The organism is Lactonifactor longoviformis DSM 17459 (assembly GCF_900129135.1).
Taxonomy (GTDB): Bacteria; Bacillota; Clostridia; order Lachnospirales; family Lachnospiraceae; genus Lactonifactor; species Lactonifactor longoviformis.
This window is the reverse complement of record NZ_FQVI01000008.1, coordinates 1-115343: the sequence shown is the minus strand read 5'-3', so window position 1 is coordinate 115343 and position 115343 is coordinate 1. Positions and strand designations below refer to the sequence as shown.

At 48.8% G+C, this 115343-nt stretch carries 115 protein-coding genes, 2 tRNA genes and 8 pseudogenes (1 of these 125 running past the window's edge); 57 read left to right on the top strand and 68 right to left on the bottom strand.

The genetic code is table 11. From position 1 onward, the window contains the following. The 24 genes and pseudogenes from BUA56_RS09720 to BUA56_RS09600 all read right to left on the bottom strand — a co-directional run. Positions 1 to 581, bottom strand: partial view of a VirB4-like conjugal transfer ATPase, CD1110 family gene (locus BUA56_RS09720; protein ID WP_067539662.1) — the 5' portion only. Its footprint begins 1858 nt before the window's first position; the window shows 581 of its 2439 coding nt (coding positions 1-581); its start codon is at positions 579 to 581; its stop codon lies off the left edge, out of view. Further along, entirely contained in the window at positions 532 to 933 is a 402-nt protein-coding gene (locus BUA56_RS09715; RefSeq protein WP_067539664.1) for a PrgI family protein, read from the bottom strand. Before BUA56_RS09715 ends, BUA56_RS09720 begins: the two co-directional genes overlap by 50 nt. A 177-nt stretch (positions 934 to 1110) precedes the next feature. Then, positions 1111 to 1980, bottom strand: coding sequence for a VirB6/TrbL-like conjugal transfer protein, CD1112 family (locus BUA56_RS09710; protein ID WP_016289915.1), 870 nt, complete (start codon positions 1978 to 1980; stop codon positions 1111 to 1113). Between the two features lie 19 nt (positions 1981 to 1999). Beyond that, positions 2000 to 2092: pseudogene (locus BUA56_RS23980) on the bottom strand (Maff2 family mobile element protein); the annotation flags it as partial. A 90-nt stretch (positions 2093 to 2182) separates the two neighbouring features. Beyond that, positions 2183 to 3793 (bottom strand): recombinase family protein, encoded by a 1611-nt coding sequence (locus BUA56_RS09700; protein ID WP_002569232.1) that lies wholly within the window; start codon positions 3791 to 3793, stop codon positions 2183 to 2185. Between the two features lie 111 nt (positions 3794 to 3904). Continuing rightward, a complete protein-coding gene (locus BUA56_RS09695; RefSeq protein WP_002569233.1) occupies positions 3905 to 4093 on the bottom strand; it encodes a transposon-encoded TnpW family protein in 189 nt (62 codons plus the stop codon). Beyond that, positions 4090 to 4947, bottom strand: coding sequence for an ATP-binding protein (locus tag BUA56_RS09690; protein WP_072851225.1), 858 nt, complete (start codon positions 4945 to 4947; stop codon positions 4090 to 4092). Before BUA56_RS09690 ends, BUA56_RS09695 begins: the two co-directional genes overlap by 4 nt. Next, positions 4944 to 5693, bottom strand: a complete 750-nt coding sequence (locus tag BUA56_RS09685) for a phage replisome organizer N-terminal domain-containing protein (RefSeq protein WP_021610547.1) — start codon at positions 5691 to 5693, stop codon at positions 4944 to 4946. Before BUA56_RS09685 ends, BUA56_RS09690 begins: the two co-directional genes overlap by 4 nt. Continuing rightward, the gene (locus tag BUA56_RS09680; RefSeq protein ID WP_072851223.1) at positions 5683 to 5895 is read right to left on the bottom strand and encodes a hypothetical protein; all 213 of its coding nucleotides are present in this window, start codon (positions 5893 to 5895) and stop codon (positions 5683 to 5685) included. Before BUA56_RS09680 ends, BUA56_RS09685 begins: the two co-directional genes overlap by 11 nt. Positions 5896 to 6079: 184 nt before the next feature. Next, a complete protein-coding gene (locus BUA56_RS09670; protein ID WP_072851221.1) occupies positions 6080 to 7702 on the bottom strand; it encodes a relaxase/mobilization nuclease domain-containing protein in 1623 nt (540 codons plus the stop codon). Then, positions 7674 to 8072, bottom strand: coding sequence for a plasmid mobilization protein (locus BUA56_RS09665; protein ID WP_034479871.1), 399 nt, complete (start codon positions 8070 to 8072; stop codon positions 7674 to 7676). The genes BUA56_RS09670 and BUA56_RS09665 overlap by 29 nt, the downstream gene beginning before the upstream one ends. Before the next feature lie 582 nt (positions 8073 to 8654). Further along, positions 8655 to 8855, bottom strand: coding sequence for a helix-turn-helix domain-containing protein (locus tag BUA56_RS09655; RefSeq protein ID WP_015536790.1), 201 nt, complete (start codon positions 8853 to 8855; stop codon positions 8655 to 8657). After that, positions 8848 to 9291 carry a sigma-70 family RNA polymerase sigma factor gene (locus BUA56_RS09650; protein WP_072851217.1) on the bottom strand — a complete coding sequence of 148 codons (444 nt, stop codon included), beginning with the start codon at positions 9289 to 9291 and terminating at the stop codon, positions 8848 to 8850. The genes BUA56_RS09655 and BUA56_RS09650 overlap by 8 nt, the downstream gene beginning before the upstream one ends. A gap of 160 nt (positions 9292 to 9451) precedes the next feature. Next, a pseudogene (locus tag BUA56_RS09645) lies at positions 9452 to 9856 on the bottom strand (helix-turn-helix domain-containing protein); the annotation flags it as partial. 142 nt (positions 9857 to 9998) lie between these two features. Next, the gene (locus BUA56_RS09640) at positions 9999 to 10199 is read right to left on the bottom strand and encodes a helix-turn-helix transcriptional regulator (RefSeq protein ID WP_032747079.1); all 201 of its coding nucleotides are present in this window, start codon (positions 10197 to 10199) and stop codon (positions 9999 to 10001) included. A gap of 2 nt (positions 10200 to 10201) precedes the next feature. Next, entirely contained in the window at positions 10202 to 10867 is a 666-nt protein-coding gene (locus BUA56_RS09635; RefSeq protein WP_050540877.1) for a DUF2178 domain-containing protein, read from the bottom strand. 226 nt (positions 10868 to 11093) lie between these two features. Next, positions 11094 to 11222, bottom strand: a pseudogene (locus tag BUA56_RS09630) (Maff2 family mobile element protein); the annotation flags it as partial. A 411-nt stretch (positions 11223 to 11633) separates the two neighbouring features. Next, on the bottom strand, positions 11634 to 11804 hold the full coding sequence (locus tag BUA56_RS23190; RefSeq protein ID WP_002569167.1) for a hypothetical protein: 171 nt from the start codon (positions 11802 to 11804) through the stop codon (positions 11634 to 11636). Then, positions 11791 to 12645 (bottom strand): annotated as a pseudogene (locus tag BUA56_RS09625) (VirD4-like conjugal transfer protein, CD1115 family); the annotation flags it as partial. The pseudogene BUA56_RS09625 and the gene BUA56_RS23190, both read right to left, overlap by 14 nt. Positions 12646 to 12731: 86 nt before the next feature. Further along, positions 12732 to 13097, bottom strand: coding sequence for a hypothetical protein (locus tag BUA56_RS09620; RefSeq protein WP_007860222.1), 366 nt, complete (start codon positions 13095 to 13097; stop codon positions 12732 to 12734). A 77-nt stretch (positions 13098 to 13174) separates the two neighbouring features. Continuing rightward, entirely contained in the window at positions 13175 to 13348 is a 174-nt protein-coding gene (locus tag BUA56_RS09615; protein WP_008978040.1) for a transposon-encoded TnpW family protein, read from the bottom strand. 64 nt (positions 13349 to 13412) lie between these two features. Next, a complete protein-coding gene (locus tag BUA56_RS09610) occupies positions 13413 to 14276 on the bottom strand; it encodes an ATP-binding protein (RefSeq protein WP_007860224.1) in 864 nt (287 codons plus the stop codon). Beyond that, positions 14273 to 15022, bottom strand: coding sequence for a phage replisome organizer N-terminal domain-containing protein (locus BUA56_RS09605; protein WP_021413286.1), 750 nt, complete (start codon positions 15020 to 15022; stop codon positions 14273 to 14275). The genes BUA56_RS09610 and BUA56_RS09605 overlap by 4 nt, the downstream gene beginning before the upstream one ends. Before the next feature lie 113 nt (positions 15023 to 15135). Beyond that, a complete protein-coding gene (locus tag BUA56_RS09600) occupies positions 15136 to 15534 on the bottom strand; it encodes a cysteine-rich VLP domain-containing protein (protein WP_007860226.1) in 399 nt (132 codons plus the stop codon). Positions 15535 to 15660: 126 nt separating this feature from the next. Between BUA56_RS09600 and BUA56_RS09595 the strand changes: the two genes are divergently transcribed. Further along, positions 15661 to 15939, top strand: a complete 279-nt coding sequence (locus BUA56_RS09595) for a type II toxin-antitoxin system RelB/DinJ family antitoxin (protein WP_005924829.1) — start codon at positions 15661 to 15663, stop codon at positions 15937 to 15939. Further along, positions 15936 to 16226, top strand: a complete 291-nt coding sequence (locus BUA56_RS09590) for a type II toxin-antitoxin system YafQ family toxin (protein ID WP_002596328.1) — start codon at positions 15936 to 15938, stop codon at positions 16224 to 16226. Before BUA56_RS09595 ends, BUA56_RS09590 begins: the two co-directional genes overlap by 4 nt. 107 nt (positions 16227 to 16333) lie before the next feature. Here BUA56_RS09590 and mobQ read toward each other — a convergent pair whose 3' ends face one another. The 12 genes from mobQ to BUA56_RS09530 form a co-directional block, all read right to left on the bottom strand. Continuing rightward, a complete protein-coding gene (gene mobQ, locus BUA56_RS09585; protein ID WP_072851213.1) occupies positions 16334 to 17779 on the bottom strand; it encodes a MobQ family relaxase in 1446 nt (481 codons plus the stop codon). Between the two features lie 186 nt (positions 17780 to 17965). After that, entirely contained in the window at positions 17966 to 18256 is a 291-nt protein-coding gene (locus BUA56_RS09580) for a DUF3847 domain-containing protein (protein ID WP_005933556.1), read from the bottom strand. A 28-nt stretch (positions 18257 to 18284) separates the two neighbouring features. Further along, on the bottom strand, positions 18285 to 18746 hold the full coding sequence (locus BUA56_RS09575) for an RNA polymerase sigma factor (protein ID WP_035394327.1): 462 nt from the start codon (positions 18744 to 18746) through the stop codon (positions 18285 to 18287). Positions 18747 to 18756: 10 nt separating this feature from the next. Then, complete coding sequence (locus tag BUA56_RS09570; RefSeq protein ID WP_005933558.1) at positions 18757 to 19209, bottom strand: hypothetical protein; 453 nt, start codon at positions 19207 to 19209, stop codon at positions 18757 to 18759. Between the two features lie 103 nt (positions 19210 to 19312). Next, positions 19313 to 19726 (bottom strand): RNA polymerase sigma factor, encoded by a 414-nt coding sequence (locus BUA56_RS09565; protein WP_035394329.1) that lies wholly within the window; start codon positions 19724 to 19726, stop codon positions 19313 to 19315. 453 nt (positions 19727 to 20179) lie between these two features. Then, positions 20180 to 20641 carry a hypothetical protein gene (locus tag BUA56_RS09560; protein WP_038259777.1) on the bottom strand — a complete coding sequence of 154 codons (462 nt, stop codon included), beginning with the start codon at positions 20639 to 20641 and terminating at the stop codon, positions 20180 to 20182. 5 nt (positions 20642 to 20646) lie between these two features. Continuing rightward, entirely contained in the window at positions 20647 to 21462 is an 816-nt protein-coding gene (locus BUA56_RS09555; protein WP_002596321.1) for an ABC transporter permease, read from the bottom strand. 12 nt (positions 21463 to 21474) lie between these two features. Then, positions 21475 to 22269, bottom strand: coding sequence for an ABC transporter permease (locus BUA56_RS09550; protein WP_002596320.1), 795 nt, complete (start codon positions 22267 to 22269; stop codon positions 21475 to 21477). Then, complete coding sequence (locus tag BUA56_RS09545) at positions 22262 to 23188, bottom strand: ABC transporter ATP-binding protein (protein ID WP_072851211.1); 927 nt, start codon at positions 23186 to 23188, stop codon at positions 22262 to 22264. Before BUA56_RS09545 ends, BUA56_RS09550 begins: the two co-directional genes overlap by 8 nt. 135 nt (positions 23189 to 23323) lie before the next feature. Further along, complete coding sequence (locus tag BUA56_RS09540) at positions 23324 to 24241, bottom strand: sensor histidine kinase (protein ID WP_002596319.1); 918 nt, start codon at positions 24239 to 24241, stop codon at positions 23324 to 23326. Between the two features lie 5 nt (positions 24242 to 24246). Further along, on the bottom strand, positions 24247 to 24939 hold the full coding sequence (locus tag BUA56_RS09535) for a response regulator transcription factor (RefSeq protein ID WP_007037412.1): 693 nt from the start codon (positions 24937 to 24939) through the stop codon (positions 24247 to 24249). Beyond that, the gene (locus BUA56_RS09530) at positions 24932 to 25120 is read right to left on the bottom strand and encodes a helix-turn-helix domain-containing protein (RefSeq protein ID WP_005933662.1); all 189 of its coding nucleotides are present in this window, start codon (positions 25118 to 25120) and stop codon (positions 24932 to 24934) included. The genes BUA56_RS09535 and BUA56_RS09530 overlap by 8 nt, the downstream gene beginning before the upstream one ends. Positions 25121 to 25264: 144 nt before the next feature. On the opposite strand from BUA56_RS09530, the gene BUA56_RS09525 reads away from it, so the two are divergent. Next, a complete protein-coding gene (locus BUA56_RS09525) occupies positions 25265 to 25633 on the top strand; it encodes a helix-turn-helix transcriptional regulator (RefSeq protein ID WP_005933665.1) in 369 nt (122 codons plus the stop codon). A gap of 27 nt (positions 25634 to 25660) precedes the next feature. Here the strand turns inward: BUA56_RS09525 and BUA56_RS09520 are convergent, their stop codons facing one another. From BUA56_RS09520 to BUA56_RS09490, 7 genes and pseudogenes are all read right to left on the bottom strand, one after another. Beyond that, on the bottom strand, positions 25661 to 25960 hold the full coding sequence (locus BUA56_RS09520; protein WP_005933668.1) for a hypothetical protein: 300 nt from the start codon (positions 25958 to 25960) through the stop codon (positions 25661 to 25663). A 16-nt stretch (positions 25961 to 25976) separates the two neighbouring features. Beyond that, the gene (locus BUA56_RS09515; protein ID WP_035394338.1) at positions 25977 to 26330 is read right to left on the bottom strand and encodes a TnpV protein; all 354 of its coding nucleotides are present in this window, start codon (positions 26328 to 26330) and stop codon (positions 25977 to 25979) included. A 26-nt stretch (positions 26331 to 26356) separates the two neighbouring features. Continuing rightward, positions 26357 to 28237: a recombinase family protein gene (locus BUA56_RS09510; RefSeq protein ID WP_005933672.1), complete on the bottom strand. Its 1881-nt coding sequence runs from the start codon at positions 28235 to 28237 to the stop codon at positions 26357 to 26359. 90 nt (positions 28238 to 28327) lie between these two features. Next, positions 28328 to 29296, bottom strand: a pseudogene (locus BUA56_RS09505) (type IV secretory system conjugative DNA transfer family protein); the annotation flags it as partial. Next, positions 29293 to 29769 carry a PcfB family protein gene (locus tag BUA56_RS09500; RefSeq protein ID WP_002569165.1) on the bottom strand — a complete coding sequence of 159 codons (477 nt, stop codon included), beginning with the start codon at positions 29767 to 29769 and terminating at the stop codon, positions 29293 to 29295. The gene BUA56_RS09500 and the pseudogene BUA56_RS09505, both read right to left, overlap by 4 nt. Before the next feature lie 41 nt (positions 29770 to 29810). Beyond that, positions 29811 to 30032: a DUF5348 domain-containing protein gene (locus BUA56_RS09495; protein ID WP_002569164.1), complete on the bottom strand. Its 222-nt coding sequence runs from the start codon at positions 30030 to 30032 to the stop codon at positions 29811 to 29813. 31 nt (positions 30033 to 30063) lie between these two features. Then, positions 30064 to 31047: a DUF6017 domain-containing protein gene (locus tag BUA56_RS09490; protein ID WP_008978068.1), complete on the bottom strand. Its 984-nt coding sequence runs from the start codon at positions 31045 to 31047 to the stop codon at positions 30064 to 30066. A 297-nt stretch (positions 31048 to 31344) separates the two neighbouring features. On the opposite strand from BUA56_RS09490, the pseudogene BUA56_RS09485 reads away from it, so the two are divergent. The 24 genes and pseudogenes from BUA56_RS09485 to BUA56_RS09360 all read left to right on the top strand — a co-directional run. Next, positions 31345 to 32784: pseudogene (locus BUA56_RS09485) on the top strand (recombinase family protein); the annotation flags it as partial. An 86-nt stretch (positions 32785 to 32870) separates the two neighbouring features. Next, a pseudogene (locus BUA56_RS23975) lies at positions 32871 to 32969 on the top strand (Maff2 family mobile element protein); the annotation flags it as partial. 66 nt (positions 32970 to 33035) lie between these two features. Further along, positions 33036 to 33902 carry a VirB6/TrbL-like conjugal transfer protein, CD1112 family gene (locus BUA56_RS09475; protein ID WP_003510919.1) on the top strand — a complete coding sequence of 289 codons (867 nt, stop codon included), beginning with the start codon at positions 33036 to 33038 and terminating at the stop codon, positions 33900 to 33902. Between the two features lie 12 nt (positions 33903 to 33914). Then, positions 33915 to 34472 carry an MT-A70 family methyltransferase gene (locus tag BUA56_RS09470; protein WP_003510917.1) on the top strand — a complete coding sequence of 186 codons (558 nt, stop codon included), beginning with the start codon at positions 33915 to 33917 and terminating at the stop codon, positions 34470 to 34472. Positions 34473 to 34477: 5 nt separating this feature from the next. Then, on the top strand, positions 34478 to 34879 hold the full coding sequence (locus tag BUA56_RS09465; RefSeq protein ID WP_003510916.1) for a PrgI family protein: 402 nt from the start codon (positions 34478 to 34480) through the stop codon (positions 34877 to 34879). Continuing rightward, positions 34830 to 37253 (top strand): VirB4-like conjugal transfer ATPase, CD1110 family, encoded by a 2424-nt coding sequence (locus BUA56_RS09460; RefSeq protein ID WP_003510914.1) that lies wholly within the window; start codon positions 34830 to 34832, stop codon positions 37251 to 37253. Before BUA56_RS09465 ends, BUA56_RS09460 begins: the two co-directional genes overlap by 50 nt. A 2-nt stretch (positions 37254 to 37255) precedes the next feature. Beyond that, positions 37256 to 37891, top strand: coding sequence for a hypothetical protein (locus BUA56_RS09455; RefSeq protein WP_003510907.1), 636 nt, complete (start codon positions 37256 to 37258; stop codon positions 37889 to 37891). Further along, positions 37879 to 38895, top strand: a complete 1017-nt coding sequence (locus BUA56_RS09450; protein WP_003510905.1) for a DNA cytosine methyltransferase — start codon at positions 37879 to 37881, stop codon at positions 38893 to 38895. Before BUA56_RS09455 ends, BUA56_RS09450 begins: the two co-directional genes overlap by 13 nt. After that, positions 38896 to 40794, top strand: a complete 1899-nt coding sequence (locus tag BUA56_RS09445) for a C40 family peptidase (protein WP_003510904.1) — start codon at positions 38896 to 38898, stop codon at positions 40792 to 40794. Positions 40795 to 40807: 13 nt separating this feature from the next. Then, positions 40808 to 41257, top strand: coding sequence for an XF1762 family protein (locus BUA56_RS09440; protein ID WP_003510902.1), 450 nt, complete (start codon positions 40808 to 40810; stop codon positions 41255 to 41257). Beyond that, on the top strand, positions 41232 to 42005 hold the full coding sequence (locus BUA56_RS09435) for an adenine nucleotide alpha hydrolase family protein (protein ID WP_003510900.1): 774 nt from the start codon (positions 41232 to 41234) through the stop codon (positions 42003 to 42005). The genes BUA56_RS09440 and BUA56_RS09435 overlap by 26 nt, the downstream gene beginning before the upstream one ends. Next, the gene (locus BUA56_RS09430) at positions 41992 to 42273 is read left to right on the top strand and encodes a DUF4315 family protein (RefSeq protein WP_003510898.1); all 282 of its coding nucleotides are present in this window, start codon (positions 41992 to 41994) and stop codon (positions 42271 to 42273) included. Before BUA56_RS09435 ends, BUA56_RS09430 begins: the two co-directional genes overlap by 14 nt. Beyond that, on the top strand, positions 42263 to 43441 hold the full coding sequence (locus BUA56_RS24120) for a CD1107 family mobile element protein (RefSeq protein WP_072851203.1): 1179 nt from the start codon (positions 42263 to 42265) through the stop codon (positions 43439 to 43441). The genes BUA56_RS09430 and BUA56_RS24120 overlap by 11 nt, the downstream gene beginning before the upstream one ends. Further along, positions 43438 to 45534 carry a type IA DNA topoisomerase gene (locus BUA56_RS09420; RefSeq protein ID WP_072851201.1) on the top strand — a complete coding sequence of 699 codons (2097 nt, stop codon included), beginning with the start codon at positions 43438 to 43440 and terminating at the stop codon, positions 45532 to 45534. Before BUA56_RS24120 ends, BUA56_RS09420 begins: the two co-directional genes overlap by 4 nt. Then, positions 45524 to 46051: a hypothetical protein gene (locus BUA56_RS09415; RefSeq protein ID WP_003510887.1), complete on the top strand. Its 528-nt coding sequence runs from the start codon at positions 45524 to 45526 to the stop codon at positions 46049 to 46051. Before BUA56_RS09420 ends, BUA56_RS09415 begins: the two co-directional genes overlap by 11 nt. A 12-nt stretch (positions 46052 to 46063) precedes the next feature. After that, positions 46064 to 47923, top strand: a complete 1860-nt coding sequence (locus tag BUA56_RS09410; protein WP_003510886.1) for an antirestriction protein ArdA — start codon at positions 46064 to 46066, stop codon at positions 47921 to 47923. A 669-nt stretch (positions 47924 to 48592) separates the two neighbouring features. Then, on the top strand, positions 48593 to 49261 hold the full coding sequence (locus BUA56_RS09395; protein ID WP_003510885.1) for a class I SAM-dependent methyltransferase: 669 nt from the start codon (positions 48593 to 48595) through the stop codon (positions 49259 to 49261). 129 nt (positions 49262 to 49390) lie between these two features. Further along, a complete protein-coding gene (locus BUA56_RS09390) occupies positions 49391 to 49639 on the top strand; it encodes a heavy-metal-associated domain-containing protein (RefSeq protein WP_044911083.1) in 249 nt (82 codons plus the stop codon). Between the two features lie 431 nt (positions 49640 to 50070). After that, positions 50071 to 50562 (top strand): helix-turn-helix domain-containing protein, encoded by a 492-nt coding sequence (locus BUA56_RS23615; protein ID WP_242946753.1) that lies wholly within the window; start codon positions 50071 to 50073, stop codon positions 50560 to 50562. Positions 50563 to 50757: 195 nt separating this feature from the next. Further along, complete coding sequence (locus BUA56_RS09380) at positions 50758 to 51018, top strand: DUF6110 family protein (RefSeq protein WP_072851259.1); 261 nt, start codon at positions 50758 to 50760, stop codon at positions 51016 to 51018. A 56-nt stretch (positions 51019 to 51074) separates the two neighbouring features. Beyond that, the gene (locus BUA56_RS09375; RefSeq protein WP_003510878.1) at positions 51075 to 53162 is read left to right on the top strand and encodes a heavy metal translocating P-type ATPase; all 2088 of its coding nucleotides are present in this window, start codon (positions 51075 to 51077) and stop codon (positions 53160 to 53162) included. A gap of 118 nt (positions 53163 to 53280) precedes the next feature. Further along, positions 53281 to 53898: a TetR/AcrR family transcriptional regulator gene (locus BUA56_RS09370; RefSeq protein ID WP_003510876.1), complete on the top strand. Its 618-nt coding sequence runs from the start codon at positions 53281 to 53283 to the stop codon at positions 53896 to 53898. Between the two features lie 61 nt (positions 53899 to 53959). Next, complete coding sequence (locus BUA56_RS09365; RefSeq protein WP_003510875.1) at positions 53960 to 55744, top strand: ABC transporter ATP-binding protein; 1785 nt, start codon at positions 53960 to 53962, stop codon at positions 55742 to 55744. Beyond that, entirely contained in the window at positions 55741 to 57486 is a 1746-nt protein-coding gene (locus BUA56_RS09360; RefSeq protein ID WP_072851197.1) for an ABC transporter ATP-binding protein, read from the top strand. Before BUA56_RS09365 ends, BUA56_RS09360 begins: the two co-directional genes overlap by 4 nt. Positions 57487 to 57492: 6 nt before the next feature. Here BUA56_RS09360 and BUA56_RS09355 read toward each other — a convergent pair whose 3' ends face one another. Beyond that, entirely contained in the window at positions 57493 to 58842 is a 1350-nt protein-coding gene (locus BUA56_RS09355) for a relaxase/mobilization nuclease domain-containing protein (RefSeq protein WP_072851195.1), read from the bottom strand. Beyond that, the gene (locus BUA56_RS09350; RefSeq protein WP_003510872.1) at positions 58803 to 59132 is read right to left on the bottom strand and encodes a plasmid mobilization protein; all 330 of its coding nucleotides are present in this window, start codon (positions 59130 to 59132) and stop codon (positions 58803 to 58805) included. Before BUA56_RS09350 ends, BUA56_RS09355 begins: the two co-directional genes overlap by 40 nt. 302 nt (positions 59133 to 59434) lie before the next feature. On the opposite strand from BUA56_RS09350, the gene BUA56_RS09340 reads away from it, so the two are divergent. The 7 genes from BUA56_RS09340 to BUA56_RS09310 all read left to right on the top strand — a co-directional run bounded on the left by BUA56_RS09340 (position 59435) and on the right by BUA56_RS09310 (position 67439). Then, on the top strand, positions 59435 to 60490 hold the full coding sequence (locus BUA56_RS09340) for a helix-turn-helix domain-containing protein (protein ID WP_242946752.1): 1056 nt from the start codon (positions 59435 to 59437) through the stop codon (positions 60488 to 60490). Between the two features lie 117 nt (positions 60491 to 60607). Continuing rightward, complete coding sequence (locus BUA56_RS09335) at positions 60608 to 61213, top strand: MptD family putative ECF transporter S component (protein WP_072851193.1); 606 nt, start codon at positions 60608 to 60610, stop codon at positions 61211 to 61213. 3 nt (positions 61214 to 61216) lie between these two features. Next, positions 61217 to 61894, top strand: a complete 678-nt coding sequence (locus BUA56_RS09330; protein WP_071430314.1) for an energy-coupling factor transporter transmembrane component T family protein — start codon at positions 61217 to 61219, stop codon at positions 61892 to 61894. Beyond that, on the top strand, positions 61894 to 63375 hold the full coding sequence (locus tag BUA56_RS09325; RefSeq protein ID WP_072851191.1) for an ABC transporter ATP-binding protein: 1482 nt from the start codon (positions 61894 to 61896) through the stop codon (positions 63373 to 63375). The genes BUA56_RS09330 and BUA56_RS09325 overlap by 1 nt, the downstream gene beginning before the upstream one ends. Positions 63376 to 63497: 122 nt before the next feature. Continuing rightward, complete coding sequence (locus BUA56_RS09320) at positions 63498 to 65306, top strand: ABC transporter ATP-binding protein (RefSeq protein WP_072851189.1); 1809 nt, start codon at positions 63498 to 63500, stop codon at positions 65304 to 65306. Further along, a complete protein-coding gene (locus tag BUA56_RS09315; protein WP_072851187.1) occupies positions 65299 to 67047 on the top strand; it encodes an ABC transporter ATP-binding protein in 1749 nt (582 codons plus the stop codon). Before BUA56_RS09320 ends, BUA56_RS09315 begins: the two co-directional genes overlap by 8 nt. A 20-nt stretch (positions 67048 to 67067) precedes the next feature. After that, a complete protein-coding gene (locus tag BUA56_RS09310) occupies positions 67068 to 67439 on the top strand; it encodes a metal-dependent transcriptional regulator (RefSeq protein WP_072851185.1) in 372 nt (123 codons plus the stop codon). Between the two features lie 61 nt (positions 67440 to 67500). Here the strand turns inward: BUA56_RS09310 and BUA56_RS09305 are convergent, their stop codons facing one another. Beyond that, a complete protein-coding gene (locus BUA56_RS09305; protein WP_242946751.1) occupies positions 67501 to 67737 on the bottom strand; it encodes an XRE family transcriptional regulator in 237 nt (78 codons plus the stop codon). Positions 67738 to 67747: 10 nt separating this feature from the next. Beyond that, positions 67748 to 67885: a hypothetical protein gene (locus BUA56_RS23610; protein ID WP_242946750.1), complete on the bottom strand. Its 138-nt coding sequence runs from the start codon at positions 67883 to 67885 to the stop codon at positions 67748 to 67750. A gap of 311 nt (positions 67886 to 68196) precedes the next feature. Here BUA56_RS23610 and BUA56_RS09300 point away from each other — a divergent pair, with 311 nt between their 5' ends. The 4 genes from BUA56_RS09300 (at position 68197) to BUA56_RS09285 (ending at position 71124) form a co-directional block, all read left to right on the top strand. After that, a complete protein-coding gene (locus BUA56_RS09300; protein ID WP_072851183.1) occupies positions 68197 to 68745 on the top strand; it encodes a sigma-70 family RNA polymerase sigma factor in 549 nt (182 codons plus the stop codon). Beyond that, positions 68738 to 68980 (top strand): helix-turn-helix domain-containing protein, encoded by a 243-nt coding sequence (locus BUA56_RS09295; protein ID WP_072851181.1) that lies wholly within the window; start codon positions 68738 to 68740, stop codon positions 68978 to 68980. The genes BUA56_RS09300 and BUA56_RS09295 overlap by 8 nt, the downstream gene beginning before the upstream one ends. Before the next feature lie 522 nt (positions 68981 to 69502). Next, on the top strand, positions 69503 to 69709 hold the full coding sequence (locus BUA56_RS09290) for a helix-turn-helix domain-containing protein (protein ID WP_003510854.1): 207 nt from the start codon (positions 69503 to 69505) through the stop codon (positions 69707 to 69709). Positions 69710 to 69729: 20 nt separating this feature from the next. Further along, positions 69730 to 71124 (top strand): site-specific integrase, encoded by a 1395-nt coding sequence (locus BUA56_RS09285; protein ID WP_187143897.1) that lies wholly within the window; start codon positions 69730 to 69732, stop codon positions 71122 to 71124. A 186-nt stretch (positions 71125 to 71310) separates the two neighbouring features. On the opposite strand, the gene BUA56_RS09280 is transcribed toward BUA56_RS09285, so the two are convergent. The 3 genes from BUA56_RS09280 to BUA56_RS09270 form a co-directional block, all read right to left on the bottom strand. Further along, positions 71311 to 71387 (bottom strand) — tRNA-Arg (locus BUA56_RS09280). Between the two features lie 217 nt (positions 71388 to 71604). Then, positions 71605 to 73947, bottom strand: a complete 2343-nt coding sequence (locus BUA56_RS09275; protein WP_072851179.1) for a hypothetical protein — start codon at positions 73945 to 73947, stop codon at positions 71605 to 71607. Positions 73948 to 73962: 15 nt separating this feature from the next. Beyond that, positions 73963 to 76068, bottom strand: a complete 2106-nt coding sequence (locus BUA56_RS09270; protein ID WP_072851177.1) for an efflux RND transporter permease subunit — start codon at positions 76066 to 76068, stop codon at positions 73963 to 73965. 201 nt (positions 76069 to 76269) lie between these two features. Between BUA56_RS09270 and BUA56_RS09265 the strand changes: the two genes are divergently transcribed. After that, entirely contained in the window at positions 76270 to 76869 is a 600-nt protein-coding gene (locus BUA56_RS09265) for a TetR/AcrR family transcriptional regulator (protein ID WP_072851175.1), read from the top strand. A 67-nt stretch (positions 76870 to 76936) separates the two neighbouring features. Here BUA56_RS09265 and BUA56_RS09260 read toward each other — a convergent pair whose 3' ends face one another. From BUA56_RS09260 to BUA56_RS09240, 5 genes are all read right to left on the bottom strand, one after another. After that, positions 76937 to 77818: a DUF3881 family protein gene (locus tag BUA56_RS09260; RefSeq protein WP_072851173.1), complete on the bottom strand. Its 882-nt coding sequence runs from the start codon at positions 77816 to 77818 to the stop codon at positions 76937 to 76939. 104 nt (positions 77819 to 77922) lie between these two features. Then, positions 77923 to 79200, bottom strand: coding sequence for a serine--tRNA ligase (gene serS, locus BUA56_RS09255; RefSeq protein ID WP_072851171.1), 1278 nt, complete (start codon positions 79198 to 79200; stop codon positions 77923 to 77925). A 62-nt stretch (positions 79201 to 79262) separates the two neighbouring features. Further along, positions 79263 to 79784: a DUF4446 family protein gene (locus BUA56_RS09250; protein ID WP_072851170.1), complete on the bottom strand. Its 522-nt coding sequence runs from the start codon at positions 79782 to 79784 to the stop codon at positions 79263 to 79265. Positions 79785 to 79804: 20 nt separating this feature from the next. Then, positions 79805 to 80731, bottom strand: a complete 927-nt coding sequence (locus BUA56_RS09245) for a ParB/RepB/Spo0J family partition protein (RefSeq protein WP_072851168.1) — start codon at positions 80729 to 80731, stop codon at positions 79805 to 79807. Then, a complete protein-coding gene (locus BUA56_RS09240; RefSeq protein WP_072851166.1) occupies positions 80722 to 81498 on the bottom strand; it encodes a ParA family protein in 777 nt (258 codons plus the stop codon). Before BUA56_RS09240 ends, BUA56_RS09245 begins: the two co-directional genes overlap by 10 nt. Positions 81499 to 82003: 505 nt before the next feature. Between BUA56_RS09240 and BUA56_RS09235 the strand changes: the two genes are divergently transcribed. Then, positions 82004 to 82960: an alpha/beta fold hydrolase gene (locus BUA56_RS09235; protein WP_072851164.1), complete on the top strand. Its 957-nt coding sequence runs from the start codon at positions 82004 to 82006 to the stop codon at positions 82958 to 82960. 79 nt (positions 82961 to 83039) lie between these two features. Here BUA56_RS09235 and BUA56_RS09230 read toward each other — a convergent pair whose 3' ends face one another. From BUA56_RS09230 to rpmH, 12 genes are all read right to left on the bottom strand, one after another. After that, positions 83040 to 84530: a DUF4340 domain-containing protein gene (locus BUA56_RS09230; protein WP_072851162.1), complete on the bottom strand. Its 1491-nt coding sequence runs from the start codon at positions 84528 to 84530 to the stop codon at positions 83040 to 83042. Beyond that, on the bottom strand, positions 84530 to 85981 hold the full coding sequence (locus BUA56_RS09225; RefSeq protein WP_072851160.1) for a GldG family protein: 1452 nt from the start codon (positions 85979 to 85981) through the stop codon (positions 84530 to 84532). Before BUA56_RS09225 ends, BUA56_RS09230 begins: the two co-directional genes overlap by 1 nt. Before the next feature lie 11 nt (positions 85982 to 85992). Further along, positions 85993 to 86856, bottom strand: coding sequence for an ABC-2 transporter permease (locus BUA56_RS09220; RefSeq protein ID WP_072851253.1), 864 nt, complete (start codon positions 86854 to 86856; stop codon positions 85993 to 85995). Continuing rightward, positions 86840 to 87799, bottom strand: a complete 960-nt coding sequence (locus tag BUA56_RS09215) for an ABC transporter ATP-binding protein (protein ID WP_072851158.1) — start codon at positions 87797 to 87799, stop codon at positions 86840 to 86842. The genes BUA56_RS09220 and BUA56_RS09215 overlap by 17 nt, the downstream gene beginning before the upstream one ends. A 443-nt stretch (positions 87800 to 88242) precedes the next feature. Continuing rightward, the gene (gene rsmG, locus BUA56_RS09210) at positions 88243 to 88965 is read right to left on the bottom strand and encodes a 16S rRNA (guanine(527)-N(7))-methyltransferase RsmG (protein WP_072851156.1); all 723 of its coding nucleotides are present in this window, start codon (positions 88963 to 88965) and stop codon (positions 88243 to 88245) included. A 124-nt stretch (positions 88966 to 89089) separates the two neighbouring features. Beyond that, positions 89090 to 90976, bottom strand: a complete 1887-nt coding sequence (mnmG, locus tag BUA56_RS09205; RefSeq protein WP_072851154.1) for a tRNA uridine-5-carboxymethylaminomethyl(34) synthesis enzyme MnmG — start codon at positions 90974 to 90976, stop codon at positions 89090 to 89092. Between the two features lie 18 nt (positions 90977 to 90994). Then, entirely contained in the window at positions 90995 to 92368 is a 1374-nt protein-coding gene (gene mnmE / locus BUA56_RS09200) for a tRNA uridine-5-carboxymethylaminomethyl(34) synthesis GTPase MnmE (protein ID WP_072851152.1), read from the bottom strand. A gap of 105 nt (positions 92369 to 92473) precedes the next feature. Further along, the gene (gene jag, locus BUA56_RS09195) at positions 92474 to 93304 is read right to left on the bottom strand and encodes an RNA-binding cell elongation regulator Jag/EloR (protein WP_072851149.1); all 831 of its coding nucleotides are present in this window, start codon (positions 93302 to 93304) and stop codon (positions 92474 to 92476) included. A 20-nt stretch (positions 93305 to 93324) separates the two neighbouring features. Beyond that, a complete protein-coding gene (locus tag BUA56_RS09190) occupies positions 93325 to 94629 on the bottom strand; it encodes a YidC/Oxa1 family membrane protein insertase (RefSeq protein ID WP_242946749.1) in 1305 nt (434 codons plus the stop codon). A 63-nt stretch (positions 94630 to 94692) separates the two neighbouring features. Further along, positions 94693 to 94902, bottom strand: a complete 210-nt coding sequence (gene yidD, locus BUA56_RS09185; RefSeq protein ID WP_206671807.1) for a membrane protein insertion efficiency factor YidD — start codon at positions 94900 to 94902, stop codon at positions 94693 to 94695. Further along, positions 94874 to 95245, bottom strand: a complete 372-nt coding sequence (rnpA, locus tag BUA56_RS09180; RefSeq protein WP_072851145.1) for a ribonuclease P protein component — start codon at positions 95243 to 95245, stop codon at positions 94874 to 94876. The genes yidD and rnpA overlap by 29 nt, the downstream gene beginning before the upstream one ends. Positions 95246 to 95310: 65 nt before the next feature. Next, entirely contained in the window at positions 95311 to 95445 is a 135-nt protein-coding gene (gene rpmH, locus BUA56_RS09175; protein ID WP_072851143.1) for a 50S ribosomal protein L34, read from the bottom strand. 591 nt (positions 95446 to 96036) lie between these two features. On the opposite strand from rpmH, the gene dnaA reads away from it, so the two are divergent. The 16 genes from dnaA (at position 96037) to BUA56_RS09100 (ending at position 114410) form a co-directional block, all read left to right on the top strand. Beyond that, on the top strand, positions 96037 to 97392 hold the full coding sequence (gene dnaA, locus BUA56_RS09170) for a chromosomal replication initiator protein DnaA (RefSeq protein ID WP_072851141.1): 1356 nt from the start codon (positions 96037 to 96039) through the stop codon (positions 97390 to 97392). 284 nt (positions 97393 to 97676) lie between these two features. Continuing rightward, positions 97677 to 98789, top strand: a complete 1113-nt coding sequence (gene dnaN / locus BUA56_RS09165; protein WP_072851139.1) for a DNA polymerase III subunit beta — start codon at positions 97677 to 97679, stop codon at positions 98787 to 98789. 8 nt (positions 98790 to 98797) lie between these two features. After that, the gene (locus BUA56_RS09160; protein ID WP_072851136.1) at positions 98798 to 99007 is read left to right on the top strand and encodes an RNA-binding S4 domain-containing protein; all 210 of its coding nucleotides are present in this window, start codon (positions 98798 to 98800) and stop codon (positions 99005 to 99007) included. A gap of 12 nt (positions 99008 to 99019) precedes the next feature. Next, positions 99020 to 100105: a DNA replication/repair protein RecF gene (gene recF, locus BUA56_RS09155; RefSeq protein WP_072851135.1), complete on the top strand. Its 1086-nt coding sequence runs from the start codon at positions 99020 to 99022 to the stop codon at positions 100103 to 100105. Positions 100106 to 100133: 28 nt separating this feature from the next. Beyond that, positions 100134 to 102050 (top strand): DNA topoisomerase (ATP-hydrolyzing) subunit B, encoded by a 1917-nt coding sequence (gene gyrB, locus BUA56_RS09150; RefSeq protein WP_072851133.1) that lies wholly within the window; start codon positions 100134 to 100136, stop codon positions 102048 to 102050. A 73-nt stretch (positions 102051 to 102123) separates the two neighbouring features. Continuing rightward, entirely contained in the window at positions 102124 to 104637 is a 2514-nt protein-coding gene (gyrA, locus tag BUA56_RS09145; protein WP_072851131.1) for a DNA gyrase subunit A, read from the top strand. Between the two features lie 36 nt (positions 104638 to 104673). Continuing rightward, on the top strand, positions 104674 to 105312 hold the full coding sequence (locus BUA56_RS09140) for a hypothetical protein (RefSeq protein ID WP_072851129.1): 639 nt from the start codon (positions 104674 to 104676) through the stop codon (positions 105310 to 105312). A gap of 93 nt (positions 105313 to 105405) precedes the next feature. Continuing rightward, complete coding sequence (locus BUA56_RS09135) at positions 105406 to 106248, top strand: fumarate hydratase (RefSeq protein WP_072851127.1); 843 nt, start codon at positions 105406 to 105408, stop codon at positions 106246 to 106248. 42 nt (positions 106249 to 106290) lie between these two features. Further along, a complete protein-coding gene (locus tag BUA56_RS09130) occupies positions 106291 to 106845 on the top strand; it encodes a Fe-S-containing hydro-lyase (RefSeq protein WP_072851125.1) in 555 nt (184 codons plus the stop codon). Between the two features lie 18 nt (positions 106846 to 106863). Further along, positions 106864 to 107574, top strand: coding sequence for a lysophospholipid acyltransferase family protein (locus BUA56_RS09125; protein WP_072851123.1), 711 nt, complete (start codon positions 106864 to 106866; stop codon positions 107572 to 107574). A gap of 636 nt (positions 107575 to 108210) precedes the next feature. After that, positions 108211 to 108357 carry a hypothetical protein gene (locus BUA56_RS22960; RefSeq protein WP_158640995.1) on the top strand — a complete coding sequence of 49 codons (147 nt, stop codon included), beginning with the start codon at positions 108211 to 108213 and terminating at the stop codon, positions 108355 to 108357. A 212-nt stretch (positions 108358 to 108569) separates the two neighbouring features. Further along, positions 108570 to 109556, top strand: a complete 987-nt coding sequence (locus BUA56_RS09120) for a thiamine pyrophosphate-dependent dehydrogenase E1 component subunit alpha (protein ID WP_072851121.1) — start codon at positions 108570 to 108572, stop codon at positions 109554 to 109556. Then, complete coding sequence (locus BUA56_RS09115; protein ID WP_072851119.1) at positions 109550 to 110521, top strand: alpha-ketoacid dehydrogenase subunit beta; 972 nt, start codon at positions 109550 to 109552, stop codon at positions 110519 to 110521. Before BUA56_RS09120 ends, BUA56_RS09115 begins: the two co-directional genes overlap by 7 nt. A 34-nt stretch (positions 110522 to 110555) precedes the next feature. After that, on the top strand, positions 110556 to 110819 hold the full coding sequence (locus BUA56_RS09110) for a biotin/lipoyl-containing protein (protein WP_072851117.1): 264 nt from the start codon (positions 110556 to 110558) through the stop codon (positions 110817 to 110819). A 50-nt stretch (positions 110820 to 110869) separates the two neighbouring features. Next, entirely contained in the window at positions 110870 to 112642 is a 1773-nt protein-coding gene (locus BUA56_RS09105; protein ID WP_084067812.1) for a cobalamin B12-binding domain-containing protein, read from the top strand. 85 nt (positions 112643 to 112727) lie between these two features. Continuing rightward, on the top strand, positions 112728 to 114410 hold the full coding sequence (locus tag BUA56_RS09100; RefSeq protein WP_072851113.1) for a hydantoinase/oxoprolinase family protein: 1683 nt from the start codon (positions 112728 to 112730) through the stop codon (positions 114408 to 114410). Positions 114411 to 114531: 121 nt separating this feature from the next. Here BUA56_RS09100 and BUA56_RS22755 read toward each other — a convergent pair. Continuing rightward, positions 114532 to 114678: pseudogene (locus BUA56_RS22755) on the bottom strand (ISNCY family transposase); the annotation flags it as partial. Between the two features lie 322 nt (positions 114679 to 115000). Here BUA56_RS22755 and BUA56_RS09095 point away from each other — a divergent pair. Next, positions 115001 to 115088, top strand: a tRNA-Ser gene (locus BUA56_RS09095). Positions 115089 to 115343 lie beyond the last annotated feature (255 nt).

Here is a 115343-nt window from a genome sequence, read left to right as displayed (position 1 = left end):
ACGCCCAAGAGCTTAAAGTTGTTGAGTACGTCCGTTTCGATACGGGCAAGGCGGGATTTCGCCGCGCCCAGACTGTCGGCTTCAATGGCAAAGGTGATATATTTTGCTTTGACAAGCCCGTTGTTTCCCTTTGCAAGCTGGTTTTTCAGCATATTCCGGTATTCTGTGCGGATAGAGTTGAAAGCGTCCTCCTGTGCCGGGATATTGACCGCCTTTTCCGCTTCGCCCCGCTGCGTCCCCTGATTGATGAAAGAGAGCTGCACCGAAACGGAAGCGTCAAAGTAGTTGAGGAAGTCGCACCAGTTCTCAAAAATGGCGGTCTTGTCGTCTGCCTGTGCAAGCTGATAGTTAATATCTTCAAAGGCGACGGTCTTTGAGTATTTCCGTCCCGTAACCTTGCAGATACCGTCCGGGTACATCTGGATATAGGGGATTGTCTGCTGTGCGGTGTGGGCTTTCCCGTCGCCCTTTGCCTGTCTGATGATTTCCGCAATCTGCTTTTTCTCGGCGCGGGTGAGCTTGCGGGGCGGGTTAGGCTTTGCGCTTCCCGCCGCGCTGTTTCTTCGTGTTTCCTTTTGCAATCGCTGATACCTCCTTTTCAAGTTTTCTCTGCCGTTCTAAGACGGAATAAAAGTTGTCTGTCCTGTATGGTCGTTCTTTGGGGGCTATGAATTTCGTCCGTATGATGTTCTTCACCACCACTTCAAGGGGCTGTCCATGCTTTTCATACATGGCGAACAGGAAACAGGGCAGCATGACGGCAATCATAGCCATAGACGCAAGGCTTGTGCCTGTGCTGTCTTTGAGCAGAAAGAAAAGCGGAAGCCCTAACAGGAGAGCTACCGCAAAACATACAATCTGCCGTTTGGTAAGGTTGAAAGCTACTTTTGTCTTGACTTTGGATAAGTCTTTGGGTACGGGTACATACGCCAAGTGGAAACCTCCTTTCTCTGGGTTTTTTGCTGCTGTAAGTTCCCATAGGGGTAATCAAGGCAAAGGTCAATTTCTGCCCTTTGCCCGTCCCTATTCTATGGGGTTTTCCCGCGTCAAGGTCGGGTAGTATTTTCGCCGCTTTGCTCTGAAAATCTCCACCCTACCCTTGACACGCCGCTAATGCGCGGAGAAAATCGACTTCGCCAGTGCGCCGGATTTGAACAGGGAGAAACAGAGGATAACGGTATAGGCTGCAAGGGAAAAAATCGCGCTGTGCAGGTTGTCCGCTATTATCATGTTGTTCACCAAAACCGCGTAAATGCCGACGCATATCATTATGAGGAAGCCTTGAAAGCCAAGCGCGAACAGGGATTTTAGGTAGTTGTTCCCTATCTGTCCCCATTCCCGATTAGTCATTGTTGCGAACGGGATAGGCGATACCGAACAGTAAAGGTAAATTTCTATCATTCTGCCGTAGAGGATAACGGTTATCAGTACGGACATGATTTTCATGCACAAGCTCACAAGGCTTGTTTCCATGACAAGTAAGAGCAGTTCGGGGATTTCCATAGCGTCAAGCCCGCTTTGCATGGAAGCAAGGGCGGCGGCAACATCAATCTCTGTGCTGCCGCCGATTACCCCCGCCGCGCCGGAAACAACGTGCTGCGCCATATCGAACACCGCCATAGTGATGTCAAAGGTGTGCGTCACAAGGTAGACTGCCACAAACGCCTTGAACACCCACTTGAAGAACATGGAAGTGTCAACGTCGTGCATATTGTTCTTTTCCGTTACCATGCTGATAAGCTCATAGCATAGGACGTAGGTAATGACAAGCCCCGCAATGGGTACGATTACATTCTCACTAAGCGTCTGTATCATGGAGAATATATTTGCGTTCCACCCTTGCGGGGTCTGCCCTACCTCTGCGGCGATAGTGCCGACTTTCTCGTTTACGTCCCCGAACATAGTTGACAGATTACCGTTTATGGCTCCTATGAGGATTTCCTTTATCCATTCGTTAATCGCGTCAAGTATGCTCTGCATAAGCCTTTACCCGCGCTTCTTAACCGAACAAGCCGGAAAGCAGCGGTACAAGGGTCATGCCGATAAGGGCAACGCCGCCGCCCGCCATAAGCTGCTTCATGCCCTGGCTTTTTACTGATGTGTGATAAAGAAGTAATAGAAGTGTAAAAAATTTTGCCGTTCCTATCCGGCACTTAGCTCTTGTGTCGGACAGGTCGGGCGGTTATTCGGGCAAGTCCACCTTGCCAACAAAAGAATAATAAATCTCAATGTCCTGCCTACGGGTCTTGTTCTCGTCATAGCTGCACTCATGCACAACGATTTTCTCTACAAACTCCCGCAACAGAGTAGGGGTAAGTTCTTCAAAGCTGGTATGCCGCCGGACAACATTCATAAACTTTTCTGCGTTCACGGTGGCTTCCTGTGCTTTGGAAAGCTCCGCTTGAATAGCAGCGGCTCTTTCTTTCAGCTCCCGTTGCTCTGCTTCATAGTCTGCCGACAGCTCTGTGAAACGCTCGTCTGATATGCGCCCGGTCACGCTGTCCTCATACAGCCGCTTGAAGATAGCGGATAACTCGGCTATGCGTTTCTCGGAGGCTTCCAGTTCCTTTTTCTTGGCGGCGTTCCTGCGTTTGCCCCCGTCCTCGTTCTGCTCAATCAAGAGTTTCATAAACCGGGCTTCATGCTTTGCCGCATAGCTGGTCACTTTCCGCAGATTGGAGAGTACACCAGCGGTCAAGAGGTCGGTGCGGATAAAGTGCGCCGTACAGTCATGGGTGCGTTTCTTGTAGTTGCCGCAGATATAACAGTCCTGCTTGCGCTTGTCCGTCTGGTATCGCTGCTGATACATCACGCTGCCGCAGTCCGCACAGAACAGTATGCCGGAGAACAAACCCACTTCATCATAGCGGTTTGGGCGTTTGCGCTGTTTGCGAAGCTCCTGCACCCGTTCCCATGTTTGGGTGTCTATGATAGGCTCGTGGTGGTTCTCGAAAATCACTTGCTTTTCCGGGGGATTTTCTACACTGTGCTTGACTTTGTAAGAAAGTTTTTCTGTCTTGAAATTTACCAGACAGCCTGTGTATTCCCGGTTTTCAAGGATATGCACTACGGTATTGGTCGCCCACTTGCACTCATAGCCGGGGTGGTAGCGGCGGGTGCTGCCCGTCCTGCGGTATTCAAGCGTTCCCGGCGTGGGGATTTGCTGCTCTGTGAGCATACGGGCTATCTTGGTCGGACCATTCCCGGCAAGACAGAGGTTGTATATCTGCTTGACTACGGGTGCAGCTTCCTCGTCAATAATGAAATTTTCATCCTCGTCCATGAGGTAGCCATACACAGGCTTGCTTGTGATGGGCTTGCCATTCATGCCTTTTGAGCGTTTTACTGCTTTGATTTTCTTGCTCGTATCTCTCACCAGCCATTCGTTAAAGATATTCCGCAGCGGGGCAAAGTCATTGTCGCCCTGTGCGCTGTCCACTCCATCATTGATAGCGATGAAGCGGACACCTTTCTGTGGGAAAATCATTTCCGTGTACATTCCCACTTGCAGGTAGTTTCGCCCTAACCTCGACATATCCTTTACGATAACTGTCCCGACTTTTCCGGCTTCAATGTCCGCAAGCATGGCTTGAAAACCGGGTCTTTGAAAGTTCGCACCAGAATAACCGTCGTCCGTGTACCAGCGCAGATTGGAAAAGCCGTTCTGCTTTGCATAGGTTTCAAGGATACGCTTCTGATTGGAAATGGAATTGCTCTCGCCTTGCAGCTCGTCCTCATGGGAAAGTCTTGGGTAAAGGGCGGTAATTGGTTGTTGGTTGGTCTGTCTTAACATAAAATCCTCCGTTTCCGACAGCCAGCCCCACTATTCCGTACCTTGATTGTACCACATGGGGCGGCTGTCTGTATAGCGGCAAAAGCGTCAAATCTGCTTCTTTATGGTCGGTCAAATCGCCGTTTTTTGTGTAGCAGCTTCCGCTTCCAGCACTTTCATCATCTTGTCGGCTGCGGTGTCGGTTGCGCCCTGCTTGAAGAAGCCGGAAACGGTAAGGACGGAGTTGCCCATGCGGATTTCCGTTACACAGTCCGGGCGGCGGTCTGTTTTGGTGGTGCTTGTCTGTTTGGTTTCTGTCATAGGCTCTCCTTTCGCTGCTTCATCAGTTGCTTTAATCGTTCCAGCTTTTCCTGTGCGGTTTCCTTTCGGAAGTTGCTACCCGTGAAGCGGACGGGGGCGCACATGGAAGTCAGCCTGTCATAGATACGGGCGTGGGGCGTGTCCTGCGGGTGCTGCAATTCCTCCAGCGTGAGGTTGGTCGTGGCGATCAGCGGCTTGCCGCTTCGGTAACGGCTGTCAATCACGCTATAAACCTGTTCCAGCCCGTATTCTGTCCCTCGCTCCATACCGAAATCATCAAGTATCAGCAGGGGGTAGCTGCAAAGGCGGGAAATATACTCGTTCCTGCCCTCAAAGCTGGCGGCAAGGTCATTGAGTATTGTTGCAAAGTTTGTCATGCAGACGGCAACCTCTTTTTCCATAAGGGCGTTGGCGATACAGGCGGCAAGGTAGCTTTTTCCTGTCCCCACGCCGCCCCAGAACAGGTAGCCGATATTTTCAGCCTGCATGGTTTCCCAGCTCTCCACATAAAAACGGGCGGTTGCGGTCTGCGGGTTTCTGCCGTTGTCATGCTCAAATGTCCAGTTCCGCATAGCAGGGTCGGTAAAGCCCCGGCGTTTCAAGTCCTCCACTGTTTCAAGGTGCTTCTGTCGGCTTTCAGCGGCTTCCCGTTTTTCACGGGCTGCCCGCTGGCAGTCGCACTCTGTCGGGTGTCGGTCATGCCCTAACCATTGGGCGGTTTCTTTTGAAAAATAGGCTTCTTTGGGCGTATGGCACTTGCCGCAGTATAAAAGCCCGTCCTCGCCTGTGTAGTCGTCCGCTTCGGCGGTAGTGGCTGTAATGTCCGTAATCATAGCTTCAATCCCGTTTCTCATAAGCTCTCGCCCTCCTTGCATGAATAATCGGGTATGCCCTGTTTCGGGGCAGCCTTGCCTTTGGCAGCGTCCTCCTGCGCCCACTTGTAAATGGTGGCTGCATGGCTGTGGTACTGCTTCCCGGTGGAAGCGATATGGCAGGAAAGCCGGTCAATATAATACTCCCACTTGTCGGGCAGCTCTGTTTTCAGCCCGGAAAGCTCTGTATCGGTCAGTATCACATTGTTGTATCTGCCATAAGCGGCGGGGGCGGGGTGTCCCGTTTCTCCCTCTCTCTCTTTTTCTATCTTTATCTCTTTCTCTAACTCTATCTCTATCTCTGGTGGACGAATGTCGGACAAATGTCCGCCTTTTGTCCGGGACGGTAAAAGTGCCTTGTTTTCCAGCCTTGCAGCCCGTTTCCTTTCGGCTTCGGTAGAGGACTGTCCTATCATCAGTTCAATGTCGGTCATATAGAAAGCCCCGCTGTCAAGCTGCTCCACAAGCCCCAACTGCCGGAAAATCTCTAAAGCCCTCTCAACCGTCCCTATCTGGTGGCGGGTCAGTGTCGCTATCATCTGTGCTGTGTAGGGGATATGCTCGTCAAGCTGCAACTTCCCGCCGTTTTTCAGCGATTTTAAGTACAGCTTCAAGAGGATATTGGAATATAAAATTCCGTCTTTCATATCTTCCAGCAGCACAATGGAGTCGCTGTCAAAAAAGTTCTCTTTCAGCTTGAGGTAGTAATACTTGCGGTTATCTGCCATTGTCCCTGTCCTCCTTTTTCCGGCGTTTGGAGTAGTAGCGGGGGCAGAGTATGATAACCGCCCGAAAGCTCTGCTTGTAGCTATGGGTACAGCCCCGGCAGAGGTCGTTGTATGTGATACGGTCGCAGGTGGTATTTCCGACTTTTACTTGCCGCAGGAAAAAAGACCATTCCAGCCGCCGTTTCTTGCTCATTCTTGGCATGGGTGCGCTCCTTTCTGCCGTTTCCGCTGGTGTGGCGGTATCGGCGGTAATTCTGTATCATCTCGGTATCATTTTCGGGGTTTTTCTGCCCTGTAAGCCCGTTAAAAAATCCTTTGGTATTGCGGATAGGGTGCGGGGCAGCCCCCTTGTTCTGTATGGGTTCGGGTACATTTTGGGGCGGTTTTTATCGCTCCTGTTCCTGCCTTTTCACAGGCTTGCGTTCCCGGCGTAAAATCTGGTCGATATTGCCCTTGACAGTCTGTAAGCGGCGGTATTCCTCCCGTTTTGCCCGGTAATCGTTGTAGCCGCTGTTTTTCTCTTTGATAAGGCTTTCAATCTCTGCTTGCAGGGCTTTATAGCTCGGCAGCTTGGAAATGCCGTTCTCCCTGAAATAACGGGCGGCTGCGTCTGCTATGATAAAGTCGCTTTCGTGCTTCTGACGGTAGGCTGCTTTTGCTTTGGCGTTTTTCTGCTGTTTCAGTCCGTCCCGGACAGGGCGGGTCTTGGAATAGGCAAGCACCTGCCGTTGCAGCTCCTTTTTCCCGTTCAGCGTCTTTTCCACCTGCTTCAGCTCTGTAAGGCTTTCCTGCATGGCGGCATAAGCGGCAGAACAGGCTTCGTCCAGTTCCTCCGGGGAAGAAAAGCCATACTGCTGATAGGCGGTAACGGTAGCTGCCATTTGCTTTAGGTTGTGCTTTGCCGCCCAGCGGTCATAGCCCATGCCCTTGCCCTCGGCTCGCTTGGCTTCCCGGTCAACCATGCGCTGCAAGGTGTTGTCTGCCGGGGTGGTTTTTGCGGCTTTTTCCTCCCGCAAGCGTTCCTTTTGGGTGTGTGGGTATTCGGGTATGTCTGTGGTCTGTTCGGCGGCTCTGTGAGCGTTATGCGTGAGCAGGGCAAGGACAGCAGCCTTGTCAAAATCGTCCCCCAGCTTCCGGGCTGTGATAGGCTTTGTCCTGTCCGGCGTGAGGTAGGAAAGCCGCCCCCGGCTCTCCTTGACGGTTACACCCTCCCGCAGCAAAAGGGAAGAAAACTCGTCAAAGCTGGTAGCTTGGGAAAGTGCCTGCCGTATCGTCCGGCGCAGCTTCGCCTTGTCCGTTTCAAACTTGGTGGGCTTGGTCGGCTGTCCTGCGGCTTCTCTGGCGGCGTTCTCTTTATCAAGGGCAAGCTGCCCTTTCTTTGCCGCCCAGTATTCCCGTTCGGTTATCCGTTCCTTGCTGCCGTTCAAGAGGTCGATTTGGTAAAGTCCCTCCCGGTGGCACATCTCCATGACTTCACTCTTGAAATATTCCATAGCGGCGTTGGTGCAGCGGTGCTTGCAGCCCTCCCGTGTGTCGGCTGGTCTGTCCATGTAGGGCAGAAGCGGGACTTCATAAATCCGCAGGGAGTTGATGACGATATGCACATGGATATTGCCGCTGTGGTTATGCCCGTCCGGGTGGGTGCAGACTAAGGCTTGGTGTCCGGGGAAATGCTCTTTACAGAACTGCTCGCCCAGCTCCTGCGCCCGGTCTACGGTCAAGCCGTTGTCTGTCCCGTCCCGTGGGTCAAAGCTGATGATATAGTGGTGGCTTTTCACATCTTCCCGTTTTTGGTTTTTCTCATAGCGGAGATTAGCCCGCATACAGGCAACAGCGAAATCCTCGCCCCCGCAGTTAAGGGAAGAAATGCGGTAATCCTCCCTCGGTATCAGCCGCCCGTTTTCATCAAGGGTGGGCTTCATGGTAAACTCGTCATGCTCAAATGTGAGGTAGGCTTCCGCTGCGCCATAGTCCGCATTTTTAGAGCTGATATGTTTGAATGTTGCCAACAGCGTCACCTACTTTCTGCAAGACTTCAAACTTTAGGGCAGCAAGGTCGGAAACCGCCGCCCGTACCTCCCCGGCAAGCTGCGGGTAGGGGCTGTGCCACTCGTTCAGCGTCCGGGCTATCTGGTTTAAGTTGCCGCCGATCCTGCCGTATTCGGCGGTCAGCTTCCCGACAGCGGCAAGCAGCTCGTCGTTGACGGGGGAAACGGTTATGATGGGGCGTATGGCTGCCCCGGTTATGGCTTGCCGGATAAACTCGGCTTGGCTCATGTTGCAGGCAGAAAGCCTTTCCGCAAACTCGGCGTATTCTTCCTCGGTCATGCGTGTCTTGACTACCCGGCTGCGGTGCGGCGTGTTGTATCGTTTTCGCATGGTAAAACCTCCTTTCTGTGCGTGGTGTCCTCTCACTAATAGGAGAAAAACGGGGTGTGAAGCGGAACTGTTTTTGAAAAATCCGAAAAAATATTTTGAGGGATTTTTAAGCGGCGCAAGCCGCATAAGCAGGGTTTGGGGAAGGCACTCCCCAACAAGATTCCCGCAGGGGCAAAATGAGCGAAAAGCGAATTTTGGTACTGCGGTAGAATCTTGCTCTAAGAAACTGCCGGACTGCCGTTCACTTCCTACTGCCACTTTTTCAGAAAATCTATAACCAGCTTTTTCATAAAAGGCTGCGGGCTGGCGTTCTTCCTCTTACTCCCTACAACACCGCAAAAAGCAAAAATGACGGACTTTCCGGCAAGAACTTTTCCGGCGGCTCGGTCTTTCCCGACAATAAGGCGTTTCGGAAGCTGCGTTTTGCCCGCTGGCTAAAAAAATGGCAGCCTTTTTAGCTTCAATGTCTAATACGGAACTTTTGGAAATTTGCCAAAAATGGGCGCAAAAAAAGCAGCAAATCTTTTTCGGATTTACTGCTTCATGTGCTGCTGCGGGGCGGCGGGATATTCAGTTTTTATGTTATCGGTCAAGCCGGAACTTGAACAGGCTTTCAATCAGCTTTGTTCTGATGTAGTCCTCCATATCAGAATTATAATAGCCGTTCATTTTGGAGAAATAGCGGATATACCCGGCATATCGGTCAAGGACAGCTTGTATCGCTATGGGGTCGCCCTCATGTGCTTTTATTATCGTGTCATAGGGGAGAAGTAGGCTACTCATGGGACAGCACCTCCATTTCTTCTTTCAGCCGCTTCAAGGCAAGCTGGATATGCCGCCCGATTGTGCTGCGTGTCCAGCCGCTTTGTTCTCCGATTTCTTTCTGCTTCAAATGCTGGAAGTAATACAAAAAGATTTCCTCCTGCGACTGTTCCGGCAGTTCGGCAAGAGCCGCCGCAAGGGAACAGCTATCTAAAAATATCGTCTGCCCCCGGACGGAGAATGGATAAGTTTCGCCATAGTCTGGCACTTGAAAATACTCGTCTATGGTGCTTAGTGGAACAAACTTTTCTTCGGTCAAGTATTCAAGGGAGATTTCCCGTTTCCACCTCGCTGCCAGCATACGGGCAGCGTCAAAGGACGCATGGCGAATAACAATCCGGCAATAGGTATCATGGGTATAGCGGATATGTTCTTGATAGGCTTCGTATTCAGTCATGGAAAATCCCCCTTTCTTCGATTATGGGAAAGGGCGGCAGCACTTTTTGCTGTCGCCCCTTGATTACCCACCAGCAAGGACAGACGGGGCTGTCAACGGTGGGCGCAGCCCATTCACTTGCCGTTGACTGGCTCGGCTGGTTTTGCTATTTTTAGCGACTTCATTCATCTATGCTTATCGTTTCATCACTTATTGCTAGCGGGTTATTCTGGGTATTGCTGTTGAGGTCTGGAACGCTGAAAAAGACAGCAATAAAAATATTCACAAGAACGATTACTGCTAATATAATGGCAACAATTTTCCAGATACGACGTGAGCGGCGGTTCTTGATTGCCAGTTGCTCGTTTATTCTGGATAGTTGTTCGGCAACATCACTGGCGACATTTTCATTTTCAATTTTCGTACCCAGCAATTCACTGACATATACCTCTAATATTTCAGCCAGACGAATAAGAGTATCAGCGTCGGGAACGGACAAATTTTTCTCCCATTTGGAGATAGTCTGTCTGACTACATGAAGTCTGGTTGCTAATTCTTCCTGTGAAAAGCCTTTCTGTTTTCTGAGAGTTTTTAGATTTCATAGAAACATGATGCGTTCCACTCCTTTGTCTTGGTAAATCAAAAATAGCATGATAGTTGCTATGCGGCAAGCAATGCAGATTAACATTAGCGCAACTGCCTATAAAATAAGCATAATTCCGCACAAATCACTTGAAAACGAATATTTCTTCAATCGGTGCTTCAACAACTCTTGAAATATCAATCGCCAGTTTAAGTGAGGGATTGTATTGTGCCTTTTCCAGCCGCATAATTGTTTCTCGCCGCACGCCTACCTGTGCCGCTAACTGCTCTTGTGTCAAATCCTTTAATAGCCTGTACTTTTTTAATCTACATTCAAAATCCGGCACGCTTATTCCTCGCTTTCATCAAACTGTTCATCGTTATCATAATGATATAGCAGATATTCGCTAAGGAATATTTCAAGTGCTATGGAGAGAGCTATAACAATAACAAGAGCAATTAAGGTATATTCAAGGTTATCCATGAGCTTTCCCTGTCCCAAAATGAGTATTGCAAGAAAAATAATGGACAGAGAAGTTTTGTTCGCTACACTTTGCGCTTTCATTTTGTTTTCTTTGTATCGTTCATCTATAAGAGTATTTGACATTTTTCCCTCATAGAAAAATCCGAAAAAGCCGAAAAACAGGAAAAACACAAAAGGAAAAATTGTCTTGTCAACGCTGTAAGTCCAAAATCCCAAAAATCCGGCAAATCCTAATAAACCTAAAAAACCCAGTTTTGGATTTATTGTTCTGGTGGATTGCAAGGTTAATTCCCTACGCCTGTTTGTTTTAATAGATTCCAAAAACAACACAACAATATTCACAATATACAAGGTAAGAAGTACGCCGGAAATAATCATAGGCAGGTCTTGCACTCTGAAAACATATTCAGATAAATCCATAGGCACAATAAACCTTGAATTGTTAAATGCTATCGTGTACCATGAAGATATTGCTACCAGCAGAGCGCATATCACGCCCAGGCAAATTGTGAGTTTCGTTCTTTTTTTCATAATGGTGTCCTCCGATGAGATGTATTTGTCGCTTGTCGAGATAAATATATCACTTCAAAGGCTGGCTGTCAATAGGAAAGATACAAATACATCACTTTCCCAAAAATGCTTAGAAAGACAAAAGCTGATATAGGAAAATCCCCACATCAGCTTTTCGTATTGGTCTGTGTTTCGGAAATAGTGGCTGCTGTCTATCAAATTATCATTTGTTACTTTACCGCACATGAGCATTCGCGCCCGGATTGTCGTTGCCGTAGCCTTCCATGAGGTTAATCACGCCCCAGATACCAAGCCCGGCTCCAAGTGCTACAACAAGGGTCTGCAAAACGTCTACTGCGCTATTGAAAAATGCCATAAATATATCCTTTCTGCCGCGTCTGCGGCTGTCCGGCAAGCGGACAAAAGGCGGTCAGCGTATGGTCGCCGCCGCATAAAAAAACCGCCCTCTGGTAAAGGCGGCTGTCCCCGCGCTGCGTAAGTCCTGCGGCGCGGCGGTATTCAGTTGTAAGGGGTGCGGCTCCTGCCGCTGTGTACTGCGCCGGAAAGTGGGGGCGCGTATCATGTAGCCGGTATGGATAGATGTGATTGCTTCAATCGCTCCTTTCTGTGTCCCGCTGTGCTGCCGGACGTTTTTTTCAGACTTGCGGGAAGTGAATAGCTTGCGTAGCAAGGTGTTCGCTTCCCGCAAGTTCACAAAGGGGTAGCTGCCGCAAGGCAGCGTAGGGGAAGTGTAGCTTCCCCTGTCCCCCGGCGGTCTGCCATGCTGTCACTGTTGCGGGATAAGCCCCCGGCGCGTGACATACTCCGTTGCAAAACGGCGGTGTTCCGCTTCCTTTTCCCGCCAATACTCCCATAATGCAGCGTCGGCGGCTTCCGCAACATTCATTAAAAACCGTTCAAGCTGCTTTTGTTTTTCCTCTGCGCTACGTTTCCTCATGGTCTGCGTCCTCCTGTAAGTCTGCTGCGTCAATCTCGTAATAGTCAAAAACCTCGTCGGGCTTGACAATGGCGGGGCGGCGTTTAAGGTGCTTTTCCATGTCAAAGGCGTTCTTCGGGTCTGCGTCGGATAGGTACTTGTATTTCGGGTGTTTCGTTATGTCGAATTTGTCCGAAAAGAACGGGCGCACCCCGCGTAGCTGCAAGATACATTTCCCTCCGTCCATGACTGCGATTTCATCTTCCGTCATAAGCTGCTTTCCCAATTTCTGATAGTTCAGCCCATGCGAAAGCTCCCGCCCTCTGGTTTCGGAAGTGTTGAAGCTGTCTATCGTTTCCTTGCCTAAAATCTCCGATATTTCTTTGAGGGTGGTTTTCTCCTTGCCGCCCAAGAAAAGCGTGGTGTCGCAGTTGCCGACTATGGTATCGGCGTTGTCCTTGTAGATTGCCTTTAGCTGTGACTGGCTCTGCAAGATGATTGACGCGGAGATTTCCCGGCTCCGTATCGTTGCAATGAGCTTTTCAAACTTTGGTATCTGCCCGATATTCGCAAATTCATCAAGTAAGCACCTAACATGGACGGGAAGCCGCCCGCCATATTCATCATCTGCTTTGTCGCATAAAAGGTTGAATAACTGTGTGTAGAGAATACTCACGACAAAGTTAAAGGTGTCGTCGGTGTCGCTGATAATCACGAAAAGGGCTGTCTTTCTGTCGCCTATGGTGTCAAGCTCCATTTCGTCGGTTTCCATAAGCTCCCGCAGCTCCTTAATGTCGAATGGGGCTAACCTCGCGCCGCATGAGATAAGTATGCTTTTTGCGGTCTTGCCAGAGACAAATTGTCAAGGACTTTTTAATCAAATTCACAAAAAATCTACAAAAAAGGTGCCAGAAGCATTGTATGGCTCCTGACACCTCGTTTGATAGATTACATTTTTCCGTTCAGCAGGTCTTTGCAGAGATACGCGTAGTCTGGCAGCTGGTTGATATATGACTCCCAGCGCCGCTTGATTTCGGCCAATTCCAGCGGGTCGGCTGCTTCCAGTGCATGATCGTTGCCCGTCATATACAAAACATCCGTAGCAACATCGTCCAAACACCTGCCGCAGAGATCGGCGGCTGATTCTATCCTGATACCGGTATCCACATAAAGCGGATTTACGCCAATCGTCAGCCAGACATAGCCCACCTTGTCCGACCAGAGCAGTTCAAAATCGGGGCTTTGCCGCAGATGTTCCGCAAAGACTTCCTTTACTCGCTCAATTTCATGTTTCTCTTTTTCTGTGTAAAGCATTTTTGTGTCCTCCTTGACAAAAATTTTGGTGCATACCATCATCAGTTTAGCACAAGGCGGCTTCGTTTATCAGTCTGTCACATCTGCTGAATTTCATTTTTGAGCATACGCTTGATTTTATCGCTCATGGTTTCTGTGCTGGTATTGCTGAAATGGACATGAACCTTGTAGGTCGTCTTACCGATTTTCTTTACCATCGCCGGCGTGTTTTCCGGCGCTCTGGACGCAGTAACGGCGTCTGCCACCTGCATAGTACGGGGTTCTTTGTTCATGGCGCTCCTTTCTCCGAACGGGTCTGTGCCGCCCGGTAAAAAATCAGTCGTGCTTACTGTTTACAATGTCTTTTGCTGTCTGTCGGGTAGCACCGGCATTTTCTTCCCGAAAATTCTTCCCGTCAAAGAGGATCGGCGCACACCGTTCCAAAATACGGTCATAGATACGGGCGTGGGCCAGATCAGGCGGGTTTTTCAGCTCGGACAGTTTCAAGTTTGTTGTGATAATCATGGGTCTGCGGCTGCGATAGCGGCTGTCAATGACGAAAAACATCTGCTCCATAGCATATTCGGTACTGCGCTCTACACCCAAATCGTCAATGATAAGCAAGTCATACTCATCAAAGCTGGCAATAAACTCCGACCTGTCCTCAGCGAACATCCCGGTCAGGCGGTTCAGAATGGTGGGAAAGTTCGTCATCAGCACCGGCACATCCTGGTCAAGTAGAGCGTTGGCAATACATCCGGCGAAAAAAGACTTGCCGGTTCCCACATCTCCAAACAGCAAAAGCCCGATATTGCTCTTATATGCCTCTTTCCAGTTCTCCACATAGGCATGAGCCTTGTCCATCAATGGGTTTTGCCCGTTATCATTGGAAAATGTGTAGTCGTACAGATAACGGTCTTGCAAGCCCTGTGCCTTTCGGCGTTTGATACGCTCCATACGGCGCTGCCGTTCTTCAGCAGCCTTGCGCTGCTCCTCAGCTTCCCGCTGGCACTGGCAGATGCAACGCGGCATAAAGTAGCCGGATTTCCCAAAGCATGGCACAACGGTCTGCCTCTGGCCGCCGCATTTCTTACAGTGAATGAGCCCGTCTGACAAGTCTATATACTCGTCCTCAGCCAATTCCACACCGGCAGCTGCCTTGTCGATGAACGCCCGGATTTCTGCGGTAATCTCAATCATACAGTTTCATCCTCCTTTACGCTGTAATCCCGGTTGCGTGAGGGTGTGACAGTTTTTTTAGCGTCCTCACCGGCCCAGCGCCGGATGGTCGCTGCATGGCTCTGATAACGCTTGCCGGTAGAAGCCATGTACTCGGACAGTTTTTCGATGTACTGTTCCCATACAGCAGGAAAACTGGCCTGCAAGTCAGCCAGTTCTTCATCCGTCAGGAAAATATTCTGGTAACGGCCATAGGTGTGGGAAGGGTGCCCCATTTCAGGGCGTACCTTCTCTATCTCTCTCTTTATCTTTATCTCTTTCTCTAACTCTATCTCTATCTCTGGTGGACGAATGTCGGACAAATGTCCGCCACTTGTCCGGAGCGCAGAAAGAGCCTTATTTTGAAGCCTTGCAGCCCGCTTTCGCTCAGCCTCGGTAGAGGACTGGCCGATTAAAAGTTCGATGTTGCTCATGTAGAATGTGCCGCTGTCCAGCACTTCCACAAGACCCAGCTTCAAAAAGATTTGCAAGGCTCTCTCCACAGTGCCGATCTGCTGGCGGGTGATGGTGGCGATTATCTGCGCCGTGTAAGGCATGTCCTCGTCAAGCTGGAGCCGCCCGCCATGTTTCAGCGATTTCAGATACAGCTTGAGCAGAATGTTAGAATACAGCACACCGTCCTGCATACTTTCCAGCAGCACGATAGAATCATCGTCAAAATAGTTTTCTTTGAGTTTCAGGTAATAATATTTTCGATTGTCTGACATAGGGTTCCTCCTTGGGGATTCTCTTGGGATTCTGTACGCATTTTAAGGCTATTTTAGGAGTCAGAGGATAAATCTATCAGCCTGCCTTTGACACCCTCGAAAAAAGCCTTGATTTACAAGGGTTTTTCAGCCCCTAAAGCGTGACATTTCTCCCGTTGTTTCCGCTTGCGCTTTGCGGCGTTGATCCGCTTCATGCGCGCGGCACATTCCGGGCAATATTTGGCCCTGTTAGAACCGGGGGTAAACAGCGCCCCACATACAGCGCATTTCTTAGCATTCAGTCGGTGGAACAGCGCCGTTTCCAGTTCCTTATCCTGCGGCAATACCGCCGCCCGAAACCACCTGCACAACAGGGAGTAGGAAATGGACTGGACACAGATGCATTCCTCCCCATCGTCCAGGGCGATACAGTTTCCGTCAATGTAGTTACAGCACTCATGCACCAGCCTCCGCGCTCTGCGGTACTGGCGGTAATCCATGACAGGGATAGGTTCAGTCTTGTTGTTCTTCATAAATGATTTCTTTCATAAAGCGTGTAACCTCCTCGAATGAATTTATTGTTAAATATTCGTGCAAAGTATTGTTTTCTTCGTGCAAATGGCATATACTATAATTGCCAGCAGAAAGGGGTTGATCGTATGGCTGGAAATACCACAAACATCAGTATCCGCATGGACGCAGATTTGAAAGCGCAGGCGGACGCACTGTTTACTGAACTTGGCATGAACCTGACTACGGCGTTTAACATCTTTGTGCGCCAGTCGCTTCGTGAAGGCGGCATTCCCTTTGAGGTAAGGCTGGAACAGCCGAACAAAGAAACGGTTGCTGCCATGCTGGAAGCGGAAAGGATTGCAAAAGACCCGTCTGTAAAGGGCTACAATGACCTTGACGAGTTGTTTGCTGACCTGAAAAGATGAAAGAAACCAAATATACCGTCAAGTACACGACCAGTTTCAAAAAAGACTACAAACGAGCCATAAAGCGTGGCTTGAAGATTGAGCTGCTGGAGCAGGTCGTAGCATTGCTGGCAATGGGCGAACCGCTGCCGGATAAGAACCGCGACCATGACCTGTCCGGCGATTGGGCAGGCCATCGGGAATGTCATATTCTCCCGGACTGGCTGCTTGTCTACCGCATAGAGGATGATGTTCTGGTGCTGACGCTGGCCCGCACCGGCACACACAGCGACTTGTTCGGCAAATAAACAGTCTGCCGCCGTATGGGGAAACCTGTACGGCGGTTTTTCTGTATGCAAAGGTATGTCGTGAAACGCGACACACTTGACAGGGGTACGCCAAAACGCGGTAGCCTTTACCGCTCCGGCCCACGGTCGTGAGACTTGTCCCTTTCCTGTCGGGACAGCTGCTCGGCGGTTTTGCGGAGCCGTTCCACTGCTTTCAAATCCTCCCTCATGGATTTCATGGCAAGCGTGTCCGTCTGCTTTCCGGCGGCCAGCTGGTCGATTTCCCGCTGCCATGCCTTCGGGGTGATCCCCTCGCCGCTGTCTTTCAGTTCTTTCAGATACCGGGCTGCTGCATCATACAGGATCAGTTCCCGGCTGTGGCGCTGCTCAAACTGTTCCCGTTTTTCCGGTTTTACTTTGGCAAGCTGCTTGTGGATGGACTTGTACTGGTTGTACTGTTCCCACATCTCCCCGCGTTCGGTAAGAATGGCGATCCGGCGCTCAGCCTTGACGATCTTTCCCCGCAGGTCATAGTAACAGCTGTTCATATCAGCGATTTTTTCATGAAGCTGCTGCATAGACTGGATGCCGTTTACCTGCAAAAAGCTGAATAGTGCAGCGCTTTCCTGCAAAGCCCGGATTTTGCCGGTGCGGGTGCGGGGAGCGTTCAACTGCTGTTGGGCTTCCCACAAGGCGGTCAAGCTGCTTTGCTGCGTTTGTGGTTTTTCCGCTTCCGCTTTCGACCAGCGATAAAGACGGGTAATGCGAGCTTTGATTTCTTTCAGCAGCTTGTTGTCGGCGACGATCTGTCGGTTTACTTCCCCCTTGTCGGTGCGGATACCGCGCTTTTCCATTTGGCTGGCAGCTGGCCCCAGATGGACAGAGGGAATTTTATCAATGCCCTGCCGCTTGTAGCTGCGGTGGTCAATACGCTCCGGTCTACCGGCAGATTCCAGTGCCCGGTTGGTGTAGGCTGCCCACGCTGCCCGCCAAATCTCCACATTTCCTTTATCGTTCCAGTCGGTCGTATCCTCCCGATGATTTTTCCAGCCGCCTTTCCCATCCGGGATACGCTGTCCATTCTCGTCCAGATCGTATGCCTTGCGGCACTTTGCGCCCCACTGTCCATTTTCTTTCAACGGCCGGAGCGTCAGCATGATATGGACATGAGGGTTGCCGGTTCCCTTGTCATGGATAGCAAAGTCGGCGCACATTCCTTTGTCTACAAAGTTGTCCTTCACATAGGCACGCACAAGGGCAAGCTGTTGTTCGCCGGACAGTTCACGGGGTAAAGCTGCCTCAATCTCGCGGGCAAGCTGGCTGTCTCTTGCTTTCTCGATTTGCTCCACGCTGTTCCAGAGGATAGAACGGTCTGCAAATTCCGGCGGGGCGTGGGCAGGCAGCATGATCTCCGCATGGACAATGCCGCCTTTCCGGGTGTAGTCGTGGATCATTCCGTCCCATTCATTTGTCAGCTTGGTTCCACTGCGGTAAGCAGCTGCGGCAACGGCTGAACGGCCTGCGCTGCGCTTGATGATACTGACGGGGATATGACAGAAATCTATGGGGAACACCTCCTTTCAGTGAGGGGATAACAGGCTCTGTGGAGCCGGACAAACGCAAAGCGGGTGTTTGGCTGCGCAGAGCACACAAGGGGTTTGGGGAGCGTAGCTTCCCATCGCGGACGAAGTACGCAACGCCCCCGGCAGGGCGCACAGCACCGGCAACGGTGTATAAGTGCGCCCTTGTAAACAAGGGACTTATGGCATATCCCCGGATTTTGGCAGGTTTGCAGTCAATTCCGCAGCCCCCGGAAGATAGGACAGGGCAATCAGAAATGCTTTGACCTCTGCGCCGGAAAGGCTGGAAGCCAGCGGGAAAATCCCCTCCAAAATGGCTCCGCGCTCAATCAGGCGGCGGGTGCGAACCCTGCGTTCTTCGTTTCGTTGCTTGTTCTCCAAAATCTTCTTGCGGTTTTCAAGCTGCCGGATCTCCTTCAGGACTTCCTGCCGTTCTTCTTTTGGGGGTTGGGCTGTAATTTTTTCGTTCATGTCATGCACCTCTTTTCTTTGGAAACGCTTATAGATTGACCGTCCATTTCTGACGCGCAAAGTACCGGCGCAGCCTCCGCAGTGCAGCGTGGATGGATTTTCCCGCCTGTGATGGTGTGATACCCTCCATTGCGGCAATATCTTTCACTTTCATACCCAGCATATAGCGGGCGTGGACACGGCGAGCCTGCATAGGCGGCAGGGAAGAAATGGCTTCATACAATCGCCGTATCAGTTCTTCGTATTCGGCTAATTCTTCTTTTTCTATCAGATGATCCTCCGGCGATGGCTGCGCCCAGCCGATTGCAGCATTTTCGATTCCATCGTTACAATCGAGGGAGTAAAACGCCTTATACCGGAACATCTTGCGTTCTCTGGCGGCCTCGGCTCTCTTATCCAGAAGAAACGCTTCGACGATCTCATCGGACACCTCCACAAAAATGTCCTCTTTGCAAAATGGATAATATTGTTTGAGATTGATGGTCTGCATAGGCACGCCCTCACTCTGTTTGAAAAAGGTCATCATAGCAGCGGCGCATATTCCGCAGACCCCGACGGATGGAAACGCTGACCTTGCTGCTGTGGACGCCCTCTCTCCGGGAGATTTCCGGCTGCTTGATACCGGCAATGTAGTAGGCGTGAACACGGCGGGCCTGTGTCGGAGTGGCATGAGCCAGAGCCACCGGCAGAGCTGCTATCAGGTGCAGGCGGGTGGTCATTTCTTCTCGTTCCAGCAAAATATCTTCCGGCGATCTGCTGTGTTCCAGTGCGTAATTTTCCAGCCAGCTGTATGCCTCCAGAGAGTAGTAGGCGCGGTGGTAGACTTTCCGACGCTCATAGTTCTCCATCTCCCGCTGGGCCTGATACATCGCTGCCCATACCTCGTCCGTAACATCCACAAACTCGTCATGCCGGTAGTGGGGATACATCCACCGCAGATTGATTGTTTTCATAGGCTTACCTCCTGAAAATCGGAGAGGCGGGCAGCTCGTCCGCTGTCCGCCCCTCGCTGAGATAAGGGAAATGATCCCTTTCACTTGGTAGCCAGAAAACAGGTCATTCGTTAAGCCTGCTCTCAAAGAAATTTATAAATTTTTTTCTGACCGCCTCCACACTTTGATACACAGCCACTTTGGAGCAGCCGCACAGCACACCGATCTCTGCAAGGCTCAGCCCGTCAAGCGCATAGAGCAGGAACCGGCGGCGCTGGGCCTCGGTACAGGTGTCCAGAACTGCCATCAGCTCATGTAGCGTTTCCATGCGGCAAAGGTATTCTTCCGGCGTTTCGCCGTAGGCTCCTACACCCTCGGTGGTAATGATGTACTCGTCAAACTCCCGGCCATCCCAATGCCGCCGCTGTTCATGGAACAGGTTCTCCGTTTTGTGATCTGCCCGATCAAGAAATTCATAGACTTCCAGCGTGACCTCCACGGCCACAGCTTGTCCGTTATAATTGATGGTAACTTCCATCTGTCCTTCCTCCATTCAGACTTTTTTGGGAAAATCTGAATGGGGTGGTGGGGCGCGGCACCGGGGATAAAGTTCGGGCCATGCTGACCCGATGTTCCGGCTCCATAGGGACAAAAAAGCGCCCGGACGGCATAAAGCCATACGAGCGTCATGGAATATATTTTGCTGTTTAATTACATGGTATAGTGCATACTTCTGACCGCATTGCTCCGCTGCTGGGAACAGGCTTTTTTTAGCTGGTGCAGGTCATGGGTACTGTGAAAAAAGGCAAACATAGACACGGCGGCATCCTCCTATGTGCCGCCGTGGATTTACACGGTGTTAGGTCGTCGTTGGTTTAGGATAAACGAAAAGAAACGGCGGCTCTGAAATCAAAGCCACCGCTTCATAGGCGCGTGGAAATGTGTCTGCTTTACGACGGCTTTTTTTCTTTTGCCGTCGTCCGGCAGAATGTTACTCCATATTCAATTCAATGCTTCCAGTGAAATTTTCACATTCAATGCCGATATAGTTTCCACCTTCAGGGAGTGTAATTGTATCACTATATGTTCCGGTTGTTTCAAGCAAAGTGACTTCTTCATCAGCTCCAGAAATCCAAAATACTTTTGCAGTTCCATCCGTAACCTCCAGCGCGCAGTCAATAGACAGATCCTTACCCGCTTCACGCTTTATGGAAGTTCCGCCGAACAAATACTCTGTATCTGAAAAATCCTCATAGTTGGCTGTATAGCTTCCTGTATAATCATCAATTCCTTTTTCTTTCGTACCTTGTAAGGATGAATTTCCGGTAAGTGCTATGGAACCAGCAGACTGAACAATATTGTTATACTGATCGAGAACTTCATCTTTTGTACAACCGGAAAGCACAGAAGCGCCCAACAGTATCAAGCATAATGATAGAACTATTTTCTTCACAGGTATCACCTTCCTTTCCTGCGTACAGCACGCTTTCCTTTTCCCTTGGAATTTGCCTGTTTACGGGATTTTATTTCTTTTTTGTTACTGGACATCAGTAACAACAGCACCGCCCAGAGAACCATGATGCCAACCCCAATGACTGCCAGCAAAGGATTCGGGGCTGTGGTTGTTCCGGCATATCCACTCATGTCAAAGCCCACTAAAATCAGCGCAGCAGAAAACGGATAGATGCTGGCAAGGATACCGCCTTTGAAGAACAGCATGCTATATCCAAGGAAAAACGCCAGAATGGAACCTCCCAGATATGCCCCTCGGATCTGCCCAAAAATCAAGATCAGCGGCATACAGACCAAATAGGTCGTCAGAGCTGCCAACACGATCTGTGTACCTCCATGAAAAAACACTTCCACTGTCAGTCCCGATAATCCAACCGTCAATCCAGTAATCAAGGTAACGCCAACGCTGTATATTCCCAGCAGGACTGCAAAAATCCCGACCCAAAAGAGCTTAGCTCCCAGCATTTTCGGCATGGAAACAGGAATTGTCATGATGTTTTTCAGCGTATCATGGGTGGATTCTCTGTCAATCAGCCAGCTGCCAATCATCACCAGTGAAATCGGAAAAAACATCTGCGTATTGCCCCAGACAACATTCTCAAACAGAGTGGAAAAATCATAGTTTGGATTTCGGTACTCCGCCTCCACAATCAGCTGGCTCCCATATTGCACCAACGGACAGAGTGCAAGCGCCACCAGCCCCACCCAAAGTATTTGGCACCGGCGTAGCTTGAGCAATTCTGCTTTTAATAAATTCCACATAATTACACCCCCTTAGATTTCCTGGCGCCGGTAAACCAACGCAATCAGCGCAAGAAATACAACGGCTTCCCCAACAATCACACCGAACACCTGAACACCATTCAGAAAATACGGACTGATCCGTTCCAACAAGTCTGCCAATTCCGCACTGGTCTGGCTTTGGTCATAAAATTGGAAGGTCCAGCGGAAAGCCAGCGGTCCCGGAAACAGGGTTCCGATATTCAAACCAAAAGGCTGTGTGAGGAACGCATCGCTCATCGAAAGGATATAATTTGCAGTCGTATAGAAAAAGGTAATCACGACCGACACGATATAGTTTTTATTAAGAAGAACAACGAGCAGGATACATGGAAGTGCGCCTACCCACATAATCAGCCCTTCTTCTATCCCAACGCCAAACAAGGTCCAAAACCCAACCGGCTCCCAGCCCTGAAACAGCAAAACCGCAAGATTTACCAATCCTCCAACTGCCATAAAGCCAACGGCAAACAATAGCAAAACCAGCATCTTGGACAGCACCAACTTGGTTCTGTTTATCGGTATGGTAACAAGGTTTTTTAGTGTGTCATTGTCCAGCTCCTCAAACAGCAGATTGGAAGCCAGTATCACAAGGAGCGGCATCAAAAGCAAATAAGCACTGAGCTGGAACAGGCTGGACATCACTCCATTTACAGCATCCACATCAGTGTTTACATCTGCCAGAAAGAAAGCATAAGCCAATGGCATGAAAACAGAAAGCAGCAGAGAAATAAATACCAAGGGCTTCCGTTTTAATTTCAAAAATTCGCATTTGATTAGTTTAAGCAATTCCTTCGCCCCCTGTCACACGCTTGAAGTAATCTTCAAGACTTTCTTCACAGGTATGCGCCTCCGATACCTCCAATCCGTTTTCTACAAAGGCAGTTACAATTTTCCCCACAGGCAGATCAAGGTTGTGCAGGCGCAGATTGTGGTCGTCCTGTATGGAAAAATGGTTTTCATGGAAATTGCGTTCCAAAATTCTTGCCGCCTGTGCAGTATCAGAGAGTGTAAACCGGATATGCTTACTGCTTTTTTGCTCCAGTTCAGCAAGGCTTTCTTCTTCCAGCAATGCGCCGTGGTCGATAATTCCAATATCGTCAGCCAGCAAGGAAATCTCCGAAAGAATGTGACTGGAAATCAAAATGGTTTTTCCTCTTGCGTCGCAAAGCTCCCGAATAAAGGAGCGTACTTCTGCAATACCGATAGGATCGAGACCGTTGATCGGCTCATCCAAAATTAAAAGTTCTGGATCGTGCATAACGGCAAGGGCGATGGCAAGCCGCTGCTTCATACCAAGAGAATACTGTGAAAAGAGCTTTTTATCTTTGTAAGGCAGTCCTACCAGATCCAGAACATCTTTGATGGCATGATTGTTTGGTACGCCCCGCAGGGTAGCAAAGATACGCAGGTTCTCTGTGCCGGTCAGATTGGGATAAAAGCCGGGAGACTCAATCAAGCTACCAATACGGGGCAGCAATTTCTTTTCATTCCCCTGCAAGGGTTTCCCCCAGATTTTGACCTCCCCGGAAGTCGGCTTCGTTAAGCCCAACAGCATTTTCATGGTAGTGGTTTTTCCGGCTCCGTTTCTGCCCAGCAGACCATAAATTCTCCCACGCTTCACATGGATATTTAAGTCAGCCACACTCTTTTGTGAGCCATATTGCTTCGTCAGATTTTTTGTTTCAATGATGTAATTTGTATCCATATTCAAAACCTCCTGTTCTGTAAGGTATTCTATCACGCCAACCTTGCATTAACCTTGCCGCAACCTTGCATTAACCTTGCAATTTGAAATCCGGCAAAAATGACAAAGGTTCCCGCCATAAAGACGGGAACCCGCTTAAATCTCCAAAGGAAAAAGCAACATAAATTCAGTTCCTTCTCCCGGAAAGCTTTCAACTGTTATGCTTCCACCCATCTTTTCTACAAGCTGATGGACAATAGAAAGACCAAGTCCGCTTCCTTTTTCGGAGCGTCCTTTATCACACTTATAAAGCCGTTCAAATATGTGTTTCAAATCGTCTTTCTCAATTCCTACTCCATTATCCGCCAGCAGCAGCTCCATGTTATTTTCCTTCTTTGACAGGACAATTTTGATTTTGTCTGCATGGCTGTGAGCGATTACATTTTGAATGAGATTGTTGACGATCCTCATATAGCTGTCCATATCCAATCTTACCCGGACAGGCTGTTCGGGAATATCAATGTCATAATCAACCTGTTTATCCTCAAAAATCGGTATCCAGTCAATCAGGATATTTCTTGTCAGCTCTGCGGCCTCAACGCTCTGGATTTCCAAAGCAAACTCATTGGAATTTAACTTGAACCAGTCAAAGAGCACATCAATATATTCTTTCAGATCATGGGCTTTCCGTCGGGCGGTTTCAATATAATCATCCCGGTCTTTTCCTGTGACCAGTCCTTTGTGTGCAGCGTCAAGATACCCAATCAGAGTGGTAAGGGGTGTCCGAACATCATGGGAAAGGCTCGTCATAAGCTGGCGGTTGGTTTCTTCTGTCTGCCGTACAGTTGAAAGTCTGCTTTCATAGGACACAACAATCTCATTGATTTCATAGGCAAGAGGTGCTGTCAATTCATTTGTTGCAGACAGAATACGCCGGTTGCCATTTCCGTTTTTCACATCAACCAGCACATCGGTCATTTCTGCGATTTGTTTTTTTACGCGCCGAACGAGAACGATGGAAGTCAGCACAGCCACAACAGCAATCACAATGGACAAGAAAACGATGATTTCCATATTGGCTATACCTCCTTATTAAAGCGGTAGCCAATCCCTTTGACCGTTTGGATATACTTTGGGCTTGAAGGATTGACTTCTAATTTTTTACGAAGCCGGCTGATAATCGCCATAATGTTACTGTCATCATAGAAATATTCTTCGCCCCAAACTTCCTCATAAATCTGCTGTTTTGTCAAAATTTTTCCTTGATGCTTTGCGCAGTACAGGAGCAGATCAAATTCCTTTGGTGGAAGTTCAAAAGTGCCATTTTCCGTCGTAACAGAACGATTTTCAAGGTCAATTTGCAATCCATCAAAATCCAGTTTTTGCACAGCTCCGGCTTGATGATTAAAGCGGGTGTAGCGGCGAATGAGGGACGCAATACGGGCAATCAGTTCGTCCATATCAAACGGTTTTGTCAGATAATCGTCCGCCCCGGCCCGTAAGCCCCGCACTTTAGAAATGCTGTCATTTTTGGATGTAAACATCAAAATCGGCAGGCTGTTCTCTTTGCGGATTTCTTCCAGCGTTTCAAAGCCATCCATACCGGGCATCATCACATCCAGCACCACAAGCTGATACTCCTGCTCTTTTAATTTCTGCAAGCCCTCTTTTCCGGTATTACAAAAATCGGCTTCTATATGTTCCGATTGTACGCTGCGTTTAATCAAAGCGCACAGTTCTCTGTCATCATCTATAATCAAAATTTTATTCATGGCGTAGTTCCTTTCCTTGTTTTGTCCGGCCATCAAGCGGCTTCTCCGCAGTTTTAGGGAGCAGCCAAACACCGGCCATTTTCACAGCGCCGGGGATACGCCCACCGGCACAATAATAATTTACCCTACGAGGTGTCACGCCCCATTTCTCGGCGGCCTCTTTCAATGTCATATAGTCCATTTCGCACCTCCACAGAGTACATTATAGTTCTCTTTCTCGAACAATGCAAGAAACGGAATGTGAATTATAAACTTCAACCAACCTGCATATAGCAACATTCCACAGGCAAAGTATGAATTATACAATGTAACTGGGTGATGTTATATGGCGAAAGTTGAAGATTGTCCCGGTTTTGAAACCTTCGGCGCAGATGTCAAAGCCGCACGAGAGGCAAAGCGTCTGGCACGAAAAACATTGGCAGAAATGGTTGGGATTGAATGGCGGTATCTTGCCAACATTGAGAATCAAGGTGCGATTCCGAGCCTGCCTGTGATGATCCAGTTGATTAAGGTCTGCGGACTTCCCGTGGAACGGTATTTTAACCCGGAGATCATGCGGGAAGAAAGCGAACAGCGGCAACGAGTCAGCCACAAGCTGAAGCTTTGCCCTGAAGAATACCTGCCGATTATCGAAGGTGCCATAGACGGGGCGCTCAAAATGGAACAGACTGCGAAGCAGAAGGAGGACGCATAATCGCGGCCTCCTTCTGGCGTTTCTATATCAAGTTTCCCGGCACTTTTCCCAAAGTTCCCGGCACCTCTGCTGGATTTCTCCGGTTTCTGTCACAGTCAGATCGCGGTCATTTCCGGTAATCTTATCTTCCAGAAAGTTGGCGTATGTATCCAGCAAGGCGTTTCGCAAATCCTCCGGAGTTTTCTGTATTTCGGCGCTGTACCAGTCATTCCGGTGAGGTTCCCATGCCATCAATGTATAACCGTGGCTGGTCTGCACCACCTCATACAGAGGATCATCATCCAGATATGCCTGAAACACTTCCAGAACCTTTTCAAAGGTCAGCATTTCCCACACCTCCCATTCAACTGCAAATCAGTTCCCTGATTAAAATTTCCTCAATCTGTGCCGTTAATGTGTTCATCAGTCCTACCCAGCGCATAGGATCACAGGCTTTCAGTTCCTCAGTGACACCCGCAGCCTCCATCATGTGAGGCAACATGGTGTCCACGCGCTCCTGCGCTGTCCAATCAATCTCTAACAGGTGCGGATACAGTTTCTCGCTCATCAGCAGTTGGTTGTAGAGAATAGGACGGTGTTCCTTCAGGTAGGACTTTCGCATCCTGCCGTACTTGCCGATAGAAGTTTCCGGCTGTTCAGAAAGTTTTAGGTTGGGTATATCATAATCTCCACAACGAATGTAAGTCAACTTACTCATATTCATGCTCCTTTGCTCCGTGATGATTAGACTGCTGCGCTGGCTGCTATGCTGCCTTTGCGCGGTTCTTCTTTTGGTAGCTGCCCGATAGTAGAAAAAACACCTTTTTTCATATCCTCAGCCCGGATCAGGGCTTTCTTAGCGTCCATTTCCGCTTTTTTCTTCGCCTTGATTTTGTCCTCATACCGTTTCTGTGCGCCGCTGGCTTTCCGCTTCAAATAGTTCTGATGGAGCCTGTCCTTGCGTTCTTCTCTTTTCCGCAATTCTTCCTGTTCCTCTGGGGTTAAAGGAACCGGCTGTAAGGATGGTGGAATATAGCGTCCTAAAAAATTAAAGTAGATTTCAATTTCCTGCGTGGTATCCTGACTGCCTTTTCGGGAGCGTTCATGGACAAGGATTTTCTCTACAAACTCGTTGAGCATGGTATTTGTCAGCGTGTCAAAATTCTCGTACTTATCAATCAGGGCTATAAATTTCTCTGCTGATTTCTGGCTCTGCTCATAGCCGGTAACAGCCTTTTCCAACTCCGCAATTTCAATCTCAAGTGCGTCCTGCTCTTTGGCATACTGTGCATCAAGCGCCTTATATCGTGTATCCGGCAGCTTGCCGAGGGCGTTATCCTCATAGATTTTGCAAATCAGTTTTTCCAGTTCTCCGGCTCTCTTTTGGGCAGTAGCCAGATGCCTGCGCTTTTTCGATATATCGGCACTCTGTTGAGCAACCTGCGTCTCCTGAACAGTGTGAATAAATTCCGTCCGGTCATTTCTCGAATATTCAGCGATAGCCCGGAGTGTGTCGGAAACCAATGTCAGAACAGCACTCTCATTGATACGGTGTTGTGTAAGGCATAGTGTCCCACACGGAACTTTGGTATAATTGGAACAGGTATATTGAGAAATCCGCTTGCCATTGTTGGTGCGGTGGACATACATCTTGCCGCCACAATCGGCACAATAGAGTAAGCCTGTGAGGGGAGCTGCTTCGCCCCAGCCGTTTGGATAACGCCGTACATTGCTGCGGATTTTCTGCACCAGATCAAAGGTCTGCTGGTCGATAATGGCTTCATGGGTATTCTCAAAGATCGTCCACTCGTCCTCAGAAACATAGTGGCTTTTCTTGTCCTTAAAGTGCTTGCGGGTCTTGAAATTGATGGTGTGCCCCAAATACTCTCGTTTTTTCAAAATGTTCACGATGGTAGATGATCCCCATCCATAGGGGTCTTTGACCGGCTTTGAACGGTTCACACCCTCGTTGAAGCGGGCAAGGTGTACGACGGGAATTTCAATCCGATCTGCGGATAATTTGCAGGCAATCTGATAAGGCCCATATCCCTCCAGCGTGAGGGAGAAGATACGGCGTACCACTTCGGCGGCTTCCTCATCTACCAGCCAATGCTCCCGTTTTTCGTCCCATAAGTAGCCGTAAATCACAGTGCCGGTCAGGTGCTTGCCGCTCATACCTTTTGCCTTAAACACAGAACGGATTTTCCTGCTGGTATCACGGGCGTAAAATTCATTCATGATGTTGCGGAATGGGGTAAAATCGTCATCGCCTTTCAGACTGTCCACACCGTCGTTGATGGCGATCAGACGAACACCGCGTTGCCGCAAAACCTCCATGACCTGACCGACCTTCAGATAGTCGCGCCCCAACCGGCTCATGTCCTTGATGACGATTGCCTCTACACGCCCTGCCTCCACTTCCTCCATCATCGCCAAAAATCCGGGGCGGTCAAAACGGGTGCCTGAGATACCATCATCTGTAAAGTGCGTAGGGTTTGGCAGCCCATTCCGGCGGGCAAAATCCTCTAACATCTGTTTTTGGTTGGATATGGAATTGCTCTCGCCCTGTAACTCGTCGTCCCGGCTCAGGCGCTCGTACAGTGGGGTAATTTTTTCATTTCTCATGGCTGTACCTCCTGAAACAAAAATGCTCTAAGTGATTGCTTCACTAACCATGACAAAATCATGATTAAGAAGTCACTTAGAGCATATATCACCCGCCGCAAGTTTGTATTTTTTGTACTGCTTGACTGCAAAATGCTCCGGGTCTTTTTCTTCCAGACGTTCAAACATGAGGTCAACCGGGTTCTGGAAGTCCTCGTCGTCCTCGCGGGCTTCCGACGCATTTATCATTTCAAGCAGCGTCGTGAAGTTCTTCTCGTCCTCCGGGGCTTCATACCAGATATAGCCGATTAGCGCGGTGTAGTAGAGCTTTTCCGCTTTCACCCAGAAATCCTCGCCGGATTTTTCCCCGTCGCCTTTGGTGTTGGCGATAATGGTATTGACTAACTTCAAAATGTCCTTTTCGCTCCGCAGATAGGCAAAGGGATTGTATTTCATGGATTTTTTGAAGTTAATCGTATTTAGCACTTTGATACGGTATTTGTACCGCTGTAACATTTTCCCGGTTTCCAAAATCAGTGTTCCTTTCGGGTCAGTGACGATATACGACGTTGGAAAATCCTTTGACGTACATTGCATGAGCGACGGTTTCACAAAGAACCGGGTCTTGCCGCTGCCGGAACCGCCGATTACAAGGATATTTTTGTTTCTTGCGTATTTCGGCTGCTTCGGGCGGCTGTTCATGGTAAGCCGTTCCGTCTGCGTTAGGGGGATATTGTTCTCAAATACCGGGTCGGTGTACGGCTTTATGTCGTCAGCCCCGCCCCAACGCGCCGAACCGTATTCTGTCCCGCGGCGGTATTTCTTCGCGTTCTTGCCTTTGGTGTAGATAATCAGCCGGACAATGACCGCCCCCGCAATGCCTAAAGCTAAGTCTGCCGGGTGGAAGCTCGGCGCGATACTGGAAAAGGCGGCGGTAAAACCGTCCCCAAGATGTAGCAGCTTTGCGCTCGCGTCCGCGCCGGGGGAGAGCCGGACAGCCGCGCCCACTTTATCAAAGAGCCAGACAAAGAGCAGATACGGGAGATTTAAGATAAGCAGCTTCTTGATTTCCGGCTTCATAGCGATACCTCCCTGTCTTTGTTCTTGACCTTTGCCCGTTCCGCGTTCTTGCCCTGTGCAGCTTCTTTGAGGGTAGAGAGCAGCTTTCGGATTGAGGGCTTTTTCTCCTGTGTCAGCTTTTTTGCGGAAAATTCCTTAAAGGCGGCGGTCAGCACGTCCGCGTCCCGCCCCTTGAAGAAAACCAGATAGCGGGGCGGGCTTTCCGTCGCGTCCTTTTTCAGCGCAAAGTCGATACCGTACTTTTTCGCCGTACTCTCAAAGGCTTTGATATTGCCCTCGGTAATCTCAATGTTGGAAACGCCCGCGTTCTGCTTCATAAGCTGCTTTAAGCTCTGCTTGCCCTGTGGCGGTTTTGCAAGCTGCTTTTTGCCCTTTGACAGTATGGCTTTCATTGCCTTTTGGAGCGTCTGCGCGGTCAGCTTCCCGGTCTTGATGTAAAGGGCTATGGTCTTTTCGTTTACTTCGTCCTGCAATTTGTCGCGTCCTCCTTTCGCGTTTCTTTATGGGGCGGCGGTCAGATACGCACCCGCAGCCCGTTCAAGTCCTCGGCTCTGATACCCACAAGATACCAGTTGTCGCCGTACTCAATCCGGGTCGGCTTCCACTTGCCCCGCACGAATACGTCAAAGCACTCGCCGCAATGCAAGCCCCCGTAGTAGCTGTTTAAGTCAAAGCGGATGTCGTAACGGTCGGTGCGCTCGTCAAATACCAATGCTCCTGTCATTTTCTGTGCCATAATAAAATCCTCCTTTTGTGGTTGTGGGTGGTTACAGGCTTTCGCCCTCGTTGCATGAATAATAGTCCGGGTCGCCGTACTGCGGCTTTTTCGGTGACAGTGCGCCGCTTGCCATGTCATGGGCGACAAGGGAAGTGTAATAATTGCCGATAGTGGACGGGGCGTTGAAAAGGGCTGCTTTCAGATATTGCTTGATGTTGCGGATTTTCGTTGTGTTCTCCCGCATACAGTCAAGCACAAAGCGGATATGCTCGCCGTCCAGTTTCATAAACTTAGATTTCACAAGCTCTGCCGGGTAGTCGTCCCCCGCAATCCGTACCCGCTTTCTGGCGGTGCATACGGTTTCAAGCATGAGGTCTACAATCTCGTCAAGCCTGTCACTGTCAAACTTCATGTCCTGTTTGAGAATGTCGTAGTCGATATTGTCCTTGATGATTTCCCGGTATATATCAACTGCGCTCTGTGCTGTCGCTTCCGTTCCTTTCCGTTCCGGCGGCGTAGCCGCTTCTCTGCAAGGAGAGGGGTTAGGGGAAAGGATAGGAATGGAATGGGTACTTTGTTCATCAGTAATTATTTTTTCTTTTTTTGGTAAGTCAGTTCTTTGTATATCTTTATTTAATTGCGTTGGATTTTCCAACGTAGGTTTTTCCAATGTTGGTTTTTCCTGTGTTGGATTATCCAATGTTGGATTTTCCAATGTTGGTAAATCCGGCGTAGGCGGCTGCGGCTGCTCGAATATCACATAGTCCGCGCCCCGCAAGCGTCCTTTCTCGTCGCGCTCCCTTGAACGGACGATATACCCGGCGCGTTCAAGCTCCTTAATGGCTTCGCGGATAGCGTCTATCTTCTCCCGGTTGATAAGGGATAAGCCTTTCAAGGTGTAGTCCCAATCTTCGGGGAGTGACAGCATTTGCGACAACAGCCCCTTTGCCTTTAGGGAAAGCTCCTTGTTGCGTAGGTGGTGGTTGCTCATTACGGTGTAGCCCTTGTTCCGTTCCACTCTGAAAACTGCCATAGTTCATAGCTCCTTTGCTTTGGATTTGTTACGCAGTAGAAGCGCGGTTTCGGGGAATAAGGTATAAATCCCTTGCCGCGCCAGATACACACCCGCAAAACCGCTTGTAGCAAGGCTTTTTCTGCCCCTACTGCGTAACAAAGGGCATGAAAAAAGCGGCGTTCCTGTTCTCCCATGTAGAGAGTAAGAAACGCCGCTTCTGCGTCGTATTCAGTTTTTAGTACAATACCCTGCTTGTCCGTCGCTCGAAAAACCTTGATTTTCCAGTGTTTTCAAAAGTATCGTTATCTAACGTCAGCTTTTCAAAGGCCCGGTTTTCAAGCCATGCTTGCAGACATTGAAGCCGGGAAAGTGGGTACGGTCATTGTCAAGGACATGAGCCGGTTAGGGCGAAACTACTTGCAGGTAGGGTTTTACACGGAAATGCTGTTCCCTCAAAAGGGAGTGCGTTTTATCGCTGTCAACGACAATGTGGACAGCGCAAACGGCGGCATGGACAACGATTTTACCCCTCTGCGAAATCTGTTCAACGAATGGCTGGTGAGAGATACGAGCAAGAAAATCAAAGCAGTAAAACGAGCAAAAGGCATGAGTGGAAAGCCTGTTACCAGCAAGCCGGTATATGGCTACCTCATGGACGAGGACGAGAACTATCTCGTTGACGAGGAAACCGCGCCGGTTGTCCAGCAGATATACCAGCTTTGTCTTGCCGGGAATGGCCCGACCAAGATTGCCCGTATGCTTACGGAGCAGCAAATCCCCACGCCGGGGACGCTGGAATACCGCAGGACGGGCAGCACCCGCCGCTACCACCCCGGCTATGAGTGCAAATGGGCGACGAACACCGTCGTTCATATCCTTGAAAACCGGGAGTACACCGGCTGTCTGGTAAACTTCAAGACGGAGAAGCCCTCTTACAAGGTCAAGCACAGCGTAGAGAACCCCGTGGAGAAGCAGGCCATTTTTGAGAACCACCATGAGCCGATTATCGACACGGAAACATGGGAGCGCGTGCAGGAGTTACGCAAGCAGCGCAAACGCCCGAACCGCTATGATGAAGTGGGGCTGTTCTCCGGTATGCTGTTCTGCGCCGACTGCGGCCATGTGATGTACCAGCAGCGGTATCAGAACAAGAACCGCAAGCAGGACTGTTACATCTGCGGCAGCTACAAGAAGCGCACCCGCGACTGTACGGCGCACTTTATCCGCACCGACCTGTTGACCGCCGGTGTCCTCTCCAATCTCCGGCAAGTGACCGAGTATGCCGCCAAGCATGAGAGCCGCTTTGTGAAGCTGCTTATCCAGCAGAACGAGATCGGCGGCAAGAGAAAGACCGCCGCAGCTACCAAGCAGCTTGAACAGGCGCAGGAGCGTATTGCCGAAGTGAGCCGCATTATCAAGCGGCTGTATGAGGACAATGTAAACGGCAAAATCAGCGACGAGCGTTTCATGGAACTGTCGGCAGACTATGAGCAGGAGCAGCGGGAACTGAAAGACCGCGCCGCCGCTTTGCAGGCCGAACTGGACAAGTCGCAGGCCGCCACCGTCAACGCGGAAAAGTTTATGGGTATCGTCCGAAAGCACCTTGCCTTTGAGGAACTTACCCCCACCCTCTTGCGGGAAATGATTGATAAAATCGTCGTGCATGAGTGCAGCTATGACGAGAACGGCACCCGCAGGCAGGACATTGAGATTTATTACAGCTTTGTCGGCAAGATTGATTTGCCCGAAGCCTAACGCCCGACCTATCCGACACAATGGCCAAGTGCCGGATAGGAACGGCAAAATTTTTTACACTTCTATTACTTCTTTATCGCACATCAGCAAAGTCGCAGGGAATTAAACAGCTCATGGCCGGCGGCGGTGTCGCCCTCATCGGCCTGACCCTGATCCCCCTGCTGTCCGGCCTGCTCTCCGCCTGATGTCCGCCAGCAGACCCCACGGGAGGCCCCGGCACACGGGGCCTCCCGGAAAGGAGATGATCCCCGTTGATCTTTGACGCGATACAGGAGTGGTTCCAGGAACTGCTCATCGACGGTATCATTTCAAACCTGACCGGGATGTTTGATACCCTGAATACCAAGGTGGGCGAGATCGCCGGGGAGGTGGGCATGACACCCTCCGCGTGGAACAGCGGCATCTTCAATATGGTCCGCAGCCTCTCGGAGACCGTGATCGTCCCCATCGCCGGCATCGTCCTCACCTTTGTCATGTGCTATGAGCTCATCCAGCTCATCGTAGAAAAGAACAACCTCCACGACTTCGACACCTGGATCTTCTTCAAGTGGATCTTCAAGACCTTCTGCGCGGTGCTCATCGTCACCAACACCTGGAACATCGTCATGGCGGTGTTTGATGTGGCGCAGAACGTGGTCAGCCAGAGCGCCGGCGTCATCATCTCGGACGCGGGCATCGACATATCCGGCGTGACCGCCGATCTGGAGATCCAGCTCGCGGACTGGAGCATCGGCGCCCTGCTGGGGCTTTGGTTCCAGAGCATCTTCGTGGGATTGTGTACGCAGGTCCTCTCTATCTGTATTTTCTTGGTGATCTACGGGAGGATGATTGAGGTGTATTTGGTGACCTCGATAGGTCCCATCCCCTTTGCCACGATGGCGAACCGGGAATGGGGCAACACGGGGCAGAATTATCTCCGCTCCCTGCTGGCCCTGGGCTTCCAGGCGTTCCTCATTATGATCTGTGTAGGGATCTACGCGGTGCTGGTGGAGAATATTTCCCTGAGCGGCGACAACATTTCCGGCGCCATCTGGGGGTGCATGGGGTACACGGTGCTCCTGTGCTTCACCCTCTTTAAGACCGGCAGCCTCGCCAAGTCACTGTTCGGGGCGCATTAGGGGGAGGCCGGTATGGAGAAGAAATACAATGTCATCTACGCGGACCCGCCCTGGTCCTACAAGGTATGGAGCAAGAAGGGCGCGGGCCGGAGCGCGGAAAGCCATTATCCCACCATGAGCATAGAGGCCATCAAGGCGCTGCCCGTATCCCGGATTGCGGCCGGGGACTGCGCCCTGTTCCTCTGGATCACCTTCCCCATGCTCCGGGAGGGCTGGGCCGTTATGGACGCTTGGGGCTTCACCTTCAAGACGGTGGCCTTCGTGTGGGTCAAGCAATGCCGCAAATCGGATAACATCTTCACCGGGATGGGATACTGGACCCGCGCTAATGCGGAGATCTGCCTGCTGGCGACCCGCGGGCACCCGAAACGGGCGGCCAGGGATGTCAAGCAGGTCATCCTCTCCCATGTTGAGGAGCACAGCAAAAAGCCGGATGAGGCGCGGCACCGGATCGAGACCCTGATGGGGGATGTCCCCCGGATCGAGCTGTTCGCCCGGCAGGCGACCCCCGGCTGGGATGTATGGGGAAATGAAGTAGCAAGCGATATTCAGCTTGCGGAAAGGAGTTGATTTTATTGGCCTATGTAACGATCCCGAAGGACTTAAGCAAGGTACAGAGCAAGATCCTGTTCGGGCTGACCAAACGGCAGGTGATATATTTCGGAGCGGCAGCAATTATCGGCGTGCCGCTTTTCTTTTTGACTAAGGAGGCGCTGGGCACCACCACGGCGGCCCTGTGCATGATCCTGGTGATGCTGCCCTTCTTCCTGTTCGCCATGTATGAGAAGAACGGGCAGCCCCTGGAGGTGTTCCTGGGGCACCTCATCGACAATAAATTTATCCGACCAAAGACGCGGATCTACCAGACCAACAACCTGTACTCCGCCCTGGCGCGGCAGTATGAATTGGAACAGGAGGTGAGAGCGATTGCAGGCAAAAACGGCAAGACCCGCAAAACCGGCAGGAGCAAGGCGTAAGCTGACCCGCGCCGAGCGTAAACAGATCGAGGCAGTGGTCCGCCAGGCCAAAGGGGACGGGAAAGCCCATACGGTGCAGGAGAGCATCCCCTTCCGCAATATGTTCCCGGACGGCCTGTGCCGGCTGGAGGGCGGGGCCTTCTCCAAGACGATTGCTTTCGAGGACGTCAACTACCGCCTGGCCTCGCCGGAGGACCAGCGGGATATTTTTGAACACCTCTGCGATTTCTACAACGGCTACGACCCCACCATCGGGGTACAGATGACTTTGAGCAGCCGGTATGTGGAGCATGGGCCGGAGGAGGACCTGTTCGGCATCCACCCTCAGGGGGACGACCTGGACCCTGTCCGGGAGGACGCGGCGGGGATACTCCGCTTCCAGTATGAGCGGGGCAGCAACGGCTATGTGAAAACCAAGTATGTGACCCTGACCATCGAGGCGGAGAACCTTCCGGCGGCGCGGGCGAGGTTCGCCCGCATTGAGACTGACACCCTCAACCGCTTCAAGGTCATGGGTGCCGCCGCCCATGTGCTGGACGGGAAGGAGCGGCTGGAGCTGCTTCACGGCATCCTCCACCCGGAGGGTGGCAAGTTCGCCTTCGATTGGGACTGGCTGGCGCCCAGCGGGCTGTCGGTCAAGGACTTCATCGCCCCGTCCTCCTTCCACTTCGGGGAGACCCGCACCTTCCGCATCGGCGAGATGTACGGGGCTGTCAGCTTTTTGCAGATCACCGCCCCGGAGATCCACGACCGCATTTTGGCGGAGTTCATGGAGACCGAGGGCAACATCCTGGTGACCATGCACATCCGAGGCATCAATCAGAACGAGGCCATCAAGATGGTCAAGCGCAAGATCACCGACCTGGACGCCATGAAAATTGCGGAGCAGAAGCGGGCGGTGCGCAGCGGGTATGACATGGACATCCTCCCCAGCGACCTTGCCACCTACGGCGGCGCGGCAAAGACCATCCTCCAGGACCTGCAAAGCCGGAATGAACGAATGTTCAACCTGACCTTCCTGGTCATGCACATGGCTGAGACCCGGCAGAAGCTGGAGATCGCCGTGTCCCAGGCGGCCAGTGTGGCGCAGACCTACAACTGCCTCCTCACCCGGCTGGACTTCCAGCAGGAGGACGGCCTCATGTCCTCTTTGCCCCTGGGGCTCAACCGTATCAGGATCGAGCGGAGTCTCACCACTTCGGCGCTGGCGGTGTTCGTGCCCTTCGTCACTCAAGAGCTGTTCATGGGCGGCGATGCCATGTACTACGGCCTCAACGCTTTGAGTAACAACATGATCCTTCTGGACCGCAAACAGTCCAGGAGCCCTAATGGACTGGTGTTCGGCACGCCGGGCAGCGGCAAGTCCATGAGCTGTAAGCGGGAGATCACCTTCATCATCCTGACCACCAAAGATAACGTCATCATCTGCGACCCGGAGGATGAGTATTCGCCCCTGGTACGCCGGCTGGGCGGGCAGGTGATCCGGCTGTCCCCATCCAGCACCGACTATGTGAACCCCCTGGACATCAATCTCAACTACTCGGACGAGGAGAACCCGCTGGCGCTGAAAAGTGATTTTGTCCTGTCCTTCTGCGAGCTCATCATGGGCAGCAAGACTGGGCTGGAGGCCATCGAAAAGACGGTCATCGACCGGGCGGTGCAGAAAATCTATCAGAATTACTTTGCCGACCCACGGCCGGAGAATATGCCGATCCTGGGCGACCTGATGGAGGCCCTGCTAGCCCAGCATATCCCGGAGGCCGACCGGGTGGCCCAGGCATTGGATTTGTACGTGAACGGCTCCCTCAACTTCTTCAACCACCGCACGACCGTGGACATCCGCAACCGGCTGGTCTGCTTCGATATCAAGGGCCTGGGCAAGAACCTGAAAAAGCCGGGGATGCTCATTGTCCAAGACGCGGTGTGGAACACCGTCACCATCAACCGGGCCATCGGCCGCTCCACCTGGTATTTCGTGGACGAGTTCCACCTCCTGCTGAAGGAGGAGCAGACTGCGGCGTACAGCGCCGAGATTTGGAAACGGTTCAGAAAGTGGGGCGGAGTGCCTACGGGGGCGACCCAGAACCCCAAGGACCTCCTCTCCTCCCCGGAGATCGAGAACATCCTGGAAAACAGTGATTTCATCTATATGCTCAACCAGGCCGCCGGAGACCGCAAGATTTTGGCGGAGCGGCTGGGCATTTCAGCGGAACAGCTTGCCTATGTGACCAACTCCGAACCGGGCCATGGGCTGCTGTTTTTTAATAATGTCATCCTGCCATTTGCGGACGACTTCCCGAAGGATACGGAGCTTTACAAGCTGCTCACCACCAAGCCCAGCGAGGTGGAGCACGCGGCGGAAACGGAGGAATGAATATGAAAAATAAGCTGTATATCATTGACGGCAAGACCTATCTGAACCATATCAATGATGAGGTCCATCTGTACGGCCTTCTCCACCAGCTTGCCTTCCTGGCGGGCAGGATCAAGGACGAGGAGGATGTGTTCCATGTGCTGGACACGGCGAAGCGGTACGGCGAGATCGCCGAGGAGAAGTTCCAGGGATGGGGCATCCCCGGCCGCTACCTGGTGTTCGGCGACCCTAAAGACCTGAACGACCTTATCGAGAAGGAACTGGACGAAGTGGAGATGATCCCCGCAGAGGAACCGAAGCCTAAAAAGTATCTGGATGAGTACATCATCCCCGGCAGCGGCTTCCGCCTGCTGGTGGGCGACATCCATCACCTGATCGTCCTCTATTATTCGCTGGCCCGCCGCCTGTCCGAAGCGGAGACGGAGAAGGACTTCCTCCGGCTGAAGAAAAAGGCCGGCGGTTATGAGAAGGTGCTGAAAAAGCTCTTCCGCAGCCTGGGCCTTCCGGAGGACAGCAACGCCGCCCAGGACATCCTGGAGGAGTCCATCATCCGCCGCCATAACCTGGTCCGCCTGGAGGATGTGGAGGAGCCCCAGGACGAGGGAGACCTTGAAGGGGACGAGGTATGGAGCGACTGACCCATGTAAGCCTGTTCTCCGGCATCGGCGGCCTGGACCTGGCGGCGGAGGCGGCCGGGTTCGAGACCGTCTGCCAGTGTGAATGGGCGGACTACCCCTATTCCGTCCTGGAGCGGCACTGGCCGGATGTGCCGAAGTTCCGGGACATCACCACATTTACGAAGGAGGCGTTTTTTGAGAAAACAGGACTTGAAACAGTCACCATCATCTCCGGCGGCTTCCCCTGTCAGCCCTTCTCCACCGCTGGAAAGCGGCGGGGTTTTGCGGATGAACGCTACCTGTGGCCGGAAATGTGCCGCGTTATTGCCGAACTGCGGCCCCGTTGGGTGCTTGGGGAAAATGTTGCTGGCTTCATCAATATGGGGCTCGACAAAACGATTTTTGACCTGGCAAAAGCGGGATACGCTGTTCTCCCATTCGTATTTCCGGCTTGCGGCGTCGGCGCGTGGCATGAGCGCCAGCGAACTTTTATCGTCGCGGCTGATGTTTCCCACGCCCCTTGCCTCCGACAAATCCACCTGCAGGGACGCGGCAAACCTGGATGTGTTCCTGTCGGACAATGGGATCTTCCGCAAGCGGAACAGGGACGGGAGCATCTGGAGCCTGAGCCTTTCGGCGGCGGTGTTCTACCTGACGCCGGCGGCGTCAGAGGGCTACCGCTCCACCTTAAAACCCACGGCCTTTCGAGGCAAGTCCCCGTCCAGCAACCTTTCGGCCCAGGTGATCCACCAGGAGCAGCCCCTGTCGGAGAAGGCGGCCCTGAACCCCGATTGGGTGGAATGGCTCATGGGCTTCCCGAAAGGATGGACGGCCGTATCCTCTGGGCCGCCGAGCCAGAGGGCGTCCCCCGCATAACCGAGGACACGAAGGACCGGGCCCTGCGGCTGAAAACCCTGGGCAACGCGGTCTGCCCGCCCCAGGCTTATCCTATTTTTCACTATATCGCGGCGATTGAGACCGGGGCTTGTGTGGACATTTGCCCCTATGGAGGAGGTGACGGATAAATGCAGGAATGGAAATTCTCCGAGAAGGAGGCCCAGAAGATGACCCATGACGGGGCCATCTCGGTAAACCTGGTGACCGGCGAGGCCACCCATATCTCGGACCGTCCCCCGGAGCAGGACTATTCTCCCGACCATGAGGCGGCGGGAACGGTGGGCCGGGCAATGGATGAGGCAGCGGGCCATGTGGAACGGCGCCAGGCGAAAAAGGCGCGGCGAAAGCGGCGCGATACCTTCCGGGAGGGTGAGGCGGCCAGGAACCGCCCTTCCTCCCGTTTGCAGTTTTCGGAGGCAGACCGGGCGGCGCCGGAGCTGAAAAAGCCCATCCGCAAGTCCGACAAGGCGGTGGATAAGCTGGACGCGGCAAAGGCCGCCGTCCCCGTGAAGCCCCCTGGCAAGGAGCATGGCAACCCCTTATCCCGGCCGGTGCAGGAAATACGGTCTACCCTCCACGGCGAGGTGAGCAAGGTGGAGGGCGAGAATTCCGGTGTTCAGGCCGGCCACCTGGGAGAACGGCAGATTGAGAAGGCCGTGGGCTATGGCGGCCGCCGCTTCCACCAGGCGCGTGCGGATCGCAAGCTGAAACCCTGGCGGGATGTAACAAAAGCGGAGCAGGCGGCGGCAAAGGTCAACGCGGATTTCTATTGGCAGAAGTCCGTCATGGAGAACCCCCAGCTTGCGTCCAGCAATCCCATCTCCCGCCTTTGGCAGAAGAAACGGCTGCAAAAGCAGTATGCCGCCGCACATCGGGCAGGGACCGGCGCGACCCAGGCTGCGGGAAAGGCATCCCAGACCGCCGCTTCCGCGGCGAAGAAGGGCGGCGGGACCGTGGCTCAGAAGCTGGGCGGCTTTGTCACGAAGAACAAGCACACCCTTCTCATCGTGGGCGGGATCGGGCTGATGCTCATGCTCATCATGGGGCTGATGCAGTCCTGCACCTCCATGTTCGGGGGCGGGACTTCCGGCCTGGTGGCCTCCTCCTATCTTTCGGAGGACGCGGACCTGACCGGGGCCGAGGCCGCCTACTGCGGGATGGAGGCGGAGCTGCAAGAGTACCTGGACACCTATGAGAGCACCCACGACTATGATGAATATCACTTTGACCTGGACGAGATCGAGCATGACCCCTATGTGCTGCTGTCCATCCTGTCCGCCCTCCATGAGGGTGTGTTCACCCTGGACGAGGTACAAGGGGATCTGGAAATGCTCTTTGACAAGCAGTACATCCTTACCGAGACCGTGACCACCGAAACAAGGTATCGGACGGAAACGAGAACGGACAGCGAGGGCAACGAGTACGAGGTGGAGGTTCCCTACACCTGGTACATCTGTACCGTCACGCTGGAGAATTTCGACCTCTCCCATGTGCCGGTCTATATCATGGGCGAGGACCAGCTCTCCATGTACGCCGTGTATATGTCCACCCTGGGCAACCGGCCGGACCTGTTCCCGTCCTCCGGGTATGTGGGCAAGTACATCGAGAACCCGCCCACGGCCTGGGACATCCCCGCCGAGTACCTGACGGATGAACGCTTTGCCACCCTTATCACCGAGGCGGAAAAATACCTAGGCTATCCCTATGTGTGGGGCGGTTCCAGCCCGGAGACCTCCTTCGACTGTTCCGGCTTCGTCAGCTATGTGCTGACCAGCACCGGTCTGTGCAACACCGGGCGGCTGGGCGCCCAGGGGCTCTACAATATCTCCACCCCGGTATCCGATCCCCAGCCGGGCGACCTGGTGTTTTTCGTGGGGACCTACGACACCCCAGGCGTTTCCCATGTGGGCATTTATGTGGGCGATAATATGATGCTGCACTGTGGAGATCCGATTTCCTACACCAATTTGAACACCAGCTACTGGCAATCCCATTTCTATGCCTACGGCCGGCCGCCGTACAACTGATGGGAGGTGTTCCATGCTATCTTTATGTCCGGTATCCCTGGCCGAGGCCAACGCTTTTGTCGCAGAGCACCACCGCCACCATAAGCCAGTGCGGGGGCACAAGTTCTCCCTGGGCTGTATGGTGGATGGGCGCCTTGCAGGCGTCGCTATCGTGGGGCGGCCTGTCAGCCGGTATTTGGATGATGGGCTGACCCTGGAAGTCAACCGGCTGTGTACGGATGGGACGCAAAATGCTTGCAGTTTCCTCTACGGCGCGGCGGCGCGGGCAGCTAGGACCATGGGATACCGAAAAATCATCACTTACATTTTGGATACGGAGAATGGCGTAAGCCTCCGGGCGGCGGGCTGGAAATGCGCCGGCCTGGCCGGAGGCAAAATGTGGACCGGAAAACGCCGCCCTTCTGAACCTCTGTATCCCGCACAAATGAAATACCGATATGAAAAAGAATGGAACGGGAGGTGAAACACACATCAATATGGTTTCCTATGGGGGCGGCGCCAACAGCACCGCCCTTCTGATCGGGCTGCACCAGCACCGTATCCCGGTGGACCTGATCCTCTTTGCGGATACGGGGGCGGAGCATCCCCACACCTACGCCTACCTGGACGTCATGGACCGATGGCTGAAGGACCACGGGATGCCGCCCATCACCAGAGTCTACAAGACCACGCGGGACGGCAAGCGGCTGACCCTGGAGCAGGAGTGTTTGCAGAGCGGCACCCTGCCCTCCATCGCCTACGGCTTCAAGCGGTGTTCCCTGAAACACAAGATCGGGCCGCAGGAAAAGTTCTGCAATCACTATTTGCCCTGCCAAAAGGCATGGGCAGCGGGCAAGCGGGTGGTGAAGTTCATCGGCTACGATGCCGGCGAGGGCTACCGCAGCGACAAGGTGCTGCTGGGCGACCTGGCAGACCCCAAGTACAGCAAGTGGTATCCCCTGATGGAATGGGGATGGGACCGGGCGGCGTGTATGCAGGCCATTGAAGATGCGGGGCTTCCCCAACCCGGCAAGTCCTCCTGCTTTTTCTGTCCCAGCATGAGGGCAGAGGAGATCATCCACCTGCGGGATCACCACCCCGACCTGTTCCGAAGGGCCATCGCTCTGGAGGACAACGCCCGCCCCAATTTGAAAACGGTCCAAGGCCTGGGCCGGAACTACTCATGGAAAGAACGATTTGGAAAGGAGTTTTGCACACATGGCAACTGTTGAGAAGATCCGCCGTGATATTGAAAAGACCAAAGAGAAGATCTCCGAGCAGCAGAAGCGCCTCCGCACCCTGGAGGCCCAGCTCACCGAGGAGGAAAACCTGGAGATCGTCCGCATGGTCAAGGCGGTAAAGATGGACAACCGGGAGCTGACGGCCTTCTTGAAGGCCTACGCCAGCGGCCTCATCACCCTGCCGGAGGGCATGATGGAGGCGGAGGCCGCGGCGGACCCCGGCGAGAATGAGATGGAGGATACCGAGTATGAAGAATAAGAAGATCATCCGCCTGTTTACGGCGGCCCTGGCCGTGGCGCTCTGTGCCACGGCCTTTGCTGTCCCCGCTTTCGCCGGCGGCGGGGAGGGCGAACCCTACTACACCGAAACGGCCGGGACGGAGGCGGACCCTGCGGAGGACGCCGAGGCCCCGGAGGTCACTGTCACCGATGAGGAAGATCCCGCCGGCGATGATAGCGCGGACAATAACACGGAGGTTGACGGGGACACCCTGGACCAGATCACCGAACTGATGGGCGGTCTGGGGACTGTGACTGTCACCGAGGACGGTATCCTGTTCACCCCTGACACGGAGAAATGGGAAACCCATCAGACCGGCACCGTGACCACCTGCGGCGGCAACCTGAATGTCCGCACCGGCGCGGGGCTGGACAACGACGCCTTCACCCAGCTTCCCGATGGGGCGCAGGTGGAGGTCATCGGCACCGAGGGCGAATGGGTCAAAGTGCTTCTGCCGGAGCGGGAGGGCTATGTCCATTCCGACTACCTGACCATCACGGACACGGGCAGCTTCTCCCTCTCCCTGGACGAGACGGACCTCTCCGCCCTGATGGAGTTGTTCGCCTCCGGCCTCTCCGGGGGCGGAGGGACCGCTCTCACCCCGGATGGGAACCTGTCCCTCATTGACGACCTGGGCGGCGCATCCTCCGGCAAACAGTTCATCACGGTGGAGACAAAGGGCGGAAATGTGTTCTATCTCATCATCGACCGGGATGACGAGGGGGCGCAGACCGTCCACTTCCTGAACCAGGTGGACGAGGCGGACCTCCTGGCACTGATGGAGGATGGCGAGGTCCAGGAGGCACCGGCGGTCTGCACCTGTACGGAGAAATGCCAGGCCGGGGCGGTGAACACTTCCTGCGAGGTGTGCGCGGTGAATATGGCCGAGTGCGCCGGCGCGGAGCCGGAGGTTGAACCCGAACCGGAGCCGGAGGAGGAGAAGTCCGGGGGCATGGGCGCCCTGGCGCTGGTCCTGGTGCTGGTGGTGCTGGGCGGCGGCGGAGCCTTCGCCTACATCAAGTTCATCCGTCCCAAGCAGGCGACCAAGGCCAGCGCGGACCCGGACGACTATGATTTTGCCGATGAGGAGGAGTATATCAACGAGGACGAACCTGAACAGGAGGAAGAAACGGAGGATACGAAATGAAGCTGGTGATCTGTGAGAAACCGAGTGTTGCAAAATCCATCGCGTCGGCCCTGGGTGTCACATCCAGGGCCGATAGCTGTTTTGAAGGAAATGGGCTCATCGTTTCCTGGTGCGTGGGGCATCTGGTGTCCCCGATGGACGCGGCCGGGTATGACCCCGCCTATAAGAAGTGGAAGTATGACGACCTTCCCATCCTGCCGGAGCCCTTCCGTTATGTGCTGGCGAAGGGCAAAGAGGACGCCTTCCAGAATTTGAAGCGCCTCATGGAGCGCCCGGATGTGACGGAGCTGGTCAACGCCTGCGACGCCGGGCGGGAGGGCGAGCTCATCTTCCGGCTGGTCTATGAGATGGCGGGCTGCCGGAAGCCCTTCTCCCGCCTGTGGATCTCCTCCATGGAGGACGCGGCCATCCGGGAGGGCTTTGCCGGCCTGCGCCCCGGCGCGGAGTATGACCCGCTGTATCAGTCTGCCCTCTGCCGCCAGAAAGCGGACTGGCTCATCGGGATCAACGCCACAAGATTATTTTCGGTGTTATACCACCGCACCCTGAATGTGGGGCGTGTCCAGACGCCCACCCTTGCCATGCTGGTGGACCGGGACAGCAAAATCACAATGTTCCGCAAAGAGAAGTACCACCATGTGCGCCTGACCCTGGGCGGGGCCGAGGCGGTGTCGGAGAAGATCGCCGCCCCGGAGGAGGCGGAGACCCTGCGGGCGGCCTGTGCCGGCGCGGAGGCGGTCTGCGCTTCCGTCACCCGTGAGCAGAAGAAAGAAGCGCCGCCCAGGCTCTACGACCTGACCACCCTCCAGCGGGAGGCTAACCGCATCTTCGGCTACACGGCCAAGCAGACGCTGGACTACGCGCAATCCCTCTACGAGAAGAAGCTACTGACCTATCCCCGGACGGACAGCCGGTATCTGACTGCCGACATGGCGGAGTCCGCTTCGGCGGTCCTCCACCTGGCGGCGAAGGTGCCGTCCTTTGATGGATGCAAGGAGTTCTTCCCGGATGTGACTTTGCTGGTGAATGACAAGAAGGTGTCCGACCACCACGCCATCATCCCTACCCTGGAGCTGGAGAAGGCCAGTCTATCCGAACTGCCCGTGGGCGAGCGCAATATCCTTCTGCTGGTGTGCCGGGAGCTGCTGTGCGCGGTTGCGGAGCCCTATGTGTACGAGGCGGTGACGGCAACCTTTACCTGCGGCGGGCAGACCTTCACCGCTAAGGGGCGGCGCATCCTCTCCGAGGGCTGGCGTGAGATCGACCACATTTTCCGCGCTTCCCTGAAGGAGCAGCCGGAGGACGAGGCGGATCCCGCCGCCCTGCCGGATTTTACCGAAGGCCAGACCTTTGACCAGGTGGATGCCTCTGTCACCGAACACTTCACCGCCCCGCCCAAGGCCTACACGGAGGACACCCTCCTGGCGGCGATGGAGACCGCCGGGAAAGAGGAGATGCCGGAGGACGCCGAGCGCAAGGGTCTGGGCACCCCGGCCACCAGGGCGGCGATCCTGGAAAAGCTGGTGGCAGCCGGTTTTGTGGAGCGCAAAGGCAAAAGCCTCATCCCCACCAAGGCGGGGATCAACCTGGTCACCGTCCTGCCGGATACGCTGACCTCTCCCATGCTCACGGCGGAGTGGGAACAGAAGCTGACCGCCATCGCCAGGGGCGAGGGCGACCCCGCCGCTTTCATGGCGGGGATCTCTGACATGGCGCGGGAGCTGGTGAAAACCTATTCCCATATCTCCGAGGAGGGACAAAAGCTGTTCGCCCCGGAGCGGGAGGCCGTGGGCCTCTGCCCCCACTGCGGCAAGCCGGTCTACGAGGGAAAGAAGAATTTTTACTGCTCCGACCGCTCCTGCCAGTTTGTATTGTGGAAGGACGACCGTTTCTGGACCTCCCGCAAAAAGGAGTTGACAAAAAAGATGGCCGGCGACCTGCTGAAAAAGGGCCGCACCTCCGTCAAGGGAATGTGGTCTGAAAAGAAGGGTGCCACTTATGACGCGGTGGTGGTGCTGGACGATACCGGCGAGAAGTATGTCCGCTTCAAGCTGGAGTTCCCCAAACGGAAGGAGGGCGTGAATGGCAGATAAAGCAATCCCGGATATTTCCCTGGGCGGTGCGGAACAGAATATGAGCCGGGAGGAGCTGGCGGCGGTGACGAAAGCTGTTGCCACTCTCTCCCCGGAGGACCGGGACCTGCTGGCCGCTGTGCAGGAGTCCCCGTTCCGGCTGACCACGGCGGAGCAGTTCCTGGAATTTGAGAAAAATGTAGACTGCTTTGTACTGGAGCCCCATGTCCAGACCCTGGAGGATCTTGGCTGGGAGTACCTGGAGGAGAAACTGACCATTGACCTGACGGATGACCTCCGGACCGCCATTGACCCCGCGCCCTTCGGCCGGCGCGCTCTGGAGGAGGACCGGGGGTGCTTCACCAGCCGGGGCTATCTGTTCCCCACGGACGACGAGTGGCAGCACGACCGCCCCCAGGCGAAGCAGGCGGACCGCAAGCCCTCCATCAAGGAGCGGCTGGAACAGAGCAAACAGGAGTGCAGGAACAAGAACAAGGCCCAGGCGCCCCACAAGGGGAAATCTGAGCCGGAGCTGTAAGGAGGTGCGTATATGCCCCATTATGAATATGACAAGGACTATCCCTTTGCCGCCTTCATTACCAACCTGGGCAAGTACAACGAGGGCGACCTGGTGGGCGAATGGGTAAAATTCCCCACCACACCGGAGGAGATGCAGAAGGTGTTTGAACGGATCGGCATTGGGCAGAAGGATGACTTCAGCCAGCCCTACGAGGAGTGGTTCATCACCGACTATGACTGCTATGTGGACGACCTCTATGACAAACTGGGCGAGTATGAGAACCTGGACGAGCTCAACTACCTGGCCTCCAAGCTGGACGAGATGAGCCAGGGCGAGTATAAACAGTTCCAGGCGGCGATGGAGATCGGCAACCATTCGGGCAGTTTGCAGGAGATCATCAACCTGACCGAGAACCTGGACTGCTACGACATTTACCCCGACATCCACGACCATGACGACCTGGGCCGGTATTACATCGAGGAGCTGGACGCCATGCAGGTGCCGGAGCATCTGCGCAACTACATCGACTACGAGGCCTACGGCCGGGACGTCGCCCTGGAGGAGGGCGGCGAGTTCACCGACCTGGGGTATGTGCGGGATACCGGGAGCCGCTTTGACGAGGTGTACGATGGGGACCGGGACAGTATCCCGGAGGAATACCGGGTGATGACCTTCCAGGAGGCGGAGGAGTTGACTGAGGAGGAAAAATCCGAGTGGGCAATGGACATTGCCTACGACATGGACGAGTTCTTCCGCCAGCACGACCCGCAGTACGCCGCCGAGCACCCGGAGGAGCACGCAGCAAAAGAAGAAATCTATGAAAACCTGATGGCCGGGCGCATTTCCGCCCTGGATGAGAAGCTGGCCGCCCTGGGGCAGACCCAGGAGGACTATCTGCCTTCCGAGATCGAGAAGTTCAAAGACGCCACCGGCTATGAAGAATTTCTCGATGTAGACCCTGCGGTGATCCGGGAGGCTATCCAGAACCCGGACAAGTCCCATGTGGACGAGATGCTGGCCTTTGCGGAGCAGGCGGGCCGGGAGTATGAGGCGGAGCTGTCCGGGCAGGCCCCGGCGCCCTCCCCGGATGACCTGGAGACCGGCGAAACGGTACGGACCCCCAGGGGTACCTTCTATGTGACGGATATGAGCCGGGAGCAAATGGAGGCGGCCGGGTACGGTCTGCACCATCAGTCTGACGATGGGAAGTATCTCATCATGGGCAACGGTTCCCGCGCCTTTGCTATCCGCGGCGAGGAGGCCCAGGAGCACGCCGCCCCGGAGAAGATGACCGTCCTGGTGGTGGAGCCCATGAAGGAGCCCTATGTGAAGGAAATCGCTCCCGGCCTCCATTCGTTACAGGCGGAGGTGGGCGGTGATATTGCCACCGCTTATCCCTTCTCCGACCCGGTGGGGCTGGTCTGCAACGATGAGGGCAAGCTGATCGGCCTGGAACTGAACCGGGGCCTGCGGGATGAGCATGGGGAGATTTACGACGTCATGGCCGGCACCTTCCTGGTGGTAGGGCTGGGTGAGGAGTCCTTCACCTCCCTGACCCCGGAGCAGGTGCAGAAGTACATGGAACATTTCAAGCAGCCGGAGCAGTTCATCAGCCTGAACGGGCAGATCATCGCCCTGCCGGTGGAGCCGGAGAACCCGCTCCGCACCGCCGAGATGACCCTGGAGGACGACTACGGGATGATCGACGGGGTGCTGAACAACGGCCGCAAGGGTGAGGAGCTGGAGAAGGCCCAGGGTGAGGCGCGCAGGACCACGCCGGAGAAGAAGCCCTCCATCCGGGAGCGGCTGGCGGAGGCCAAACGGGAGTGCGGCGAACGCAAGCCCCCGGACAAGGTTCAGCAGAAGAAGCCCCCGGAGCATGACCTATGAGCCGGAGCAAGAAGTGGCGGCTGGAGTGGTCCTTCTTCCTGGGGGAGAACGGCCGCCGCAGGTACAATAAGATCTGCAAGGGCTGTATCCATCCCTGCAAGCAGAGTTTCCGGGCGGTTCTTATCGCCTGTCCCCATTACCAGTCCGCACGCTCGAAAAAGTGTGGGGATAGGGGTTGAAAATGGGCTGAAAAATCGCCTGTGGCGGCTTTTCCGGGAGCCGTCCTTATGATTTCCCATGTGGGTCTGCCCCTTCAATTTAAGGGGTGCAGAGAGGCTGTTTTGAACACTTTTCCATAACAGAGCGGGAGCGCCGCCTTCGGTTTGGGCCGAGGGTGACGCTCCCACTTCTTTTTTTGTTCTCTTTTTTCTCTTTCAATCAGGATCGGACAGGAAGGGTGTTCGCAGCAGCAGGCGCTGTGGGAATGTGCGTAAACGACCATGTCTGCGGAGCTGTGGGAAACGATGTTTGCGGGCTGTGGGAAAGCCGGCGGCTTTTCCATCGGGCCGTGAATATCCGTTTTCCATCGGCGGAGCGGCCGTTTTCCACATTTCCCACAGCGGAAAATAGCATGATAGCATACTTGTATATTGCTTTTCTGCAAAAAAAGATTTATAATGCATTATGGTTAGTTTGTGCTAACCTCAATTTCGAATCACGGAGGCGGTTATGGGAATATTAAAGGCTTTTTTCAACAATACCCGCAAGCCGAAAGGATTGCTGGGCAGGTGCATGGTGGGCAGCATGAATCATGCCCATGCTGCCCTCGCGGATTGGGGCCTTAGCCATTTGCCCGAAACAGGTCCCGTCGAGATTGCGGAGTTGGGTTGCGGTGGTGGGCGGAATATCCGAGCCCTTTTGCGAAAATATCCTGCCGCGACTGTCACCGCCTTAGACTATTCAGAAATATCTGTGGAAAAGGCCAAGAGTGTTAACCGCAAGGGGCTGCAAGCCAGCCGCTGCCGTATCATACAGGGAGATGTGTCTTGCCTTCCCTTCGAGGATGGTGTATTTGATTTGGTGACCGCATTTGAAACGGTATATTTCTGGCCTGGTCCTACGGAGAGCTTCCGGGAGGTGTACCGAACTCTGCGGCCGGGCGGCATCTTTCTGATCGTCAATGAGTCGGACGGAGAAGATCCCCACGCCAGCAAGTGGCTTTCTGTCATTGATGGGATGAGGATCTTCGATGGAGACCAACTTGCCCGTTTTCTCACCGAGGCAGGTTTTTCTGAGATCATCGTAAATCGGAATGCAAAAAAGCATTGGCTCTGCGTTCTGGCGATGCGGGAAAACAGCAGCCTTTTGGAAAATGAAGAACCGAGTGGCATCTCATAAAAAGCGGCAAATGGTGCGGCTGAGCACAGCATTTGACTTACTATTCAACCATTGGAATGCTTCTGATGAAGTGTACCGTATATGCTGGAACCAGCGAAACGGACTTTAAGAAGAATAGAGGGACAGAAGATGTGGAAATACACAATCCAAGTAGACGGCATGATGTGCGGTATGTGCGAGAGCCATGTGAACGATGCGGTGCGGAAAGCATTTCCGGTGAAGAAGGTCACTTCATCTCGGAGTAAAAAAGAGACTGTGGTAATCACGGAAATGGAACTGGATCAAGAGACTTTGCGGGCGGCTATTTCCGCCACTGGCTATGATGTGGGAGAGATTCAGAAGGAATCCTGGCACAAGAAAGGGCTGTTTGGCCGATAAGTATCTGAGACACAGATCAATGGAGAGGAGGCAAGCGGATGCTGGCAGAATTTTTGTCAAAACAGGGGGAATGGACACAAGTGATGCCTGGTGCGCGAGCCTGCCTGTTCTCCCTGTGCGAGAGGTCATTCCCTCTGCCCCTCCGGTTGGAACCTCTGCACTTTGAGGTATTGTTCTGCCTGGCCGGGATGGTGACTCTGACCCGGCGGGATGGTTCGGCTCTGAGGTTAGGTACCCGGCAGGTGCTTCTCCTCACCGACATCTCTGATCTGACCGATACCAGAGTGGAGACCGGCTTAAAGGGTGTGCTGGTGGCGGTGGACGCTCGGGGCGCCCGGGCGAGTCTAAAAGCCATTTGTGACCTGCTGGGCGGTTTGACTTTGAACACGGATCAAGTACGGCGGTGGATGGTCAGCCGGGGCGGCTGCGCTGTGGAGGGTCCCTCTCGCTGGAGCCAGGCGGCCTTCGCTGACCTGGATCGTTTGCCCCAGTGCGAGCGGGCACGCTGGTGCGTGTGGAAGTCGGTGGAACTGTTGTATCTGCTCTCTGCCCAGGGGGAACCAGCGGCGGAAATGGCCCCGGTGCTGGATCAGGAGATGATCCGGACCTTGGCAGAAACCCGCCGATATATGGAGGAGAATCTGGACGAACCCCTCTCCATATCAACTTTGAGCCGCCGTGCCTGCCTCTCTGCAACTACATTCAAGGAGGGGTTCCGTCGCCTGTACGGACTGCCGGTCCACACCTGGCTGCAGCAGCGGAGGATGGAGCGTGCGGCGGAGTTGCTGCGGGACTCCTCTCTTAGCGTGCTGGGGGTAGCCCAGTCAGTGGGATACAGCAGCGCCAGCCAGTTTTCCGCCGCCTTCCGGCGGCAGTATGGCATGTCGCCAACCATGTATCGAAAAATGTCTGAACCGGCATAACATCGTCTGATTCGGTGAGACACAGCATTGTTTATCCTTTATAATACTTAGATACATAAAAAAGCTTGTTTCCGGACAGGAGGAGATTTCAATGAAACAACATCGCTTCTGGGCCTGGGGCGCCGTGATTTGCATGGTCATGGTGATGATTACGGGCTACAAACACAAATAAAGCAGAAAGGAAAGATTTCCATGATGAAACACTATGTCAGACTGGCCTGCTTCGTGGGCGGCACTCTGTTCGGCTCCGCCGGCGTGAAGCTGCTCACCAGCAAAGATGCCAAGAAAGCTTATACTCACATTACCGCCGCCGGCCTGCGGATGAAGGATAGCATGATGGAAACTGTGACCTGTGTGCAGGAGAACGCCGCCGACATCCTGGCCTCTGCAAAGGACATCAACGAGACCCGAGCCGCCAAGGAAGCTGAGACCCAGGTGGAGGATCAGGAAGCCTGAAAATTGCGGAAGGGAGCCGGAAAACGGCTCCCTTTTTCCATGAGGAGAGATTTAGTATGCAAGCAACCATCGTACATGAGAGCCGGGGGCGGATGCGTCTGCGGCTCCGCCAAAAAAATATATCCATTCGCCAGGCGGATCTGCTGGAAACCTGGCTGAAGGGACAGCCCTGGACCCGGGAGGCCGTGGTCCATGAGCGCACCTGCTGCGTCATCGTAACCTATACGGGAGACCGGGAAGCCGTCCTCTCCGCCCTCGGTGCGTTCACTTGGGCCGGGGCGGAGTCATCCGTCACCCTGCCCGGCCACAGCACCCGGACTCTGAACCGAGAGTTCCAGGAGAAACTGGTGGGCAAGGTGGCGGTGAAAGCAGCCACTACCCTGTTTTTGCCCGCCCCGCTGCGGATCGCCCGGATTGTCTGGCACATGATCCCCTTTCTGCACAGAGGTCTGCGCTGCCTGGGACATCGTCAGATCAAGGTGGAGATGCTGGATGCGTTGTCCATCGGGATCTCCGTCTGCCGCAGGGACTTCGGTACTGCCGGCACTGTCATGTTTTTGTTGGAGATCGGTGAACTGCTGGAGGATTGGACTCGGAAGAAATCCGTAGCCGACCTGGCAGAGAGCCTGTCTCTCCATGTGGATCGGGTGTGGCTGAAAACCGAGGCTGGTGAAGTGCTCACCTCCATCGGCCAGATCAGACCCGGCGACTGGGTCGTGGTTCGAGCCGGAAGCGTCATCCCCCTGGACGGCATGGTGGAGGAGGGGGAGATCACCGTCAACCAGGCGTCCCTCACCGGCGAGTCCGTCCCCGTGGCCAAGCGGCGCGGCGGCGCGGTGTACGCCGGCACCGTAGTGGAGGAGGGAGAGTGTGTCCTGGAGGTGAAGCAGGCCACCGGCCAGAGCCGCTATGACCAGATTGTGGAGATGATCCAGCGGTCTGAGCAGATGAAGTCTGCCGCCGAAGCCAAAGCGTCCAACTTGGCGGACAAACTGGTGCCCTATACCTTTGCCGGCAGCCTGGTGAGCCTTGCCCTCACCCGGAACGTGACCCGGGCCTTGTCGGTACTTATGGTGGACTTCTCCTGCGCCCTAAAGCTGGCCATGCCCCTGGCGGTGATCTCCGCCATGCGAGAAGCGGGACGGGAGCACATCACCGTCAAGGGCGGAAAATTCCTGGAGGCGGTGGCGAAAGCGGATACCATCGTCTTTGACAAGACCGGCACCCTCACCCACGCCTGCCCCCGGGTGGCAAAGATTTTTACCTTCAACGGAAAGATAGAGAATGAAATGCTCCGTCTGGCCGCCTGTTTGGAGGAGCACTTCCCCCACTCCATGGCCAACGCCGTAGTGGAGGAGGCCAAACGCCGGGGCTTGCACCACGAGGAGCGCCACGCCAAGGTGGAGTACCTGGTGGCCCACGGCATTGCCAGTTCAGTGGATGGGGAGCAGGTGCGCATCGGCAGCGCCCACTTCATCTTCGAGGATGAGAAGTGCGTGATCCCGGAGGAGGAGCGGGCCAAGTTCGACGCGCTGCCCCCGGAGTATTCCCAGCTCTATCTTGCCATCAACGGGGTGCTCTCCGCCGTGATCTGCATCTCCGATCCTCTGCGGGAGGAGGCACGGGAGGTGCTCTCCGCCCTGCGAGTCTTGGGTGTGCGGAATGCCGTCATGCTCACCGGGGACAGCCCCCGCACCGCCGCTGCCATCGCAGAACAGCTCGGGGTAGATGCCTTTCGGGCCGGGGTGCTGCCAGCGGACAAGGCGGAGTATGTGGCCGCTTTGCGGAAGGAAGGGCATACTGTCCTTATGGTGGGAGACGGCATCAACGACTCTCCGGCCCTCTCCGAGGCGGATGCCGGCATCGCCATCAGCGACGGGGCGGCCATCGCCAGGGAGATCGCCGACATCACCATTGCCGCCGACAGCCTGTGGGAGCTGGTGCGCCTGCGGCAGCTGGCCATGGCCCTGATGCGCCGCATCCGGAATAACTACCGCTTTGTCATCGGGTTCAACGGGGCGCTCATCGGTCTTGGCGTGACGGGCATTCTGCCTCCAACCACCTCCGCCATGCTCCACAACCTGTCTACTCTTGGCGTAAGCCTCCACAGTATGACTGCCCTGCCCCAGAAAAAGCAAGATTAAGTTTCCTGACAGAGTCCGGCGCGTATGCGCCGGGCTTTTTTTCGTATTCCACTTGACAAACTGCCGCTTCCGTCGTATTATAACGGTGTTATATAACACTGTTATAAGGAGAGCGCCTATGGAAGAAAAGTCTAATGTCACGCTGAAAAAAATCCAAGAGGCGGCCATGGCCGAATTTCTGGACAAGGGCTTTCAAGGGGCTTCTCTGCGGCAGATCGTAAAGAACGCCGGGGTAACCACCGGGGCCTTCTACGGCTACTTCTCCAGCAAGGAGGCGCTCTTTGCCTCCATCGTGGAGCCGCACGCGGCCGCTTTGATGGGGCGGTTCATGGAGGCCCAGACCTCCTTTGCCGAACTGCCTGAGGAGCAGCAGCCAGATCACATGGGGGAGGAATCCAGCAACTGCGTCCACTGGATGGTGGACTACATCTGCCAGCACCGGGAGCCGGTGAAGCTGCTCCTCACCCGCGCAGAGGGTACCAGCTATGAGCACTTCGTCCACAGCATGGTGGAGGTGGAGGTAGAGTACACCCTCCAATACATGGAGGTGCTCCGCCGTCTGGGCCGGGACATTCCGGAACTGAGCCAGTCTCTGTGTCACATCATCGCCAGCGGGATGATGAGTGGCATTTTTGAGATCGTGATCCACGATATGCCCCGGGAGCAGGCGCTGCGGGACGTGGATCAACTCCGCGATTTCTATACCGCCGGATGGCTGAAATTGATGGGGGCTTAACCCCTATCTTTTTTGAATATAGGTTAGCTGCAACTAACTATTTTAACAAGGAGGGATCACTTTGAAGCAAAAGAAACCAAGCAGCCTGACCCGCATCTTGGGCTATGCGGGCGGGCACAAGAACCTGACGATCCTGGGCTGTATCCTGTCCGCCCTGTCGGCGGTGCTGGGGCTGGCGCCGTATCTGTGTGTCTGGCTGGTGGCCAGAAGCGTGTTGTCCACTTGGCCCGGCCTGGACGGGGCCGGGAACCTGGGACTCTGGGGCTGGATGGCAGTGTGGACTGCCGTTGGCAGCATCCTGCTGTACTTTGCCGCCCTCATGTCCACCCATATCGCGGCCTTCCGCACCGCCCGGAACATCCGGCGCGCCGCCATGACCCATGTGCTGAAACTCCCCCTGGGCTTTTTTGCCGGGAACCAGTCGGGGCGGCTGCGCAAGCTCATTGACGACAACGCCGGGCTCACCGAGGACCTGCTTGCCCACAAGCTCCCCGACCTGGCCGCCACGGCAGTGACGCCTATCGCCGCCATCGTGGTACTGTTCCTCTTTGACTGGCGGATGGGTCTGCTGTGTCTGCTCACCATGGTGCTGGCGCTGCTCTCCATGTGCATGATGATGGGCGGCAAGAATGCCGGCTTTTTCCACCGCTATCAACAGGAGATCGAGCGCATGAGCGGCGAGGCGGTGGAGTATGTCCGAGGCATCCCGGTGGTGAAGATGTTCCAGCAGACGGTCTACTCCTTCAAGGCTTTCTACGCCGCCATCCAGGATTACAGCGACTTGGCCAGTCAGTACGCCATGAGCTGCCGGATGGGCCAGACCTGTTTCCTTACCTTCATCAACGGGGCCTTCGCCCTGCTGATCCCGGCGGCGCTGCTCATCGCCTCCGGCGGGGATGTGCGCACCGCGCTGGTGAACCTGATCTTCTACGCCCTGTTTGCCCCTGCCTGCGGTCAGATGATCAACCGCATCATGTATATGAGCGAGGCGGTGATGGAGGCCGACGAGGCCATCGGACGCCTGGACGAGATCCTGAGCCAGAAGCCCATGGAGGAATCGAAGGTACAAAAGAAGCCGGCTGGCGACGCCGTGGTCTTTGCACACGTGACCTTCACCTACCCCGGCGCCGACCGGCCCGCGCTGGAGGATGTGAGCTTTTCCGTCCAGTCCGGCCAGGTGGTGGCTTTGGTGGGTCCATCCGGCGGGGGAAAGACCACCGCCGCCAGCCTGATTCCCCGGTTCTGGGATGTGGACAGCGGCAACGTCACCGTGGGTGGCGCGGACGTGCGGGAGCTGGACAGCACCGCTCTCATGGGGCAGGTGGCCTTTGTGTTCCAGGATACCCGGCTGTTCAAAGAGAGCTTGCTGGAGAATATCCGGGCTGCCCGGCCGGATGCATCCCGGGAGGAGGTGCTTGCCGCCGCACATGCCGCCCAGTGCGATGACATCTTGGAAAAACTGCCCCAGGGGCTGGACACGGTGGTGGGCGCAAAGGGCGTCTATCTCTCCGGCGGGGAGCAGCAACGCATCGCCCTGGCCCGGGCCATTTTGAAGGACGCCCCCATCGTGGTACTGGACGAGGCCACCGCCTTTGCCGACCCGGAGAACGAGCATCAGATTCAAAAGGCCTTTGAGACCCTGACCCGGAACAAGACGGTGCTGATGATCGCCCACCGGCTGTCCACGGTGCAGAACGCGGACAACATCATCGTCCTCAGCGAGGGAAAGATTGCGGAGCAGGGCAGCCACAGCGCCCTGCTGGAAAGAAACGGCGTCTACGCCGCCATGTGGGCGGACTATCAGCGTAGCGCAAAGTGGAAGGTTGGAAAGGAGGCAGCGGTATGATAAAGAAATTACAACATATCTTCGCCCTCAGCGAGAAGGGTGCCAGAGACCTGGTGAAGGCCGTGATTTGGTGCTTTGTGTGCAATCTGGCCCTCATGTTCCCCGTGGGGGCGGTACTGTTCACGGTTCAGCATCTTCTGGGTTGCCTGGAGGGCGGCGGCAGTCCCATGGACGGGTTCTGGATCTATGTGGGCTTTGCCCTGGTGGTGCTGATCCTGCTGTTCGTCCTCCACTGGTTTCAGTACGCCTCCCTCTACATCGCCACCTACCGGGAGAGCGCCAACCGCCGGGTGAGCCTGGCAGAGACGCTGCGGAGACTCCCCCTGTCCTTCTTCGGCAACCGGGATCTCAGCGACCTGACCTCCACCATGATTGCCGACTGCTCCAGCCTGGATCAAATGTTCTCCCACTATGTGCCCCAGCTGTTCGCCTCCGTCGGTTCCACACTGGTGATCGGGGTGTGCATGTTCGCCTGTGACTGGCGCATGGCCCTGGCTGTGCTGTGGGTGGTGCCCGTGGCGGTGGCGCTGACAGCGGGAAGTAAGAAGATCCAGGACGCCTTCGGAACGAAAAATATCCTGAACAAGCGGGCGGTGGCCGACTGCATCCAGGAGGGGCTGGAGACCATCCGGGACATCAAGGCCTGCCACCGGCAGGAGCGGTACCTTGACGGTCTGGAGGCAAAGCTGGCCGCCATGGAGGGCAGCTCCATCCGCTCCGAGCTGGCCACCGGCGTGTTCGTCTGCTCTGCCCAGGCCTTCCTGCGGCTGGGGCTTGCCACCACGGTGCTCACCGGCGGGGCGCTGCTACTGGCCGGGGAGCTCCCCTTCCTCTATTTCCTGGGTTTCCTCTTTGCTGCCACCCGGCTGTATGATCCCCTGGGGGTGGTGCTCCAGAATATCGCCGCTACCTTCAACACCAAGCTACAGATTGAACGGATGCGCTCCATTCTGGAACAGCCGGTTCAGACGGGAACGGAGGATTTCCGCCCCAACCGCTACGACATCACCTTTGACCATGTCTCCTTTGCCTACCGGGAGGGTGCAGGGGTGCTGGAGGATGTGAGCTTCACCGCCCGCCAGGGGGAAGTCACCGCCCTTATCGGACCCTCCGGCGGCGGGAAGTCTACCGCCTGCAAGCTGGCCGCCCGGTTTTGGGATGTCACCGGCGGGAAGGTGTCCCTGGGCGGGACGGACGTGTCCACGGTGGACCCGGAGGCCCTCCTGCGCTCCTACTCCATGGTGTTCCAGGACGTGGTGCTGTTTCGGGACACGGTGATGGAGAACATCCGCCTGGGCCGCCGGGGCGCCACCGATGAGGAGGTGCTGGAAGCCGCCAAGGCCGCCCAGTGCGACGAGTTCATCCGCAAGCTGCCCCAGGGCTATCAGACGGTGATCGGGGAGAACGGTTCCACCCTCTCCGGTGGGGAGCGGCAGCGGATCTCCATCGCCCGGGCCCTGTTGAAGGACGCGCCGGTGGTGCTGCTGGATGAGGCCACCGCCAGCCTGGACGTGGAGAACGAAAGCGCCGTCCAGACCGCCCTCTCCCGTCTGCTTCAGGGCAAGACAGTGCTGGTCATCGCCCACCGGATGCGCACCGTGGCAGGAGCCGACCACATCGTGGTGCTGGAAAACGGCCATGTGGCCCAGCAGGGCACCCCGGCGGAACTGATGGAGCAGGGCGGCCTCTACCGCCGCATGGTGGAGCTCCAGAGCGAGAACGCTCAGTGGCGGCTGGGTTAATTCCGTCTATTCAAGTTCATTCGATCTTTCCTTCGGGAGTACAACATCCTCTGACCGTTCCAGTAAGATACGGACGTTTTGGTTGAGGGTGTCGTACTCCCGCTCCTCTCGCTGGGCTTTCTTATACTCCGATTGCAGAGCGGTTCTTCTGGCGGTGAGCTCGTCCATCTCAGCCCGGAGCCGCTTGGTGGCGGGCAGGGGTACGGCATCCAGGCGTTTCAGCTCTCTTGCCGCCGCCTCAAACAGGATGATCTCGCCCTCATGCCCCCGGAGGAATTTCTCCTTGTCCTTGGACTGGCGGTATTCTTCATACAGGGGTCGGAGCTGGCGGTAGGTGGCGGCGTGCTTCATAGTGAGCGTCAGCCGCTCCATTTCCTTCTCCGTCGCCCGGAGGTCGGCCTTCACCCTGGCGGTAGCGGCTGCCGCCCCATCGCACTGCTCGGACAGGTCCTCTAAACTTCCTATGCCATGTTCCGTCAGGAAGTTCAGCGTTTCCGCCGCTCGCTTCAAGTTCTCAATGGTCGCCCAATGCTTGTAGCCGGCGCTCTGCTGGGCTTTGATGTTGTTCTGGATGTCGATGAGCAGGCTGGGCTTCCCGGTGCGCTGCTTCGGTTGGCGGGAGGGGCTGGGCCTTCCGGCGATCCGAGCGGTCAGGGCCTCCTCGGCGTAGTCGGCGCCCAGGGTCTTCAGACGGGTGAACCGCTCCTGGCCCGGAGCCCTGGCGGAGATGTACTTGCCCCGTTTCAGCTCGTAACCTTCCCGCTGGAGGCGGCGGAGCAGATCCTCCAGGTCGGCGCAGCCGGGCAGGAGCCGGTCGATGGCGGAGCGCAGCTTTGCTTTATAGCTGGTGCCGTTCTGTTCTGCCTGGTGCTCAATGTAGCTCTTGCCCTTGTCCCGGCCGGGGACGATGACAGACAGGCCATGCTCCTTGCAGATCCGGTCGCTGGTACGGCGGATGAAGTGATAGCTCCGCTTATTGGAGTGGTAGTGCCGATGGTCCTGGAAACTGACCGCATTGAAAATCAGGTGATTATGGACATGATCCCTGTCTATGTGGGTGGTGAGGACAAACTCATACTTTCCGCCCAGGACCTCCCGCGCCAGCTCCATGCCGATCCGGTGGGCTTCCTCCGGCGTGACCTCCCCAGGCTCAAACGCCTGGATGAGGTGGCGGCCCAGGTTCGTGCCCTTGTCGATAGCATGGCGGCGGGTCCATGCAAATTCAATGTCGGCGGTTTCCGCGGTGCAGCCGAAGGAGGACACCAGCAGCTTCCCATCCGTCTTGTCTGGATTGCAGATATAGTCGATGGCCGCTTTCAGCGTTGACTTAATAGGATGCGTCTTTGTAACTGCCATATCTGCTCCAATCTCTCCCGTATCTCCTCCATATCGGCCTGATAAGCGGGACCGCCGGCGTTCACCCTCTTGGCAATCTGGTTGATGTTCCGGCCGATGGAGCCCAGGGCCTTGGTCATCTCCCTGATGTCGGTGGTGTCCACCTGGATGATATACCCGTCAATCGCCATCTTCCGCAGGTAGGCGCCATATCGCTTTGTGGGGAGCTGGCTCATCTTCTCGTCGATGAGCCGCTTTTCCTCCTCTGTCACCCAGAACTTCATCTGGATATTTCGTTTTCGATTTGCCATGCCATTTCGCCTCCGTTTCTTATAAGGGTCTGGGACTATCCCAGCAAGCAATTTTTGTGTTTAGGGGCAGGGGTCCCCCTAAACCGAAAATCCGCCAGTGGGTACTCGCTGGCTGTGCTTGCTATCGTAACCCTACCCTCGTATTCTCCCTCTACTAATACTACAATTTGAAACAGAGATTTTGGCTATTTCCATCTAAAAATCTTTAACGTCATGGGCCTTTATCAAAATTTGACACAGAAGAAATTATCACATATACTTAATAGCAGTTAGTTATGGCGAACTGAAGGGAGGAATGGATAGTGCTGACCTATGAAAAACAAGCACTCTCTGGTGCGATTGAAATATTATCACGGTCTGAATTGCCAGATGAATTTGAAGGAACAAAGCTATACGGCTCTCCTGAAGAAGATGAACTGCGGCAGGATTGCAAAATTTTCCGGCTGTCGAATGAAACAGGATATGGACTGATCACTGTTTATCAGGTTTTTCCGGGTATTGAACTTTACTACAACGATATGCACATAGGCTATTGTAACCAAAACCAGGCCACTGCGAAAAATATGATAGAGATTAACCACTGCCTGATTGGACGTTTCGAGTGCAGCTTTGGTGAAAATAGCTGCTGCTATATGGCGGAAGGCGATTTGTCGATCAGCTCCATGATGAAGAAAAAGTCAAATTCGTGTTTTCCGCTGAACCACTATCACGGTATTTCCATCATCATCAATCTGGATGAATTGTTGCCGGAAGTACGGCAAATCATGGAACTGTTGAATATTGATTTGCATTACATACAAAAATATATTTGCGAAGGAAACCGTTGCTGCATCATGCGGGCCAATCCGTCTATTGAACATATTTTTTCGGAACTCTATCATGTCCGGGAAAAAAGAAAACCAGGATACATGAAAGTCAAAATACTGGAGCTGCTTCTGTTTTTAAGCGATCTCAATACGGCAGAAGAGGTTTTACAGACGGATTATTTCAATCAAAATCAGGTCTCATTGATTAAAGCAGTAGCATCCTATATTACGGAGGACTTGACAGCACATCATACGATTGAACAGCTTTCCCAGAAATTCGAGATTTCTACAACAGCATTGAAAAAGTGCTTTCGAGGTGTCTATGGAACCTCTGTCTATTCTTATCTTCGTACCTATCGGCTTCAAGTCGCCAAAAAATTGTTGCTGGAAACAGAGTTGTCAGTAACGGAGATTGCAGGCAAAATCGGATATGAAAATCCGAATAAATTCACTTCTGCTTTCAAAGAAGCGTATGGCAGCTCTCCAACGGAGCTCAGAAAGAGTGTCCGTTTGGATAGAAGCGGGTCCGTATGGAGTGGCGAAGAAATCTGAGCTGTATTAAAATATCCTTTGTCAGATAAAAGCAGAAAGCCCGCTTGAAGCTGGCCTATTTTTTGAATAGTGGGTTAGGTACTGCTAACTTTCTGCAAGACAAAGGAGGATTTCCAAATGGAAAATGAAAAATCGACAGGTAACAAGTTCACTGTCAAAGACGCGGCAATCATCGGTATCTTCTGTGCGGTCATGTTCGTTGTATTTATGGTCTATTCGACACTGACTGGCGCTTCTCTGTTCTATTCCATGATTTTTAACGCCGCTGGTGCGGCTCTTATCCTCGCACCGTTCTATGTTTACATGTGCATGAAAGTCGGCAAGCATGGCCCCGCTCTTGTCTACAATATCATGTGGGCGATTATCGCCGGATTGATGATGGGGCCGTTTATGATCCCGTGGTTTTTGGGCGGCGGTATCATCGCAGAGCTTTCCATGTGCGGAAAGGATGCTTACCATGACATTAAGCGTGTATCTATTTCGTGGGTAATTACAGCATTGGTTCGCGCTGCACACGGTATGTCAGAAATCTGGTTTTTCAAAGACGCATTTCTTGCCACTGGCGTCAGTGAGCAGCAGGTTCAGGTTCAGACCCAGTATTACACCGATCCGAAGTATGTTATTTTGAGCCTGGCTGTTACTGTTATTCTGGCCATCCTTGGCTGCATGATTAGCAACAAACTGATTGTAAAGCACTTCAGAAAGAGTGGCGCGATTAAATAAACTATGAGCATGAAATTTGATTTTCGGACCAAATTGCTTGTCATAGTTCTCACTATGTCGCTTGTGGCGGTGCTCACAAGCGACATTTTGATATACACACTTTTGGGTGTTTTGAGCGTGTATCTGATTATTCAGGGCTTTGGCAGGCAGACAATAAAATATCTAATCGTCTGCGGTGTTTTTATCGTGTTGAGGCTGCTTTCAGGAGGACAGGGCATTACCATTCTTATGCCGGAAATGTTCCTGTTCATGGTGCTGCGTATTTTGATGATGGTTATGGCTGCGCAGCCCGTGATTGGTATGCCGCCGGGAGAAGTTGTAGCAGTTTTTAAGAAAATCCACGCTCCTGATGGAATTGCCCTGCCCGTAACCTTCATGTTGCGTTTCTTCCCTACTGTGCGCAGTGAATTTTCCGATGTGTTTGCCTCACTTCGGCTGCGAAAACTGTTGTCATGGAAACACCCTTTGGACGCAATGGAGTATATTGTTACGCCTGTTATTTTCCGTTCATCCAGAATAGCTGAAGAACTCGCAGCTTCTGCTGAAAGCAGGGGGATTTCCAATCCGGGAAAACATACCTGCCGCAGGAAGATAGAATTTCAAAAAAGAGATTGGATTATGTGCGTGGTTGCTGTTTGCGTAACCGCACTCTATTTTGTGCTGGAAAGGACGGTAGCATAATGATAAATGATAAAGCAAGGCGATCCGTTATCCAGTTTGAAGATGTATCTTTTGAATATCCGGGAGCCGAAACAGAAAGTATCCATCATATCAGCCTCGATATAAAAAAGGGCGAGTTCCTTGTTCTGACTGGCGGGAGCGGCTGCGGAAAAACAACTTTAACACGATTGATAAACGGGTTAGCTGAACAATTTTACGAAGGGACGCTGAAAGGGCGAGTCACACTGCTGGGACGCAGCATATCGGAATATCCTCTGTATGAAATCGGGAAAAAAGTAGGTTCAATCTTTCAAGATCCAAAGAGCCAGTTTTTTGCCAGTATTACAGAGGATGAAATTGCGTTCGGGTGTGAAAACTATGGCGTTCCGTATGAAGAACTGGATGGACGGGTTTCAAGTGCGATCAAACGTATTAACGGAGATATGCTGCGGGGGAAAGAAATTTATCCGATGTCCAGCGGAGAAAAACAGAAAATAGCGGTGGCCTCCGTCAATGCTGTTGACCCGGAAATTTATGTGTTTGATGAACCTTCGGCCAATTTGGATATGTATTCCGTTGAGGCGCTTAAAAATTTGATGGGTGGACTAAAAGCGGAAGGCCACACAATCATTGTTGCTGAACACCGGCTTTATTATCTTACTGACCTTGCAGACCGTTTTCTTTATATGGAAAACGGGAGCATAAAAGAAGAATGGACGGCGGGAGAACTGCTCTCTATTCCAGAAGAAAAAAGACGAGCCATAGGAATACGGGCGGCAGATTTACACCATATTGAAGTAGATATTCCCCCTACAAAAGAAAAAGATATGACGATGGAGGTAAAGGATTTGGCGTTTTCCTATCGCAAACATCCGGTTTTCCACGATATATCTTTTCGGGCGTATGCTGGCGACCTGATTGCGATTGTAGGCCATAACGGAATAGGGAAAACTACTTTGTCGAATATTCTTTGTGGTATGCAAAAGGAAAAAGAGGGTCAGGTCATATATAACGGGACAAAGGTATCTAAAGGCAAAAGGAAAAATTTTGCCTACTTTGTTATGCAAAATACAGATTGCCAGTTGTTTGGGGACAGCGTAGAAGAAGAACTGCTATTAAACGGAAAAGGCAGTACCCAGGAGCAACGCGATGATCTGCTAAAATTATATGGCTTGTTTGAATGGAAAGAACGGCATCCTGCTACTCTTTCCGGCGGGCAGAAACAGCGGCTCGCTCTCGCTGTATCGGATTGGATAGATACCCCCGTTTTGATTTTGGATGAGCCTACCAGCGGTCTTGATTTCAAAAATATGATGAGAATATCGGAGCATTTGAAAGCTCTGGCGCAAAAAGGAAAGACCATTTTAATCATTACCCATGATTATGAATTTGCTGCTATGACTTGTAATCGGGTTCTGCATTTTGTTGATGAAGGTCATGTAGAAACATTCTCATTACAGGAAAATCTTCCTCGATTATATTCCTGTCTGATGTGTCAATGAGTTGTGTGTCTGATTGGATAGATATGCTCTGTATGGAGTGGCAGAAATAACTAAATGATTTTATGATAATAGACGGGTTAGAAGTTACTAACCCGTCTATTACTACGAAAGGAGCCTTGCTTATGGAGAAGCAAAAAAATGGAGAGCTGTCCAGAATGTTCGGATATGCAGGGAAATTCCATGCTTTGACCGTTTTGGGATGTGTCCTCTCCGGGATTAGTACCATTTTATCTATGCTGCCTTTTGTTTGTATTTGGCTTGTTATCCGTGATTTAATCCAGGCGTTTGCCGCCGGGGATATATCTCTTGCAACGGAAAGCACCCATTATGCGTGGATGGCGGTTGTGTTTGCGGCAGCAAGCATTTTAATTTATTTTATCGCCCTGAACTGTACTCATCTGGCGGCGTTTCGTACAGCCACCAATATGAGAAAATCTGCAATCCATCATATCGTGACGCTGCCGTTGGGGTATTTCAGCCAAAATGCAAGCGGACGGCTCAGAAAAATCATTGATGATAATGCAGGCCTTACAGAAGGATTTCTGGCCCATCAGCTTCCCGATCTGACCGGAGCCGCAGTTATGCCGGTCGCCGTCATTATTTTGATTTTCCTTTTTGACTGGCGGCTGGGAATTTGCTGCCTGATACCTATGGGAATCAGTGTCATCTTTCTAAAACAGATGATGGGCGGAGATAATGCGCAGTTTATGGGCAAGTATATGACTGCACTGGAAACGATGAATAAAGAAGCTGTGGAATATATTCGCGGTATTCCTGTTGTAAAAGTATTTCAGCAGACTATTTATTCCTTCAAAAATTTTCACGCTGCAATAGAAGAATACGAAAAATTTGCTTCCGGGTATGCCTTAAAATGCCGTATTCCTCTTACTGGATTTACAGTAACACTGAACGGCACATTTGTTTTACTTATTCCAGTCGCCATGTTTATTTTGTCCGGGGTCAGCGGCCAGGCGGCTTATGAAAATGTTGTGATGGATTTTCTGTTTTACAGTTTGTTTACTCCGGTCTGTGCAACTATGATGAACCGTATCATGTTTGCCAGCGAGCAGCTTATGGCGGCTAAAAGCGCAGTCAACCGGGTGGATGAAATTTTGCAGGAACAGCCATTGAAGGAGCCGGAACAGCCCCTGATCCTGGCAGACGCTTCGATTGTGTTTTCGGATGTTTCCTTCGCCTATCCAGGTGCCAAAGAGAAGGCCTTAGACCATATCAGCTTTGAGGTTCCGACAGGAAAAACAGTGGCGCTCGTTGGTGCCTCTGGCAGTGGTAAAAGTACAGCGGCAAGCCTCATTCCCCGATTTTATGATGTTCAATCAGGTTCTGTTACGATTGGCGGCGTGGATGTACGCAATATCGAGAAGCAGGAACTGATGAAAAGAGTTGCTTTCGTATTTCAGAATACCCGTTTGTTCAAGGACACCTTGCTGAATAATATTAAGGCGGCCCGCCCGGACGCGACCAGAGAAGAAGTCCTGAAAGCAGCCGATGAAGCACAATGCAAGGACATTATTGACCGGCTCCCGGATGGGCTTGATACGCTCGTTGGAACAGGAGGCACATATCTCTCAGGAGGCGAAAATCAAAGGATTGCTCTTGCAAGGGCAATCTTAAAAGACGCCCCTATTATTGTACTGGATGAAGCCACAGCATTTGCAGATGCCGAAAATGAACATCAGATACAGCTCGCTTTTGAGCGGCTGACCCAAAACAAAACGGTTCTGATGATTGCCCACCGGCTCTCTACGATACAAGACGCAGACCTTATCCTGGTGTTCAAGGAGGGGCAGATTGCAGAAAGAGGTACGCATGAAGAATTGGTAGCCTTAAATGGTATTTATTCTTCTATGTGGAAGGATTACCAAACCTCGATTGCCTGGAAGGTCGGAAAGGAGGATGAGCAGCATGATTAAGGCGTTAAAAAAGAAGTATGCGTTAAGCGATCAGGGTGCAAAAGACCTGATAAAAGGGATCGTTTATTCGGTGCTGGCCAATATCAGCCTTATGTTTCCTGTTATTCTTCTGGCTATCGTCCTCAATCAGCTTCTTGCGCCTGTTTTGGGAGCGAGTGCGCCAGAGATCAGTGCCGCCGTTTACACTGTGATTGGAATTGTGATTTTAGCTGTTGTTTTTATTTTTCATTATTGCCAGTACACCGCAGCATATCTCGGAACGTATGACGAAAGCGCAAGGAGGCGTATCGGTCTTGCGGAAAAATTGCGCACCCTTCCGCTGACCTTCTTCCACCAGCGTGATCTTGCTGACCTGACAAGCACTATTATGGGAGACTGTGCAAACTTTGAGCACGCATTTTCCCATACGGTTCCGCAATTCTTTGGAGCAGTTATCTCTACGGGGATTGTTTGTATCGGTTTGCTGATTTTCAACTGGCAAATGGGCCTGGCTCTTCTCTGGGTAGCCCCGATTTCATTTGCAATCGTTATTCTGTCACGGAAATGGCAGGAAAAACTCAGCAAAAAGCACATGAACGCAAGACTGGAGCTTGCAGAAGGCATTCAGGAGTGCTTGGAAACCGTACAGGATATAAAGGCTTGCAATCAGGAAGAAGATTATCTTCGCAAATTGGACGCAAAGATGGATGCTGCGGAAAAAGCACAGATTTCATCCGAAATGACAACGGCAAGTCTGCTGACAACCGGCCAGATGTTTTTACGGCTCGGTTTGGCAACGGTGATTGTAGTAGGTAATAGTCTTGTGGTAAGTGGAGATACCTCTCTGTTTACCTATATCCTGTTTTTGATTGCTGCCTCACGCCTCTACGATCCACTTTCCGGGGCGATGTCAAATATGGCGGAGCTGTTTTCTGTACAGCTTCAGGTAAACCGCTTGAAAGAAATAGAGGAATACCCGGAAGAAACCGGCGAGAAGAATATCCATACAAACGGGTACGATATTACATTCGATCATGTCCAGTTTTCTTACGAAAAGGGCAAACCGGTACTGAGGGATGTTTCGTTTACTGCAAAACAGGGACAGGTCACAGCATTGGTTGGCCCGTCCGGCGGCGGCAAAAGTACAGTCGCAAAACTGGCAGCCAAATTTTATCCTCTGGACGGAGGAAGAATACTGTTGGGCGGAACCGATATTGCTCCGCTAAATTCAACCATGTTGATGAAAAACTTTTCTATCGTTTTTCAAGATGTTGTGCTGTTTAATAACACCATCATGGAAAATATTCGTGTCGGTAAAAAGGACGCAACGGACGAGGAAGTGGTTGCCGCAGCTAAAGCAGCGCAGTGTGATGAATTTATTTCAAAATTGCCGGACGGCTATCAGACGGTAATCGGAGAAAATGGTTCAACACTATCTGGCGGTGAGTGCCAGCGCCTTTCTATCGCACGCGCTCTTTTGAAAGACGCTCCTGTTATTCTTCTGGATGAAGCTACTGCTTCTCTTGATGTAGATAACGAAACTGAAATTCAAAACGCAATATCCAGGCTGGTAAAAGGCAAGACGGTTCTTATAATCGCTCACAGAATGAGGACGGTGGAGTCTGCTGATAACATCGTTGTATTGTCAGATGGTATTGTAGCCGAAAACGGAACTCACGAAGAACTTATGAAAGAAAATGGCCTATATCGTAGACTGGTCGATTTGCAGACAGCTTCTGCAAATTGGAAGTTAAGCGTTTAATTCGTAATAAGGAGGTACTGATGAAACTTCATGCGTCCGGGGAGGACTATCTGGAGGCTATCCTTGTTCTCCATAAGAAGATGGGCATGGTGCGCTCCGTGGATGTCGCCCGGCACCTGGAGGTCACAAAGCCCAGCGTGTGCCATGCGGTGGTGACCCTGCGGGACGGGGGCTTCCTGACGATGGACAGCGACTATTTCCTGCATCTGACCGATGTGGGGCGGGAAGTGGCGGAGCAGATCTACGAAAAGCACCGCTTTTTCACCGACCGGCTGATTGAAGCCGGCGTAGACCCGGAAACGGCGGAGCGGGACGCCTGCCGAATGGAGCACGTCATCAGCCAGGAGTCCTTCGAGCATCTGCGCGATGCCTATAAAACAAAAAATGAATAATCTGCCCGCATAGCAAACGGGTGAAACAGTAACGCGGCCGGGCACATCGAACCCGACCGCGTTACTCGTCTTTCTGGAAGGCTTCCGCCTGTTTGCAGAGCGCGATAAATTTTTCAATCTCTGCTTCGCTTTTCCCGGCAAAGAAGTCCACGACTGTTTTCGAGACTGTCTGATTTACCATTTCCGGGAAGATGGCGGCGTCCACGCTGATATTCAATTCTTTGGCGACAAGGACCACCGTTTCAAATTTCGGATTACTCTGGCAGGTCTCCAAATCTATGATCGTGCGGGGGTTCATACCGAGGCGTTCAGCCAACTGCTTCTGCGTCAGATGCTGCCGCTTCCGTTCTGACCGCACCTTCCATGCAAATAGATCCAGCGGATTGTTCACTGCACATCACCTCTACATCATTGTAGGGTGTGCTTCCGCTCATATAAATAACCATAGAACTCATGTAAAGTGAGTTATAACTCATATTTCGGAGTAAAGGGAGATATGGATGAGAGTGCCAACACAAAGGAGGTCAAAATAAGGCGGGGTTTACCGTTTGTACGGCGGACGCCCATGCCACTACGAAAAATATACCAATAACGCAACAGCGAGCCACGCTCATGAAAGTGAGTCGTGGCTCGCTTTTTATATACTGTGGCTCATATTTCGCAAACCCCGTCTCTTTGAGTGCCTGGGCGTGGGCTGCCGCTCCCCGCCCCGTTTCGTTCCGGCCTATCAACCCGAACGAAACGAAAGGAGCCAAGTATGAGCGGCAAAAAATTTTTTCAGATAGATCCCGAAAACCGGCCAAACCGGACCACTCGTGAACGAGTAGTGAGCGAAAGGGGAAGAAAAGAACTGCCTCCCGGCACGAAGGGAGGTGAGAACTTGAAACCTGACCGCCACTACGAGCACAAGCAGTACGCCTTTGACAGCTACTGCAAGAAGGTGCTGAAATGCGAGGCGTGCAACGGCTATCGCCAGATCAGCCGACGCCAGAAGCGTTTCGCGTCTTTGGAGGAGCTGTCCGAGGCCGAAATGGCCCAGCTTGCGGTTTATGACCGCTACTCGTGGGAGTACACGACCTTCCCTGTGGGAGGGGCTGTGATCCTGATCGAGGATGACCGGCTGGCCGAGGCGCTTCTGGGGCTGTCCCAGGAGGACCGGGAAATCTTTATGATGCACTGGTTCCTGCGGATGACCGATGAACAGATCGCCAAGTACATGGATAAGGCCCGCCGGACGGTCAACACCCGCAGGCATAAAGCCTATCGGCTGCTGAAGGAGCTGATGGGAGGTGAAGCGGATGACTAAATCTGCGTGCACGCGGGCATCGCTGATCCCTTACCCGGTGATCGCTGCCGCTGTCGGAGGAGACCCTGAAGCGGTGAGCCGGGTAGTCCGACATTACTCCGGCTACATCGCCGCGCTGTCTACACGGACGAGCTATGGCCCTGACGGCTATCCCCGTCCCCAGGTGGACGAAGATCTGCGCGGTCGGCTGGAAGCAAAGCTGATTATTTCCATCCTGGATTTTGACCTGAACTGATCCAGGACCGAGCGCTGCGTGTCCCCCTTTCCATGCGGTGCCCCTGTATAGCTCCTTGACAAAGAAAGCCCGGCGGGAGGCCTCCGGTGCAGTATAAGGCAGACGGATACGATCTGTCTGCGTGGAGCCGGTCGGCCGGTGCGCCAAGACCCTGTTGCAAGTCCGCAGGACGGGACCCCTGCTAAACAGGTGAGCGACAAAACCGGATCGTAAAACAGGTGTGGCAGCCTGTGGGCGAGGATACGCAGGCAGGATAATGAGACTCGCGCATTGGACGCCCGCAAAGCATCGTGCGCCGCACCCATCAGCATGGGCCGGGGTGAAATTCCCGTGGAGCTGTGCCAGCAGCCATCCGTTTTCTGCCTCTTTCTTTTTACAATCATTCTGTTGCTTTGAGTTTATGGATAGTTCGTAAACTTTTCGATTAGCAGCAGACAAACCCGGAATGGCGCGTTAAAATGAGGATAGGCAAATTATGACCTTCCTTCTACGCGCCGTTCTTGTTTTAGAAAGGGGGCTGCCATGTCGCAAGCATGGAACGGTACGAAGAAGGAGTCCCCGGAACGTAGAACCTATACGGTAGAGGACATTACTCAGATCCTGGGTATTGGCCGCACATCCGCTTATCTTCTCGTGAAGGAAGGACACTTCAAGATCGTACGAATTGGCAACGCCATACGGATTTCCAAGCGGTCATTCGATGAGTGGCTGGAGTCGCTCGACCTATGACTTAGAAAGGAAGTATCGCTATGGCATCGATTATCAAACGGAAAAAGAATTATTCCATCGTCTACAACTATACGGACGAGAACGGTGAGACCCGGCAGAAATGGGAGACCCGCACCTCTTACCAGGACGCATTGAAGCGCAAAGCGGAGGTGGAGAACCAGCAGTTCACGGGGACCTTCCTTCCGCCCAGCAACCAGACCATCGCAGAATTTCTTTTGGACTTTGTTTCTCTCTATGGGGAAAAGAAGTGGGGCGTGTCCATGTACGACAGCCAGAATTCGCTGATCTCCAACTACATCAACCCCATCATTGGAGATTTGAAGGTGCAGGAGGTCACGCCGCGGGTGGTGGACAAGTACATCCAGACCCTGCAGAAAACCCCGGCAGTGAATACCAGGACCCATCACGCAAAGACGGATCTGGTCACCAACGCCACCATCGAGAAGATCATCAAACTCCTGCGCTGCGCCTTCAAGCAGGCGGTACGGTGGGAGCTGATCGCCAAGAACCCCTTTGAAAATGTGATCCTGCCCAAAACGGAGTACAAGAAGCGGGACATCTGGACCGCCGATATGATCCGCACCGCTTTGGATCAGTGTACGGACAGCAAGCTCTATGTGGCGATGAACCTGTCCTTTGCCTGCTCTCTGCGCATGGGCGAGATCCTGGGCCTGACCTGGAACAACGTCCACATCTCCGACGAGGATATTGCCGATGACAACGCCTATGTTTTCATCGACAAGGAGCTGGCGCGGGCCTCCAAGCGGGCCATTGAGATGCTGGGGCAGAAGGATGTCTACCACATCTTTACGCCGCTGTTTCCCAACACCAGCACAAGAGTGATCTTGAAAAAGCCCAAGACCGATTCCAGTATCCGCAAGGTATGGCTGCCCAAGACGCTGGCCTACATCCTGCGGGAATGGAAAAACGCCCAGGATGAGCTTCGCGGATTTCTCGGTGACGAGTACCAGGATTTTGACCTGGTGGTGGCGCTGCCCAATGGGCGCCCCTGCGAGGACCGCATCATCCTGAAGGAGTTTGAGAAGCTGCGGGAAAAGGCAGGGCTGCCCAGAGTGGTCTTTCATTCCCTCCGTCATTCCAGCACCACCTACAAGCTGAAACTGAACCACGGCGACCTGAAGGCCACCCAGGGTGACACGGGCCATGCGGAGATCGACATGATCACCAGCGTGTATGCGCATATCCTGGATGAGGACCGCAAGATCAACGCCCAGAAGTTCGAGAGCGCCTTCTACGCAAATCCCAACCTGCGCGCAGTTCGTCCCCCGGAGGAGCCGAAGGAACCGGCACCGGCGATGCTCGATCTGGAGGCCCTGGTGGAACAGCTCCGGCAGTCACCGGAACTGGCAAACACCCTGGCTGCGCTGCTCTCGGCGGCACCGGGCGGCAGGTAGGTCCGAAAATTCCAATTAGCAAAGATAGGATTTTTCTTAGCAGGAACGTGGAAATCGTTCGTTTCTTCTTAGCAGGATATACATTTGCAGCGCATAAAATTCTCCCGGCTTTATTGGAACGAAAAATCCGGGAGAAGAAAAAATAAACGCTGCAAACCGGCGAAAAACGGCTTGCAGCGGTGTTTTTGGCGTCCCAGAGAGGACTTGAACCTCCGACCCCGCGCTTAGGAGGCGCGTGCTCTATCCAACTGAGCTACTGAGACTTATACAAAAAATATTCAATTTTCGGCTCCAGCCGGATTCGAACGAACTGCCGCTTAGGAGGCGAGTGCTCTATCCAGCTGAGCTACGAGAACAGAAAAATCTCACTAAATAATTTTACCAAAATACAAGTAAAAAGTCAAATCTTACTTACAAAGAAATCCAAAGAATTCTTGTGGCCGCCGCATTTAGCACTGAAAAATGCAGCGGCCACAAGATTTATTTAATCTCTGCTGTCTCTATAATAAATTTAACATTTCCATCCATCTGATCCGAGATTCCAGAGAATGACTGATACCTATCTCCTTCCTCCATCACTGCATCAATACGATCTTTTAAAGTCTGAATATCCCCATCAAACACATCTGATAGTTTCTGAATACCAGTCTCGTCAAACTCTTTCATTCCATCCGCCAAGTCCCTGGAGCCGTCAGCCAGCTGTTTGACACCGGAGGTCAGCTGTTCACTTCCATCTTTCAGTCTGCTTCCTCCATTCTGCAGGGTATTTGTACCAGAGGCCAAAGCCTGCGCACCATTGATAAGGACACTGTTATTGCCTGTCAGTTCTTTTACGCCGCTGATCAGATCGCCCGATCCTGCAAGCAGATCCGATGCCCCCTTAGTAAGCTCCCCATTGTGGGAAGAAAGCTCATCTGCCCCGGATTTCAGCCTGTCGATGCCCATTCCCAATGAGCCTGCGGATGCATTCAGGGTATTGCTTCCCTCTGCAACCTGATCCATTACATTCTTCATGGTCTTACTGCCCTCAACAACAGATTCTATACCGGAGTGAACACTTGCCGCACCCTGATAGAGATCACTGTTTTCCCCGGTTGCCTCAACCAGCTGGTGAATATAGCCCTTCAGGGTATCCAGATTCGAAGTACCCGAAGCACCTCCTGCTGCACTCTGAAGCTGTGCTAACAGGTTCGTTTGCGTATCTACATTCTCCTGCAGCCTTTGAATACAGTCTTCTAATTGTCCGTAATAAGCTTGGAAGGTATCGCCTAAACCGGCCCTGTCCGCCAGTCCTTTATAATTGCCTGCCACATCCTGTACACCCCTAAGTGTACCTAAAACAGCACTGTCGTTCGTTAAAGAGGTCTTAACACCAGACACAACAGAACTCAGCAATGTCTGCACATCTGCAGCCGAAGCGCCGGAATCCAGAACAGATTCAATAGCTTTCAGTGTACTGTTTACCGTTCCAATGCCCTCTGCAACGGAAGAGCTTCCCTGCAGTAAAGCCTGGGTTTTCTGCTCATCTGTCAGAGAGTCCAGACCAGCCTTTACCCCCTGGATCCCCTGATTCAGATTACTCACAGCTCCCGGCAGTTCCTTTGTTCCGGCGGCCAGTTCTTCTACTCCCGAGGCAAGACTTTCCTCCCCTGCCGTATAAGTCCGGATTCCTTCTGCAAGCTGGGATGCCCCTGCCGTATAGGCGGTTACCCCGCCTGCAAGCGCTGCTGCCCCTGCCGTATACTCTTCAACTCCGGAAGCAAGCACTCCTGCTCCATCATGAAGTTCCCCAATTCCGCTGTTTAAAGAATGGATTCCATCTCCGAACTCTCCGGTCTTATCCTGCAGAGTGGAAATACCATCCTTAAGCGTCCCGGAACCATCTACCAGCCGGTTAGACGCATCTGACAGTTCTTTCATAGAATCCTGTAACTCTTCAAAACTGTCAATATCATCAAATCCTAGTTCTCCAAGCATATCAGAGGATGCTAAGGTAAGGGTGGGACCCATCGTAAAATCAGTGACATCTGCTGTTATAGTCAGAGATTCCGGAATCTCAAAATCTGAATCTTCTTTGTCCGGTTCCTTTAGGTCCAGACTTTGCTTTAAGCCTGGAAAAGCAACTCCAATGACAATATCTCTGCTTGCATCAGAGATTACTTTTCCATGATCTATCTGAACGTTAGTAAAATTATCTGTGGGAAGAAACATACCCGTAACCATCACAAAAGGCGTATAAATGTCCGTATCCTTATCCTTTATTTTTACAGTATTCCTGGAGTGATTCGTATACTGAATATTCATCTCCAGATTTCCGGACTTTCCGGCAAGATCTTTTTCATTTACTTCTTTTCCATTTAATTTGTAAGTTATTTTAACACTTACAGGAAGAGACTTCTTTGTTTTACCCTGATAATAGATATCCGTTCCCTTTGTCTTCCAGGTTAATTTCTGTCCTTCTTTTTGGAACTTTTCGTCACCCTTCACATTTTTGATATCTGTCAGCTCAGACTGATCCTCCAGTTCATTTACTGTTCCTGCATTTTTCATCCAGTCAGAGACAATAATCTCTTCAACATTTCCCTCAGCATCAGCAGTAACATATACAGACTCATCTTTTGAGAGTGTTCCGCTTGGGGCAGGTGCACTCTTATTCGCTACCTGCTCCGTTATACTTCTCAGCTCCTCGGCTTCCTTGGAAGCCTCTTCCTTCTCAGCGGCATCCGCTTTCTGGCTGTCTGCAAACAGATACGTGCATCCAACTACTGCTATCATACCCGCAGCAGTTACTGCAGCGGCCTTTTTTCTCCATCCTTTTTTCATAACAATCCCTCCCACTTATTGAACGAAACTTTCATTTGTTTTTACCTTATGTTTTTTCGGAACAAATCCAATAGAAGTCCTGCAAATTACAGGATCCAGGATCATAAACATAGCCGGAAGTACAAAAAGTACCACAACTGTACTTATAATTGCCCCCCGAGACAGCAGTGTACAGATGGAACTAATCATATCTATCTTAGAATACAGTCCGACTCCAAAGGTAGCTGCAAAAAAGCTGCATCCGCTGATTAAGATAGACTTCATGGAGGTCTTATGAGCTATAGAAATAGCCTCTTTCTTAGACCTGCCAAGCCCACGTTCCTTCTGGTAACGGCTGGTCATCAAAATAGCATAATCTACAGTAGCCCCCAGCTGAATCGTTCCAATTACAATGCTGGCAACAAAAGGAAGCGTAATTCCGCTGTAATAGGGAATAGCCATATTCACACAGATAGCAAATTCAATAACTGCAACCAGAATTACCGGCAAAGAAATTGATTTAAATACCAGCAGAATAATTAGAAAAATAGCTGCAACCGAAGCAATATTAACATTTTTCAAGTCCACATCCGTAACATCAGCCAAATCCTTTGTAAGCGGTGCTTCACCGATTACCATAGATTGCGGACTATAATTCTTAACTATCTTATCAATTTGGGCAATCTGGTTATTTACCTCATCCGTTGCCGCCTTATAGTCAGAACAAACAAACGCCACTTCGTATTCATCGCTCTGAAGCATCTCCTTAACATCCTCCGGTATGATAGAAGATGGAATTCCCGGCCCTATGAGAGAATCCATCCCGATCTCCCATTTAACACCGTCAACCTTATCAATGGCTTCCAGCATCTCCCTCTTTTCTTTGGCCTCCATCCCATTCTTCATAAGTACCATATGGACCGTATTCATATGAAAATCGTCTTCCAGCTTGCTGTTAGCAACTGCACTGGGGAGTGTAGCCGGGAGACATTTGTCTATGTTATAGTAAACCTCTGTATGGCTGTTGCCGTAAATAGCAGGAAACAGAAGAATAATAAATATTGCCAGCCAGGCTTTGTAATGTCTGGTAATAAATCCGGATATCTGGTCAAGATTCGGAATAATTGCTTTATGCTTTGTCTTCTCTATGGCCTTGTCAAAGGTAAGAATCATAGCAGGGAGCAGAGTGACACAGCAGATCACACCGATTACTACCCCCTTAGCCATTACAATACCGATATCCCTCCCTAACGTAAATGTCATAAAGCAAAGAGCTGCAAAACCGGCAATGGTTGTTACAGAACTTCCAACCACAGATTTAAAGGTATTTGAAATGGCATGAGCCATAGCCCTCTGTTTGTCATTGTCAAATCGTATCTTATTATCCTCATAGCTGTTCAGAAGAAAGATGGAATAATCCATAGTAACGCCCAACTGGAGAATAGCGGTCAGCGCCTTTGTAAGATAGGATATCTCTCCCAGAAATATATTGCTCCCCAGATTGTATAAAATAGCAACCCCAATTCCGGTCAAAAATAATACCGGCACCACCAGTGAGTCCATGGTAAGACATAAAACCAGAAGCGAAAGAACTGCCGCAATCACTACGTAGATGGGCATTTCCTGAAGCGAAAGATTTTTAATATCCGTCACAACACCGGTCATACCGCTGATAAAGCACTGTTTCCCTACTGTATTTCTCATAGCACTTACTGCATCCATAGCTTCATCAGAAGATGTTGTATTATCAAACAGTGCAACCATCATGGTAGCATCCCCGCTAAAAAAGCTTTCCCTAAGTTCAGAGGGAAGCATTTCAACCGGAACACTAATATCCACCGCACTGTCATACCAGAGTACATCCTTTACGTGATCAATCTCCTTGATCTCCTCTTTTAGTTTCTGTACATCCTTCATCTCCATATCTTCCACTACAACCATGGAAAAAGCACCCATTCCAAATTCATCCACCAGTATATCCTGCCCCGAAACTGTCTCCAGTGAATCAGGAAGATAACTCAGAATATCATAGTTAATTCGTGTTTTAGATATCCCTATGAGAGAAGGAATTATCAGCAGTATCCCGATTGCCATAATCAATCTTCTGTGTCTCGCAATCCACTTGCCAATCTTGATTGTCATAATAATAGCTCACTCCTCTTTTTCAACCTCTGCATCCCCTTTAATCATTTTATTAATGACCATTAGTCATTTCTATGTCAATACTCGTTATACATCAAAAATGACCGATAGTCAATATATTAAAATCAATTTATATAATTTTAATATATTGACTTTTGGTCATTTTGACCCAATAATATAAGATAGAAATGGGGGAAACCTATGAATAAATTAGAAGAAAACAAAAAGAAAAAGAAAGATGCACTGCTGAATACTGCCTTTGAACTCTTTATCACCAAGGGCCTTCAGAAAACCACAATATCTGATATTGTACAGCAGGCAGGGGTTGCAAAAGGAACCTTTTATCTCTATTTTACAGACAAATACGATGTCCGGAATAAGCTGATCTCCCATAAAGCGGGAAAACTGTTCTATGATGCACACGAAGCCTTGTCTGGAACAGATATCACTGATTTTGAAGAGCAGCTTCTGTTTATTGTGGACTATATCATCAACCAGCTGATAGAAAACCAGTCTCTGCTCCGTTTTATTGCTAAGAACCTTTCCTGGGGGGTATTCCGCAAGGCCATTGACGTTAAAGTATCCGATGAGGAGTATAACGTATATGAAGTATATTACAAAATGGTGGAAGACAGCCCAAAGCACTACAAGAATCCCGAGTTAATGCTGTTTACTATTGTAGAACTGATTGGAGGAACCTGCTATAGCTGCATTCTCTATAAAGATCCCGTACCCATTGACGAATACAAACCGCATTTGTACCGGATAATAAAAAGTATAATGAATGATTTTGCACAATAAGAGAGGTAAATCCCGTCACATATAATAAAAAGGGGCTTTTTTCACAGCCCCTTTTTGTTATATGTCTCTATTCATTAAAGTTAATGTACCCCTGCAGCCAGATAACCCCTTTAAACCGCCTTCCAGGCTGAGGCTCCCCTAACAGGTCGTTTTTGTTAATACACACATCAAATTGTATATCGTTGCACAATATACTCATCTCATAGACAGTATCACCGGTCTTTATATTTTTAACCTCAGAACAATCTACAATATCACCCATCACATTGTACTGGTCACATTCAATGCCATAGGGCATAAAATAAGAATCTACTATGGAATATACATCTTCTTTTACAATGCGCCTGGAAATCATAGCATAGATGTCTATATCTTCCATTGTCAAGCTTTCCATTGCATCTTCATCCCCATTGCGGGCTGCAGCCAGAAGCCGGTTTCTGTTAGTGGCTGTTTCCTGATCCTCTTTTACCTGATGGGACTCCTTTTTTACAGGAAGCAGTATTTTCCCTTCCTTTGCCAAACCCGATATAGTTACTGAATAATTGGAACCGGGGATATTTCCCTTTCCCCGCTCACTCAGGTATTCTCCTGCATTCTGCAGATAAAATATCATAGTCACTCCAATTCTCACATCATCACATGCCCCGGCAAAGGATTCCTTTCCGGCATGCTTTTCTATAATTATATCTTCCCGGGTAGTGATTCCCGTTCCTCTGAAATGGGGAAAATAATATTCCATCTGAAATTCATTATTCTCGTCATATTCACCGCACACCGTAATTCCATAATCACATCCATATATCTTCGATATCTCTGCAAACAAGTGTCCGTCTCTGTCCTCTACGACTGTTTTTTCATCATAATTATCTACCACTTCTTTTAAAATCTCATCCAGTTCTTTCTTATTTTTGATATTCGAAAAACCAATGGATTTCATATAACTATGCAAAAGAACACCTCCTCTCTCGCCTTACATTCTCTCATATATACTATATACAAATAAACTTGTGCATATTTTACTAATATAATTTACATAAACTTGTTAACATAATATTATTTTATTACTGTTTTTCCGCCCATATAAGGCTGAAGTGCCAGGGGGATCTTAACGGTACCATCCTCCTGAAGATTATTTTCCAAAAATGCAATCAGCATTCTTGGGGGGGCAACCACAGTATTGTTCAGAGTGTGTGCAAAATATTTGCCCTTCTCTCCGTTTACCCTGATTTTCAGACGTCGTGCCTGAGCGTCGCCCAAGTTGGAACAGCTTCCTACCTCAAAGTATTTCTTCTGTCTTGGAGACCATGCCTCTACATCTATAGATTTCACCTTAAGATCCGCCAGGTCGCCGGAACAGCATTCCAGTGTTCTCACCGGAATATCCAGTGTTCTGAATAAATCTACGGTGTTCTGCCATAACTTCTCAAACCACATCATACTGTCTTCCGGCTTACAAACCACTATCATTTCCTGTTTCTCAAACTGATGAATACGGTATACGCCCCTTTCCTCTAATCCATGGGCACCCTTTTCTTTTCTGAAACAGGGAGAATAGCTGGTAAGTGTCTGGGGTAATGTATCCTCCGGCAAAATAGTGTCTATAAATTTACCGATCATAGAATGTTCACTGGTTCCTATGAGGTATAAATCCTCTCCCTCAATCTTATACATCATGGCATCCATTTCAGCAAAGCTCATAACTCCGGTTACCACATCGCTTCTGATCATAAAAGGAGGCACACAATAGGTAAATCCTCTGTCAATCATAAAATCACGGGCATAAGAAATCACTGCGGAATGAAGCCTGGCAATATCCCCCATAAGGTAATAAAAACCATTGCCTGCAACCCTTCTGGCACTGTCTAAATCTATGCCGTTAAACTTCTCCATGATCTCCGTATGATATGGGATCTCGAAATCAGGCACCACAGGATCCCCATATTTCTGAACCTCTACATTCTCAGAGTCATCCTTTCCAAGAGGCACTGAGGGATCAATAATGTTTGGGATCACCATCATGATTTTTTTAATCTTTTCTTCAACTTCTTTTTCTTCCTGTGAGAGAGAATCAATTCTATCCCCATTGGCTGCTACCTGTTTTTTAATCTCTTCGGCTTCTTCCTTTTTCCCCTGAGCCATAAAGGCTCCGATCTGTTTCGATATCTTATTTTTCTCTGCCCTTAACGCCTCAACCTCTTTTTTAATATCCCTGTTTCTCTGATCTAATTCCAGAACCTGATCCACAAGTTCTAATTTATTGTCCTGAAATTTATTTTTTATATTCTGTTTTACCACTTCCGGGTTTTCACGCACAAATCTGATATCTAACATGACATGTTCCTCCTAATAGCCTTTATCTAGTTTACATAATATTTTACCAATGATTTACATAATTAAATTTCAATATCTTCAACCAATCCAAAATTAACAGCTCTTTTCAGTGCTTCCATCTCTTCCTGGCTCAGCATAATGTAGGATTCCCCTTTTACAATTTCCTTGATATATAAGAAGCAATTTTCTCTGCTGTGAATGGCATTCAGAATAAAACCTGAATTATCGTTGTCAAGCATAGCTAAAACAAAACTTAGTTTCCCACCCATGTCCTCAAAAGCATCATACTTAACAATTCCATATTTGTTGAGGGTTTTCTCCATACATTTCTTTAGTTTCTTAATTTCAAGATTATTAATGTCATTTGCTTCAATTAAACGATCTACTTCTGCAAATTTCCGTACAAATGTTTTTTCCAGTGACTGAGCATCCTTTCCCTTCATAAACAGGTTATACTTCCGGCTCAGCCGGTTAAGCCCCAGAGATAAATTAAAGACAACAATCAGTAATATTATCACCAATAATATCATTAATACTAAAAGAATACCCGAATTTTCCTGGAGTGTACTTATTATTTCGCTCATATGTGTTATACTCCCTCATCTTACCCGATAGATTCCAATAATTCAATGATCCTTTCCAGTTCATCCTTTGAATAGTATTCTATCTCTATTTTCCCCTTATTTTCATTTTTCCTGTTAATAGCGACCTTAGTGCCGATAATTGATTTGATTCTCTCCTCCAAATGCTGGTATATAATATCCTGGGTCGTATCTTTTTCTGTCTCCTTCAGCTTTTTTGGGTGCAGCAGCTCTTTCACCAGTTTTTCAGTCTCTCTTACACTTAACTTTTCGTCAAACACTCTGCTTGCTGTGACATACTGCAGCTTGGGATCCTCAATTGCTAGGAGTGCCCTTGCGTGACCCGTGCTAAGCATTTCGTCAATTACCATTTGCCTTACCTTTTCATTTAACTTTAACAGGCGCATGGAATTGGTAACAGCAGTTCGGCTCTTTGAAACTCTGTCAGCTATCTGATCCTGTTTCAAATGAAATTCTTCCATTAATCGTTTATAGGCAATTGCTTCTTCAATAGGATTCAGATTCTCTCTCTGAATATTTTCTATCAACGAGATCTCCACCGTCTCCTGTTCTGAAAACTGCTTAATAATTACAGGCACTTCCCTGAGACCGGCTAACTTTGCTGCCCTCCAACGCCTTTCACCGGCTATAATTTCATAATAGTCATTTTTTTGCTGAACTAATAGCGGCTGTAAAATACCAAATTGTTTGATTGAATCCGCAAGTTCCAAAAGTGCATCCTCATCAAACTGCTTTCTGGGCTGTTCTCTGTTAGGTTCTACTTTTGTAATCTTAACTTTCATTATATCTCTTGGAGATGACTTGTCCTCTGAAGCAGCTGCTGACGATTGTTGCTCTTCTGAAGAACTTATTTTTTTAGGCTTTACAGCTGCTGCTGTAGGTATCAAAGAATCCAATCCCTTGCCAAGACCGCTTTTCCTTACTGCCATTCTTCGTCCTCCCTATGTAATACTTCTTCAGCCAGAAGTCTGTAGCTTTCAGCTCCGGCGGACCTGGAATCATAGAGATTAATAGGTAATCCATGACTGGGGGCCTCAGCCAAACGCACATTTCTGGGGATTATTGTCTTATATATGGATTGCTGCAGATTATTTTTCACATTTTCAACAACCTGCAGTGATAAATTTGTCCTTGCATCATACATGGTAAACACTACGCCTTCTATTTCTAACTCAGGATTCAGGCGCTCCTGTACCAATTCTATTGTATGTATCAGCTGAGTCAATCCTTCCAATGCATAATACTCACATTGTATAGGAACTAAAATTGAACCGGCCGTAGTCATTGCATTAATGGTCAATATACTTAGTGATGGCGGGCAATCCATAATGATAAAATCGAACTGATCTCTTACCCTGTCAATTTGATTTTTCAGTAAAAACTCTTTGTTTTCTATTCCAATTAATTCAATTTCTGCCCCGGACAGATTCACATTAGATGGAATCAAAGAGAGATTCTCTATAACATTCTCTATCATACAATCAGATAACTCACATTCATCCAACAGTAACTCATAAAGAGTGGCTTCTACTCCCATTTTATCAATTCCTAACCCACTGGTAGTATTCCCCTGCGGATCAATGTCAACAGTCAAAACTTTCTGACCCATCTCGGCCAGACACGCAGAAAGGTTAATTGCAGTAGTTGATTTTCCAACGCCGCCCTTTTGATTCGCAACGGCTATAATTCTTCCCAATTAAAACCCCTTCTTTCCACTTGTAATCTTGCATATTTATGTGACTGTTTCATTATAACACTTTTATACTGTGATTTCTATAAAAATGTTTCACGTGAAACTTTTTTATAGGAATTATATAAATAAGAATAGATTTAATCTTTGTTTTAGTTATATTTATTGGCATCACTGCACATACTTATAGTCTTTACTAAAATTATCATTTTAAACATAAACATGTAAGTATATATAAGTACATCTGGTGCTGCATTATTAAAAGAATAACCCCTGTTCTGCATAGCAGGATACTTACAACTCCGTACTTCATAAATTATCTTTTTTTTATTATTTCATAATACTTAATATAGAAGTAAAAACAAAAAGTAATGTTTCACGTGAAACATTTTCTCTCCTTATATGTCTTTCAAGTACGCCGAGGCGTACTTGCTTGAAGATTTCTCCTTGTATAATCCTCCTCAATGTTTTATAATATAAGTACTAAGACTCCGAAGGAGGTACCCATCTGATGAACAAACACAAACATAAACTTATTACAACAGCAATTTTGTTTACACTAGCCACAGGTGTGATTCATATTATTAACAAGCTATTATTTGCATCGGCAACAATGAAAGAATTGCTGAGAGGAACATCAAGGAAGTTTTATGAATGGAGATTTGGCCGCATTTATTATACTAAGCAGGGACAGGGATCACCGCTTTTATTGGTTCACGATCTGACAGTTTATAGTTCTGATTATGAATGGAATATTATCGTGGATGAACTGGCGAAAAGCTATACAGTTTATACTATTGATTTGCTGGGATGCGGACGTTCTGACAAACAAAATATTACTTATACAAATTTCATTTACGTACAAATGCTGTCTGACTTTATAAAAAATATTATTGGCGAGAGAACTGATGTTATAACCAGCGGATTTTCCGGTTCCTTTGCTGTTATGGCCTGCCATAATGAAGAAGAGCTGTTTGGAAAGATAATGCTGATTAACCCTCCTTCTTTAAACGAATTGAATCAGGCACCCACAAAAAAAACGAAGGTTTTGAAATTTTTATTGGAGCTGCCTATTTTCGGTACACTGGTCTACAATATGATTACCGCCAGGGAAAATATTGAACTGCTATTTACAGAAAAATATTTTTATAATCCATTTCTTGCAAATAACAGACTAGTGGATATATATTACGAAAGTGCCCACAAGGGGGAACACAACGCAAAATACCTTCACTCCAGTATAATTGGCAGGTTTACCAATAATAATATCAATCATGCACTGGAGGCTATTGATCATAGCATTTTTATTGTATGCGGTGCTGAAGAAAAAAATGCAAAAGAGATCTGTTCCTCCTACCTACAGCTAAATCCTGCGATCGAAACTGCTGTTCTGGAAAAGGCAAGACACCTTCCTCAGCTGGAAACTCCAGGTAAATTGCTGGAACAAATATCTATATTCTTTTCATAATAAAATGTGGAGATCCCTCCTATAGGAGAGATCTCCACATTTTATACACTTTAATAACACTTTGACTTATGTATCCTGCTTACTTCTGCGTATCTGTTAGCAGATTATCCAGCTTTTCCAACATCTCTCTGATGTCCATCTTATTCACCAGCAAATAATTATCATGATTATCAGCCGTTAAATAAAAGTTACTGTCATAAGCGTAATAGTCCACATCTGTCTCTTCCCCACTAGCTTTGTCATAAAACTTTATCGTCAGTTCAGGTTCAAGAGCTGACTCCGGCATACGGTCAAGTCTGCTGTCTGATTCCATACCGGACACTTTTTCATAAAAAGCGAGAAACTCTGCAGAGTCTATTTCCTGATCATTCATATAGTATTTCAGTTCTGTCTCCTGGTCTTCTTCATCCGCAGTATTTTCCCCCTCTGAGGTCTCTTTTTCCACAGACTTGCTTACTATTGTATAAACTGTTTGATCTCTTACAACCTCAAGCTTTGATAAGTCGGCAAAAGATACCTTGTTAACATAAGTATCCAAGTACGAAGCTGCATCATCGTCTAACAAGGTATTCAGCTCCTCTGCACTCATCGTATAAATTCCCTGAATTCCTTCTGTTTTCACATAGTAGTTACCATTCTCATCTTCATTGCCCACGGTAATTACAATCTGTCTGTCTACGGCAGTCTCCTGGCTTTCTCCGGATGTATCACTACCTTCAGAGGATTCCTCACTGCTCTCATCTTTTACTGTCTCTGTATAGTCTGCCGTAATTACAGCAGTGGGATTTGCCAGACCATACTGTTCCAGACTATCTTCCTTATAGTTAACATAACTATTAAAAGACAAACTGGAAAGCTTTGTAAAAGTATTGGAAACTGCATCACTTGCAGCTGGTTTTTTGCTTCCGTCCCAGCCGGTCACCGTCCACCCTGTCTTGGAATTACTGTCTTCATTAACCGCAAACTGACTGTCCTCTTTATCTATCCTGTACCGGGTTATACTAGAGCTTGTAATGCTGGGAAATGAAGCCTTTTCGGCAAGATCATACAGTCCGCATAGAAAAGATGTTTTCATCTCTGTATCTACAAGGTATACCCTGTCCCTTGCATCATTGAGATACATATAACATCCTGATACAACTGCATTATCATCTCCAATATAGAAGGAAGTCTTCTCACCGTCTGCAGCAGTCACTATAATACTAGTCTGTGGATCCTCCAGTCCATATTCCTCCAGATCTTCCGGATTTTCAATCGTGCGGGAGGCCTGCACATCACTTAACTTTGACAGCAAATCAGATACCGCCTGCTGATCCACAGGGAACTCCTTATCTGCTTCTAAATACCATGTATTGTCTTCCTGGATAAAAGTCAGCATATTGTCCTTTGCGCCAAAAGATACAGACGCCATATCCTCTTCTTTCAGCTTCGCCACAGAGGAGGTTTTTACCTCCTCCTCCCTGGTATCCTCCCCGTCCTTATTTCCGGAGTGCAGCATTAAATACGAAAGGACAAGCAGCATCAATAGTACAATTCCTACAATTAACGTTATCCCTTTTTTTCCTTTCATCACTGTTTTCTCCTTTTTAACCAGATACCGCCCCCCAAAAGCAGGACTGCTACTGGCAGTACGCCAATGCAGAAGATACTCCAAAAGCTGCTGTCCGCCGCAGAAATAGTTAAGTTACTTAACTCCATAGATTTCACAGGCACAGAAACCCCTTCTGTATGCTCACACATCCATCCTAAGGAGTCAGTGATTAGCTGGAAATTACTTCCCGATACCATCTGATTTGTCTGATCACTAAAAAGACTTTCCGATGAATAATACACAATTTGTGTTTCTTTCCCTTCCCCTACAGACTCTGTAATAGATACTCCCAGGGTAAAGGGACCGCTGATGTCTCCTTCCTCCTTTTCCAGTGTAGAACTTTCTACATTCACCTTAGAGTATGCATCATCTGAAGTAGTAAGAATATTTTCAATCTTGAGACTGTCTCTGTAATGATCCAGGGTCTGAATTCCCTGGGCAACCGGCATTAATATATAATTGTTTCCGGAGGACAGTTCGGAGGTTATCTCATTGCTTTCAATGTTAGGAAGGATATAAGTAGGATTATTGGAGATGTAATGATTCTGATCTCCTTCAAGTACAATGCCTTCACAGGTTTTTACTCCATAATTCTCAAGTACTGATGCAAAATTAGGCATTTTCTCCGGCGAATAGCTGGATACAATCAGAGCTTTGCCTCCCCCCTCAAGATAACCGATAATCTTGTCTGCTTCCTCCTTTGAAATATCTTTTGCCGGTGCAAGAATACAAATTGCATCTGCATCTTCCGGCACTGCATCTGCAGTTAACAGATTAAGATCCGCAATAGTAATATTCTGCTTTGCAATGGCATCCTTCAGATCTGTACTTATGGCTGCCTCCTCATGTCCCTGAAGTACATACATGGTAGGAAGATCCTCAGATGTCACATAGTCTATGGCACTTGTTATCTGACCTTCACCATCAAACCCCGTCACCTGTGAGGAATAGGTAGTATAATCAATATCACTTTGATACATCGTATTGTAGCTGACAACCTTATTGCGGTCCCCGCATACAACAATAATGCTGTTATCACTCACCTCTTCCTGAGAGTATTGCGACGTGAAGTTAGGAGAAAGCGCCGGATCTTTCTTTTCCACCTTAATGTGGCTGCTTTCATCCTGATATCTCTCCAGCAGTCTCTCGATATCGCTGCTCTCTCTTCCATCCTGTACAATATAATATAAGGTCACGTCCTCCTTTAACTCCCTCAGCACTTTTTTCGTCTGATCTCCAATGGTGTATAATTTTTGTTCACTTAAATCTAATTCTCTGTATTGTACCGGAATCTCCTGTACCACCAGATTCAGAACAATAATAATAGCAATAATCACCGCTGTAATTCCAATGCTGTAAGAGCCGTTCTTTATGTTTTTCCTGTTTTTCTTTCTGTTACTAAAATACTCTTTACAATTGATTTTCTTCATTCCTTCACCCCCTAACTCCAGCGTCTCTTCTGTATAGACTGTACAGTGAGGAACACAAAAATCAGTATAATGGATACCATATAGACAATACCGGACATATCCAGTACACCTCCAACAAAGCCATCAAAATGTCCTGTTATATTGAATATCTCCATAAATTTCTGAATCGCCCCTTCAAATAAAGAAGACTTCCACAGAAATAGCCCAATTGCAGTACCTGCCATTACTAAACCGGCAATGATAGTTACTAACGTATCTTTTGTCATTCTGTAAATGATCAGACAGAGAATTACCGCCATAATAAGAATAGAAATCAGAGAGGCCGACGCTGTCTGAGCTATAAACGACTCTATCCCCTGTATCACATTACAGATAAATAATACTGCAAATGTAAGGACTGCTGCTATAATTTGACTCTCTGTTATGGAGGAGAGAAATAATCCAACTGCAATATTCCCGCATCCCATTAAAAAAAAGCCAAAAATTGCCGTATATGCCATAGGATAAGATATTGTTCCATATTTCCCCATAATCAAAGGATAGGTACATATAATAGCCATGGGTATAAATAATATAGTTACCATTCCCAGGTATTTTCCGCATACAATTTTCCATACAGACACCGGAGCAGTAAACAAAAGCTGATCTGTTCTTTGTTTTTTCTCTTCAGCAAGTATACGCATGGTAAGTACAGGTGTAATAATCAGAAATACAAAGCTCACTGCGCTTAAAGTCACGCCAAATTCAGGGTAGGCCGAGGTCAGGTTATAGGCTGTAAAATACACTCCAACTATAGCCAGAACAAATGCTATAAATACATACCCGATCATAGATGTCAGATATCCCCTTAATTCCTTTTTATAAACTGCTAACATTCTCTTCCTCCTTGTCGTCTGTCAATTTTAAGAATACATCCTCCAGTGACATATTTGTGGACTGCATCTTTAGAATCGGACACTTTCCGTCGGCAAGGGCAAAGAAAATATTTTCCCGTATATCCTCCTGTCCGGTGGTCTTTATGGTTATTTCATGTGCATTTTCTATGGGCGAATTATGAAAGACCGCATCCTCTATGTGCTCAACGAGATCCAATGCCTTTCTGATATCTTCTTCCTGCCCTTTTACAGTAAGTTCCAGAGAATTAGAGCCCAACATCAGTTTGCTTAGATTATCCGGCGTATCGCTGGCCACTAATTTTCCATGATCAATAATAAGTACATAATCGCACACAGCGCTTACTTCCGATAAAATATGTGAGCTTAATATAACTGTATGTCTCTTGCTCAAACCTTTAATCAAATCACGAATCTCTATGATCTGTTTCGGATCCAGTCCAACCGTAGGCTCATCCAGAATAATTATCTCCGGATACCCAAGCAGGGCCTGAGCCAGTCCTACACGCTGCTTATAACCTTTTGAGAGATTTCTTATCAGCCTGTGATTCATATCTTCCATCTTTGTCTGTGAGATTACATTGCAAATTGCCTTCTCCCGTTCTCCCTTCGGGATTTTTTTCAGTTCAGCGGCAAAGGACAAATATTCCCACACCGTCATTTCAGGATATATGGGGGGGATCTCCGGAAGATATCCTATACACTTTTTTGCCTTTTCAGGTTCCTCAAGAATATTATGGCCATTAATGTAGACCTCACCCTCTGTGGATGCAATATAGCCGGTTATCATGTTCATAGTTGTGGACTTTCCGGCCCCGTTTGGTCCGAGGAAACCGTAGATCTTGCCCTGTTCAACCGTAAAGTTAAGGTGATCCACCGCTGTCTGCTGGCCATATTTTTTTACCAGGTTTCTTACTTCTATCAAAATTTTCCCTCCTTTAATTTGTTAGCCATTTTTAATTTTATTTTCATTGTGTGATAGAAATTAGGAAAAATTGTGATAATTATGTGAAAAGTTTGTGTGCAGAGGGGACGGAAAAGAGCTGGGTCCCCTGGGATATTGAAGGCCATAGGAGGGGGGGAGGGCAGGTCTAGATGACCATTCGAGGCTGCGCTTGCCTCAGCTAACTGCCTGGCCGCTCACTAAGAAGCTCAGGATAGCCTTCGCTTCTAAATGATCGCCGGCAGTGGATCTTCGGCTCGCTCCGCTTAACCTCATAGTCATCTACACCTGCCCTCCCCCCCTCCTATGGCCTTCAATATCCCAGGGGACCCAGTTCTTTTCCTGGCTGATACAAAATTCACGTATAGAAATAGCGGTAAAGTATTAAATTTTACAGATCTTGTACATTCATGGTATTCATAGAATCACATGATAGGCTCCCTGGTTGGGAGCCCGGCTTTTCGGGGATATTTCCTGGGGGTCGGTGTTTGTTTTATAATTTTGATGAGAGAGCGGGTGATGCCGCTGTTCATCAGAGAGAAGGTCGCAGGGGGATCCTGGCGGCCTCCCAGGGTTTTTATGGCTTTTTGGGCCTGTACCAGTTCTTCCTCAATAGTTCCTGACTTGTAGGAGATGAAGCATCCCCCGGGTTTTACAAAGGGCATACAGTATTCGGTGAGGGATGCAAGATTTGCTACAGCCCGGGATACACTTACATCGTAGGAATCCCTGTGCTCTGGCTTTCTGGCTATATCTTCCGCACGGCCATGTACTGCCGTTATCCCCTCCAGACCTAGCTGTCCGATGACTTCATTCAAAAAATTAATTCTTTTATTTAAAGAATCCAGGAGGGTTACCTTAATGTGAGGGAATGCTATCTTTATGGGGATCCCCGGAAATCCGGCCCCCGTACCCACATCAATCAGCGACCCTGCCTGAGACAAATCTATCACCCTGGTAACAGACAGACTGTCTGCAAAATGCTTTAACAAAACTTCTTCCCACTGGGTGATACCAGTTAGATTCATTACCTTATTCCACTCAGCTAGAAGTTCATAATATTGGATAAACTGCTGCTTCTGCCTCTCAGATAATTCCAGATGAAACTCTTTGCAGCACTGCTCTAATATTGACAAATTATAATTCATTGTATTCTCCTGATCTTTACTGTTTTACACAAAATTTACTTTAATAGACAAGAGTTATCCACATAATTAATTTTTTATACACACAGATGTGGACATCTCACTCCAATTTATGCTGCCGAGTGGATCATCTCTTGTGATATCTATACTGTTCCAAATACACTAAAAGGACAGATATATCTGCCGGTGAGACTCCTGATATTCTGGATGCCTGTCCGATAGAGACAGGACGGTATAACTTTAATTTCTGTTTTGCTTCTATTCGAAGTCCTCCGACAGTATCATAATCAATTTCTTCCGGTATCTTTTTTGATTCCAGCTTTTTAAACTGTTCTACCTGTTTTAACTGCCTGCGGATGTATCCGTCATATTTAATATTAATATTCACCTGCTCTGCCACGTCCCTGGGCAGCTGGGGCCTTTCAGGATCAACAGGAGCCAAAAGCTCATAAGAAAGTTCAGGCCTTCGTATTAATTCTGCCAGGGTTGTCCCTGTTTTCAGAGGGGTGCTTCCATAGGATTCCAATAATTCCTGCACTTCTCTGGATGCGCCTATATTCCTATGCTCTGCACGCTTGATTTCCGCCTCGATCTGCTCTTCCTTGAGCACGAGCCTGTCATACTCTGTCTGTCCGATTAGACCCGCCTCAAATCCCTTTTTACGGAGCCTCAGATCCGCATTGTCCTGCCTGAGAAGAAGTCTGTATTCTGCCCTGCTTGTCATCATACGGTAGGGCTCATGATTCTCCTTTGTGACCAGATCGTCTATCAGCACACCGATATAGGACTCTGATCTGTCCAGAACCATCATCTCCCGGCCCTTTATCTTTAACGCAGCATTTATTCCTGCCACTAATCCCTGTGCAGCAGCTTCCTCATACCCGGAACTGCCGTTAAACTGTCCCCCGCTGAACAGACCTTTTATATTCTTAAACTCCAGAGTAGGATTCAGCTGTCTCGGATTAATACAGTCATATTCAATCGCATAGGCATTTCTTACTATTTTGGCGTTTTCCAGCCCCTTTACAGACCGGTACATCGCCTGCTGAACATCCTCAGGCAGAGAACTGGACATTCCTCCCACATACATTTCGGTAGTATACAGTCCTTCAGGTTCTATAAATACCTGATGTCTGTTTTTATCAGCAAACTTTACTACCTTATCTTCTATAGACGGGCAGTATCTGGGACCGGTACCCTCTATCATCCCGGAAAACAAAGGGGAGCGATCCAGATTTTCTTTTATAATTTCATGAGTCTTCTCATTGGTATACGTCAGCCAGCAGGAAACCTGCTCTATCTGAACATCCTCCGGATCCGTGGAAAAAGAAAACGGCACCACCTTTTCATCCCCGAACTGCTCTTCCATTTGAGAATAGTCGATGCTTCTGCCGTCAATTCTGGCAGGAGTTCCTGTTTTAAACCGAAACATTTCCACACCCAGCTTTTTCAGAGAATCCGTAAGATAATTGGCAGCCTGCAGTCCGTTAGGCCCTGTATAGCTGCTCACATCCCCATAGATACATCTGGCCTTAAGATATGTGCCTGTACAGAGAATCACTGCTTTTGCCATATAAGACGCCCCCGAAAACGTCTTAACGCCCCGGATGGCCCCGTCCCCGGCCAGAAGCTCTGTAACCTCTGCCTGCCTGACTGTCAGATGATCCGTATGTTCCAGAACCTCTCTCATAGTCTTGCTGTAATTCTGCTTGTCTGCCTGAGCCCGGAGAGAATGTACCGCAGGACCTTTAGATACATTCAGCATCTTAGACTGAATAAACGTCTTATCTATATTCTTTCCCATCTCTCCTCCCAGGGCATCAATCTCTCTCACCAAATGTCCCTTAGAGCTCCCTCCAATATTGGGATTACAGGGCATAAGGGCAATACTGTCCACACTGACAGTAAACATAATTGTCTCCATCCCAAGCCTTGCACTGGCCAAAGCAGCCTCACATCCTGCATGCCCTGCTCCCACTACCACAACATCGTAATTTTCTATTAAAGAATTCATTCCTAATCGCTCCTGTTTCTACTTTCCTGTACAGAATTTGCTGAAAATTTCATTTACCAGATCTTCGCCCACAGATTCACCGATAATACTACCCAGGGCTTCATACGCGTTCATTAAATCAATGGAATAAAAATCCTCAGGCATACCCATAGATATACTCTGTTCCACCATAGTCAGGCTTTCCATAGTTTCAAAAAGAGCAGTTCTATGGCGTACATTGGTAATATACACTTCATCGTTAAAAGATATTTCCCCCTGAAAGAACATGTCCTTGATGACCTGTTCCAGCACATCAATCCCCTTCTCTTCCTTGGCAGATATTTCTACCACAGGCTGGTTCAGCCTCTTCTTTAACTCCTTCTCGGACACCTTCATAGACAAATCTGTCTTATTCAGAAGCACAATTGCTTTTTTATCCTGAAGCATCCCTATAATCTCATCGTCATTTTCATCCAAAGGTATCGAAGAATCCACTACATAGAGAATCAAGTCCGCATCTTTTGCGTATTTCTTCGCCCTGCCTACCCCGATCTGTTCCACCACATCCTTTGTATCTCTTATCCCCGCGGTATCAATCATACAAAGGGAAATGCCGTGAAGTATAATTGTCTCTTCCAGAATATCTCTGGTAGTACCTGCAATATCTGTAACAATCGCTCTCTCTTCCCCCACAAGAAGATTCAGAAGGGAGGATTTTCCGGCATTAGGCTTTCCTACAATAACTGTCTTTATGCCCTCCTTCATCATTTTCCCTTCATCTGAGGACTGCAGAAGCTTTTCCACCTGTTTCTTTAACGGCTGCAGCTCTTTCATCAATTCTTCCCCATATCCGTCTATTGCTATATGTTCCGGATCATCCAGAGCAGATTCAATATATGCAATGTGATAGATAATCTTCTCTCTGATCTCTTTTATGATCTTAAGAACAGCCCCCTTCAGCTGACTTACTGAGCTTTTCAGAGCATATTCACTCTTGGCTGAAATCACATCTATCACTGCCTCCGCCTGGGAAAGATCAATTCTTCCGTTCAGGAAGGCTCTTTTCGTAAACTCACCTGGTTCTGCGGGTCTGGCTCCATATTTAATCACCGTCTCCAATACCCGTTTCATTGCCAGAACGCCTCCGTGACAATCGATCTCCACCGTATTCTCAGCCGTATAGCTGGACGGTCCGTCCATTACCATAACCAAAACCTCGTCAATAGTTTCCTCCCCGTCACAGATAAAACCATAATGTATGGTGTGCGATCTTACCTCTCTGATATCCTTTTTCCCGCTCCTGGATCGGTATACTTTGCTGACAATTTCTCTTGCATCCTCTCCGCTTAGCCTTACAATTCCTATTCCCGATGTGCTCATAGCGGTAGCAATTGCAGCAATCGTGTCGGCCATATTTATTCCTCCTGTACTTTAATATAAAAAAAGTTACCCCGGGAGAAAGCACACGTCTGCACGCGTTATTCATGCTTTCACCTAGAATAACTTTTATATTATTTATTATTTTTTAAGCTTCACTACAACATGACGGTAAGGTTCATTTCCCTCACTATAGGTCTCCACATAACGGTTTCCCTGAAGTGCGGAATGAATGATACGTCTTTCATAAGGATTCATAGGTTCCAGCGAAACAGCTTTTCTTGTCTTTCTCACCTTATAGGCAATGCTCTTTGCAAGATTTTCAAGCGTTTCTTTTCTGCGGCTTCTATAATTCTCTGTATCAAGTTTTACACGAATGTAACCTTGTTTTCCCTTGTTGACTACAAGGCTGGTGAGATACTGCAGGGAATCCAGAGTCTGTCCTCTTTTCCCGATAAGAATCCCCATATCATCGCCGGAAAAATCAATATCCAGATTTCCCTCTTCCTGATGATATTCCATCTTAATGACAACTTCCAGATTCATGGCATGAAATACACCATCCAGGAACTTTTTAGCCTCATTTTTAATGTCTTCTACTTCTTCCTGAGATCTCTGCACTATTTTGGGTTCCTCTGCCGCCTTAACCTCAGCCTTTTCCACTTTAGGCTCAGATTTCTTCTCCGGTTTTGGTTCCGCCTTCGCTTCTTTTTTTACTTCTTTCACAGGCTTCTCTGCAGGTTTTTCTTTTTTCACTTCCGGCTTTTTCTCTGCAGCTTCCTCAATGAAAGGATCCTGCTCCGGTTTCCTTCTCACTCGAATCCTGGCCGGCTTACTGCCGAATCCTAAAAAACCTGAGCTTCCATGTTCCAATACTTCTATCTCAAGATTTTCACTTGAAGTTTCTAATTCAAGACATGCATTGGTAATCGCCTGATCTACCGTTTTTGCTGAGAATTCCTTGAAATCCATGACAAATCCCCCTTACCTGTTTACTGTTTTTTGTTCTTCGACTTATTCTTTTCATCAAACTGAGCTACCATGTTTGCTTTTGCCGCGATACTGCCGGGCTTGGCATTCGCAGCTCTCTTATAATAATCCGTGGAATTCTTCACAGCCTGCTCCCGGTCCTCCGGAGTTTTTCCTTTTGTCTTAGGCTCCTCAATATTCCTTACATTCATTCTGGCCTGCTGAGAGATTTTCTGAGGAGGCAGTCCGGCTTTCTCTCTCTTCTTATTCATCTTCTCCAGATTCTTCTTAACAAGCTCGTCCATGTCTTCCTTCTCCAGCAGCTTATTGATTACAAACTGCTGTACACTACGGATGACCGCACCGGCGATCCAGTAGATACCAATACCAACAGGGAATGTAAAACACATAACAGCAGAAAACAGAGGCATAAAAGTATTCATACTTTTCATGGTTGCTTCCATCTGTGTAGCCTGCTTATTCTTATCATCACCCTTGTTGCTATTGTTAAAAGCCATAGAAAGCTTAATATTCAGAACCTGTGTCAGCCATGCCAAAACAGGGATTAATATAGCTCCAACAAGTAAAATATATTGATGTGAAACAAAACTTGACTTTATAACAGATAATGGGTTATCTGCGATATTCAGACCCAGGAAATTCTGCATGGGTGACAGCTTATCAGCTGTACTGGCAATGGTATCTGAAAATCCGGAAAACTTTCCAATCTCTGACAGTTTGTCCCACTGGGTTGGGGAAAGATTATATAATAAATCAATAATCGAATCCTTGGTTGCTTTTCCATTATCCAAAATCAGGCGGACAGTCTTAATCTTCTCGTCATCCAGAAATGTCTGAAGTATATCCGTATACCCGCCAACACCCATAATCTGAGTGATTACCCCGTCAAAAGTAGCTTTGATCCCTGTCACATAACCCGGAATCTTATAGATAACCTGATATAATGCAAACAGTATCGGCATCTGAATCACTAACTGCAGACAGCTTCCGGTAGGGGATACGCCGTATTTCTGATAAACCATACTGGTCTCTTCCTGCATCTTCTGCATAGACACCTGATCTTTTTTATTCTGATATTTCTTCTGAATCTTCTGTAACTCTGGCGCCATAACTGCATTCAGCCTGGAAAACTTCTGCTGTTTGATCTGCAGGGGCGTCATTAAGGTATAAATTACTAATGTGAATAAGATAATACAAAGACCGATATTTGTAACACCCAGGCTATAAATAGCATTCATCAAAAGTCCCAGAATATCTGCAAACCATTTGATAATGGGCATTGTACTCTTTGTCAATAAAATACTCAAAACAATTTCCTCCTTAACCGACTACTCGCCGTTATCGCTTCTTAGGATAACTCATCCTTACCTTTACGGCACCGGGTCATATCCCCCATGAGAAAAGGGGTTGCACCTGAGGATCCGCCAACAAGCTAACATAGATCCCTTAACAGCACCATATTTTTGAATTGCTTCTAATCCATACTGAGAACAGGTAGGTATATAAGGACAACGAGTTCTCTTTAATGGGGATAAATATTTTTGATATAACCTAATCATTTTGATTAATATCGTTTTCATTTTCCTGCCTTTTTGTAATATGGTGAAGCTTTGCCAAATGCAAAAGTGCACTTTCAATATCCCTGAAATTCCTGTCCTTGGCATTCACTCTCACAATAATCACCATATCATATCCACTACGAAATACTTGTTCATGCAATCGATAACTTTCCCGAATCAACCTGGTTAGATGATGCCTCACAACACTGTTTCCGACTTTTTTACTTACCGAAATTCCAACTCGATTTCTCTCCAGCTGGTTTTCCATCACATACATAACAAGATATCGATTTGCAAAAGATGTTCCCTTCCTGTAAACCACCTGAAAATCTCTATTCTTTTTTAACGACTCCGAATATTCCATAGTACATTCCTTTAATTAAGAAGTTTCTGATCTTTAAGAGAAGAAAAGACCACATATCTGCGGTCTTATGCTGATAATTGCTTTCTTCCTTTTAATCTTCTGGCAGCTAAAACTTTTCTTCCACCTTTGCTGCTCATTCTCGCTCTGAAACCATGAACCTTAGCTCTGGATCTCTTTTTCGGTTGAAATGTCATTTTCATAAGTCTGGCACCTCCTTTATCTTACCAAATATCTATCATATATGGCTGATTATTCTATTATGCATGATTGAAAACATCATTTCAATTATATGCACAAAACATTGATTCGTCAAGAGGAAATATTATATTTATGATAAGTTTGGAAAAATAATTTATACCAGCTGTCTCCTTACGACACCCCAATACAACAAATTCCACAATAAAAAGTTATCCCCTGACATTTTTTATAGTTTACGTAACTTTATCCACAAATTGTGGATAACATGTGGATAACTTTGTGGTTTCATGTGTAAAGATCCCCCAATATTCTCAAAAACCCTTATTTTCTCCATAATTCGACGTGTGAGTTATGGGTATAAGTTATACACACTTTTCACATCATATCAAAGATCTTCATTCTTATGGAAACTTTATCAACATTCTATACACATTTTTTCATTGCGAAAATTCACGATTTATTATAATATATAAGAAATGATGAATTAAAATAGGTGGATTCCAGGAAATGATTGAATGAAGGTTTTCAGACAATCATTTATTGTTGTGTTTATCCATGGATAAATCAAGTAGCTTAGAGTAGGAGATATGGTAATGAATATAATAGAAGAAAAATGGACGGAGATACTTAATACAGTGAAAGAGGAACACGAGCTCACCGATGTTTCTTTTAAAACCTGGCTGCTGCCATTGACTGTGCATACTGTGGAGAATGATACCGTAACCATCCTGGTTCCATCAGAACAGTTTATTACTTATATTAGTAAAAAATTTACTCTTCCTTTAAAAGTTGCCATTAGTGAAATTACTGGGCATGACTATGAGATTGCATTTATTTTGCCGGAAGATGTGAAACAGGATAAGACAGCTGCACCCGCAGCTTCTTCTAATTTAGGGAATACTGCGGAAAAGGCAAACCTGAATCCCAAGTATACCTTTGATACCTTTGTTGTGGGAAGCAACAATAAATTTGCCCATGCAGCTTCCCTTGCGGTGGCAGAGTCTCCCGGTGAGATTTATAACCCCCTGTTTCTGTATGGAGGTGTTGGTTTGGGGAAAACCCACTTGATGCACTCTATTGCACATTTTATTTTAGAGAGGGATCCCCGATCTAAGGTATTATATGTGACCAGTGAGGTCTTTACCAATGAACTGATTGAGGCGATCCGAAACGGCAATAATACTACTATGACAAAATTTCGGGAGAAATACAGAAATATTGATGTACTCCTCATAGATGACGTCCAGTTTATTATAGGTAAGGAATCTACTCAGGAAGAATTCTTCCACACCTTTAATGCTCTGCACGGAGCTAAGAAGCAGATTATTATATCCTCAGATAAGCCGCCGAAAGATATGGAAATTCTTGAAGATCGCCTTCGTTCCCGTTTTGAATGGGGACTGATTGCAGATATTTCCTCCCCTGACTATGAAACCAGGATGGCAATCCTCCGAAAGAAGGAGGAATTGGACGGGTATGACATAGACAAAGAAGTTATTGAATATATCGCCAGGAACATAAAGTCTAATATTCGTGAGCTGGAAGGCGCTCTGAATAAAATCATGGCATACGCGAATCTTGAAAAGAGAGAAGTAAACATTGAACTGGCGGAAAAAGTGTTAAAGGATATTATTTCCCCCAATGAAAAAAGGGTCATTACACCAGAGCTGATTATAGATATTGTAGCTGAACATTTTGATATTTCAGCCTCAGATCTAAGCGGTACCAAAAGGAATTCCAAAGTTGTTCTTCCCCGGCAGATTGCCATGTACCTCTGCCGGGAAATGACGAATGTAACACTAAAAAATATTGGGAAATGTCTTGGCAACAGAGATCATACCACAATTATGAATGGCTGCAGCAAAATTGAGTCCGAATTAAATAAGAATAATGAAACCATAAGCAGCACCCTTGATATCCTCAAAAAGAAGATTAATCCAGGTAAGTAGGTAATTTTAAATCAGTTATCCACAAATGGTGGTTGATCTCATGTTAATAAGAGGTGGAAATGTGTGTACAAGTTGATTTCTCATTTTGTAATGTGAATTATCAACAATTCATACACCGGAAATCAGGATACTTCCCACATTCTTATCCTTAAGCTAAACCCTCTGGTTATCTGGGGTTAAAGTAGTTTTTCACATATTCACACCCTCTACTACGAATACTACGGATTATTTATTATATTTATTTGTTTAAGCCACTTTTTCACATGAAGGGAGTTATACACATTATGAAAATATCTTGTTCCAAAGGGAATCTACTAAAAAGTGTCAATATAGTTATGAAGGCAGTACCTTCTAAAACTACTATGCCTATCCTGGAATGTATTCTGATTGATGCGTCCGCAGGGGATATCAAATTTACATCCAATGATATGGAACTTGGGATCGAGACAAAGGTAGAAGGTACAATTATTGAAAAGGGCATCATAGCCCTGGATGCAAAGATCTTTTCGGAGATAGTGAGGAGACTTCCTGAAAATGAAGTAGTTATTACTACCGATGAAAAGCTGAATACCTTAATCACCTGCGAGAAGGCAAAGTTTAATATCCCTGGGAAATCGGGAGAGGACTTTTCCTATCTTCCATTTATAGAACGGGATGAGTGTATAACACTTTCCCAGTTTACGTTAAAAGAAATCATTCGGCAGACGATCTTTTCTATTGCAGCCAATGAGAATAATAAGCTGATGACAGGAGAATTGATCCAGATTCAGGAAGATACTCTTCGTATTGTTTCACTGGACGGACACAGAATCTCGATCCGTAAGGTTCAGTTAAAAGAAGCGGCAAAGGATCGGAAAGTAGTGGTACCCGGAAAAACACTCAATGAGATCAGTAAGATTTTATCAGGGGAAGCGGAGGATATGGTTCATATCTTCTTTACAGACAGTCATATTGTATTTGAATTCGATGATACTGTAGTGGTATCCAGGCTGATCGAGGGCGAGTATTTCAAGATTGACCAGATGCTGTCCAGTGACTACGAGACTAAGGTTAAGATTAATAAGAGAGAATTTCTGAACTGTATTGACAGAGCTACTCTGTTAGTAAAAGAAAGTGACAAAAAGCCAATTATTATCCAAATTTCAGATGGATCCATGGAGCTTCAGATCGATTCCCAGATTGGTTCTATGGACGAAGAGATCGATATTGAGAAGGAAGGGAAAGATATCCTGATTGGATTTAACCCTAAGTTTCTTATTGATGCACTGAAGGTTATAGACGATGAAGAGGTTAGCATTTATCTGATGAATCCAAAAGCACCCTGCTTTATCAAAGATGAGGAAGAACAATATATTTATTTAATTTTACCGGTTAATTTTAATGCGGTGAACAGATAGGAAAAAATATGGATAACATAAAATTAAGAGAAGAGTACATCAAATTAGGTCAGGCGATAAAAGCCGCGGGCTTTGTAGAGGACGGAGTAGAGGCAAAATATGTCATACAGGACGGACTCGTAAAGGTTAACGGGGAGATAGATACAAGAAGGGGAAGAAAGCTCTATGACGGGGATGTCGTATCCTTTCAGGGCAAAGAAATTAAAGTCATAAAATAAATCAGGTGGCCCATGTATATTGAATCTATTGAACTGAAAAATTATAGAAATTATGATTCTCTTTATATGAAGTTTGACAAAGGGACAAATATTCTTTACGGAGATAATGCCCAGGGCAAGACAAATGTGCTGGAGGCTATATATCTCTGCGGAACTACAAAGTCCCACCGTGGAAGTAAGGACAGAGATATGATCCGGTTTCTGCAGGACGAATCTCATATTCGGATGCTTGTAAACAGAGATGGCGTATCCCACAAAATTGATATGCATTTAAAAAAAAGCAAATCAAAGGGGATTGCAATTGACGGACTTCCAATAAAAAAAGCGAGGGAGCTTTTTGGAATTGTAAATATTGTATTTTTTTCTCCTGAGGATTTAAATATTATTAAAAATGGACCGGGAGAGAGGCGCCGTTTTCTGGATCTGGAACTGTGTCAGCTGGATAAACTCTATCTGGCGGATCTTTCTTCTTACAACCATGTAGTCAATCAGAGGAATAAACTGCTGAAGGATCTTTGGATTCGTCCGGAACTGAGGGATACCATAGAAGTATGGGATGAGCAGATGGTCCGCTACGGCAGCAAGATTATAAAGGCCAGAGAAAAGTTTGTCAGGGAATTAAATGACATCATCGGTGAGATTCACAGTAATCTCACGGGACACAGAGAAGATATCCGCCTTCTCTATGAGCCTAATACCCCGGCGGAACAGTTTAAAACACACCTGGAACATAACAGAGAGAAAGATTATAAATTTAAAACAACTTCTATTGGCCCCCACAGAGATGATTTATGTGTTAATATTAATAATATTGACATTCGCAAATACGGCTCTCAAGGGCAGCAACGAACCGCTGCATTGTCTTTAAAATTATCGGAAATCTATCTTGTTAAAAAAGTCATTAAAGATACTCCAATTTTATTATTAGATGATGTTCTGTCTGAATTGGACAGTAACCGGCAAAACTATTTATTGAACAGTATCCGGGACATACAGACCCTGATCACCTGTACCGGGCTGGACGAGTTCGTAAATAACAGATTTAAAATAAATAAAGTGTTCAAAGTGGTGGAGGGAAGTGTCTACCATTCAAACTAGGCAAAGAGCTTATAACAGGAGGAATCGCATGAGTACAGAGTACGGAGCAGATCAAATTCAAATATTAGAGGGGTTAGAAGCAGTTCGCAAAAGACCGGGTATGTATATTGGCAGTACATCCGCAAGGGGTCTCCATCATTTGGTTTATGAAATTGTGGATAACGCTGTAGACGAAGCTTTGGCAGGCTTTTGTGATACCATTCACGTGTCTGTGAACAAGGACAATTCCATTACAGTTACTGATAATGGACGTGGAATACCTGTTGGAATTAATCATAAAGCAGGGATTCCTGCAGTAGAGGTAGTATTTACAATTCTCCATGCCGGGGGAAAATTTGGGGGCGGGGGATATAAGGTATCCGGAGGTCTCCACGGAGTTGGCGCTTCTGTTGTCAATGCCCTTTCTGAGTGGCTGGAGGTTACTATATACAGCGAGGGAAAAGTATACCGGCAGCGCTATGAGCGGGGACATGTAGTATACAAATTAAAGGTTATCGGAGAATGTGATCCGGATAAAAGCGGTACTATGGTATCCTTCCTTCCGGATAAAGAAATTTTCGAAGAAACGGTCTTTGATTATGATGTGCTGAAGCAGAGATTCCGTGAGATGGCATTCCTCACAAGAAATCTTAGGATTACCATCCGTGATGAACGTCCTGAGGATCCTGTTGAGAAATCTTTCCATTATGAGGGAGGAATTAAGGAGTTTGTCACTTATCTAAACAGAAGTAAGACAGCTCTTTATCCGGATATCATTTACTGTGAGGGAGAAAAGGATGGGGTAGCCGTTGAGGTGGCTATGCAGCATAATGATTCCTATACAGAGAATACCTATGGATTTGTTAATAATATTACTACTCCGGAGGGCGGAACCCATATCGTCGGCTTCCGGAACGCCCTGACAAAGACATTTAATGAATATGCTAGAAAAAACAAGCTTTTAAGAGATACAGAGAGCAATCTTACTGGTGATGATATCAGAGAAGGTCTGACTGCTATTATCAGTGTAAAGATAGAAGATCCCCAGTTTGAGGGACAGACGAAGCAGAAACTTGGAAACAGTGAAGCCAGAGGGGCAGTGGATAATATTGTAAGCAACCAGCTGGAGATCTTTTTAGAGCAGAATCCTTCCACAGCTAAAATTATAATCGAAAAGTCTGTACTGGCCCAGCGTGCCCGGGATGCTGCAAGAAAGGCCAGGGAACTGACCAGGCGTAAGACGGCTCTCGAAGGCATGTCTCTTCCCGGAAAACTGGCGGACTGTTCTGACAAAGATCCGAAAAATTGTGAGATTTACATTGTAGAGGGTGATTCTGCCGGCGGTTCCGCTAAAACTGCCAGAAGCAGGGCCACTCAGGCGATCCTTCCGCTGAGGGGCAAGATTTTGAATGTAGAAAAAGCAAGGCTTGACAAAATATATGCCAACGCTGAGATTAAAGCTATGATCACTGCCTTTGGTACAGGGATTCATGAAGATTTTGATATTACAAAGCTCAGATACCACAAAATTATTATTATGACGGATGCCGATGTAGACGGTGCTCACATTGCAACCTTATTATTAACCTTTTTATACCGTTTTATGCCTGAACTTATCAAACAGGGATATGTGTATCTGGCTCAGCCTCCTCTCTATAAACTTGAAAAAAATAAAAAGGTGTGGTATGCCTACAGTGATGAGGAGCTGAACAATATTCTGTCAGAGATTGGCCGCGATACCAACAACAAGATCCAGCGCTATAAAGGGCTTGGGGAGATGGATGCAGAGCAGCTCTGGGAGACAACTATGGATCCGGAAAGAAGAATTCTGCTGAGGGTAACTATGGACGAGGAGGCCTCTTCAGAAATCGATTTGACCTTTACTACTCTGATGGGAGATAAGGTAGAGCCGCGGAGAGAATTTATAGAGGCTAATGCCAAATATGTAAAGAACCTGGATATTTGATAGATATCCCCCTTAGACTCTTAAGTTTGAACAGGCAAAACAGGGGATGACAGCCCCGTAAAAGGAGAAAACAATGGAAGACAATATTTTTGATAAAGTCCATGAGGTAGATTTGCAGAAAACAATGGAAACCTCTTATATTGACTATGCTATGAGCGTTATCGCCGCCCGTGCTCTTCCGGATGTAAGAGATGGACTGAAGCCGGTGCAGAGGCGTGTGCTCTATTCAATGATAGAGCTGAACAACGGACCAGATAAACCCCACAGGAAATGCGCCCGTATTGTAGGTGATACCATGGGTAAGTATCACCCTCACGGCGACAGTTCTATCTACGGAGCACTGGTGAATATGGCCCAGGAGTGGTCAACCCGTTATCCGCTGGTAGACGGACACGGAAACTTTGGTTCCGTGGACGGCGACGGCGCTGCGGCTATGCGTTATACAGAAGCCAGATTAAGCAAGATCTCAATGGAGATGCTGGCAGATATTAATAAAAACACCGTGGACTTTGCGCCGAACTTCGATGAGACGGAGAGAGAGCCTGTAGTCCTTCCTTCCAGGTATCCCAATCTTCTGGTCAACGGTACTTCTGGTATAGCCGTAGGGATGGCCACCAATATTCCTCCCCATAATCTCCGGGAGGTGATAAATGCTGTTGTCAGAATCATTGATAACATTATAGAGGAAGACAGAGATACAGAGATAGAGGAAATTTTAGAGGTAGTAAAAGGGCCGGATTTTCCTACAGGCGCAACCATTTTGGGAACCCGGGGAATCGAGGAGGCTTACCGCACAGGAAGAGGAAAGATCCGTGTACGGGCAGTGACAAATATTGAGACTCTTCCCAATGGCAAAAGTCAGATTATAGTCACAGAACTGCCCTATATGGTAAATAAAGCAAGGCTTATAGAAAAGATAGCGGAATTGGTGAGAGATAAGAAGATTGACGGTATCGTAGATCTGAACGACCATTCCAACCGAGAAGGTATGAGAATCTGTATTGATCTGAGAAGGGATGCCAATGCCAATGTGGTCTTAAATCAGCTCTATAAACATACACAGCTCCAGGATACCTTCGGGGTTATTATGCTGGCACTTGTAAACAATGAGCCTAAGGTACTTAATCTTCTGGATATGCTCCGGTTCTATCTGAAACATCAGGAAGAGGTTGTAACCAGGAGAACACAGTATGATCTGAATAAAGCGGAAGAGCGTGCCCACATATTAGAGGGACTTTTAAAGGCACTGGATCACATTGATGAGGTAATCCGTATTATCAGGAGTTCCAGAAATACACAGATTGCCAAAGAGGGATTAATCGAAGCCTTTGAATTATCCGAGGTGCAGGCACAGGCGATCGTAGATATGCGTCTGCGCGCACTTACAGGTCTGGAAAGAGAAAAGCTGGAAAATGAATATCAGGAATTGATGGAAAAAATCCGTCAGTATAAAGCAATCCTGGCAGACCGTAATCTTCTCCTTAGAATTATCAGGGAAGAGATTCTGGCAATTTCAGAGAAATATGGGGATGAGAGGAGAACATCCATCGGATTTGATGAGTATGATATATCCATGGAGGATCTAATCCCTAAGGATAATACAGTCATCGCCATGACAAAACTTGGATATATCAAAAGAATGACGGTAGATAATTTCCGCAACCAGAACAGAGGCGGCAAAGGCATTAAAGGGATGCAGACGATAGAAGATGACTATATCGAAGAACTGCTGATGACAACAACACATCACTATCTGATGTTCTTTACCAATACCGGCAAGGTTTACAGAATCAAGGCTTATGAGATTCCGGAGGCCAGCCGGACCGCAAGAGGAACTGCCATTATTAATCTGCTTCAGTTATCTCCCGGGGAGAAGATAACAGCAGTGATCCCGATTCATCAATATGAAAAAGGGCATTATCTCATGATGGCTACCAAAAAAGGGCTTATTAAAAAGACACCCATCACGGATTATGAACATGTTCGTAAGACTGGACTTGCCGCTATTACTCTGAGAGATGAGGATGAATTGATCGAAGTGAAGTCTACGGATAATCGCAAGGATATTATTCTGGTGACAAAGTTCGGTCAGTGTATTCGTTTCAGGGAAACAGACGTAAGAAGTACAGGAAGAACATCTATAGGGGTCAGAGGGATGAATCTTGCCGACAATGATGAAGTGATAGGCATGCAGCTGAATTCTCAGGGAGATTATCTCCTGATTGTGTCGGAATACGGTATGGGTAAGATGACCTCCATGGGTGAATTTACGAGTCAGAACAGAGGCGGCAAAGGGGTAAAATGCTATAAGATCATGGAGAAGACAGGAAACGTGATCGGGGCAAAGGCAGTGAATATGGATAATGAGGTAATGTTGATTACCACTGAGGGAATCATTATCCGTCTGTCCTGTAAAGATATCTCTGTGCTGGGAAGAATAACTTCAGGAGTTAAGCTTATGGATCTGAAGGATGGAGTGTCCGTGGCCAGTATTGCCAAAGTAAGGGAAAAGTCAGAGGAATCAGAGCCTAAAAATGAAGAGTCGGGAGCTGAAGAGGAAGAAGAGGAAAAACAAGATAAGGAATAATCAGATAAGGGGATAGAACCCAGGGAGCACGGAAGAATGAAGAAATTAAAAGGGGTAGGAGTCATACTTCTCGCAGCTGCTGTTTTACTCAGCGGCTGCGGGGTGAAAGTAAGCAATAATTCGCCGGAGAGCGTTGTAAAATCTCTGGTCAATGCGTATCAGTTTGAAGATGAGGACGCAGTTAAAAAGTGTTTCGGCATTGGAAAAAAGGATAAGGCAGATGCAGATGTCCAAAAAGAAATAGATTACAATTTGAAGTATTTTAAGGCACATGGGGCAAAGGATATCAATTTTGAAAAGTGTGAGTCACTGGGGACCTTCAATGGTTATGACTTGGTTTATGTAATCTATGACTATGAGATAAAAAAGACAGCCACTACAAAGAATAAAAAAGGCAAAAACGAGAAGAAGACGGTAAAGCTTCAGGCTCCGGCTATCAGTACATACTTTGTAAAGAAAAAGGATAAAGAATATTTTGTGGTTCCGGGTAAGGATATTACAACAGAGATGAGTGATATTTCCAAAGAACAGTATGCAAAGTTTGTAAAGACCGAGGATTATGAAGATTATGAAAAGCGCTATAGCAAATTTATAAAAGAGAATCCGGATTATGAGAATGATATTTCAGAGGCGCTGGATAAATTGCTAAAAGGCGGCGGCAAAGAAAAAAAATGATGAGGGGAAGGGACTTTGAATCAATCTTTTGATTTATAAGTTCCTTTCTGAGGTTTACAGATAGAAAAAGAAGACGGCAGGAGGAACGTAAGGATGAGAGAACTCAGCGTAGGGCAGCTTACTGCAAATATTAAGGAAATGTGTATCGAGGCAAATTATAATTTGTCACCTGATATGGTGCGTCGTATGGACGAGGCAGTCAGCAAAGAAGAGTCTGCCCTGGGGAGGCAGATACTGGAACAATTGCAGGAGAATCTGGAAATTGCAGATAAAGACAGGATCCCTATCTGCCAGGATACCGGTATGGCTGTTATATTTCTGGAAGTAGGGCAGGAGGTTCATTTTACCGGGGGAAGTGTTGAGGATGCAGTACACGAAGGTGTGCGGCAGGGTTACCGGGAAGGGTATCTGAGAAAATCAGTGGTCAAAGATCCCATTTACAGAGAGAATACAAAAGATAATACCCCTGCTGTTATTCATTATTCCATTGTTACAGGAGATCAGGTGAAGATTACGGTTGCCCCTAAGGGGTTCGGCAGCGAAAATATGAGCAGAACTTTTATGCTCAAACCTGCGGACGGTATAGAGGGGGTAAAAAGCGCGATCCTTACAGCTGTCAGGGATGCAGGTCCTAATGCATGTCCGCCTATGGTTGTAGGTGTTGGAATAGGAGGTACTTTCGAAAAGTGTGCCTTAATGGCAAAAGAAGCACTTACCAGAGATAGTGACAGCAGATCGCCGATCCCTTATGTCAGGGAATTAGAAGAGGAGATGCTGGAAAAGATCAATCGATCCGGAATCGGCCCGGGTGGATTGGGAGGCAGAATCACTGCATTGGCAGTCAACATTAATACCTATCCCACACATATTGCAGGTCTGCCAGTGGCTGTGAATATATGCTGCCATGTCAACCGCCACGCTGTCAGGATAATATAAGAGAAATCATAGTTATAGTACTGAATTCAGGGAGGATATCAGATGAATAAGCATATTACAGCACCGCTTGACAATGAAACCGCCGGTGAGCTGAGAGCGGGAGATTATATATATATTACCGGCACTATTTATACAGCCAGGGATGCTGCCCATAAAAGAATGGAGGAGGCACTGGAGAGAGGAGAAGAGCTGCCCCTGGATGTGAAAAATAATATTATCTATTATATGGGACCTTCCCCTGCCAGAGAGGGCCGGCCCATCGGCTCTGCAGGTCCGACAACAGCCAGCCGCATGGATAAATATGCCCCTCGTTTATTAGATATGGGATTAAAGGGAATGATAGGTAAGGGAAAAAGGACTCCTCAGGTATTAGACGCTGTGGTGCGCAACGGTGCGGTCTATTTTGCAGCAGTGGGGGGAGCCGGAGCCCTGCTCTCAAAATGTATTATCTCCTCTGAAATTATTGCCTACGAGGATCTGGGTACGGAGGCAATAAGAAGGCTTGAGGTAAAGGATTTTCCTGTCATTGTAGTAGCGGATTGTAAAGGGAATAATCTCTATGAAACCGCGATCAAAGAATATTGTACAGAAAATTAAGACAAAAGGGATGGAATCATGAAAAGAATTATATTGATGGTTTTATATAATATTATACTTGTCCCATATCTCTATATTAAATTATGTTACTATGCTTCTCATGCGGACAAATATCCGGAGGCTGAGAGATATGAGGTTCTCAAGCTGATTGACCGGCGCGCCATGAAAGGCGGAAGAATCACAATAGATGCCCATGGAGTGGAAAATCTCCCCGACAAGGATGGATTCATATTTTTCCCAAATCACCAGGGGCTATTTGATGTGCTGGCTATTCTTCAGGCCTGTCCCCGCCCCTTTTCTGTTGTTATGAAAAAAGAAATTCAAAATACTCCCTTTCTGAAGCAAGTATTTCAGTGCATGAAAGCATATGCCCTGGACAGAGATGATGTGAGGCAGTCTATGAAAGTGATTCAACAGGTGGCTGCAGAAGTGAAAAACGGAAGAAACTATCTCATTTTTGCCGAGGGGACCAGAAGCCGGAACAAAAATGAATTATTGGAGATGAAAGGCGGAAGTTTTAAAAGTGCAACCAAATCTCAGTGTCCTATTGTTCCGGTGGCTCTTATTAACTCCTATCAGGCGTTTGATACAAAGTCAATAAAAAAGCTTACTGTACAAGTTCATTTCTTGAAGCCCCTTTATTATGAAGAATATAAAAATATGAAATCCACGGAGATTGCTGCTGAAGTGAAACATCGTATTGAAACCGTAATAAAGGAAAATGAGTAGAAACAAAATGTTTTTCCTCTAAATATATTATTGTAAAACCTCCGAAATAATAACTCGGGGGTTTTAGACTGTAGACTAATTTTTTTAGGGTACAAAAAATAAAGGTACGGTTCCTGTAAACCTTTTCTGCCGTACAACGATTTAAAATTCCTTTCTCACTTTGGATATTCGCTTGAGATTTCTCTCTCAATTTTTCCCAATGTTCATTAGCCTTCATGACTTTATTTTTATGGTCTCTTCCCATAATTTCAAAATTTTCTTTATATTTCATGAGTTTATTTACACATGCCTGAATATTATACTGATAAAACAGTAAAATCCATTTCATCCATTACTTTTTAAGGGTAAAGACCGGGTTTATTTTTTATTTGCAATATAATTCAAAAAAATCATTATAATCATTCAATTTCAAGGCTTTGCAATTTTTTATAATATTCAACTGCTGAACTACCATCTGGTTATTGACAAAATTAATGAAATGAGTTATTATTAGACTAATTAAAAGTGTAACGAAAAGAGTAATAAAAATAGTAATAAAAAGATATAAAGTTACAATAAAAAACAAAAAAATATTAAAGAAACGCTGTAAATTGGGCGATGATTAATTTGAAGAAGGTTTTTATATAGATTGTAAGCATGTACAGCTCGCAGGAGGGTATCATCTATGCGGAGCACTGGGTAAACGAGCTGAGAGAAGCGCTTGCAGATGACGAAGACCGTTGCGGCTTCAAGTATCTGGTAATGCATATAAAAGTTACGGCAATCGGTAAAATGTTGGCATAAATAAGTATATTTAGATTTGGGTGTCAAAAGGTTAATGGCCTTTGATATATATTTGTACCTTGAAAACGCGAGAGATGACTATAACTGCTTTATCTACCATCAGAGGAATCTGGATGCTGATGGCTCTCGCATATATTCAATTTTCAAGGTTACTTTTAATATATCTTTTGACACTAGAATCTAATTTATTTTTATCGACAAGGAGGTTTGTAATGGAGAAAGAAAAATTACTGGAATTGTATGGGACTATGCAAAAAATCCGTAAATTTGAACAGCATGCGGCCAAGAGTTTCGCAGCCGGCATCATTCGCGGAGATTTACATACCTATATAGGAGAAGAAGCAATAGCCACCGGCGTGTGCGCAAATCTGTCGGATGACGATTACATCACAAGCACACACAGAGGACACGGCCATCTTATTGCAAAAGGTGCAGATCTAAAGCTGATGCTCGCTGAGCTTTACGGACGCAAAACCGGATACTGCAAAGGCAAGGGAGGATCCATGCATATCGCTGACACAAGCCGCGGAATCCTGGGTTCCAATGGTATTGTAGGAGGCGGATTCAATCTGGCCTGCGGCGCTGCATTTACTGCAAAAGCGAAGAAAACAAACAAAGTGTGCATATGTTTCTTTGGAGACGGAGCAACTGCCGAGGGTTCTTCCCATGAAGCCATGAACATTGCAAGTCTCTGGAAACTTCCGGTTGTTTTTGTAAATGAAAACAATCAATATGGCATTTCCTGCCATATATCGAAAGGAATTCCGATTAAAGATACTGCTACCAGAGCTCTTGCCTATGATATGCCCGCAGTGACAATTGACGGCAACGATGTGCTTGCCGTATACGAGGAAGCTCGCAAGGCCATCGAGCGTGCAAGAAAAGGAGAAGGCCCGACATTTATTGAATGCAAGACATACCGCTGGAGAGGACATTTTGAAGGAGATCCGGACAACTACCGTCCGAAAGAAGAAATCAAAATGTGGAAATCAAAGGACAGAGAGCCTATCGCAAGATTTGAAAAATATCTTATGGTAAACTGCGGTGTAACAGAAGAAGAATTCACAGCCATTAAGGCCTCCATCGATGCTGAAATCGTAAAGGCAAATGAATTTGCTCTGAACAGTCCGCACCCTGATAAGATGAGTGCGTTTACAGATGTCTATACTGATATTGTGGAGGAGGGCAGACCATGGTAACTAAATTATATTCAGAAGCGATCAGAGATGCAATAAGGAATGAAATGCTGAGAAACCCGGATGTATATTGTATCGGAGAAGACATAGGCGTTTTCAACGGTTCATTCGGAGCAACAGCGGGCCTGCTTGCTGAATTCGGGCCTGGGCGTGTCTATGACACACCAATTGCAGAGCAGGCGATTACAGGTATCGCGGCCGGTTCTGCTTTGACTGGCATGGTGCCTGTGGCTGAGATAATGTATAACGACTTCATGCTTTGCGCGGCAGACCAGATCATGAATCAGGCTGCAAAATTCCGTTATATGTACGGCGGCGGCATGAAAGTGCCGATGACGCTGAGAATGGCGGTAGGAGGTGGACTGCAGTGCGCCGCACAGCACTCTCAGAGCCTGGAGGGTCTGCTTGTACACATCCCGGGTCTTAAGGTGGTATATCCTTCCACACCTGCGGATGCGCAGGGGCTTATTATCGCTGCTATACGCGATGAAAACCCGGTAGTAGTTTGCGAGCACGAATTGCTTTATCAAACAACAGGCGAAGTGTCTGAAACCTTTGAACCGATTCCAATCGGAAAAGCTGATGTCAAGAAAGAAGGCAGCGATGTCACAGTTATCGCCACTGGTCTGTGCGTACACAAGGCTCTGGATGCAGCCAAAGCACTGGCTGAAGAAGGCGTCAGTGTGGAAGTGGTTGATCCGAGAAGCCTATTCCCACTGGATAAAGAAACAATTTACAAATCTATATCCAAAACGCACAGAGCTGTAGTAGTGACTGAGGAGTGCAAGCGAGGAGCATGGTCTGCCGAAATGGCATCGAACATTGCAGAAGACATGTTTGATTCTTTGAAGAGCAAGATTGTGAGAGTGGGCGCGCTTAATACCCCGATCCCATTTGCGATTGAGCTTGAAAGCCTTGTGATACCGCAGACAGAAGACATCATACAGGCGATTAAATCCGTAATGTAATTATTGTTGAGTATAAGGAAAAGGAGAAAAGGAAATGGTGACTGTAGTAAGCATGCCTAAGATGGGCATTACGATGAAAGAGGGCAAACTTGCGGAGTGGCTCGTAAAAGAAGGCGATACAGTTAATGAAGAAGATTCTCTGTTTGTAGTTGAAACAGATAAACTCACAAATGAAATCGAAGCGGAGGCTTTCGGCGTGGTAAGAAAGATCTTGGTACAGGCAGGAGAAACTGTGCCTTGTCAGACACCTCTGGCTATTATTGCGGACGCAGATGAAGATATTTCTGGAGCTCTGTAAAGTATCCTGGCAGTGATTTTATATAGTTCAAATGAAAGGTATATAAGAACATGAGTGAAATATTGAGCAAAACCGATAGAGAATATATTGCGAGCATGATACCGGAGAATCTTCCTGATTGGAAAAAGTCATGGCAGGAAGGATATGAAATAGGAAAAGGCATTGAAATTCCGGAGACGCCGTTCTTCAAAAAACATGGAGTCAAAAACCTGGCTGACTATCTGTTGAGGAAGGCGGAAGAAGGCAAGGTAATGTGGAAGATCCTGGAGGGGTTCGCCACACTCGAGGAAGAAATAGAAGGTATGAAGGCAGTCCAAAAATGGAATGAGGAAACAGGACTGTGCATCAGCTGTGTACATCAGCTGCCTCAAAACACGGTAGGCGTACCTAAGGACAAGAGGGAAAACCTTCCTCTGGCTTTGGGATATATGCTGGAAGAGCCTCAGGACTGGGTAGATCTGGCCATGGCTTCCGATGTACATGTAATTTATGCGGATAACCACCTTGGCTGGCCGAATGCAGTATATACCACGATAAACTCGCTGAAAGCGGGAAGTACATATACAGGTCTTATCGGCACATTTTTCCAGGTAGCGCCGGGCTGCCCGGATGAAGTATGGAATCAAAATGAAAATGTAAAGGCTCTAGGCATCGTAGCGGCCAAATACGGCGAAAAAGTTATTGCAAACTCCAATATGGACGATACAGCTCCTGCATATTACATGGACTTTGCTTCCTCTCTCGCATGGGGCAGACTTGAAAGATACATCGTATCAGACCTTTGCAAGGCTCGTTATTCATACAGCTTCGGCAATTTTACATCAAATCTCATAAACATGGCCTCCATGGTAATCGCAGGTACGAAAGTATTCTCAAAGGATGACCAGCCGGGCATGGGATATGTAAACGGAAATACAGTAGATTCGTGGGATCATCATGTACATGGCAACTTTTCATTTGCTGTAGCAGAAGCCATGATGCTGATACTGGTAGTTAAAAAATACAGACTGGGCTGTGGATATATCCCGGTGCCTATGAACGAAAAGGTTACTATCCCTACTCTTGAGGAAATCCTCGACATGAGCTGCGCGTGCCAGCGCTCCGAGGAAATGGCAGACTACTTCGGAGTAAATATGGATTGGACTATGATCGAAAAACTGAGCGATGAGCTTGTGGACTTCTCTGATAAGATGTTCCAAAACATACTTACGGGTCTGAAAGAAGCCGGCGTGGACATTACAAACCCTACAGAGATGCTGGTAGTGCTTAAGAGACTGGATCCTACGAGATTTGAAAAAATGTTCCACCCTTCCGTAGTGCAGGACGGAAATGATCAGATCATACCGCTGATGCCTGCTACACTTTGGGAAAGATCTCAAAAGCTGATTGACGAATTTGTTGAAGAGCTGAAAGACAACGAAATCGTACCTAAAGTAAAAGGCAGAAGTGTATGCATGGCATCCGGAGACATACATTATTGCGGTGCTCTTGTAATTTCCGAAACCATGAAGAGGCTGGGCGTGGATGTGTATTACGGCGGCAACCAGCTGGAGGCGCTTGACATTTTAGATCTTGCCGACGAGCAGGGTATCACGGATATTTGTATATCCTTGCACAACGGACAGGCTCTTCCATATGCAAAATTGCTCAAAAAATTGGCCGACTCCAGAAACAAAAACTATAAATTCATCATGGGCGGCGTAATGATGAGCTTCGAGGATGAAGACGCTCTGGAGCCTACGGATGTGACGAAGCAGATTGAAGACCTTGGTATCATCGTGACCAGAAATGTGGAAGAAGTTATGCAAGCTCTTCTCAGATAGGTAAACTCATTTAGTAAGATGAAAAGCTAAAGAATATCCTGCTTCCGCACAAGACCGGAAGCAGGATGGGATTTAGGAGGATTATATGTCATATGTTATCGGAATTGATACCGGAGGCACCTACACCGATGCTGTTCTGCTTGACAGCAGCAAGCAGGGAGAGGCGAGGGTAGAGAGGAAAGCAAAGGCCTTTACTACTCATGATGAGCTGGAAAAGGGCATAAGAAACAGCATTGCCAACCTCAGACTTTCAGACAGCGAAAGAAAGCAGATAAAGAAAGTGGTTCTCTCCACTACATTGGCTACAAATGCAATTGTAGAAGGCAAGATAAGCAAGGTAGGACTGATTCTCATAGGAGAAGCACCGAGAGGAAAGTTAGCTTCGGAATTTGTAAACCAGATAAGCGGAAGCGTAAATATCAAGGGAAGTGTGCTTTTGCACATCACGCCCGGAGAAGTTGCGCAGGCAGTGAAAGAATTGATGCCGCATGTGGATTCCATCGCTGTTTCGGGGATGGCCAGTGTGCGAAATCCGGTGCTTGAGCAGAGCGTCAGGAAGATCATAAATAATATGTGCGAGCTGCCTGTGGTGTGCGGGCATGAGCTTGTAAGCAATTTGGGATTTTTGGAGAGAACCAATACAGCTATTATAAATGCGGGTTTGCTTCCAATCATAAATAACTTTGTAAAGGCTATAAAGGCCGTACTTAAAGAAAATAATATAAGCGCCCCTGTCTTTGTAGTTAAAGGCGACGGCAGCATCATAAAAATCGATGTGATTAAAAAAACTCCGGTGGATACGGTATTATCCGGGCCGGCATCAAGTATAATAGGAGCAATCAACCTTACGGGATTGGACGATGCAATAGTCGCAGATATGGGCGGCACCACCACAGATACGGGTATCGTGCGAAAGAAAAGAGTAGAGCTCTCCTTGGAGGGAGCGTTGGTCGGGAGCTGGAAAATAAGGATAAAGTCAGCGAAACTGTATACTTTCGGCTTGGGAGGAGACAGTGACATTAAGTTAATCGACGGTGCTATAAAAGTAGGGCCGGAAAGAGTGCTTCCTGCCTGCCGGGGAGGACAAGATACAGTCACTCCGACTGATATACTCCACTACACAGAGGAATTTGTGGAGTGGGATAAAGAGAGGGCTGCCGCATCTATAGAGAAACAGGCAAGCAAAGCGGGACTTCATACAGACGAATATGTAAGCAGGGTAAAAGATGCGGTTGCAGACAAAATATATGATAATGTATCGGAATATGGCATTTCAGAGCTGCCGATTGTAGCCATCGGGGCTCCGGCAGAATCCTGGTATCATATAGCCAGAGAAAAATATGCTTTCAAACTTGTAGTGCCCAGGCACTATGAAGTAGCCAACGCCGTAGGCGCTGCGACCGCAGGCATACATGCGGAAGTGGAAGCAATCATCCGGCCGGGAGAGCAGGGATTCGGATATCTGGTACATACCAAAATAGGAAGATATTCATTCAAAGAAAAAGAAAAAGCACTGCTCAAAGCAATAGAAGTGACCAGAGAATGCGCCGAAAAAATTATAACGGATCAAAACCTGGAGATCGCCTCTGTTTCATGTATGTGTGAGGACATATACAATAGCAGAGGTCAGTTGATTTGCGAGCAGATTGACATACAAAGCGACGGAGAAATAAATCTCAATAAGGTAGTGAATCCGGGCAAGTACTTGGAGACTCGGATTAAAATTATGGCCACAGGCAAAGACTTATTTTATCAAGCTGCTAATTAATAAATCTATAGGTAATTGTGAAACTCGCTAAGTTTGTTCGTTATTTTTACTAAAAATAGGTAGAAATCGTGAAACATGTGGTCTTGGGGCAGATGAATTTCTGACGGGCAATGCCATTTTAATTGTAGAAAGAAATATGACGGATGATACCAAGTCCGTTGGTGATAATATCAAATTTAAATACATAGCAGAAGTGACCATTAATATATAGTTGATTCATTTCTGGATTAGCAGCTGCATGAGAAGGCATCGTATCATAAGCAACCTTAGGAGTCATTGGGTATTAGATGTACATTTTCGCAAAAGCTCAAGTAAAAAATAGCTTTTCTTAGCAGTAGAGAGGGTACCCCTGTGATAGAAAAAATAATATCTTAGAGGGTATCCTTTTATCTGCAAATTTAATGGTAAAATAATGCAAGAATTGACTTAAAACTGGGTATAATATAAAGAAGATATTAATTCATGACAAAGCTGTAAAAAAGTTATGGAAAAATATTGTAGAAAATTATTGACAAAAGAGTTTTTAGCAAGTATAATAACATGTGCGTCACCAAATTGGGAACGCATATAATTATTCTAGTTAGGCATTTGGAGAAGTACTCAAGTGGCTGAAGAGGTGCCCCTGCTAAGGGTATAGGTCGTTTACGCGGCGCGAGGGTTCAAATCCCTCCTTCTCCGGTTTTTGCTAAAATAATTATAAAAAAGCCTTGACAGTTAATGGTAAGATATGGTAATATATCAAAGTTGCTGTTAGGCAATGAAAAAAAGTAAAAAAGTTGTTGACAAGGCGTACTGCTTATGATATTATATAAAAGTTGCTGTGAGTCACACGGAAATAACTGATAAAAAGAAATAAAAAAAGTTATTGACAGACACGACAGCCTGTGGTAATATTTAAGAGTTGCTGCTGAGATAAGAAATCAGCCGACAACA

Bases quoted from the DNA above. Each gene is read 5' to 3' on its own strand.
- BUA56_RS09710 (WP_016289915.1), bottom strand. From the start codon at position 1,980: ATGCAGAGCATACTTGACGCGATTAACGAATGGATAAAGGAAATCCTC.
- BUA56_RS09700 (WP_002569232.1), bottom strand. From the start codon at position 3,793: ATGTTAAGACAGACCAACCAACAACCAATTACCGCCCTTTACCCAAGA.
- BUA56_RS09695 (WP_002569233.1), bottom strand. From the start codon at position 4,093: ATGACAGAAACCAAACAGACAAGCACCACCAAAACAGACCGCCGCCCG.
- BUA56_RS09690 (WP_072851225.1), bottom strand. From the start codon at position 4,947: ATGAGAAACGGGATTGAAGCTATGATTACGGACATTACAGCCACTACC.
- BUA56_RS09685 (WP_021610547.1), bottom strand. From the start codon at position 5,693: ATGGCAGATAACCGCAAGTATTACTACCTCAAGCTGAAAGAGAACTTT.
- BUA56_RS09680 (WP_072851223.1), bottom strand. From the start codon at position 5,895: ATGCCAAGAATGAGCAAGAAACGGCGGCTGGAATGGTCTTTTTTCCTG.
- BUA56_RS09665 (WP_034479871.1), bottom strand. From the start codon at position 8,072: ATGCGAAAACGATACAACACGCCGCACCGCAGCCGGGTAGTCAAGACA.
- BUA56_RS09655 (WP_015536790.1), bottom strand. From the start codon at position 8,855: ATGAGTAGCCTACTTCTCCCCTATGACACGATAATAAAAGCACATGAG.
- BUA56_RS09650 (WP_072851217.1), bottom strand. From the start codon at position 9,291: ATGACTGAATACGAAGCCTATCAAGAACATATCCGCTATACCCATGAT.
- BUA56_RS09635 (WP_050540877.1), bottom strand. From the start codon at position 10,867: ATGAAAAAAAGAACGAAACTCACAATTTGCCTGGGCGTGATATGCGCT.
- BUA56_RS23190 (WP_002569167.1), bottom strand. From the start codon at position 11,804: ATGAGGAAACGTAGCGCAGAGGAAAAACAAAAGCAGCTTGAACGGTTT.
- BUA56_RS09620 (WP_007860222.1), bottom strand. From the start codon at position 13,097: ATGCTTTACACAGAAAAAGAGAAACATGAAATTGAGCGAGTAAAGGAA.
- BUA56_RS09615 (WP_008978040.1), bottom strand. From the start codon at position 13,348: ATGCAGGTGGCAGACGCCGTTACTGCGTCCAGAGCGCCGGAAAACACG.
- BUA56_RS09610 (WP_007860224.1), bottom strand. From the start codon at position 14,276: ATGATTGAGATTACCGCAGAAATCCGGGCGTTCATCGACAAGGCAGCT.
- BUA56_RS09605 (WP_021413286.1), bottom strand. From the start codon at position 15,022: ATGTCAGACAATCGAAAATATTATTACCTGAAACTCAAAGAAAACTAT.
- BUA56_RS09600 (WP_007860226.1), bottom strand. From the start codon at position 15,534: ATGAAGAACAACAAGACTGAACCTATCCCTGTCATGGATTACCGCCAG.
- BUA56_RS09595 (WP_005924829.1), top strand. From the start codon at position 15,661: ATGGCTGGAAATACCACAAACATCAGTATCCGCATGGACGCAGATTTG.
- BUA56_RS09590 (WP_002596328.1), top strand. From the start codon at position 15,936: ATGAAAGAAACCAAATATACCGTCAAGTACACGACCAGTTTCAAAAAA.
- BUA56_RS09580 (WP_005933556.1), bottom strand. From the start codon at position 18,256: ATGAACGAAAAAATTACAGCCCAACCCCCAAAAGAAGAACGGCAGGAA.
- BUA56_RS09575 (WP_035394327.1), bottom strand. From the start codon at position 18,746: ATGCAGACCATCAATCTCAAACAATATTATCCATTTTGCAAAGAGGAC.
- BUA56_RS09570 (WP_005933558.1), bottom strand. From the start codon at position 19,209: ATGAAAACAATCAATCTGCGGTGGATGTATCCCCACTACCGGCATGAC.
- BUA56_RS09565 (WP_035394329.1), bottom strand. From the start codon at position 19,726: ATGGAAGTTACCATCAATTATAACGGACAAGCTGTGGCCGTGGAGGTC.
- BUA56_RS09555 (WP_002596321.1), bottom strand. From the start codon at position 21,462: ATGTGGAATTTATTAAAAGCAGAATTGCTCAAGCTACGCCGGTGCCAA.
- BUA56_RS09545 (WP_072851211.1), bottom strand. From the start codon at position 23,188: ATGGATACAAATTACATCATTGAAACAAAAAATCTGACGAAGCAATAT.
- BUA56_RS09540 (WP_002596319.1), bottom strand. From the start codon at position 24,241: ATGGAAATCATCGTTTTCTTGTCCATTGTGATTGCTGTTGTGGCTGTG.
- BUA56_RS09535 (WP_007037412.1), bottom strand. From the start codon at position 24,939: ATGAATAAAATTTTGATTATAGATGATGACAGAGAACTGTGCGCTTTG.
- BUA56_RS09530 (WP_005933662.1), bottom strand. From the start codon at position 25,120: ATGGACTATATGACATTGAAAGAGGCCGCCGAGAAATGGGGCGTGACA.
- BUA56_RS09525 (WP_005933665.1), top strand. From the start codon at position 25,265: ATGGCGAAAGTTGAAGATTGTCCCGGTTTTGAAACCTTCGGCGCAGAT.
- BUA56_RS09520 (WP_005933668.1), bottom strand. From the start codon at position 25,960: ATGCTGACCTTTGAAAAGGTTCTGGAAGTGTTTCAGGCATATCTGGAT.
- BUA56_RS09515 (WP_035394338.1), bottom strand. From the start codon at position 26,330: ATGAGTAAGTTGACTTACATTCGTTGTGGAGATTATGATATACCCAAC.
- BUA56_RS09510 (WP_005933672.1), bottom strand. From the start codon at position 28,237: ATGAGAAATGAAAAAATTACCCCACTGTACGAGCGCCTGAGCCGGGAC.
- BUA56_RS09495 (WP_002569164.1), bottom strand. From the start codon at position 30,032: ATGGCACAGAAAATGACAGGAGCATTGGTATTTGACGAGCGCACCGAC.
- BUA56_RS09490 (WP_008978068.1), bottom strand. From the start codon at position 31,047: ATGGCAGTTTTCAGAGTGGAACGGAACAAGGGCTACACCGTAATGAGC.
- BUA56_RS09470 (WP_003510917.1), top strand. From the start codon at position 33,915: ATGGAGAAGAAATACAATGTCATCTACGCGGACCCGCCCTGGTCCTAC.
- BUA56_RS09455 (WP_003510907.1), top strand. From the start codon at position 37,256: ATGAAAAATAAGCTGTATATCATTGACGGCAAGACCTATCTGAACCAT.
- BUA56_RS09450 (WP_003510905.1), top strand. From the start codon at position 37,879: ATGGAGCGACTGACCCATGTAAGCCTGTTCTCCGGCATCGGCGGCCTG.
- BUA56_RS09445 (WP_003510904.1), top strand. From the start codon at position 38,896: ATGCAGGAATGGAAATTCTCCGAGAAGGAGGCCCAGAAGATGACCCAT.
- BUA56_RS09440 (WP_003510902.1), top strand. From the start codon at position 40,808: ATGCTATCTTTATGTCCGGTATCCCTGGCCGAGGCCAACGCTTTTGTC.
- BUA56_RS09435 (WP_003510900.1), top strand. From the start codon at position 41,232: ATGAAAAAGAATGGAACGGGAGGTGAAACACACATCAATATGGTTTCC.
- BUA56_RS09430 (WP_003510898.1), top strand. From the start codon at position 41,992: ATGGCAACTGTTGAGAAGATCCGCCGTGATATTGAAAAGACCAAAGAG.
- BUA56_RS24120 (WP_072851203.1), top strand. From the start codon at position 42,263: ATGAAGAATAAGAAGATCATCCGCCTGTTTACGGCGGCCCTGGCCGTG.
- BUA56_RS09420 (WP_072851201.1), top strand. From the start codon at position 43,438: ATGAAGCTGGTGATCTGTGAGAAACCGAGTGTTGCAAAATCCATCGCG.
- BUA56_RS09415 (WP_003510887.1), top strand. From the start codon at position 45,524: ATGGCAGATAAAGCAATCCCGGATATTTCCCTGGGCGGTGCGGAACAG.
- BUA56_RS09410 (WP_003510886.1), top strand. From the start codon at position 46,064: ATGCCCCATTATGAATATGACAAGGACTATCCCTTTGCCGCCTTCATT.
- BUA56_RS09395 (WP_003510885.1), top strand. From the start codon at position 48,593: ATGGGAATATTAAAGGCTTTTTTCAACAATACCCGCAAGCCGAAAGGA.
- BUA56_RS09390 (WP_044911083.1), top strand. From the start codon at position 49,391: ATGTGGAAATACACAATCCAAGTAGACGGCATGATGTGCGGTATGTGC.
- BUA56_RS09380 (WP_072851259.1), top strand. From the start codon at position 50,758: ATGAAACACTATGTCAGACTGGCCTGCTTCGTGGGCGGCACTCTGTTC.
- BUA56_RS09375 (WP_003510878.1), top strand. From the start codon at position 51,075: ATGCAAGCAACCATCGTACATGAGAGCCGGGGGCGGATGCGTCTGCGG.
- BUA56_RS09370 (WP_003510876.1), top strand. From the start codon at position 53,281: ATGGAAGAAAAGTCTAATGTCACGCTGAAAAAAATCCAAGAGGCGGCC.
- BUA56_RS09360 (WP_072851197.1), top strand. From the start codon at position 55,741: ATGATAAAGAAATTACAACATATCTTCGCCCTCAGCGAGAAGGGTGCC.
- BUA56_RS09355 (WP_072851195.1), bottom strand. From the start codon at position 58,842: ATGGCAGTTACAAAGACGCATCCTATTAAGTCAACGCTGAAAGCGGCC.
- BUA56_RS09350 (WP_003510872.1), bottom strand. From the start codon at position 59,132: ATGGCAAATCGAAAACGAAATATCCAGATGAAGTTCTGGGTGACAGAG.
- BUA56_RS09335 (WP_072851193.1), top strand. From the start codon at position 60,608: ATGGAAAATGAAAAATCGACAGGTAACAAGTTCACTGTCAAAGACGCG.
- BUA56_RS09330 (WP_071430314.1), top strand. From the start codon at position 61,217: ATGAGCATGAAATTTGATTTTCGGACCAAATTGCTTGTCATAGTTCTC.
- BUA56_RS09325 (WP_072851191.1), top strand. From the start codon at position 61,894: ATGATAAATGATAAAGCAAGGCGATCCGTTATCCAGTTTGAAGATGTA.
- BUA56_RS09320 (WP_072851189.1), top strand. From the start codon at position 63,498: ATGGAGAAGCAAAAAAATGGAGAGCTGTCCAGAATGTTCGGATATGCA.
- BUA56_RS09315 (WP_072851187.1), top strand. From the start codon at position 65,299: ATGATTAAGGCGTTAAAAAAGAAGTATGCGTTAAGCGATCAGGGTGCA.
- BUA56_RS09310 (WP_072851185.1), top strand. From the start codon at position 67,068: ATGAAACTTCATGCGTCCGGGGAGGACTATCTGGAGGCTATCCTTGTT.
- BUA56_RS09305 (WP_242946751.1), bottom strand. From the start codon at position 67,737: ATGAACCCCCGCACGATCATAGATTTGGAGACCTGCCAGAGTAATCCG.
- BUA56_RS23610 (WP_242946750.1), bottom strand. From the start codon at position 67,885: ATGGTTATTTATATGAGCGGAAGCACACCCTACAATGATGTAGAGGTG.
- BUA56_RS09300 (WP_072851183.1), top strand. From the start codon at position 68,197: ATGAGCGGCAAAAAATTTTTTCAGATAGATCCCGAAAACCGGCCAAAC.
- BUA56_RS09295 (WP_072851181.1), top strand. From the start codon at position 68,738: ATGACTAAATCTGCGTGCACGCGGGCATCGCTGATCCCTTACCCGGTG.
- BUA56_RS09290 (WP_003510854.1), top strand. From the start codon at position 69,503: ATGTCGCAAGCATGGAACGGTACGAAGAAGGAGTCCCCGGAACGTAGA.
- BUA56_RS09285 (WP_187143897.1), top strand. From the start codon at position 69,730: ATGGCATCGATTATCAAACGGAAAAAGAATTATTCCATCGTCTACAAC.
- BUA56_RS09275 (WP_072851179.1), bottom strand. From the start codon at position 73,947: ATGAAAAAAGGATGGAGAAAAAAGGCCGCTGCAGTAACTGCTGCGGGT.
- BUA56_RS09270 (WP_072851177.1), bottom strand. From the start codon at position 76,068: ATGACAATCAAGATTGGCAAGTGGATTGCGAGACACAGAAGATTGATT.
- BUA56_RS09265 (WP_072851175.1), top strand. From the start codon at position 76,270: ATGAATAAATTAGAAGAAAACAAAAAGAAAAAGAAAGATGCACTGCTG.
- serS (WP_072851171.1), bottom strand. From the start codon at position 79,200: ATGTTAGATATCAGATTTGTGCGTGAAAACCCGGAAGTGGTAAAACAG.
- BUA56_RS09250 (WP_072851170.1), bottom strand. From the start codon at position 79,784: ATGAGCGAAATAATAAGTACACTCCAGGAAAATTCGGGTATTCTTTTA.
- BUA56_RS09245 (WP_072851168.1), bottom strand. From the start codon at position 80,731: ATGGCAGTAAGGAAAAGCGGTCTTGGCAAGGGATTGGATTCTTTGATA.
- BUA56_RS09235 (WP_072851164.1), top strand. From the start codon at position 82,004: ATGAACAAACACAAACATAAACTTATTACAACAGCAATTTTGTTTACA.
- BUA56_RS09230 (WP_072851162.1), bottom strand. From the start codon at position 84,530: ATGAAAGGAAAAAAAGGGATAACGTTAATTGTAGGAATTGTACTATTG.
- BUA56_RS09225 (WP_072851160.1), bottom strand. From the start codon at position 85,981: ATGAAGAAAATCAATTGTAAAGAGTATTTTAGTAACAGAAAGAAAAAC.
- BUA56_RS09220 (WP_072851253.1), bottom strand. From the start codon at position 86,856: ATGTTAGCAGTTTATAAAAAGGAATTAAGGGGATATCTGACATCTATG.
- rsmG (WP_072851156.1), bottom strand. From the start codon at position 88,965: ATGAATTATAATTTGTCAATATTAGAGCAGTGCTGCAAAGAGTTTCAT.
- mnmG (WP_072851154.1), bottom strand. From the start codon at position 90,976: ATGAATTCTTTAATAGAAAATTACGATGTTGTGGTAGTGGGAGCAGGG.
- mnmE (WP_072851152.1), bottom strand. From the start codon at position 92,368: ATGGCCGACACGATTGCTGCAATTGCTACCGCTATGAGCACATCGGGA.
- jag (WP_072851149.1), bottom strand. From the start codon at position 93,304: ATGGATTTCAAGGAATTCTCAGCAAAAACGGTAGATCAGGCGATTACC.
- yidD (WP_206671807.1), bottom strand. From the start codon at position 94,902: ATGAAAACGATATTAATCAAAATGATTAGGTTATATCAAAAATATTTA.
- rnpA (WP_072851145.1), bottom strand. From the start codon at position 95,245: ATGGAATATTCGGAGTCGTTAAAAAAGAATAGAGATTTTCAGGTGGTT.
- rpmH (WP_072851143.1), bottom strand. From the start codon at position 95,445: ATGAAAATGACATTTCAACCGAAAAAGAGATCCAGAGCTAAGGTTCAT.
- dnaA (WP_072851141.1), top strand. From the start codon at position 96,037: ATGAATATAATAGAAGAAAAATGGACGGAGATACTTAATACAGTGAAA.
- dnaN (WP_072851139.1), top strand. From the start codon at position 97,677: ATGAAAATATCTTGTTCCAAAGGGAATCTACTAAAAAGTGTCAATATA.
- BUA56_RS09160 (WP_072851136.1), top strand. From the start codon at position 98,798: ATGGATAACATAAAATTAAGAGAAGAGTACATCAAATTAGGTCAGGCG.
- recF (WP_072851135.1), top strand. From the start codon at position 99,020: ATGTATATTGAATCTATTGAACTGAAAAATTATAGAAATTATGATTCT.
- gyrB (WP_072851133.1), top strand. From the start codon at position 100,134: ATGAGTACAGAGTACGGAGCAGATCAAATTCAAATATTAGAGGGGTTA.
- gyrA (WP_072851131.1), top strand. From the start codon at position 102,124: ATGGAAGACAATATTTTTGATAAAGTCCATGAGGTAGATTTGCAGAAA.
- BUA56_RS09140 (WP_072851129.1), top strand. From the start codon at position 104,674: ATGAAGAAATTAAAAGGGGTAGGAGTCATACTTCTCGCAGCTGCTGTT.
- BUA56_RS09135 (WP_072851127.1), top strand. From the start codon at position 105,406: ATGAGAGAACTCAGCGTAGGGCAGCTTACTGCAAATATTAAGGAAATG.
- BUA56_RS09130 (WP_072851125.1), top strand. From the start codon at position 106,291: ATGAATAAGCATATTACAGCACCGCTTGACAATGAAACCGCCGGTGAG.
- BUA56_RS09125 (WP_072851123.1), top strand. From the start codon at position 106,864: ATGAAAAGAATTATATTGATGGTTTTATATAATATTATACTTGTCCCA.
- BUA56_RS22960 (WP_158640995.1), top strand. From the start codon at position 108,211: ATGTACAGCTCGCAGGAGGGTATCATCTATGCGGAGCACTGGGTAAAC.
- BUA56_RS09120 (WP_072851121.1), top strand. From the start codon at position 108,570: ATGGAGAAAGAAAAATTACTGGAATTGTATGGGACTATGCAAAAAATC.
- BUA56_RS09115 (WP_072851119.1), top strand. From the start codon at position 109,550: ATGGTAACTAAATTATATTCAGAAGCGATCAGAGATGCAATAAGGAAT.
- BUA56_RS09110 (WP_072851117.1), top strand. From the start codon at position 110,556: ATGGTGACTGTAGTAAGCATGCCTAAGATGGGCATTACGATGAAAGAG.
- BUA56_RS09105 (WP_084067812.1), top strand. From the start codon at position 110,870: ATGAGTGAAATATTGAGCAAAACCGATAGAGAATATATTGCGAGCATG.
- BUA56_RS09100 (WP_072851113.1), top strand. From the start codon at position 112,728: ATGTCATATGTTATCGGAATTGATACCGGAGGCACCTACACCGATGCT.